An 81,880-nucleotide genomic window follows, 5' to 3' on the forward strand; every position below is an offset into this window, starting at 1 on the left:
CGGTGCATAAATCCGGTGGTTACAGCAGTCTTCGGTGGAGCGGTAGTTCAGTCGGTTAGAATACCTGCCTGTCACGCAGGGGGTCGCGGGTTCGAGTCCCGTCCGTTCCGCCACTTATTAAGACATTAAGCCTGCCTTGTTGGCAGGCTTAATGGCAAAAAACTTTAGGGCGTAGCTCAGTTGGTAGAGCACCGGTCTCCAAAACCGGGTGTCGCGAGTTCGAGTCTCTCCGCCCCTGCCATATAGAATCCTTTGCTTCGGCAAAGGATTTTTTTTTGCCTAAAACATTGCAGAAAACTCTCTTCTTAATTTTCAGCCAGCATCCCTGCTGGCTGATGCATCAATCCATTACATTGATTTTTAACAGATCTTTTATCTGTGATTGCTTATCACTGTTTTGCAGCCAAATTGCATACAGCGGCCTGGTAAGCGTGGTGGAATCCATCACGGTGTGCAGCCCAGCTTTAGTGTCTGCCCAGCGAACAGGTAACCAGGTACAACCTTTCAGCAGGGGCAGCTGCTGACAGGCGATCTCTGCCGAGCTGGTCGTTAACTGCGGAACATCATCAGGTGCAATCAGTCCCGTCTCGTGCTGCTGAAAATCCGGTCCCCATTCCAGGCGTAAATAGGTCAGGTCTGCCTTCATCATCGAAGGTTCAGACGCATAAAGCGCCAGGCCAAACTGGCCCACAATCTGGCTGCTAAATTCGTCCATCTTGGGGGCTTCGGTTGTGATCAGAAGATCAAGCTGGCGCTCATGAAGTTGCTTAACCAGCGACTGCCGTTGCGCAATTCTGGCCTCAAATTGCAGGTGGCCATGTGAATGATACAGTCGGGTAAGCCACTGACTTAGCATGCATTCCCACAGAGAAGCGCTTGCCCCTATCGAGAACTCATTATGTCTTGAAGTATGTGCCACCTCTTTACGTGCCGCCTGCCAGGTATTCATGAGCGTTTCTGCGTACGGCAGCAGTTTCTCACCGGCAGGCGTTAAGCGAATATTGTTGCGATGGCGGGTAAAAAGATTCACACCCAGTTGATTTTCCAGCTGTCGAATACGAAAACTGACTGCTGACTGCGTCAGGTAAAGGGCTTCAGCTGCTCGCCCAAAGTGGCGTGTTCTGCTCACTTCAAGGAAAGTTTTAAGCAATTCCGTATCCACATCTTTCTCCGCAAAATTATTTGTCGTTATGATTTAAATGTTTTGTTTTACACTCTGTCAAGCGTAACTAATACTCCGCGCCATAAATAGCTCGGCCAAAGAATTAGGAGCGTGTAGGATGGCGGAAAGCTTTACGACGACTAATCGTTTTTTCGACAATAAACATTATCCGCGCGGGTTCTCTCGTCACGGCGATTTCACCATCAAAGAAGCTCAACTGCTTGAGCGCCATGGTTATGCCTTTAACGAGCTGGATCTGGGTAAGCGTGAACCTGCAACCGAAGACGAAAAACAGTTTGTTTCTGTTTGCCGTGGTGAGCGTGAGCCGGAGTCTGAAGCGGAACGCGTATGGATCAAGTACATGGCGCGCATTAAGCGTCCTAAGCGCTTCCATACGCTGTCTGGCGGCAAGCCGCAGATGGAAGGGGCAGAAGACTACACCGAGTCTGATGACTAAAATAAAGAGAAGGGGCTACGGCCCCTTTTTTATGCCAGCAATTTCTGCAAATGCAGCAGCAAACGATCGATAGCGCGGTAGCTCAGCGCCTCCTGCAAATGTTTCCTCTCAATGTCAGTGCACCCCTCTACGTCAGCAATAGTTCTAGCCACCTTCAGCAAACGCTGCCATGCACGTATCGACAGCCCGAACCGCGTCAACGTCTCCTCGAGCCATCCCGCATCCTCAACGTTAAGAGAACAAAACTGCCGGATCCCGGCATTATCCAGCCGCGCATTCAGCCTGTTCTGACGAGCGTACTGCCGCGTCTGGGCAGCAATCACCCGTTCGCGTACCTCCGCTGAGCTTTCACCCGTTATGCCCGTTTGCCTGAGCAGACCCGGCGGGGGAAGGGGAATTTCGAGGGATAAATCGAAACGGTCAAGGAACGGGCCGGATAACTTACCCAGATAGCGCAACGTCTGCTCTGGCGTACAGCGGTTATGGTTGCCCTGGTAGTGACCCGTCGGGCTGGGATTCATCGCCGCGACCAGCTGAAACTGTGCGGGATAGCTTATTTTGGCTCTTGTGCGTGAGATATGTATCTCACCGGATTCAATGGGCTCCCTCAGTGCATCCAGCACGCGGCGCTCAAACTCAGGCAGTTCATCAAGAAACAGAATGCCATTGTGTGCCAGCGAGATCTCTCCCGGCCCCGGAATCGCCCCGCCGCCGACCATTGCCGTCAGTGAAGCGCTATGATGCGGGGAACGAAAAGGACGACGGCGCCACTGTTTTTGCAACGATGTCGAACTGATAAGGCTATATATGGCGGCGCTTTCCAGCGCTTCATGATTATTGAGCGGTGGAAGTAACCCACTCAACCTGCTTGCCAGCATGGTTTTACCCGTACCTGGCGGGCCAATTAACAGAAGATTGTGTCCACCTGCAGCCGTAATCTCCAGCGCCCGTTTCCCTTGCTCCTGTCCCATAATTTCGCTGAGATCCTCTGGTGCATTCGCTATAACATCATCACACTCCTCCGGCTCGGACAGTTCATGCCGCCCTTCCAGCCAGGCACAAACTTCCTGTAAATGCCCGGCGATGAGACACCCCTTCTCGGCGATAAGACTCACTTCTGATGCGTTTTCATTGGCGACAATGATTTGCCGCCCTGCTCGTATGGCTTCCAGCGCTCCCGATATCGCACCGGGAACGCCTCTTAACGCGCCTGTGAGCGCGAGTTCGCCAACGAACTCATACGAGCCTAACCGTGTCGTATTAAGCTGCTCAGAAGCCGCGAGAAGGGCAATTGCGATAGGTAAATCGTATCGTCCCCCCTCTTTAGGCAGATCGGCGGGGGCAAGGTTGATGGTGATCTTCTTCGCGGGGAAGGTATAACCGCTATTTATTATTGCGCTGCGAACGCGATCCCTGGCCTCTTTAACCGTCGTTTCAGGTAACCCGACAAGCGTGAGTCCGGGTAGCCCATTGCTCAAATGAACCTCGACAGAAATAAGCGGTGCCTTTACCCCGAGAGCCGCACGCGTATAAACAACTGACAGTGACATTTGCACTACCTCCTGGTGTGACTATGCCAGCGCCTGTTTTGTCTGTTTAGCGTCATTTTGCGAATTTACGCCGCCTGTTCAGAGATTTTAAACACACAATGAAACCCTTGCATAACCGTGGAAGTCTTCTCGCAGAATGTAAAAAGCCCCGTTTTGGCTCTAAGATCGACAGTAAAAAAATGAAAAATATTCATTTTCTAATTTCCGTATATAAAACAACGGTTTTAAGAAATATGATTCGCGGCCTAATCAAATCCGTCATAAATAAATCTTGTGTTTGATTTAAAAACTGTGATAACTCTTTAGGTATTCCTTCGAACAAGATGCAAAAAGAACTGAAAATGACAGCCCTTCTACGAGTGATTAGCCTGGTCGTGATTAGCGTGGTGGTGATTATTATCCCACCGTGCGGGGCTGCACTTGGACGAGGAAAGGCTTAGAAATCAAGCCTTAACGAACTAAGACCCCCGCACCGAAAGGTCCGGGGGTTTTTTTATGACTAAAAAACGTAAATGAGGAGCAGAGAATGACGACTAGCACAAAATTCTGTTTCTCCCGATTTATGACGGGGAACTAACTATGAATGGGGCACAGTGGGTAGTACATGCGTTGCGCGCGCAGGGAGTCGAAACCGTATTCGGTTATCCGGGTGGCGCAATTATGCCGATTTACGATGCACTGTATGACGGCGGCGTGGAACATCTCTTGTGTCGACACGAGCAGGGCGCAGCGATGGCAGCCATTGGCTATGCCCGCGCGACAGGTAAAACCGGCGTGTGTATGGCGACTTCAGGCCCGGGCGCAACGAACCTGATCACCGGCCTGGCTGACGCGCTGCTGGATTCCGTTCCCGTTGTCGCCATCACCGGGCAGGTGGCGTCTCCGTTCATCGGTACCGATGCTTTCCAGGAAGTTGACGTCCTCGGTTTATCGCTGGCCTGCACCAAACACAGCTTCCTCGTCCAGTCTCTGGAGGAGCTGCCGCGCGTAATGGCAGAAGCGTTCGACGTGGCAAACTCAGGTCGTCCTGGTCCGGTACTGGTCGATATCCCGAAAGATATCCAGGTGGCACTCGGCGAGCTGGAACCGCACTTCTCTACCGTTGAAAGCGACGATGCCTTTCCGGATGCGGAAGTTGAAGAGGCCCGTCAGATGCTGGCGCAGGCGAAACAGCCGATGCTGTACGTCGGCGGTGGCGTCGGCATGGCACAGGCCGTTCCTGCCCTGCGAGAATTTATCGCAACAACGCAGATGCCGGCGACCTGCACGCTGAAAGGTCTCGGTGCAGTCGACGCGGATTACCCCTACTATCTGGGCATGCTGGGGATGCACGGCACCAAAGCGGCAAACCTGGCGGTGCAGGAGTGCGATCTGCTCATTGCCGTAGGTGCCCGTTTTGATGACCGCGTCACCGGCAAGCTGAATACCTTTGCTCCGAACGCCAAAGTCATCCATATGGATATCGACCCGGCGGAGATGAACAAGCTGCGTCAGGCGCACGTCGCCTTGCAGGGCGATCTCAACGCGCTGTTACCGGCATTGCAGCAGCCGCTGGATATCAACGCATGGCGTCAGCACACCGCTGATATGCGCGCCGAGCACGCCTGGCGTTACGACCACCCCGGCGAGGCCATCTACGCGCCGCTGCTGTTGAAGCAGTTGTCCGATCGTAAACCGGCTGACAGCGTCGTCACTACCGACGTAGGCCAGCACCAGATGTGGTCCGCGCAGCACATGACCTACACCCGTCCGGAAAACTTCATCACCTCCAGCGGGTTAGGGACGATGGGCTTCGGTCTGCCGGCAGCCGTTGGCGCGCAGGTTGCCCGCCCGAACGATACCGTTATCTGTATCTCCGGTGACGGCTCCTTCATGATGAACGTTCAGGAGCTCGGCACCGTTAAGCGCAAACAGTTGCCGCTGAAGATCGTGTTGCTCGACAACCAGCGTTTAGGGATGGTTCGCCAGTGGCAACAGCTGTTCTTCCAGGAGCGCTACAGCGAAACGACTCTCACCGATAACCCCGATTTCCTCACCCTGGCCAGCGCCTTCGGCATCCCTGGTCAGCACATCACCCGTAAAGATCAGGTTGAAGCGGCGCTCGACACCATGCTGAACAGCGATGGGCCTTACCTGCTTCATGTCTCAATCGACGAACTCGAGAACGTCTGGCCGTTGGTACCGCCTGGTGCCAGTAACTCACAAATGATGGAGAAATTATCATGATGCAGCATCAGGTCGCCGTACAGGCTCGCTTCAATCCGGAAACCTTAGAACGCGTTTTGCGTGTGGTGCGTCATCGTGGTTTTCAGATTTGCTCTATGAATATGGAGACGGCCACTGACGCCCGGAATATCAGTATCGAATTAACCGTTGCCAGCCCGCGGTCGGTCGACTTACTGTTTAGTCAGTTATCAAAGCTGGTAGACGTTGCCCATGTTGCCATCTGCCAGAGCACAACCACATCACAACAAATCCGCGCTTAAGCGTGACAGGACGAAAAAATGACGACAAAAAAAGCTGATTACATTTGGTTCAACGGTGAGATGGTTCGCTGGGAGGACGCGAAGGTCCACGTGATGTCCCACGCGCTGCACTACGGTACCTCCGTATTTGAAGGCATCCGCTGCTACGATTCTCACAAAGGGCCAGTGGTGTTCCGCCATCGCGAACACATGCAGCGTCTGCATGACTCAGCCAAAATTTATCGTTTCCCGGTTTCTCAAAGCGTCGATGAGCTGATGGAAGCCTGCCGCGACGTTATCCGTAAAAACAACCTGACCAGCGCCTATATTCGTCCGCTGGTGTTCGTGGGCGACGTCGGCATGGGTGTGAACCCGCCAGCCGGTTATAACACCGATGTGATCATTGCCGCGTTCCCATGGGGTGCCTACCTGGGTGCAGAAGCCCTGGAGCAGGGGATCGACGCAATGGTCTCTTCCTGGAACCGCGTGGCGCCAAACACCATCCCGACCGCCGCGAAAGCAGGCGGTAACTATCTCTCCTCATTGCTGGTCGGTAGCGAAGCGCGCCGCCACGGCTATCAGGAAGGTATCGCCCTCGACGTAAATGGCTACATCTCAGAAGGTGCGGGTGAAAACCTGTTTGAAGTGAAAGACGGCATTCTGTTCACGCCGCCGTTCACCTCGTCCGCGCTGCCGGGCATCACCCGTGACGCCATCATCAAGCTGGCGAAAGATCTGGGTATCGAAGTGCGCGAGCAGGTGCTGTCCCGCGAATCCCTGTATTTGGCGGATGAAGTGTTTATGTCCGGTACGGCGGCTGAAATCACGCCGGTACGCAGCGTAGACGGTATCCAGGTGGGCGAAGGCCGCTGTGGCCCGGTCACCAAACGTATTCAGCAAGCGTTCTTCGGCCTCTTCACCGGCGAGACAGAAGATAAATACGGCTGGTTGGATCAGGTTAATCACTAAGCATAAATTTGGGACGGCACGCACCGTCCCATTAAATAGTCAGACGGGAGTCAATAAAGCATGCCTAAGTATCGTTCAGCCACCACCACCCACGGCCGTAATATGGCGGGAGCCCGCGCGCTGTGGCGCGCCACCGGAATGACCGACGCCGATTTCGGCAAGCCGATTATCGCCGTGGTGAACTCCTTCACCCAGTTCGTACCGGGCCACGTGCACCTGCGCGATCTCGGCAAGCTGGTTGCCGAGCAAATCGAAGCCTCCGGCGGCGTGGCGAAAGAGTTCAACACCATTGCGGTGGATGACGGTATCGCGATGGGGCACGGGGGCATGCTCTATTCACTGCCATCGCGCGAGCTGATCGCCGACTCCGTAGAGTATATGGTTAACGCCCACTGCGCCGATGCGATGGTCTGCATCTCCAACTGCGACAAAATCACCCCGGGGATGCTGATGGCCTCCCTGCGCCTGAACATTCCGGTGATCTTCGTCTCCGGCGGCCCGATGGAAGCGGGGAAAACCAAGCTCTCCGACAAAATCATCAAGCTCGACCTGGTTGATGCGATGATCCAGGGCGCGGACCCGAAAGTCTCTGACGAGCAGAGTGACCAGGTGGAACGCTCCGCGTGTCCGACCTGCGGCTCCTGTTCTGGTATGTTCACCGCCAACTCCATGAACTGCCTGACCGAAGCGCTGGGCCTGTCTCAGCCGGGCAACGGTTCGCTGCTGGCGACCCACGCCGACCGTAAGCAGCTGTTCCTCAACGCCGGTAAGCGCATCGTTGAGCTGACCAAACGCTACTACGAGCAGGACGACGCCAGCGCGCTGCCGCGCAACATCGCCAGTAAAGCCGCGTTCGAAAACGCCATGACGCTGGATATCGCCATGGGCGGCTCCACCAACACCGTACTGCACCTGCTGGCCGCCGCGCAGGAAGCCGAAATCGACTTCACTATGAGCGACATCGATAAGCTCTCCCGCAAAGTCCCGCAGCTGTGTAAAGTCGCGCCGAGTACCCAGAAGTACCATATGGAAGACGTACACCGCGCGGGCGGCGTGCTGGGCATTTTGGGCGAGCTGGATCGCGCCGGGCTGCTGAACCGTGACGTGAAAAACGTGCTTGGCCTGACGCTGCCGGAATCGCTGGACCAGTACGACGTCATGCTGAGCAAAGACGACGCGGTGAAAAAGATGTTCCGCGCCGGTCCTGCCGGTATTCGTACCACCCAGGCGTTCTCGCAGGATTGCCGCTGGGACACTCTGGACGATGACCGCGCCGAAGGCTGCATCCGCTCGCTGGAACATGCCTACAGCAAAGACGGCGGTCTGGCCGTGCTGTACGGTAACTTCGCGGAAAACGGCTGCATCGTGAAAACCGCAGGCGTGGACGACAGCATCCTGAAATTCACCGGTCCGGCGAAAGTGTACGAAAGTCAGGATGAAGCGGTAGACGCCATCCTCGGCGGCAAAGTGGTGGAGGGCGACGTGGTTGTCATTCGCTACGAAGGGCCGAAAGGCGGTCCCGGCATGCAGGAGATGCTCTACCCAACCACCTTCCTGAAATCCATGGGACTCGGTAAAGCGTGTGCGCTGATCACCGACGGGCGTTTCTCTGGCGGCACCTCCGGCCTCTCTATCGGCCACGTTTCGCCGGAAGCGGCAAGCGGCGGCAACATCGCCATCATCGAAGATGGCGACCTGATCGAAATCGACATTCCGAATCGCGGCATTCAGCTGAAGCTGAGCGACCAGGAAATTGCGGCCCGTCGTGAAGCGCAGGAAGCCCGCGGCGATAAAGCCTGGACGCCGAAAGACCGCCAGCGTGAAGTCTCCTTCGCCCTGCGCGCCTACGCGAGCCTTGCCACCAGTGCAGATAAAGGCGCGGTGCGCGATAAATCTAAACTTGGGGGCTAATGATGGCCGAGTCACAACCCTTATCCGCCGCCCCTGAGGGGGCGGAATACCTGAGAGCGGTGCTACGCGCGCCGGTCTATGAAGCCGTGCAGGTCACGCCCCTGCAGAAAATGGAAAAACTCTCTTCACGCCTCGACAACGTCATTCTGGTGAAGCGCGAAGACCGCCAGCCGGTGCACAGCTTTAAGCTGCGCGGCGCCTACGCGATGATGGCCGGGCTGACCGACGAGCAAAAAGCGCGCGGCGTGATTACCGCGTCGGCGGGCAACCACGCCCAGGGCGTGGCGTTCTCGTCTGCCCGTCTGGGGCTGAAAGCGCTGATCGTGATGCCGGTTGCTACCGCAGATATCAAAGTCGACGCGGTGCGCGGTTTCGGCGGCGAAGTGCTGCTCCACGGCGCCAACTTTGACGAAGCCAAAGCCAAAGCGATTGAGCTGGCGCAGCAGCAGGGTTTCACCTGGGTGCCGCCGTTCGATCACCCGATGGTGATTGCCGGGCAGGGCACGCTGGCGCTTGAGCTGCTGCAGCAGGATGCCCATCTTGACCGCGTCTTCGTCCCGGTGGGCGGCGGTGGCTTAGCCGCAGGCGTGGCGGTACTTATCAAACAGCTAATGCCGCAGATCAAAGTCATCGCCGTTGAAGCGGAAGATTCTGCTTGCCTGAAAGCGGCGCTGGATGCCGGGCATCCTGTGGACCTGCCGCGCGTCGGGCTGTTTGCCGAGGGCGTTGCGGTGAAGCGCATTGGGGATGAAACCTTCCGCCTGTGCCAGGAATATCTCGACGATATCGTCACGGTTGATAGCGACGCCATCTGCGCGGCGATGAAGGATCTGTTCGAGGATGTGCGCGCGGTGGCTGAACCTTCCGGCGCGCTGGCGCTGGCGGGGATGAAAAAATACATCGCGCAGCACAACATTCGCGGCGAGCGTCTGGCGCACGTGCTGTCTGGTGCGAACGTGAACTTCCACGGTCTGCGCTACGTTTCCGAGCGCTGCGAGCTGGGTGAACAGCGGGAAGCGCTGCTGGCGGTGACGATTCCGGAAGAGAAAGGCAGCTTCCTGAAGTTCTGCCAGCTGCTGGGCGGCCGTTCGGTGACGGAGTTCAACTACCGTTTTGCCGATGCCAAAGACGCCTGCATTTTTGTCGGCGTGCGTCTGAGCCGCGGCGTGGAGGAGCGCAAAGAGATCCTCAACCTGCTGCATGAGGGCGGCTACAGCGTGGTCGATCTTTCAGACGACGAGATGGCGAAGCTGCACGTGCGCTACATGGTCGGCGGGCGCCCATCGAAGCCGCTCCGGGAACGTCTGTTCAGCTTCGAGTTTCCGGAATCACCGGGCGCGTTGCTCAAGTTCCTGCACACGCTGGGCACGCACTGGAACATTTCCCTGTTCCACTACCGCAGCCACGGTACCGACTACGGCCGCGTGCTGGCGGCGTTCGAACTGGGCGAGCACGAGCCGGATTTTGAAACGCGGCTGAACGAGCTGGGCTATGAGTGTCACGACGAAACCCATAACCCGGCGTTCAGGTTCTTTCTCGCGGGCTAAGGGCTAAGCTGCGTGTAGGCCTGGTAAGCGCAGCGCCACCCGGCTTTAGTGGTTCGGCAATATCTGCCAGAACGCATCAATAAGCGGCTCATGCAGCCGCTTTTTTTGTGCGCACACGCCAAGCTCAAACGGCGTCTTCTCGTCGCTGCGCTCCAGAATCATCACGCGATTGCGCACCGGTTCGGGGCTGTTTTCCAGCACCACTTCCGGCAGCAGCGCCACGCCGCAGCCGAGCGCCACCATCGACACCATTGCCTCATGGCCGCTGACCGTGGCGTAAATCGACGGGTTGCTGATTTTCTGGCGGCGGAACCACAGCTCAATACGGCGGCGCACCGGCCCCTGATCGGCCATGATAAACGGTACCGTGGACCAGTCCGGTTTTTCCACCGACACCTGGTTACGTACCGGGCAGGGCAGCGCCGGGGCAATGAGTACCACCGCCAGATTCTCCAGCATGGAGAATGCCACCGCGCCCGGCAGGGTTTCAGGTTTCCCGGCAATGGCGAGATCCGCTTCGCCCGTTACCACTTTTTCCATTGCGTCGGAGGCATCGCCGGTGGTGAGCTTAATTTCAACCGACGGATGCGCCGCGCGGAAGCGGTCAAGGATGGGTGGCAGATGGCTGTAGGCGGCGGTCACGGAGCAAAAAATATGCAGCTCGCCGGAAAGTGACGGCCCCTGCTGGTCAATCGAGTGCCGCAGCTGCTGGTACTGCAGCAGCGTCTGCTGGGCAAAAATGCGTAGCTCTTCGCCCGCTTCCGTGAGGGTGACGGTGCGGTTATCGCGCACGAACAGCGGCTGGCCGAGGTCTTCCTCAAGACGCTGGATCTGGCGTGAAAGCGTGGAGGGGCTAACGTGCATCGCCCGGGCGCTGCGGCCAAAATGGCGGCTTTCCGCCAGGTGCAGGAACATTTTCAGATCGCGTAAATCCACCGATTCCACTCCCTCTTTTTATATTGCAAAAATTGCAACATGACGTTGTGAATATATCAATTTCCGCAATAAATTTCCTGTTGTAATGTGGGTACATTCTCGCTGAAACGCGAACCGAACAATAAGACACACAACATCACGAGGTATCACCCATGGCTAACTACTTTAATACACTGAACTTGCGCCAGCAGCTGGCGCAGCTGGGCAAATGCCGCTTCATGGCGCGCGATGAATTTGCCGATGGCGCGAGCTACCTTCAGGGTAAAAAAGTGGTCATCGTCGGCTGTGGCGCACAGGGTCTGAACCAGGGCCTGAACATGCGTGACTCCGGTCTGGATATCTCCTACGCTCTGCGCAAAGAAGCGATCGCCGAGAAGCGTGCTTCCTGGCGTAAAGCGACCGAAAACGGCTTCAAAGTGGGCACCTACGAAGAGCTGATCCCGCAGGCGGATCTGGTGGTTAACCTGACGCCAGACAAGCAGCACTCTGACGTTGTGCGTTCCGTACAGCCGCTGATGAAAGACGGCGCCGCACTGGGTTACTCCCACGGCTTCAACATCGTTGAAGTGGGCGAGCAGATCCGCAAAGACATCACCGTGGTGATGGTGGCGCCGAAGTGCCCGGGTACGGAAGTACGTGAAGAGTACAAACGTGGCTTCGGCGTGCCGACCCTGATCGCGGTTCACCCGGAAAACGATCCGAAAGGCGAAGGCATGGCGATTGCCAAAGCGTGGGCAGCGGCGACCGGCGGCCACCGTGCGGGCGTGCTGGAATCTTCCTTCGTTGCCGAAGTGAAATCTGACCTGATGGGCGAGCAGACCATTCTGTGCGGCATGCTGCAGGCCGGTTCTCTGCTGTGCTTCGACAAGCTGGTGGAAGAAGGTACCGACCCGGCCTACGCGGAAAAACTGATCCAGTTCGGCTGGGAAACCATCACCGAAGCGCTGAAGCAGGGCGGTATTACGCTGATGATGGACCGTCTGTCCAACCCGGCAAAACTGCGTGCTTACGCGCTGTCTGAACAGCTGAAAACCATCATGGCACCGCTGTTCCAGAAACACATGGACGACATCATCTCCGGCGAATTCTCTTCCGGCATGATGGCGGACTGGGCGAACGACGATAAAAACCTGCTGACCTGGCGTGAAGAGACCGGTAAAACCGCGTTCGAAACCGCGCCACAGTATGAAGGTAAAATCGGCGAGCAGGAGTACTTCGATAAAGGCGTACTGATGATCGCGATGGTGAAAGCAGGCGTTGAGCTGGCGTTCGAAACCATGGTGGATTCCGGTATTATCGAAGAGTCTGCGTACTACGAATCTCTGCACGAGCTGCCGCTGATCGCGAACACCATCGCCCGTAAGCGTCTGTACGAAATGAACGTGGTAATCTCTGATACCGCAGAATACGGTAACTACCTGTTCTCTTACGCTTGCGTACCGCTGCTGAAAGAGTTTATGACCACTCTGCAGACGGGCGATCTGGGTAAAGCGATTGCGGAAGGTGCCGTGGATAACGCGCAGCTGCGCGATGTGAACGAAGCCATTCGCAGCCACCAGATCGAGAAAGTGGGTCACAAACTGCGTGGCTACATGACCGATATGAAGCGTATCGCTGTAGCGGGTTAACACCTGGTGCGGGCTGATGCCCTCACCCCGGCCCTCTCCCACAGGGAGAGGGTGCAAACATTAAAGGCCTTCTCTTCGAGAAGGCCTTGTTGTTTATTTCCGATACAGTACTTTAATAATGTGATACCCGAACTGGGTATGCAGCGGGCCGGTTGGCTCCAGCACCGGGCAGGAGAACACCACTTTATCGAACGCCGGAACCATCTGGCCCTGGCGGAACTCACCCAGATCGCCGCCGCGTTTGCCTGACGGGCAGATGGAATGCTTCTTCGCCAGCTTGCCGAAGTCGGCACCGTTTTTAATCTGCTCCAGAAGATCTAAAGCCAGTTTCTCTTCTTTAACGAGGATGTGCACTGCTGCTGCTGTTTTTGCCATGATCGTGCCTTGAATAGGTTGAAATAAATCGGGGCGCAATATACCACGCGTCAGCGGCGATAAAGCACCTTAATGATATGGTAGCCAAATTTGGTTTTTACCGGGCCGTAGGGCTTCAGAAGCGGGCAGCTAAAGACCGCCCGATCGAACGGGCCGACCATCGCACCTTGTTGAAACTCGCCGAGATCCCCGCCATTGCGGCCGGACGGGCATTTAGAGTAACGCTTCGCCAGATGATCAAAGCTGATGCCGCGCTCCAGCTTGGCCAGGATCTCCTGGGCCAGTTTCTCTTCTTTTACCAGAATATGCAGGGCTGCTGCGGTCTTTTTCATGGTTCTGCTCTACGGGTTAAACGCGATTTCTCCACTTTATCATTAGCCGGTAAATCTGCGCCCGGCTTTCTGCTACAATCCACACCCCGTTCGAAGATTGAGCAACACTCCCATGCGTTTAAACCCTGGACAACAACAAGCGGTCGAATTCGTTACTGGACCATGCCTGGTGCTGGCAGGGGCCGGTTCGGGTAAAACCCGCGTGATTACCAACAAAATCGCCCATCTGATCCACAACTGTGGATATCAGGCGCGACACATTGCGGCGGTCACCTTTACCAATAAAGCGGCGCGCGAGATGAAAGAGCGCGTCGGTCAGACGCTGGGCCGTAAAGAAGCGCGTGGCCTGATGATCTCCACCTTCCACACGCTGGGGCTGGATATCATCAAACGCGAGTATGCGGCGCTGGGAATGAAGTCCAACTTCTCGCTTTTTGACGATACCGATCAGGTGGCGCTGCTCAAAGAGCTCACCGAGGGGCTCATCGAAGATGACAAAGTGCTATTGCAGCAGCTGATCTCGACGATCTCTAACTGGAAAAACGATCTGATGACGCCGGCCCAGGCGGCGGCGATCGCCAAAGGTGAACGGGATCGGATCTTCGCCCACTGCTACGGTCTGTACGATGCGCATATGAAAGCGTGCAACGTGCTGGACTTTGACGATCTGATCCTGCTGCCCACGCTGCTGCTGCAGCGCAATGAAGAGGTGCGCGAGCGCTGGCAGAATAAAATCCGCTACCTGCTGGTGGATGAATATCAGGACACCAACACCAGCCAGTACGAGCTGGTGAAGCTGCTGGTGGGGCAGCGCGCGCGTTTCACCGTGGTAGGCGATGACGACCAGTCAATTTACTCCTGGCGCGGTGCACGCCCACAAAACCTGGTGCTGCTGAGCAAAGATTTCCCCGCCCTGCAGGTGATTAAGCTGGAGCAGAACTACCGCTCCTCCGGGCGTATCCTGAAGGCGGCAAACATCCTGATTGCCAATAACCCGCACGTGTTTGAGAAGCGTCTCTTCTCCGAACTGGGCTACGGCACGGAGCTGAAAGTGCTCAGCGCCAACAATGAGGATCATGAAGCGGAGCGCGTGACGGGCGAACTCATCGCTCACCACTTCGTCAACAAAACCGAATATAAGGATTACGCGATCCTCTATCGCGGCAATCACCAGTCGCGCGTCTTTGAAAAGATGCTGATGCAGAACCGCATTCCGTACAAAATCTCGGGCGGCACGTCGTTCTTCTCGCGGCCAGAAATCAAAGATCTGCTGGCCTATCTGCGGGTGCTAACTAACCCGGATGACGACAGCGCGTTTCTGCGCATCGTGAATACGCCTAAACGCGAGATTGGCCCGGCGACGCTGCAAAAGCTCGGCGAGTGGGCGATGACCCGCAACAAAAGTATGTTTACCGCCAGCTTCGACATGGGGCTGAGCCAGACGTTAACCGGACGCGGGTATGACTCGTTAACCCGCTTCACCCACTGGCTTGGCGAAGTGCAGCGTCTCGCGGAGCGCGAGCCGGTGGCGGCAGTGCGCGATCTCATTCACGGCATCGACTATGAGTCCTGGCTGTATGAAACCTCAGCCAGCCCGAAGGCGGCTGAGATGCGCATGAAAAACGTTAACCAGCTCTTCAGCTGGATGACCGAAATGCTGGAGGGCTCTGAAATCGACGAGCCAATGACCCTGACGCAGGTGGTCACTCGCTTTACCCTGCGCGACATGATGGAGCGCGGCGAGAGCGAAGAAGAGGCCGATCAGGTTCAGCTGATGACGCTGCATGCGTCAAAAGGGCTGGAGTTCCCGTATGTGTATCTGGTCGGCATGGAAGAGGGATTGTTGCCGCACCAGAGCAGCATTGATGAAGACAACGTCGACGAGGAGCGTCGCCTGGCCTACGTGGGGATCACCCGCGCGCAGAAAGAGCTGACGTTCACGCTGTGTAAAGAGCGCCGCCAGTATGGTGAACTGGTACGCCCGGAGCCGAGTCGTTTCCTGCTGGAACTGCCGCAGGATGACCTGATCTGGGAACAGGAGCGCAAAGTGATTACCGCAGAAGAACGGATGCACAAGGGTCAGGCTAACGTGGCAAACATCCGCGCCATGCTGGCAAAAGCCAAAGAGAAAGGATAATTCCGTAGGGATCTGTTGGCCGGGTAAGGCGAAGCCGCCACCCGGCAATGTTCAGCGTATTACTTTACCTCAAGCACCCAGTGCACGTAGCTCTGCCACTGGCACTCCTGTTCGATCATCTCGGCCCCTAACGGGTGACGATCAATCCAGTTCTCCGGCAGCGTCAGCGAAAGCTTCTCATCATCGGCCACCAGATTAATGGCAGGCAGCAAATCATCGCGGCGACGGCTGGCAAACAGGATCGCCAGACGCAGCAGGCGGCACAGATGCTCGGCCACGCGCGGCGGTACGGCGTTTTGCTGATGCAAAGAGGAGAGATCGACGGCGTTGGTCTGGTTCAGCAGCAGCGTTGCCAGCAGCTTTTTCTGCGCGGGCGTATAGCCCGGTAGATCAAGGTTTCGCACCAGATACGCTGCATGAGCCGGTGCCTGCTTAAAATCAATGCTCAGCCCCACTTCATGTAGGGCACAGGCACTCAGCAGTAAATCCCGGCTCAGATGATCAAGATCCCAGACGTTAGCGACCTGATCGGCGAAGCGTGACGCCAGCTGCGATACGCGTCCGGCCTGATCGATATCAACCAGAAAACGACGCTGAACGTTGCGCAGAGTACGGCTGCGGATATCCTGATCGACCGAAAGATGTAACATCCCGTAGACCAGACCTTCGCGCAGCGCGCCGCCGGCCAGGGTCATACACTGGATGTTCAGCTCGGTGAAAATGGCGATAAGAATAGCCAGCCCGCTCGGGAAGACCAGCGCGCGTTCCAGCGTCAGGCCTTCAATTTCCAGCTCTTCCAGGCGTCCGCACTGAATGGCGCGCTGTTTCAGCTGCTGAAGTTTGGCAAGCGTAATCCGCTCGTCCATTCCCTGCGCCATCATGATTTCCTGCAGAGCCTGCACGGTACCCGAGGCACCCACGCAGACTTTCCAGCCGTGATAGCGCAGCTCGTCCATCACCGGGCGTAACACCTCGCGCGCGGCGTTTTCTGCCTCGTCGAAGTTCTCTTTCGCCAGATTCCGATCGGTAAAGTAGTGCTCAAGCCAGGTCACGCAGCCCATCGACAGGCTGAACAGCGACGTTGCCTGCGCGCCGGTGCCGGTCACAAGCTCGGTACTGGCACCGCCGATATCCACCACCAGACGGCGATCGTCACCTCCCGTGGTGTGCGCAACGCCCTGGTAAATCAGGCGAGCTTCTTCTTCACCGCTGATAACCTGTACCGGACAACCCAGAATTTCCTGCGCTCTGGCAATGAAATCCACGGCGTTGACCGCCAGGCGGAGTGTCGCAGTGGCGACCACGGTGATTTGGGCGTGCGGGATATCCTGCAGACGTTCGGCAAAGAGCCGCAGACACTGCCAGCCACGTTCCATGGCTTCAGGGGAGAGGTGATTATCGCTGCTCAGGCCCGCCGCGAGGCGGACCTTGCGCTTGATGCGCGTCAGCGTTTGTATGCTTCCCGCCACCTCGCGCACAACCAGCATATGAAAACTATTCGAACCGAGATCAATTGCCGCATAAAGCGAGGTGGAGCTGAGCATATTTTCTTAACCTGAACGACGACGATTACGCGGCGCGCCGCCTGAACGACGCGGACCATTGCCGGAGCGTGGGCGGGTTAGACGCTTAGGCGGCGGCAGTTCGCTTAACAGCGCTTCCGGATTGTATTTGCTCTGCGGAATAGAGTGACCGATATACGTCTCAATGGCCGGGAGATTTAGCGCATACTCTTCACACGCAAGGCTAATCGAGTGACCGCTTGCGCCCGCACGACCGGTACGACCGATACGGTGTACGTAGTCTTCGCAGTCGTCTGGCAGATCGTAGTTAAAGACGTGCGTCACCGCCGGAATGTGCAGACCACGAGCGGCAACGTCGGTTGCGACCAGAATATCGAGATCGCCACGGGTAAACTCTTCCAGAATACGCAGGCGTTTTTTCTGCGCCACGTCGCCGGTCAGCAGACCAACACGGTGACCGTCTGCAGCCAGATGGCCCCAGATGTCTTCACAACGGTGTTTAGTGTTTGCGAAGATAATGGCACGATCTGGCCACTCTTCTTCAATCAGCGTTTGCAGCAGACGCATTTTCTCTTCATTGGAAGGATAGAAGAGCTCTTCTTTAATGCGGTGACCTGTTTTCTGCTCCGGTTCCACTTCGACATATTCGGCGTTGTTCATCTGTTCGAACGCCAGCTCGCGTACGCGATAAGAAAGGGTAGCGGAGAACAGCATATTCAGACGCTGATTGGCCGGCGGCATGCGGCGGAACAGCCAGCGAATATCTTTAATGAAGCCCAGATCGTACATGCGATCAGCTTCATCGAGCACCACAACCTGGATTGCGCCGAGGTTAATGTGGTTCTGTTTGGCGTAATCGATAAGACGCCCGGTGGTACCGATTAGGATATCCACACCGCTTTCCAGCACTTTCAGCTGTTTATCGTAGCCGTCGCCGCCATAGGCCAGGCCAAGCTTCAGTCCGGTAGACTGCGCCAGGGGTTCAGCGTCTGCGTGGATCTGTACCGCCAGTTCTCGCGTCGGAGCCATAATTAGCGCGCGCGGCTGGTTAACTTTGCGGTCTGCAATCGCTGGGTGAGAAAGTAAATAATGAAACGTTGACGTTAAAAACGCCATCGTTTTGCCGGTACCGGTTTGCGCCTGCCCGGCAACATCGCGACCGGCCAGCGTCAGCGGCAGCGCGAGGGCCTGAATGGGCGTGCAGTTATGAAACCCTTTATTTTCAAGGGCTTCAATCACCTTCGGGTGCAGCGCGAAGTCGGAAAACTTCTGTTCTGTTAAATGTGTTTTGCTCATAGTGTGGTAGAATATCAGCTTACTATTGCTTTACGAAAGCGTATCCGGTGAAATAAAGTCAACCTTTAGTTGGTTAATGCGACATCAACACGTCGTTGGTGGAGACAAAACCAACGTACCAGGCTTATTCCTGTGGAGTTATATATGAGCGATAAAATTATTCACCTGACTGACGACAGTTTTGACACGGACGTACTTAAGGCTGACGGGCTGATCCTCGTCGATTTCTGGGCTGAATGGTGTGGTCCTTGCAAAATGATCGCCCCGATTCTGGATGAGATCGCCGACGAATATCAGGGCAAACTGACCGTTGCCAAGCTGAACATCGACCAGAACCCGGGCACCGCACCAAAATACGGTATCCGTGGCATCCCAACCCTTCTGCTGTTCAAAAACGGCGAAGTGGCAGCGACCAAAGTGGGCGCGCTGTCCAAAGGTCAACTGAAAGAGTTCCTGGACGCTAACCTGGCGTAAGGTTTCTCCGCTGTGCGTTCAGAGCTCCCGGCTAAATGATGTGGAACTCTGGACGCCCGGCTGAAGTCGTGCTAAGTTAGCTATGACTTCGTTTTAAACATATCTTGTTGTTTGAATCTTGTTTTACCCGATACTTCCCGTTGTTAACATGAACAGTGCGTGAAGTGGCTAAATTCCGGGCTTGTCACTCAATCCGTCTTGTCGTTTCAGTTCTGCGTTCTTTCCCTGTGACCAGACAGCGAACAGACATGAGTTGATGGCCGCTAAACAGGCATGGATGACCCTGCCATACCATTCACAACATTAAGTTCGAGAATCACCCCGAGTTTAAGAACCCACACCATTATGAATCTTACCGAATTAAAGAATACGCCGGTTTCTGAGCTGATCACTCTCGGCGAAAATATGGGGCTGGAAAACCAGGCCCGTATGCGCAAGCAGGACATCATTTTCGCCATCCTGAAGCAGCACGCTAAGAGTGGCGAAGATATCTTTGGCGACGGTGTGCTGGAGATATTGCAAGACGGATTTGGTTTCCTCCGCTCTGCAGACAGCTCCTACCTCGCCGGCCCTGACGACATCTACGTATCCCCCAGCCAAATCCGCCGTTTCAACCTCCGCACTGGTGACACCATTTCAGGTAAGATTCGTCCTCCTAAAGAGGGTGAACGCTACTTTGCGCTGTTGAAAGTCAATGAAGTTAACTTCGACAAACCGGAAAACTCGCGTAATAAGATCCTCTTTGAGAACTTAACGCCGCTGCACGCGAACTCTCGCCTGCGCATGGAGCGTGGTAACGGTTCAACTGAAGACTTAACCGCGCGTGTTCTGGATCTGGCATCACCAATTGGTCGCGGCCAGCGTGGTCTGATTGTGGCACCGCCGAAGGCGGGTAAAACCATGCTGCTGCAGAACATCGCGCAGAGCATCGCTTATAACCACCCAGACTGCGTGCTGATGGTGCTGCTGATCGACGAACGTCCGGAAGAAGTGACCGAGATGCAGCGTCTGGTTAAAGGTGAAGTGGTTGCTTCTACCTTCGACGAACCGGCATCTCGCCACGTTCAGGTTGCGGAAATGGTTATCGAGAAGGCGAAACGCCTGGTTGAGCACAAGAAAGACGTGATCATCCTGCTTGACTCCATCACCCGTCTGGCGCGTGCCTACAACACCGTCGTTCCGGCGTCAGGTAAAGTGTTGACCGGTGGTGTGGATGCAAACGCCCTGCATCGTCCGAAACGCTTCTTCGGTGCCGCACGTAACGTGGAAGAGGGCGGCAGCCTGACCATCATCGCGACGGCGCTGATCGATACCGGTTCTAAAATGGACGAAGTAATTTACGAAGAATTTAAAGGTACAGGTAACATGGAACTGCACCTTTCTCGTAAAATCGCTGAAAAACGCGTCTTCCCGGCTATCGACTACAACCGTTCCGGTACCCGTAAAGAAGAGCTGCTCACCACGCAGGAAGAGCTGCAGAAAATGTGGATCCTGCGCAAAATCATCCATCCAATGGGTGAAATTGACGCGATGGAGTTCCTCATTAACAAACTGGCGATGACCAAAACCAACGACGATTTCTTCGACATGATGAAACGCTCGTAACGCAAATAAAGCCAGCGAACGCCACGTTTTTACGTGGCGTTTTTCTTTTATGGACTATACGCTAGTACCATCTACTCCCAATTTTGACCGGTCGGTGCGACAATAGGGTCGTTTGTGCAGCTAAAGAAATAATTGATTGAAAAATATACAAAGGGAGTAGTCAGAAGCCATCTTTATTACTTCTGAGGCTGTGGCTTCATGGTTATACTTCCGGGACTAACATTTGTTGAGAGCAATCCATTGTGAATCTATTCACCGCCGTTACTGAACTGATCAGTATTTTTTTATTCACAACCTGTTTTTTGTTCATTGCGCGCAAGGTGGCAAAACGAATAGGGTTGGTGGATAAGCCAAATTTTCGTAAACGCCATCAGGGACTTATTCCTTTAGTCGGCGGGATTTCTGTTTACGCAGGGATTTGCTTCACGTTTGGTATTGCCGATTATTATATCCCGCATGCCGCCCTCTACATTGCCTGCGCCGGTGTCCTGGTGTTAGTCGGGGCCCTTGATGACCGGTTCGATATTGCGGTGAAAATACGCGCTACCGTTCAGGCGGCCATTGGCGTGGTGATGATGGTAGTGGGCGGACTGTATCTGCGAAGCCTCGGCTATGTATTTGGCCCCTGGGAGTTAGTCCTGGGTCCATTTGGCTTCTTCCTGACACTCTTTGCCGTCTGGGCGGCAATCAATGCTTTCAACATGGTGGATGGCATTGACGGCCTGCTCGGTGGGTTGTCATCCGTCTCGTTCGCCGCTATCGGCATTATTTTATGGTTTGATGGTCAGTACAGTCTGGCAATGTGGTGTTTTGCCATGATTGCCGCCATTCTGCCTTATATCCTCTTAAATCTCGGTGTGCTGGGCCGTCGCTATAAAGTCTTTATGGGGGACGCGGGCAGTACGTTGATTGGTTTTACGGTTATCTGGATCCTGCTTGAAACCACACAGGGTCAAACTCATCCGATAAGTCCCGTAACCGCGCTGTGGATTATTGCCATTCCATTAATGGATATGGTGGCGATTATGTATCGCCGCCTGCGCAAAGGGATGAGTCCTTTCTCTCCTGACCGCCAACATATTCATCATCTCATCATGCGTGCGGGTTTTACTTCTCGTCAGGCGTTTGTGCTGATTACGCTGGCCGCCGCTATTTTGGCCGCGATTGGTGTAGCTGCAGAATATTCTCATATTATTCCTGAGTGGGTTATGTTGGCATTATTCTTGCTGGCATTTTTCCTGTACGGCTACTGCATTAAGCGCGCCTGGAAAGTAGCGCGATTTATTAAACGTCTTAAACGCAGGATGCGTCGTAAAAGTGGCAAAAATACAACATTAACTAAGTAAAACCGGGACTATGATGACTCAACCGTTGGCGGGAGCGAAATCAGTGGTAACTGAGAATGAACTGGATATTCGGGGTTTGTTTCGCGTGTTATGGGCAGGCAAACTTTGGATTGCGGGGATCGCGCTGGGGTTTGCACTGTTAGCGCTGGCCTATACGTTCTTTGCAAAACAAGAGTGGAGCGCCACGGCAATCACAGACAAGCCAACGGTTAACATGCTCGGGGGATACTATTCCCAGCAGCAATTCCTGCGTAACCTGGACATCAAAGCCAGTCTTGCTACGCCAGACCAGGCTTCCGTTATGGATGAAGCCTATAAAGAGTTTGTGATGCAACTGGCTTCGTGGGATACCCGCCGCGATTTCTGGTCCCAGACGGATTACTACAAGCAGCGCCGGGTTGATAATACAAAAGCCGACGCCGCCCTGCTGGACGATCTGATTAACAATATTCAGTTTATGCCGGGCGACGCGCTGCGTAACGTGAATGACAGCGTCAAGCTGATTGCAGAAACCGCGCCGGATGCCAACAACCTGTTGCGTCAGTACGTCGCGTTTGCCAGCCAGCGTGCCGCAAGCCATCTTAACGAAGAGCTTAAAGGTGCCTGGGCGGCTCGTACCATCCAGATGAAAGCCCAGGTGAAACGTCAGGAAGAGGTGGCGAATACCATTTTCGGTCGCCGCGTGCATAACATTGAGCAGGCGCTGAAAATTGCGGAACAGCGCAATATTTCCCGCACTGAGACTGACGTGCCGGCCGATGAGCTGCCTGATTCAGAGATGTTCCTCCTTGGTCGCCCTATGTTGCAGGCGCGTCTGGAAAACCTCCAGGCCGTCGGTCCTGATTTTGACCTCGATTACGATCAAAATCGCGCGATGCTCAATACGCTTAATGTAGGTCCGTCTCTGGACCCGCGTTTTCAGACCTATCGTTATTTGCGAACGCCTGAAGAACCTGTAAAACGCGATAGTCCGCGTCGTGCATTCCTGATGATTATGTGGGGGATTGTAGGCGCACTGACGGGCGCTGGCGTGGCGTTAACGCGTCGTCGCAAAAACTAAGAACGCCGTCTACGATGAAGGCTGCGGCCTTCATCGCCTAATCGAAGAGAATCGATGTGAAAGTACTAACCGTATTTGGCACCAGGCCGGAGGCCATAAAGATGGCACCTCTGGTTCATGCGCTGGCCTGCGATCCTGATATTGAAGCGAAAGTGTGCGTTACTGCCCAGCACCGTGAGATGCTCGATCAGGTTTTAACGCTCTTCTCCATCGTCCCGGATTACGACCTTAATATTATGAAACCGGGGCAAGGATTAACGGAGATAACCTGTCGCATTCTGCAAGAGCTTAAGCCGATCCTGGAGTCATTCAAGCCTGACGTGGTGCTGGTTCACGGTGACACCACCACAACCGTGGCGACAAGCCTGGCCGCGTTTTACCAGCGAATTCCCGTGGGGCATGTTGAGGCGGGTCTGCGTACCGGCAATCTTTATTCACCGTGGCCGGAGGAGGCCAACCGCACGTTAACGGGTCATCTGGCGATGTACCACTTTGCGCCAACGGAAAACTCCCGTCAGAACCTGCTGCGTGAAAATATCGCCGATAACAAAATCTTTGTGACCGGCAATACGGTCATTGACGCGTTAATTTGGGTACGTGACCGCGTCCTGGCAAATAGCGAGCTTCAGAAAGAGCTCGCTGCCCGCTATCCGTTCCTTCACAACGGCAAAAGAACCATTCTGGTTACTGGCCACCGTCGCGAAAGCTTTGGCCGGGGTTTCGAGCAAATCTGTCACGCGCTGGCTGAAATCGCCGCGCAGAACGACGATGTGCAAATTGTCTATCCAGTACACCTTAACCCTAACGTCAGCGAGCCGGTTAACCGGATCCTGGGCCATGTCGAAAATGTCCTTCTGATTGAACCTCAGGACTATATGCCGTTTGTCTGGCTGATGAACCACGCCTGGCTGATCCTCACCGATTCCGGCGGAATTCAGGAAGAAGCGCCATCCCTCGGCAAACCGGTGCTGGTGATGCGTGAAACGACCGAACGTCCGGAAGCCGTCAAAGCCGGTACGGTGCGTCTGGTCGGCACCAACGCGCAGCTCATCGTCGAAGAGGTCACGCGCCTGCTGCATGACGATGAAGCGTATCAGGCGATGAGCCGGGCCCATAATCCGTACGGAGACGGGCAGGCTTGTGGCCGTATTTTGCATGCACTTAAACACAATCGGGTATCGCTATGAGTTTTACTACCATCTCTGTCATTGGTCTTGGCTACATTGGCTTGCCTACTGCGGCCGCGTTCGCCTCTCGTCAGAAACAGGTTGTCGGTGTGGATATCAACGCACGGGCGGTAGAAACCATTAACCGTGGCGAGATTCATATTGTGGAGCCCGATCTTGACCGTGTGGTGAAAGAGGCGGTGGAGGGGGGCTTCCTGCGTGCCAGCACGACGCCAGTTGAAGCGGATGCCTACCTGATTGCCGTCCCCACCCCGTTTAAAGGCGACCACGAACCCGACATGGCGTTCGTCGAGGCGGCGGCAAAATCCATAGCGCCTGTGCTGAAGAAAGGGGCGCTGGTGATCCTGGAATCGACCTCGCCGGTCGGCGCTACCGAGCAGATGGCACAGTGGCTGGCCGACGCGCGCCCTGATTTAAGCTTCCCGCAGCAGGCGGGTGAGCAGGCGGATATCAACATCGCCTACTGTCCGGAGCGCGTGCTGCCGGGCCAGGTCATGGTGGAACTGATTAAAAACGACCGCGTCATTGGCGGTATGACGCCCGTCTGTTCCGAACGTGCCAGCGCGCTGTACAAGATTTTCCTGGAAGGTGAGTGCGTGGTGACCAACTCCCGCACCGCCGAGATGTGCAAGCTGACGGAGAACAGCTTCCGCGACGTCAATATCGCCTTTGCGAACGAACTGTCGCTGATCTGTGCCGATCAGGGGATTAACGTCTGGGAGCTGATTAGTCTGGCGAATCGCCATCCGCGCGTGAACATTCTCCAGCCAGGTCCGGGCGTGGGCGGACACTGTATCGCCGTCGACCCGTGGTTTATCGTGGCGCAAAATCCGGCGCAGGCGCGTCTGATTCGCACCGCGCGTGAAGTGAACGACAGCAAGCCTCACTGGGTGCTCAATCAGGTTAAAGCGACGGTAGCGGATTGCCTGGCAGAGAGCGGCAAGCGCGCCAGCGAGCTGAAAATTGCCTGCTTTGGTCTGGCATTCAAACCCAATATTGACGATCTGCGTGAAAGCCCGGCGATGGAAATTGCTGAGATGATTGCCGAATGGCACAAGGGTGAAACGCTGGTGGTTGAGCCGAATATCCATGAATTACCGGCAAAACTGGCGGGGCACTGCACGCTGACGGCGCTGAACGACGCGCTGGAGACGGCGGACGTGCTGGTGCTGCTGGTGGATCATAAAGAGTTTAAAGCAACGTCCAGCGATGCTGTTCGTCAGCAGTATATTGTGGACACCAAAGGTGTCTGGCGTTGAACAGCCTGAATGGGGTGCTCGAGCCCCTGCAGTGGGAGAGTGCCTTTTTCGGCCTGCCGTCGGCCATCGTGCGTCTGCGCGATGACGCGCCGGTGCTGGCTGAACCGGATTTGATCGTCTGGCAACGGGTGCAGGCTAAGATCCCGGCGGAGCGTGCCGATCTGCTTGACGCACTCCAGCAACACGGCTTTCAGCTGGTTGAAGGTGAGGTAGACCTTTCCATTACCCTTACCAGGCACGATGCGTCCGGCGCGGAAATTGCAACAGAGCAGGACATCCCCGTGCTGCGTCAGATGGCGGCCCAGGCATTTGCACAGAGCCGCTTTCGTGCGCCCTGGTATGCACCTGACGATAGCGGACGTTTCTATGCCCAGTGGATAGAAAATGCGGTCAAAGGCACCTTTGACCACGTCTGCCTGGTTTTCCGTGCAGGGGACGGTCAAATCCAGGGGTTCGTCTCGCTGCGTAAGCTCAACGAGCGCGAGGCGCGTATCGGCTTATTAGCCGGGCGCGGCATGGGGGAAAAACTCATGCAGGCGGCGCTGCACTGGGCGCAGCAGCAACAGCTTGTGACGCTGCGGGTAGCGACCCAACTGGGCAACACCGCCGCGCTTAAACGTTATATTGCGAGTGGTGCCAACATCGACGCCACCGCCTACTGGTTATACAGGTGACAAGATGATTCCATTTAACGCACCACCCGTTGTCGGAACTGAACTCGACTATATGCAGTCTGCCATGGGCAGCGGCAAACTCTGTGGTGACGGCGGTTTTACCCGTCGCTGTCAGCAGTGGATGGAACAGCGTTTTCGCAGCGCCAAAGTGCTGCTGACCCCGTCCTGTACGGCATCGCTGGAAATGGCGGCACTGTTGCTGGATATCCAGCCCGGTGATGAAGTGATTATGCCGAGCTATACCTTCGTTTCCACCGCAAACGCCTTTGTGCTGCGCGGAGCGAAAATCGTCTTTGTGGATATCCGCCCGGATACCATGAACATTGATGAGACGCTGATTGAAGCGGCGATCACCGACAAAACGCGAGCGATCGTGCCGGTTCACTACGCGGGCGTGGCCTGTGAAATGGACACCATCATGGCCATTGCCAAAAAACATAATCTGTTCGTGGTGGAAGATGCCGCACAGGGCGTGATGTCCACCTACAAGGGACGCGCGCTGGGCACTATCGGCCACATTGGCTGCTTCAGCTTCCACGAAACCAAAAACTACACGGCGGGCGGAGAAGGTGGCGCGACGCTGATTAACGACCGGGCTCTCGTGGAGCGTGCGGAAGTGATCCGTGAAAAAGGCACCAACCGCAGCCAGTTCTTCCGGGGACAGGTAGATAAATACACCTGGCGCGATATCGGCTCCAGCTATCTGATGGCGGATCTGCAGGCGGCGTATCTGTGGGCGCAGCTGGAAGCGGCGGAACGTATCAACCTTCAGCGTCTTTCCCTGTGGCAAACGTATTACGATGCGCTTGAGCCTCTGGCCAAAGCCGGGCGTATTGAGCTGCCGACCATCCCGGCAGATTGCGTCCACAACGCGCATATGTTCTACATCAAGCTGCGCGATAACGACGACCGCAGCGAGCTCATCGCCTGGCTGAAAGAGGCCGAAATTATGGCGGTGTTCCATTACATCCCGCTGCACTCCAGCCCGGCCGGCGAAGCGTTTGGCACGTTCGCGGGTGAAGATCGTTACACCACGAAAGAAAGTGAGCGTTTGCTTCGCCTGCCACTGTTCTACAACCTCGCGCCTGTTAACCAGCGTACGGTGATTAATACCCTTCTGAGTTATTTCGGCTGATATGTCTCTGGCAAAAGCATCGGTGTGGACCGCCGCGTCCACGCTTGTAAAAATTGGCGCCGGGCTGCTGGTCGTCAAGCTGTTGGCCGTCTCATTTGGCCCCTCTGGTGTCGGGCTGGCAGGTAATTTCCGCCAGCTTGTCACCGTCCTTGGCGTGCTGGCCGGTGCCGGTATCTTCAACGGCGTCACCAAATACGTTGCGCAGTATCACGATGATGCGGCTCAGCTGCGCAGGGTGGTGGGTACCTCTTCGGCGATGGTCACGGGTTTTTCGACCCTTATGGCGATTGTCTTTCTGCTGGCGGCGGCGCCCATCAGCCAGGGATTGTTCGGGCACACCCATTATCAGGGGCTGGTGCGTCTGGTCGCGTTGGTTCAGATGGGCATTGCCTGGGCTAACCTGCTGCTGGCACTGATGAAAGGTTTTCGTGATGCCGCCGGGAACGCGCTTGCCTTAATCCTGGGCAGCGTCATCGGCGTGATTGCCTATTACTTTTGCTATCGCCTGGGCGGCTATGAAGGCGCGCTGCTGGGGCTGGCGCTGGTCCCGGCACTGGTTGTTGTGCCTGCGGCATTTATGCTGATGCGTCGGGGCGTCATCCCTCTGAGCTACCTGAAACCGCAATGGGACACGATGCTTGCCAGCCAGCTGGGTAAATTTACCCTGATGGCGCTCATCACCTCCCTCACGCTGCCGGTAGCCTACGTGATGATGCGAAATTTGCTGGCGGCGCATTATAGCTGGGATGAAGTGGGGATCTGGCAGGGCGTAAGCAGTATTTCCGACGCCTATCTCCAGTTTATTACGGCTTCCTTTAGCGTTTACCTGCTGCCAACCTTATCGCGTCTGACGTCCAGACAGGATATTACCCGTGAGATTTTCCGATCGCTGCGCTTTGTGCTGCCAGCCGTCGCGGCGGCCAGCTTTACCGTCTGGTTACTGCGCGATGTCGCCATCTGGCTGCTGTTCTCGGCGAAGTTCACCGCCATGCGCGATCTCTTTGCCTGGCAGCTGGTGGGTGATGTGCTGAAAGTGGGTGCTTACGTTTTCGGCTATCTGGTGATTGCAAAAGCGTCCCTGCGGCTGTATATCCTGGCGGAAATTAGCCAGTTTGCGTTACTGACAGCATTTTCACACTGGCTGATACCCGCGCACGGTGCGCAGGGGGCGGCTCAGGCCTACATGGCAACCTATATCGTTTATTTCGCTGCCTGTTGCGGCGTATTTTTATTGTGGCGTAAACGCGCATGACTGCACTGATTCACATCCTGGGATCGGATATCCCACACCATAACCAGACCGTTTTGCGGTTCTTTAACGACGAGCTGGCATCGGGTAATCCTGATGCGCGTGAGTTTATGGTTGCAGGTCAGGATAAGGGCCTGAGCGAGGCGTTTCCGGCGCTGACGATTCGCTTCTGGCCGGATAAGGCCGCGCTGGCGAAGGCGGTCGTTGTCAAAGCCAAAGCGGATCGTAAGCAACGTTTCTTTTTCCACGGGCAGTTCAATACCGGCCTGTGGCTGGCGCTGCTCAGCGGAGGGATTAAACCCTCCCAGTGCAGCTGGCATATCTGGGGAGCCGATCTCTACGAAGTCTCCCGCGGCTGGAAATTCCGTCTTTTCTATCCGCTGCGCCGCATGGCGCAGGGGCGCGTGGGCTGTGTGTTTGCCACCCGTGGCGATCTCAACTATTTTGCTAAACAGCATCCGAACGTGCGCGGAGAACTACTCTATTTCCCAACCCGCATGGATCCGGCCCTGAACGGCATGGCGAATGACGCGGTGCGTGAAGGCAAGCTGACGATCCTGGTGGGGAATTCCGGCGATCGCAGTAACGAACACGTCGCGGCGCTCAGGGCGGTGTATCAGCAGTTTGGCGACACGGTGAACGTGGTGGTGCCGATGGGCTATCCCGCCAACAACGACGCCTATATTGCTGAGGTTCGCCAGCAGGGACTTGCGCTGTTTAGCGCAGAAAACCTGCTCATCCTCAGCGATAAGCTGGAATTTGATGAGTATCTTGCGCTGCTGAGAAAATGCGATCTTGGCTATTTCATCTTCGCCCGACAGCAGGGAATCGGCACACTGTGTCTGCTGATTCAGGCGGGTGTACCTTGCGTGCTCAACCGCGACAACCCGTTCTGGCAGGATATGGCCGAGCAGCATATTCCGGTGCTGTTTACCTCAGACACGCTGAATGTCGAGGTGGTACGGGAAGCCCAACGCCAGCTCACGCTGGTGGATAAAAATAGCATCGATTTTTTCAGACCGAATTACCTCACGCCGTGGCACCACGCACTGCGTATCGCTTCAGGAGACAAAGCATGAGTCAGTTGCAATTCAGCGGCTTACTGGTTGTCTGGCTTCTGAGCGCCCTGTTTATCGCCACGCTTACCTGGTTTGAATTCCGCCGGGTACGTTTCAACTTTAACGTTTTCTTCTCGTTACTGTTTCTGCTGACCTTCTTTTTCGGCTTCCCGCTGACCAGCATTCTGGTCTTCCGTTTTGACGTGAGCGTCGCGCCGCCGGAAATACTGCTCCAGGCGCTTCTGGCGGCAACCTGCTTCTATGCCGTCTACTACGTCACCTATAAAACGCGCCTGCGTTCAGCGCAGGCTGCTGCCCCGCGTCGGCCGCTTTTTACCATGAATCGGGTGGAAACCCACCTGACGTGGGTGATGCTGATGACCATCGCCCTGGTCAGCGTCGGTATCTTCTTTATGCATAACGGCTTTCTGCTGTTTAAGCTCCACTCCTACAGCCAGATTTTTTCGGCCGAAGTCTCGGGCGTGGCGCTTAAGCGTTTCTTCTATTTCTTCATCCCGGCGATGCTGGTGGTCTTTTTCCTGCGTCAGGACAGCAAAGCGTGGCTGTTCTTTCTGGTCAGCACCGTCGCGTTTGGCATTCTGACCTACATGATTGTGGGCGGCACGCGCGCGAACATCATCATCGCCTTCGCCATCTTCCTGTTTATCGGCATCATCCGCGGCTGGATCTCGCTGTGGATGCTGGTTGCGGCAGGCGTGTTTGGCATTGTCGGGATGTTCTGGCTGGCGCTGAAGCGCTACGGGATGAACGTGGCGGGCGATGAGGCGTTTTACACGTTCCTCTACCTGACGCGCGATACCTTCTCGCCGTGGGAAAACCTGGCATTGCTGCTGCAAAACTACGACAAGATTGATTTCCAGGGGCTGGCGCCGATTGTTCGCGACTTCTACGTCTTTATCCCTTCCTGGCTATGGCCGGACCGGCCCGGCGTGGTGCTTAACACGGCGAATTACTTTACCTGGGAAGTGCTGAACAACCATTCCGGTCTGGCAATCTCGCCAACGCTGATTGGTTCCCTGGTGGTGATGGGGGGGGCGTGGTTCATTCTGCCCGGGGCGGTTGCCGTGGGGCTGATTATCAAGTGGTTCGACTGGCTTTACCTGCGCGGCAACGAAGAGACCAACCGCTATAAAGCCGCCATTTTGCACAGTTTCTGCTTTGGTGCCATTTTCAATATGATCGTTCTGGCGCGCGAAGGGCTGGACTCGTTCGTTTCGCGCGTGGTGTTCTTTATGGTCGTTTTCGGCCTCTGCCTGTTGCTGGCCAAACTGTTGTACTGGCTGTTTGACAGCGCAGGTCTTGTGCACAAGCGCGAGCGGCAGGGCAGCACAACGCTGTCGCAAGTCTGAGTAAGGATAGTAATGACTGATAAAATTTCTGCACCGCGCTACGCGCTACGTGGCCTGCAGCTTATTGGCTGGCGCGACATGCAGCACGCGCTGGACTTTCTGTTCGCCGACGGCCAGATGAAATCCGGTACGCTGGTGGCCATCAACGCGGAAAAAATGCTGGCGGTTGAGGATAATGCGGAAGTCAAAAGCCTGATTGAAGCGGCTGAATTTAAATACGCGGACGGGATCAGCGTGGTCCGCTCTATCCGTAAAAAGTATCCTGACGCTAATGTATCCCGCGTGGCGGGGGCCGATCTCTGGGAGCAGCTTATGGCCCGGGCAGGTGCGCAGGGTACGCCCGTGTTCCTGATTGGCGGAAAGCCGGAGATACTGGCCCAGACGGAGGAGAAACTGCGTCGTCAATGGAATGTTAATATTGTCGGCAGCCAGGATGGTTACTTCAAACCGGAAGATCGGCAGGCTCTGTTTGAGCGCGTTCGTGACAGCGGTGCGAAAATTGTCACCGTGGCGATGGGCTCCCCGCGCCAGGAGATCCTGATGCGCGACTGCCGTCTGGTCTGTCCTGATGCTCTCTACATGGGCGTCGGCGGCACGTACGACGTCTTTACCGGCCACGTTAAGCGTGCGCCAAAGGTCTGGCAAAATCTGGGGCTGGAGTGGCTGTACCGCCTGCTATCGCAACCGACGCGCATTAAACGACAGATCCGTCTGCTTCGCTACCTCGCCTGGCATTACACCGGGAAAATGTAATCAAAATGTAGCGCGATATGCTATTCGCGCTGCAACTCGCCTGCAAAACTGCTGATAATCTGTGCAATGCATTCATTTTTTTAATGCATCGTTTGCCATTTGGCAGATTTTAGGAAACCATTCGCTCCGTATTTTAGTACCCCTAAAAAACAATACCCGGTATTAAGCCGGGAAACAGCAAACACAATCGAGGATCTATGGCAGAGAAACAACCGGAGCTACAGCGTGGGCTGGAAGCTCGTCATATTGAACTGATAGCGCTGGGCGGCACTATCGGCGTAGGCCTGTTTATGGGCTCCGCAAGCACGCTCAAATGGGCAGGCCCTTCCGTATTACTGGCGTATATTATCGCCGGGCTGTTTGTTTTCTTCATTATGCGTTCCATGGGCGAAATGCTCTTCCTGGAGCCGGTAACCGGCTCGTTCGCCGTTTACGCGCATCGCTATATGAGCCCCTTCTTCGGCTACCTGACGGCCTGGTCATACTGGTTTATGTGGATGGCGGTGGGCATCTCAGAGATCACCGCGATAGGGGTCTACGTCCAGTTCTGGTTCCCGGACATGGTCCAGTGGATACCCGCGCTCATTGCCGTGGGGCTGGTGGCGCTGGCAAACCTGGCAGCCGTGCGTCTTTACGGTGAAATTGAGTTCTGGTTCGCAATGATCAAAGTCACCACGATTATCGTGATGATTGTCGTCGGCCTGGGCGTAATTTTCTTCGGCTTTGGCAACGGTGGACACGCTATCGGCTTTGGCAACCTGACCGAAAACGGCGGCTTCTTTGCCGGCGGCTGGAAGGGTTTCCTGACGGCGCTGTGTATCGTTGTGGCCTCGTATCAGGGCGTGGAGCTGATCGGTATTACCGCCGGTGAAGCGAAAAACCCGCAGGTCACGCTGCGTAGCGCGGTGGGCAAAGTGCTGTGGCGCATCCTGATTTTCTATGTGGGCGCGATCTTCGTCATCGTGACCATCTTCCCATGGAACGAAATTGGCACGACGGGTAGCCCGTTTGTTTTAACCTTCGCCAAAATTGGTATCACGGCGGCGGCGGGTATCATCAACTTTGTGGTCCTGACGGCAGCGCTGTCAGGCTGTAACAGCGGGATGTACAGCTGCGGGCGTATGCTCTATGCGCTTTCGAAGAATAACCAGCTACCTGCGGCGATGAGTAAAGTCTCACGTGCCGGCGTACCGGTGGCGGGTGTGGCGGTCTCCATTGTAATCCTGCTGATTGGCTCTTGTCTGAACTACATCATCCCGAATCCGCAGCGCGTGTTCGTTTACGTTTATAGCGCCAGCGTACTGCCGGGCATGGTGCCGTGGTTTGTTATCCTCATCAGCCAGCTGCGTTTCCGCCATGCGCATAAAAAAGCGATCGAAAGCCATCCGTTCCGCTCAATTCTGTTCCCTTATGCGAACTATTTGACGATGGCGTTCCTGATTTGCGTATTAATCGGGATGTACTTTAATGAAGATACCCGCATGTCGCTGTTTGTCGGGATGATCTTCCTGGCGGCTGTGACGGCCGCATATAAGCTTTTTGGCCTGGGTCGCCGCGGCACCACGCAGAAAGTGGAGGAATAAGCGGCAAAATGTGCAAACCATAACCAAACGCGCATTTTTTTCAAAAAAGCACTAGACAGCGGGGACGGAGGTACGTAATATCCAGCCCCGCAACGGCGCTAAGCGCCCGTAGCTCAGCTGGATAGAGCGCTGCCCTCCGGAGGCAGAGGTCTCAGGTTCGAATCCTGTCGGGCGCGCCATTTTAGTCCCGGCGCTAGAGCTGCGGTGGTCTGAGAAGTAGTCAGTACCGCGTGAAAGAATACAGTGGTGGCTATAGCTCAGTTGGTAGAGCCCTGGATTGTGATTCCAGTTGTCGTGGGTTCGAATCCCATTAGCCACCCCATTATTTGAAAGAGTTGTGAATTGCGAAGGTGGCGGAATTGGTAGACGCGCTAGCTTCAGGTGTTAGTGTCCTTTGGATGTGGGGGTTCGAGTCCCCCCCCTCGCACCACGACTTTTTAAATGAATTGAACTAAAAATTCAAAAAGCAGTACATCGGCGAGTAGCGCAGCTTGGTAGCGCAACTGGTTTGGGACCAGTGGGTCGGAGGTTCGAATCCTCTCTCGCCGACCAATTTTGAACCCCGCTTCGGCGGGGTTTTTTGTTTTCTGCGAGCTCTCATTCCTGTAGTCATGCCCCGACAGCGCCCTTTTTCTTTGTCGCAATCCAGCGACATGCAACTCATTGAAAATTAAATAAATAACTATTTATGGGTTTTGCTGTCTCCTCCTGGCGACATATTCCCGCCTTTTCCCGATACGTTGTAGAGCCTAAGACGGTGCCAGGCAGCATAATTTCCTTTTATCTTAAAATGTTGCGTCATGTAAAAGTTCTGGGTGTCATGTTGGCACGTTACGTGCAATAATATGCGTGTAGATGCTCATTCCATCTCTTATGTTCGCCTTAGTGCCTCATAAACTCAGGAATGACGCAGAGCCATTTACGGTGCTTATCGTCCACTGACAGATGTCGCTTCGGCCTCATCAGACACCATGGACACAACGTTGAGTGAAGCACCAAATATGTTGTCTTACAGACCTGTTTTAACGCCTGCTTTTATAGCAGCGTTTTTTTATGCCTTATTCCCGATACAGGCGCATGATCAGGGCAACCATCAGCAGGACCGATACAGAGACAGCATAGAGCGCCTGTACGGAGCCAAACCCTGAAGCTACCGCCGCTGCAATGCCGGTGAAAAGAGAGGCGCTGAGCGTTTGCCAGCGCCAGGCTTTACCGCTGGCCGAAGCGGTTTGCGTGAGAGGAAAACTACTGAGTACCCCAAACGTGCCCGCTGCGAAGAGAACATTCGAGGCCAGATGCGCGATAAAGATCATCCCCAGCGCGCATACCGTCCACCCGGACAAAAAAGGCAGCATGCCATAAGCGGCCAGAAAGATGCTCAGGCAAACGATTATTCGCGGCGTGTGGGCCGCAATGCGCATCAGGCTCTCTTTTTTTAGCAGCAGGGGGCCACAAAGCTGCCCCAGACTCCTCGCGAAAAGCAGAGGCAAAGCAAGGCCCGCCGCATCCTGAGGACGGAGCTGCTGGGCCAGTGCCGGAAGCAGCGCCATCGCCGGTGAGCCGACGGCGGCCAGCGCCGGCAGGATGAGCAGGCTGCGTTTTTGCCGAACGGTCAACGCCTGCCAGCGTAATGTTGCAGAAACTCCCCTTTCCATAGCGGTGGGATGTGGTGCCGGAGAAAACCGGCGCCCAGCCAGCCATAGCAGTACTAATGAGCCCAGAAAGCTGGCGGCATCAATGGCCAGCAGGGTAAACACGGATGTCTTCTGAAACAGCACCACGCCGAGTCCGGTCCCTAACAACACCTGAGAAGCAAAAATCACATTTTCCAGACAGGTTGCAGCGGGCAACTCCGCTTCGCTGAGACCGCGCTTAAAGAGCAATGTCAGCGCGGGCCAGCTCATCCCGCTGAGCAGGGCTTCGGTGGATTGCACGGTGAGCAATGCGGCAACGCTGTGGTAACCCACACCAAGCAGGGGAAAGAGCAGGGCGAGCAGGCCCAGCCCCTCGGTCAGTATCAGCAGGGATATCGGCGAAAAGCGTGAGCATAGCTTTTCGCCAAAGATACTGCCGATGAACCCTGGTACCGTAGCGAAAAGAAAAGCGAGAGTGAGCAGAGCGGGCGGGGCTGACCACGCTAGCAGCAAACCGAATACCACGACCTGGGTTAAGCCATTCCCCAGTGACGAAAAGATAAAAGCACAGGCAAGCAGGCGCAGCCAGCGGTGGCAGCGCAGCGCCTGGATAAGCGCATACAAAAGCGAGTTCATTGAGATTTCCTTTCAAAAACGATTTAGTCCACGCTGCAAAATGTGCGCGTGTGTGAAAAAAGGTTAATGAAAAGACATCGTTACATTGGCGGATTCGTTTGCGGATGTGTGTGCAAAGAATGTAGCAGGAGAAAGGCGATAAAAAAAGGAGGCCCTCTGGCCTCCTTTTTATTTACTGCTGCGTACCGTTATTTTGCAGCGTTAGCAGCAATCCGTCACGCCGCATGGCAGCTGCCTCTTCCGGCTTATGCTGCTTGTCCAGCGTATCGGCAAGCCACGCGTAGTCAAACGCGTCCGGACGCTGTTTCAGCGCCGCGCGGAAGGCGAGGCTCGCCTCCTGCCATTCTCCGTGCTTCATCAGCGACTGACCGAGCGTGCTCCACAGCAGCGGGCGGTCACCGACGGTTTTAATCTGCTGACGCAGCACTTTTTCGATTTGCTCAGGATTATTGGTTTTCAGGCGCGGGATCACCATCACCAGACGATCGTCATACTGGCGCTTCAGGCCGTCGAGGAGGATCTCCTGAGCCGTGTCATGATCGTCACATTCAATAAGATGTTCCGCCATGGCGACCTGCAGAGGAACCTGCTGGCGCGTCTTACGGCTCTGATTCTTCCACCACGTTTTCAGACCGTCGCTGCCCAGGTCGCGCGCGCCTGATCCATCAGGCCAATCCATGCCAGACGCTGAAGCTCATCACGATGTTCATCGTCGCCCACCTCGGCCTTCGCCATCGACGGAATGATGTCCAGCAGCGAACCCCAGGCGCCGGTACGAATATACGCCTGCTCGGCAAGACGCAGCACTTCCGGATGACGTGGCGCAACTTCCAGCAGGCGATCGATACCGTGACGCGCCGCGTGATTTTCATTGCGCGCCAGCTGCAGGCGAACGCGCGTGATTTCTACAGGAATCGGGTCGCCGTGAGCCAGCTCAGCCGCCCGCTCCAGATGCTGATTGGCGCGAGCTTCGTCACCGCGCTGCTGCGCCGCTTCGGCAGCGAGCAGATAATTCACCACCGGCTGTTCGGCATGGTCGGCGTTTTTCGACATCAGCTTTTCAACCTGCTGATAGTCACCCTCGGCAAGCTTAAGCAGCGCCTGTTCGGTCTGCTTGCGGGCGCGGCGGCGTTTACGACCAACGAACCAGCCGCGCGTGTGGGCACCGGTGCGGAAAATACGGCGTAGGATCCACTCGATCGCAAACAGCACTACCACGCCGAGGATCAGAATGATCGTCAGGCCGGTTACGCTGGTTTCAATGTTGTAGTTATCGGTCTGGATCAGGACGTAACCCTGATGACCCGCAAGCATGGGACCCAGCACGATCCCGGCGATCAGCAGGATGAAGAGTAAGAGAACTTTTAGCATCATTACTCTCCTTGCGGTGCGCTTTCAGGCGCCGGAGCCGGGGCAGGTGCCGCTCCGCCCGACGGCTCTGCCGGTACGCCCGGCTGCGCCAGCAGGTTACGTACGCGCGTCTGCATCAGCTTCTCCAGAATCGGCTGGCTGGCCAGCTTATCCGGCACGTTCATGGTGATGTTCTGCTGGCTCAGCTTATCAATGTCTTCGAGGAAGGCGGTGGTCGTCGCATCATCGGTGTTGTAGTAGGCGCGGACCCACGTCGAGACGTTATCCAGCGCCTGTTTGTACGTCTCTTCCTGATGACGCGGCACGGCCTGAGCCGCTACCAGCAGGCGGGAACGAATGTTCTCGCGCAGATAGATATCCTGGTTCGGCGCCAGCAGCGGCACGGCGGTTTCGTCGCGACGGCGGATAGTGATGAAGCTGTCCATAAAGTTCTGCCAGCTTTTCTGCAGGTTGATGCGCCATTCGCTCAGGGAGCTGGAAAGCTCGGTACCGTCGGAATCCATCGGGGAATCGTCGTCGTTGTTATCCGCCAGCTGCAGGTTATCAATCTGATTCGACAGCTGGTTCACCTTGAGGATAATGCCGTCGTAATCCACCTGCGAGACGGCGGAGAGGCTGGCGATGTCCTCGGTGATCGCGCGACGCGCGGTGATAAGGCTCGGGTCGTTCATGTCTGCCAGGCTCGCATCGGCGCTTTTCAGCAGCGCGGCGGCAGTGGTGACGTCCTGATCGCTCCAGAGCTTACGTCCGGCGAGCTTCACCAGGAAGTCAGCCTGCGAGAGCAGCCAGGTTTTGGCATCGGTACCGGAAATCGTGGCGACTTTCTGCTGCACGTCGCCCAGCTGTTTAGCCAGCTCTTCCTGTTTGCTGTTCGCCTCGGCAAGCGCGGCGGCCTGCTGCTTAATCACCGTTTCCAGCTCGGTTTTCTGCGTCTCCTGCGCTTTTTGCAGGGCAGTGAGCTGATTCACCAGCGCATCGCTGGTGGACGTCTGATTCGCACCCTGTTGCTTCACCAGACCGTACAGGCCAACCCCTGCTGCCAGCGCAATGGCGATGGCAATCGCGCTCAGCGCGAGGCTCGTTTTATTGCTGCCGTTTTTCTTCTCAGCGGTTTTCTCAGTCGTCTCTGGCTGTGGCGTCGTCTCCACAGTCTCCCTGGTCTCTTCAACCACGGCGGAGGATTTGTCGTGTTCCGTCATTATGGCTTCCCATTTGAGAGTTATTGTAATGCGCGCAGCAGCGCATCGTTGTCGGCGTTATCAGCGATCCGAATATCCTGCCAGCCCAGTTCCCGGGCCTGGTTCGCCAGACGCTCACTGACGACCAGAAGCCGACAGCGGAGTAACCAGTTTTCGCGATACCAGAGCGGTATCAGCGACCAAAGCTGTTGTAACATTTCACCGCTGGTGACCACCAGCGTATTAATGCCGCGCGCGTGCCAGCGCATCGCCTCTTCCGCGCCATCGTAGTGTTTTGCACAGCGCTGATAGCACTCAACGAACGTCACGTCTGCACCACGTTCACGCAGCGTTTCGCCCAGCAGTTCGCGGCCACCGTTACCGCGTAAAATAAGCGCACGCTTTCCGGCAATAGTTTGTAATTCAGGTAATTGTAGCAAGACTTCGCTGATTTCCCGATCTAACGGGTAACGAACGTCCGCGCTGCTTACGGTATGCAGCGCCAGTGCCGTTGTGCGGCCAATCGCGAAATAGCGGGGGGCAAGTGGCCAGGCTAAACCCTGCTGTTGCAGCTGCGCGTTGGCAAATTCCACGGCATGTTGCGACAGCGCAAACAGCAGGTCGCCTTCCTGAAGGATATTCATCTGGTCGGCGAGCGCGGAGAGCTCCCGACCGGGGGAGAATTCAATGAGCGGAAAACTCCAGGCCACCTGCCCCAGTGTGCGCAGACGGCTCACTAACTGCTCTCCTGCGGGAGAAGGGCGGGTGACAAGAATACTCATGCAGGGGGCTCTCCATTATAAACGTCAGCCAGAATCTCGCGGGCGCCGTTATCCAGCAGTTCTTCCGCCAGCGACACGCCAAGCTGCTCGGCATCTTGCGCTTTACCGCGACGTTCGCCGCGTACCATCTGGGAACCGTCCGGAGCGCCCACCAGCGCGCGCAGCCACAGCTCACCTTCTGTTAATTCAGCATAGCTGCCAATCGGTACCTGACATCCTCCTTCGAGGCGGGTATTCATCGCACGCTCGGCTTTTACGCGGATAGCGGTCTCGTCATGGTTCAGCGGTGCGAGCAGTTCGCGGGTACGCGCATCGTCCAGACGGCACTCGATGCCGACGGCACCCTGGCCCACGGCCGGCAGCGACAGCTCTGGCGGCAACGCCACGCGAATGCGCGACTCCAGCCCCAGACGCTTCAGGCCGGCAACGGCGAGGATAATGGCATCGTAATCGCCGTTATCCAGCTTGCCCAGACGCGTTCCGACGTTACCGCGCAGCGAGCGAATGATCAGGTCAGGACGGCGTTCTGCCAGCTGACACTGACGGCGTAAACTGGACGTGCCAACCACGCTACCCTCCGGCAGCGCGTCGAGGGAGTCATAGTGGTTAGAGACAAACGCATCGCGCGGATCTTCGCGCTCGCAGATGGTCACCAGCCCCAGCCCTTCCGGGAACTCGACGGGCACGTCTTTCATTGAATGTACGGCGATATCGGCGCGGTTCTCAAGCAATGCCAGTTCCAGTTCTTTGACAAACAGGCCTTTGCCGCCCACTTTCGCCAGGGGCGTATCGAGGATCACGTCACCGCGCGTGACCATCGGCACCAGCTCGACGCGCAATCCACTGTGGCAGGCTTCAAGGCGCTGCTTCACATAATGTGCCTGCCAGAGCGCGAGGGGGCTTTGGCGTGTGGCAATTCTCAAAACATTGTCTAACATGCTTGTTACCGTCATTATCAATCGCTAACCATCCTAACATTGTTGACTCTGGGATGGCAGTTTTACGGTTGATGAAGCGTGAGAGGGACAAGGCGGCGTATTCGTCAGCCATAGCCGTATTCAGGAATTTACACGTACAGAACGGTGCTACACTTGTATGTAGCGCATCTTTCTTTACGGTCAACCGGCAAGGTGTTAAATTGATCACGTTTTAGACCATTTTTTCGTCGCTACCACCAAAAATGATAAGGGCGAAAAAGGGTAACGGTTATCTTTTTGAAATACTGCGGGTCCGCTGTTATTGGTGTTTTGAATAGCTTGCGACACCCGGAAACATCAGGCGATACGTCTTGTACCTCTATATTGAGACTCTGAAACAGAGACTGGATGCCATTAATCAACTGCGTGTGGATCGCGCGCTTGCTGCCATGGGCCCTGCTTTCCAGCAGGTATACAGTCTGCTGCCGACATTATTGCACTATCACCATCCGCTGATGCCTGGCTACCTTGACGGTAACGTTCCCCAGGGCATTTGCCTTTTCACGCCTGATGAAACCCAACAGCATTACCTGAACGAGCTGGAACTCTACCGCGGCATGCCGCCACAGGAGTCCCCAAAAGGTGAGCTGCCGATTACCGGCGTTTACTCTATGGGGAGCACCTCATCGGTAGGGCAAAGCTGTTCTTCGGACCTGGACATCTGGGTCTGCCATCAGTCCTGGCTCGATAACGACGAGCGTCAGCTGCTGCAGCGCAAGTGCAGCCTGCTGGAGAGCTGGGCGGCATCGCTCGGCGTGGAAGTAAGCTTCTTCCTGATTGATGAAAACCGTTTCCGCCATAACGAAAGCGGCAGTCTGGGTGGTGAGGACTGCGGCTCGACTCAGCACATCTTACTGCTGGATGAATTTTACCGTACTGCTGTGCGTCTGGCCGGGAAGCGTATTCTGTGGAATATGGTCCCTTGCGAAGAAGAAGAGCATTACGATGACTACGTCATGTCGCTTTACGCGCAGGGCGTACTGACGCCAAACGAATGGCTGGATCTTGGCGGTCTGAGCTCTCTGTCAGCAGAAGAGTACTTTGGCGCAAGCCTATGGCAGCTCTATAAAAGTATCGACTCGCCGTACAAAGCGGTGCTGAAAACGCTGCTGCTGGAAGCCTACTCCTGGGAATACCCTACGCCGCGCCTGCTGGCAAAAGATATCAAGCAGCGTCTGCACGACGGTGAAATTGTCTCCTTCGGGCTGGACGCTTACTGCATGATGCTGGAGCGCGTGACCGAATACCTGAAAGCCATTGATGACACCACGCGTCTTGACCTGGTGCGTCGATGTTTCTATCTCAAAGTCTGTGAGAAATTGAGCCGCGAGCGCGCCTGCGTGGGCTGGCGCCGTGAAGTGGTCAGTCAGTTAGTGAAGGAGTGGGGATGGGACGAAGCGCGTCTGTCCATGCTCGACAACCGGGCCAACTGGAAAATCGATCAGGTGCGTGAAGCGCACAACGAACTACTCGATGCGATGATGCAAAGCTACCGTAACCTGATCCGCTTTGCGCGCCGTAACAACCTCAGCGTTTCCGCCAGCCCGCAGGACATCGGGGTATTGACCCGCAAGCTGTACGCCGCGTTTGAAGCGCTGCCGGGCAAAGTCACCCTGGTTAACCCGCAGATTTCGCCAGACCTGTCAGAACCAAATCTGACCTTTATCTACGTGCCGCCGGGCCGCGCAAACCGCACCGGATGGTATCTGTATAACCGTGCGCCAAGCATGGATTCAATCATCAGCCATCAGCCGCTGGAGTATAACCGCTACCTGAACAAGCTGGTGGCCTGGGCCTGGTTTAACGGCCTGCTGACCTCGCGCACGCGCCTGTTTATCAAAGGCAACGAGGTGGTTGATCTCGCTAAGCTGCAGGAGATGGTCACGGATGTCTCGCACCACTTCCCGCTGCGTCTGCCTGCCCCAACGCCGAAAGCGCTCTACAGCCCGTGCGAAATTCGCCATCTGGCGATTATCGTCAACCTGGAATACGACCCGACGGCGGCCTTCCGCAATCAGGTGGTTCACTTTGACTTCCGCAAGCTGGACGTCTTCAGCTTTGGCGAGCAGCAAAACTGCCTGGTGGGCAGCGTGGATCTGCTGTACCGCAACTCGTGGAACGAAGTGCGTACCCTGCATTTCAACGGCGAGCAGGCGATGATCGAAGCGCTGAAAACCATTCTCGGCAAGATGCACCAGGATGCCGCACCGCCGGACAGCGTTGAGGTGTTCTGCTACAGCCAACACCTGCGCGGTTTAATTCGTACCCGCGTGCAGCAGCTGGTTTCTGAGTGTATCGAACTGCGTTTGTCCAGTACTCGGCAGGAAACCGGGCGCTTTAAAGCGCTGCGCGTCTCCGGTCAGACCTGGGGCCTGTTCTTCGAACGCCTGAACGTGTCGGTACAGAAGCTGGAAAACGCCATCGAGTTCTACGGCGCGATTTCACACAACAAGCTGCATGGCCTGTCGGTGCAGGTGGAAACCAACCACGTTAAGCTGCCGCAGGTGGTGGACGGATTCGCCAGCGAAGGGATTATTCAGTTCTTCTTTGAAGAGTCGGGCGACGATGCCGGGTTCAACATCTACATTCTGGATGAAACCAACCGCGCCGAGGTGTATCACCACTGTGAAGGCAGTAAAGAGGAGCTGGTGCGCGACGTCAGCCGCTTCTACTCCTCTTCGCACGACCGTTTCACCTACGGCTCAAGCTTTATCAACTTTAACCTGCCGCAGTTCTACCAGATTGTGAACGTCGACGGTCGTACGCAGGTGATCCCGTTCCGCACCCAGGCCGTAACGCCTGCCGCGCCTGCCAATCAGGACACCGCGCCGCTGTTGCAGCAGTATTTCTCCTGAGCCTTTTCGCTCGCCCGGTGGCGGCTACGCCTTACCGGGCCTACAACAGCTCGAACCCGTTGGCCGGGTAAGCGCAGCGCCACCCGGCAACAAAACTATCTGAAACTCACAGCCTCACCCGCCTGCGCGGTCGCCGCCTGTTCCAGCAGATCCCAGAACGGTACGCCGCTGCGGTCGCAAACCCATTCCCCGTCCTTCAGATCGAAATGATAGCCGCCCTGTTTCGCGGCCAGCCAGACCTGGTGAAGCGGCTCCTGGCGGTTAATAATAATTTTGCTGCCATTTTCGAAGCTCAGGGTCAGAATGCCGCCGTTGATTTCACAATCGATATCGCTGTCGCCGTCCCAGTCGTCAAGACGCTCTTCGATGGTCATCCACAGGTTGTCGGCAAGGCGATGGAATTCACTGTCGTTCATGGTTTTGTTCCTGTTTTTCGTGATGCCGGCAGTATAACCCTAAATAATTCCCGTTGCAGGAAAGCGGCAAACTCTTGCTTTTGTGTCTTCTCCTGCGATGATAGAAACAGATTTGAACTTACGGGCAACTTTATAATGAAAAACGCTTTCCGAACGCTTGCCGTTCTCATCACGCTGTTTAGCCTGACTGGCTGCGGACTGAAGGGACCACTGTACTTCCCACCGGCGGATAAAACCGCGCCGCCGCCGACGAAACCCGTGCAAAGCGGCATTGAGTCCACCACGCCAAATACTAACGATCGTGGCGACAACGGTGGCCCGACTCAGGTTAATCTCTGACGACAACGTTCTGTACCCGCGCAATGGAGCAAATGATGCAGTTCTCTAAAATGCATGGCCTTGGCAACGATTTTATGGTCGTCGACGCGGTAACGCAGAATGTGTTTTTCTCCCCGGAACTGATCCGTCGCCTGGCGGATCGGCATCTGGGCGTGGGGTTCGATCAGCTGCTGGTGGTCGAGCCACCGTACGATCCCGACCTCGATTTCCACTACCGTATTTTTAACGCGGACGGCAGCGAAGTTAACCAGTGCGGCAACGGCGCGCGCTGTTTTGCCCGCTTTGTCCGCCTGAAAGGGCTGACCAACAAGCGTGATATTCGCGTCAGCACGGCCAATGGCCGCATGGTGCTCAGCGTCACCGATGATGAGCTGGTGCGCGTGAACATGGGCGAGCCTAACTTCGAGCCCTCCGTCGTGCCGTTTCGCGCAAACAAAGCGGAAAAGACCTATATTATGCGTGCAGCCGAGCAGACAGTATTGTGCGGCGTCGTCTCAATGGGTAACCCGCACTGCGTGATTCAGGTTGATGATGTGGAAACCGCCGCGGTCGAAACGCTCGGCCCGGTGCTGGAAAGCCACGAACGTTTCCCGGAGCGCGCGAACATCGGCTTTATGCAGGTGGTGAAGCGCGAGCACATTCGCCTGCGGGTTTACGAGCGCGGCGCGGGCGAGACGCAGGCCTGCGGAAGCGGTGCCTGTGCAGCGGTGGCCGTTGGCATCTCCCAGGGGTTACTGGCAGAAGAGGTTCGCGTGGAGTTACCGGGCGGTCGGCTTGATATCGCCTGGAAAGGACCGGGTCATCCACTGTATATGACTGGCCCGGCGGCACATGTCTATGACGGGTTTATCCATCTATGAAACAACCAGGGGAAGAACTGCAGGAAACAGTGACGGAACTGGACGACAGAGCTGTTGTTGATTATCTGCTGCGCAATCCTGAGTTTTTTATTCGCAATGCGCGCGTCGTCGAAGAGATGCGCGTGCCGCATCCGGTTCGCGGGACCGTGTCGCTGGTCGAATGGCACATGGCGCGCTCGCGCAACCACATCAATCAGCTTGAAGAGAATATGACGCTGTTGATGGAGCAGGCCAGCACCAACGAAAGCCTGTTCTATCGTCTGCTGCATCTGCAGGCGCGTCTGGCGTCGGCGCACAGTCTTGACGAGTTCCTCAGCCGCTTCCACCGCTGGGCTCGCGAGCTGGGGCTGGCGGGCGCAACGATTCGTCTTTTCCCTGACCGCTGGCGCATTGGCGCACCGTCGGGGTTCACCCATCTGGCGCTCAGCCGTCAGGCGTTTGAACCGCTGCGCATTCAGCGTCTGGGCCATGAGCACCACTATCTGGGGCCGCTGAACGGGCCTGAGCTGCTGGTGGTGTTACCGGAAGCCAAAGCGATTGGCTCGGTGGCAATGTCGCTGATGGGGCGCGATGGCGATCTGGGAGTCATGTTATTTACCAGCCGCGATGCGCATCACTATGAGCAGGGGCAAGCCACGCACCTGCTGCAGGAGATCGCCCTGATGCTGCCCGAGCTGCTGGAGCGCTGGATTGAGCGCGTATGACGGACGGACTGCTCGCCACTGACGTCTCGCGCTTTATGCGCTATCTGGGCGTGGAGCGTCAGCTTAGCCCCATTACGCTGCTTAACTATCAGCGTCAGCTTGATGCCATCATGCAGATCGCCGACGAAATCGGCCTGAAAAGCTGGCAACAATGTGACGCTGCGACGGTGCGCGGGTTCGTCGTGCGTAGCCGTAAAAAAAATCTCAGCCCGGCGAGCCTGGCGCTCAGGCTCTCAGCGCTGCGCAGTTTCTTCGACTGGCTGGTCAGCCAGGGGGGCTTAAAAGCCAACCCGGCAAAGGGGATCGCCGCGCCGAAAGCGCCGCGCCATCTGCCTAAAAATATCGACGTTGACGACGTAAATCGCCTGCTGGATATCGACCTTAACGATCCGCTCGCCGTGCGCGACCGCGCGATGCTGGAGGTAATGTACGGTGCCGGGCTGCGTCTTTCAGAGCTGGTTAATCTTGATATCAAACACCTCGATCTGGAGTCCGGTGAAGTGTGGGTGATGGGCAAGGGCAGCAAAGAGCGCCGCCTGCCGATTGGCCGCAATGCGGTTTCCTGGATTGAGCACTGGCTTGACCTGCGCGGGCTGTTTGGCAGCGAAGAGGATGCGCTGTTCCTGTCGAAGCTCGGCAAACGGATCTCGGCGCGTAACGTCCAGAAGCGCTTTGCAGAGTGGGGCATTAAGCAGGGGCTGAACAGCCACGTTCATCCGCACAAGCTGCGCCACTCCTTTGCGACACACATGCTTGAGTCGAGCGGCGATCTGCGCGGCGTGCAGGAACTGCTTGGCCACGCGAACCTGTCGACCACTCAAATCTATACCCACTTAGACTTCCAACACCTTGCCTCGGTGTATGACGCGGCGCATCCACGCGCCAAACGGGGGAAATAATGCGTTTTTACCGCCCACTCGGTCAGATCTCAGCCCTGACGTTTGACCTTGATGACACCCTTTATGACAACCGCGAGGTGATCCTGCGTACCGAGCAGGAGTCGCTGGCGTTTGTGCAGAACTACCATCCCGCGCTGAAAGCGATACAGAACAAGGACTTTCAGAAGCTCCGTCAGTCCCTGCGGGAAACCGAGCCGGACATTTACCACGACGTGACCGAATGGCGTCGTCGTGCGGTCGAGCAGGCGATGCTCAATGCTGGCCTGAGCGCGCAGGATGCGGCCATCGGTGCTGAAGCGGCCATGGAAAACTTTGCCAAATGGCGCAGCCGTATCGACGTGCCGCAGGAGACCCACGACACGCTGGCGAAGCTTGCCGAAAAGTGGCCGCTGGTGGCCATCACCAACGGCAATGCCCAGCCGGAGCTGTTTGGCCTGAGCGATTACTTTGAATTCGTGCTGCGTGCGGGTCCTCACGGGCGCGCGAAGCCGTTCAGTGACATGTACCATCTGGCGGCAGATAAGCTTAACCTGCCGCTGGGTGAGATCCTGCACGTGGGGGATGACCTGACCACAGACGTGGCGGGCGCTATCCGCTGCGGCATGCAGGCCTGCTGGATCAAGCCGGAAAACGCTGACCTGATGATCGCCTCCGATAGCCGTCTTCTGCCGCACGTGGAAATTTCGCGGTTGGCATCCCTCACGACGCTGATATAATCATCAATTGTTCTGTATAAATTAACAGGGTTTTGGCGAATGCGCTTCGCCTGCCCGACATGACGTGACGGTGCCAATGGACGTTTCTTACCTGCTCGACAGCCTTAATGACAAACAGCGTGACGCGGTTGCCGCCTCGCGCACCAACATGCTGGTGCTGGCTGGGGCGGGCAGTGGTAAGACGCGCGTGCTGGTTCACCGTATCGCCTGGCTGCAGAGCGTGGAGAACTGCTCCCCGTACTCCATCATGGCGGTGACGTTCACCAACAAGGCGGCGGCAGAGATGCGCCACCGTATCGCCCAGCTGATGGGCACCAGCCAGGGCGGCATGTGGGTTGGCACCTTCCACGGCCTGGCGCACCGCCTGCTGCGCGCGCACCATATGGACGCCAACCTGCCGCAGGATTTCCAGATCCTCGACAGCGAAGACCAGCTCCGCTTGCTGAAGCGCCTGATCAAGGCGATGAACCTCGACGAGAAGCAGTGGCCGCCGCGTCAGGCGATGTGGTACATCAACGGCCAGAAGGACGAAGGGCTGCGCCCGCACCACATTCAGAGCTTCGGCAACCCGGTCGAGCAGACCTGGCAGAACGTTTACAAGGCCTATCAGGAAGCGTGCGATCGCGCCGGTCTGGTGGATTTCGCCGAGCTGCTGCTGCGCGCCCACGAGCTGTGGCTGAACAAACCGCACATCCTGCAGCACTACCGCGAACGCTTCACCAATATCCTGGTGGACGAGTTCCAGGATACCAACAACATTCAGTACGCGTGGATCCGCCTGCTGGCCGGTGATACCGGCAAGGTGATGATCGTGGGCGATGATGACCAGTCGATCTACGGCTGGCGCGGGGCGCAGGTGGAGAATATCCAGCGCTTCCTCAACGATTTCCCCGGCGCGGAAACCATCCGTCTGGAGCAGAACTACCGTTCAACGAGCAATATCCTGAGCGCGGCCAACGCCCTCATTGAAAACAACAACGGGCGTCTGGGTAAAAAGCTGTGGACCGACGGCGTCGACGGCGAACCGATTTCGATTTACTGCGCCTTCAACGAGCTCGACGAAGCCCGCTTCGTGGTGAACCGCATCAAAACCTGGCAGGACAACGGCGGCGCGCTGGAGCAGTGCGCCATTCTCTACCGCAGCAACGCCCAGTCGCGCGTGCTGGAAGAGGCGCTGCTGCAGGTGAGCATGCCGTACCGCATTTATGGCGGCATGCGATTCTTCGAGCGTCAGGAAATCAAAGATGCGCTGTCGTATCTGCGCCTCATTGCGAACCGTAACGACGACGCGGCGTTTGAACGCGTGGTCAATACGCCGACGCGCGGCATTGGCGACCGTACGCTGGACGTAGTGCGTCAGGCCTCGCGCGATCGCCAGCTGACGCTGTGGCAGGCGTGCCGCGAGCTGCTCCAGGAAAAAGCCCTCGCCGGACGTGCCGCCAGCGCATTACAGCGCTTCCTTGAGCTGATTGACGCCCTGGCGCAGGAAACCGCCGACATGCCGCTGCACGTGCAGACCGACCGGGTGATTAAAGACTCCGGCCTGCGAACCATGTACGAGCAGGAGAAAGGCGAGAAGGGGCAGACCCGTATTGAGAACTTAGAGGAACTGGTCACGGCAACGCGCCAGTTCAGCTACAACGAAGAAGACGAAGACCTGATGCCGCTGCAGGCGTTCCTCTCCCACGCCGCGCTGGAAGCGGGTGAAGGGCAGGCGGACACCTGGCAGGATGCGGTTCAGCTGATGACCCTGCACTCCGCCAAAGGTCTGGAGTTCCCGCAGGTGTTCATCGTCGGGATGGAGGAAGGAATGTTCCCGAGCCAGATGTCGCTGGATGAAGGCGGGCGTCTGGAAGAGGAACGTCGACTGGCCTACGTGGGCGTGACGCGTGCGATGCAAAAGCTAACGCTAACCTACGCCGAAACCCGACGTCTGTACGGTAAAGAGGTCTATCACCGTCCGTCGCGCTTTATCGGCGAACTGCCGGAGGAGTGCGTGGAAGAGGTGCGTCTGCGGGCGAGCATCAGCCGTCCGGTCAGCCATCAGCGCATGGGCTCGCCGATTGCGGAAACCGACACCGGCTACAAGCTGGGCCAGCGCGTGCGCCATTCGAAGTTTGGCGAAGGCACTATTGTGAATCTGGAAGGCAGCGGCGAGCACAGCCGCCTGCAGGTAGCGTTCCAGGGGCAGGGGATCAAATGGCTGGTGGCAGCCTATGCGAAGCTGGAAACAGTCTAACATTCAGAAAAATATCATTATTTTGTAATAATCTGCTAGCCTTATACAGTGAAGGTCAATTAATGCCCTTCAGCGTTCCGTTGCGTGTTGACGCCACAGTTATAGCTGGCGTAACATGCGCGCACGATTACGCTAAGAGGACATTCGCCTTGGACACACCCAGTAGATACTGGCTCAATTCCCTGTCATCCAGGAACAACTCCTAAGGCTATCTCCTCTTGCTGATGGCCTTAGTGGTTGTCAGCGACCTGCATTATTCCCGTCGCGCTGAGTCAGGCTGTTTAATGGTCTGAAACCCAATTTGTTTCTGTGTGCCCACCGAACTGTCCGATATTTTTTGCATTGGGAGTCCCGGTCATGTTGAGCGCATTTCAACTCGAAAATAACCGACTGACTCGGCTTGAAGCCGAAGAGTCACAGCCCCTCATTGATGCCGTATGGGTGGATCTGGTCGAGCCGGACGACGATGAACGCCTTCGCGTACAATCTGAACTGGGGCAAAGCCTGGCAACCCGCCCGGAACTGGAAGACATTGAAGCATCCGCGCGTTTTTTTGAAGACGAAGACGGTCTGCATATTCACTCCTTCTTCTTCTTTGAAGATGCGGAAGACCACGCGGGTAACTCCACCGTGGCGTTTACCATTCGCGACGGCCGTCTGTTTACCCTGCGCGAGCGCGAGCTGCCGGCATTCCGCCTCTACCGCATGCGCGCCCGCAGCCAGGCAATGGTGGACGGTAACGCTTACGAGCTGCTGCTCGATCTGTTCGAGACCAAAATTGAACAGCTGGCGGACGAAATTGAAAACATCTACAGCGATCTGGAAAAGCTGAGCCGCGTGATCATGGAAGGCCATCAGGGCGATGAGTACGACGAAGCGCTCTCCACGCTGGCGGAGCTGGAAGATATCGGCTGGAAGGTGCGCTTGTGTCTGATGGATACCCAGCGCGCGCTGAACTTCCTGGTGCGCAAGGCGCGTCTGCCGGGCGGTCAGCTGGAGCAGGCGCGCGAGATCTTACGAGATATCGAATCCCTGCTGCCGCACAACGAATCTCTGTTCCAGAAGGTCAACTTCCTGATGCAGGCGGCGATGGGCTTTATCAACATCGAGCAGAACCGCATCATCAAGATCTTCTCGGTGGTGTCCGTGGTGTTCCTGCCGCCGACGCTGGTGGCGTCCAGCTACGGGATGAACTTTGAGTTTATGCCGGAGCTGAAGTGGAGCTTTGGTTACCCGGGGGCGATTATCTTCATGATCCTCGCGGGGCTGGCGCCGTATCTGTACTTTAAGCGTCGTAACTGGCTGTAAAAATCTGGCGGGTGGCGCTGCGCTTACCCGCCCTACGATCGAATTCCCTCTCCCAGTGGGAGAGGGTTAGGGTGAGGGCAACATCACAACCCTTTGCGCACCCTGCGCTGGGTATAAATCGCATCCGCAACAAAGATTGCCAGCGCCACCCAGATAAAGGCGAACGTCACCATCTTATCCGCCCCCGGCACCTCACCGTAGAACACCACCGCCAGCAGGAACATCAGCGTCGGGCCAATGTACTGGAAGAAGCCCAGCGTGGAGAGACGCAGGCGCGTCGCGGCACCGGTGAAGCACAGCAGTGGAATGGTGGTCACCACGCCCGCCGCCATCAGCATCAGGTTCAGCGACCACGGGTTGCTGCCCATATGGCTGGTGGCGCTGTCGGCGATGCCGAAGAGATAAATCGCCGCCACGGGCAGCAGCCACAGGGTTTCAAACAGCATCCCCGTCTGCGCTTCCACCGCAATCTTCTTACGCACCAGGCCGTAGAATGCAAAGCTGAACGCCAGACCGAGGGCAATAATCGGCAGCGAGCCGAAGGTCCAGAGCTGCACCAGTACGCCGCAGAAGGCCAGAATCACCGCCACCCATTGCATCCGGCGGAAGCGCTCACCGAGGAAAATCATCCCCAGCACGATATTCACCAGCGGGTTAATGAAGTACCCCAGGCTCGCTTCGAGCATATGATGGTTATTCACCGCCCAGATAAACAGCAGCCAGTTGCCGCCAATCAGCACTGCGGAGAGCGCCAGCAGGAAAATCTTTTTCGGGGTTTGCAGCAGCGTTTTGACGCCCGACCACTGACGGCTTAGGCTCATCAGCGCAATCATAAAGAAGAATGACCAGATAACGCGGTGAGTCAGGATCTCATCGGCCGGAACGTAGGCGATAAGCTTGAAATACGCCGGGGCGATACCCCAAATAAAATAAGCGGCAAGGGCGAGTAAAACGCCCTGCCGCGTCTGTTTAGCATCCATCGGGAAAATCCGTTACATAAAAGTGAATTAATTTTACCCGATTTTGCCGCCTCAACCCACCATATAAGTGGCGGTTGCGCTGGCGATATACACCTGCTCTTCGTTGTGTAATTCAACGCGCGCCACGGCAACTTTATTTCCCGCGCGCAGCAGGCTGCTGGAACAGGTAAAGCGATTTCCGCGCCCCGGGCGAAGATAGTCGACGCGCAAATCAATGGTGCCCATGCGCGCCAGACGCTGGCGGAGTTCGTCTTCGTTGATGGTGTCATGGCGGGTCAGCGTGCTGCCCACGCAGACCAGACCTGCCGCCACGTCCAGCGCGGAGGCAATCACGCCGCCGTGCAAAATGCTTTGCGCCCAGTTACCTACCATCATCGGCTGGTTGTTGAAGCTCAGCTGGGCAAAGTCTTTCTCGTAACGTTCCAGCTCCAGTCCCAGCGCGCGGTTAAACGGCATATGGTAAACAAAAATCTCGCCCACGAGTTTTAACACTTCTTCGGCGGTAAGCATGGCTGACATGAGGCATCACATCCTTATTGTTAACGAAATGTTGATTTTATGCCTCGGCAACAAGGAATTCCACTTTCAGAAACGAGGATGCAGCAGTTGTCGCAGAAGTCTGTAGAATGTTCGCCACATAACTATTCAGCTAATTTTACTCTTTTGCAGGAGAACACCACCGATGCGGACGTATCTGGCCTGGTTACTGGCGGCGGTTGCGCTGCCCCTCACAGCATATGCGCAGGAAGCGACGATCAAAGAGGTGCATGATAAACCTGCCGTTCACGGTAGCATTATCGCGAACCTTCTTCAGGAGCATGACAATCCGTTCACGCTCTATCCGTATGACACCAACTACGTGATTTATACCCAGACCAGCGATCTCAACAAAGAGGCGATAAGCTCCTATAACTGGTCTGATAATGCGCGTAAAGATGAGGTGAAGTTCCAGCTCAGCCTCGCGTTCCCGTTCTGGCGCGGTATTCTGGGGCCGAACTCGGTGCTCGGGGCGTCTTACACGCAGAAATCCTGGTGGCAGCTCTCTAACAGCGGAGAGTCCTCACCGTTCCGTGAAACCAACTATGAGCCGCAGCTGTTCCTCGGTTTTGCAACGGATTATGAGTTTGCGGGCTGGACGCTGCGTGACGTCGAAGTGGGCTTTAACCACGATTCCAACGGTCGCTCTGACCCGACATCACGCAGCTGGAACCGCGCCTATACGCGTCTGATGGCGCAGAACGGTAACTGGATGGTGGAAGTGAAGCCGTGGTATGTAGTCGGCAGCACTGACGACAACCCGGATATCACCAAATATATGGGCTACTACCAGCTCAAAGTCGGCTATCAGTTGGGTGATGCCGTGCTCAGCGCCAAAGGCCAGTACAACTGGAACACCGGCTACGGCGGTGCGGAAGTGGGCTTAAGCTATCCAATGACGAAGCATGTCCGTATCTATACGCAGGTGTACAGCGGTTACGGCGAGTCGCTTATCGATTACAACTTCAACCAGACCCGCGTCGGCGTGGGCGTGATGCTGAACGATATTCTCTAGGCTGTTCGAATGTTTTTGCGTTAAACGTTGAAGTTTCTCTCTCAGGCGCTGAAAATAGCGCCTGTTTCATTTCTGGCATATGGGGTTAACGTGGCGCAGGCGGAAGTATTGAATCAGGAGTCGCTGGCTAAACAGGTTTTGCATGAAACCTTTGGCTACCAGCAGTTCCGCCCTGGCCAGGAAACCATCATTGAAACGGTGCTGGAAGGTCGTGATTGCCTGGTGGTAATGCCGACCGGTGGCGGCAAGTCCCTCTGTTATCAGGTGCCCGCGCTGGTGCTTAACGGCCTGACGGTCGTGGTATCCCCCCTTATTTCTCTGATGAAAGACCAGGTTGACCAGCTGCTCGCCAACGGCGTGGCGGCGGCCTGTCTCAACTCGACCCAAACCCGGGAGCAGCAGCAAGAGGTGATGGCCGGTTGTCGCACCGGACAGATCCGCCTGCTGTATATCGCGCCGGAACGCCTGATGCTGGATAACTTCCTCGATCAGCTGGCGCACTGGAACCCGGTGCTGCTGGCGGTGGATGAAGCGCACTGTATTTCCCAGTGGGGACACGATTTCCGCCCGGAATACGCGGCCCTCGGCCAGCTGCGTCAGCGTTTCCCCGAGCTGCCGTTTATGGCGCTTACCGCCACGGCGGATGACACCACGCGGCTGGATATCGTTCGCCTGCTCGGGCTGAACGACCCCTATATTCAGGTCAGCAGCTTCGACCGCCCAAACATCCGCTATATGCTGATGGAAAAGTTCAAGCCGCTGGATCAGCTCCTGCGCTACGTCCAGGAGCAGCGCGGCAAGTCCGGCATCATCTACTGCAACAGCCGTGCGAAGGTGGAAGACACCGCCGCGCGTCTGCAAAACCGTGGCTTTAGCGCCGCCGCCTATCACGCCGGATTAGAGAACCACATCCGCGCCGACGTACAGGAGAAATTCCAGCGCGATGACCTGCAAATCGTCGTCGCGACGGTGGCGTTTGGGATGGGGATCAACAAGCCGAACGTGCGCTTTGTGGTGCATTTCGACATTCCGCGCAATATCGAATCCTACTATCAGGAAACCGGTCGCGCCGGGCGTGACGGTCTGCCTGCGGAAGCGATGCTGTTTTACGATCCGGCCGATATGGCATGGCTGCGCCGCTGTCTGGAAGAGAAGCCGCAGGGACAGCTGCAGGATATCGAGCGCCACAAGCTCAACGCGATGGGCGCGTTTGCCGAAGCGCAAACCTGCCGCCGTCTGGTTCTGCTCAACTACTTTGGTGAAGGGCGCCAGGAGCCGTGCGGCAACTGCGATATCTGCCTCGATCCGCCAAAGCAGTACGATGGCCTGATGGACGCGCGTAAGGCGCTCTCGACCATTTACCGTGTGAATCAACGCTTCGGGATGGGCTACGTGGTGGAGGTGCTGCGCGGCGCCAATAACCAGCGTATCCGCGATATGGGCCACGACAAGCTGCCGGTCTACGGTATTGGCAAGGAGCAGAGCCACGAGCACTGGGTGAGCATCATTCGCCAGCTGATCCACCTCGGCTTCGCCACGCAGAACATTGCCCAGCACTCCGCCCTGCAGCTGACCGAGGCGGCGCGTCCGGTCCTGCGCGGTGACGTTGAACTCAAGCTCGCCGTGCCGCGCGTCATCGCCCTGAAGCCACGCGTGATGCAGAAATCCTACGGCGGCAACTATGACCGCAAGCTGTTCGCCAAACTGCGCAAGCTGCGTAAGGCCATCGCCGACGAAGAAAACATCCCGCCTTACGTGGTGTTCAACGACGCGACGCTGATCGAGATGGCCGAGCAGATGCCGCTCAGCGCCAGCGAAATGCTCAGCGTCAACGGCGTGGGAACGCGCAAGCTGGAGCGCTTCGGTAAAGAGTTTATGGCGCTCATCCGCTCTCACGCCGACGGTGATGATGAGGAGTAGTCAGCCGGGCGAAAAAGTGCCAGGATGATGACTCACTAAATTATTTCCCCGCGAGCTAATTATGTTAATGCTATTTCTCACCGTGGCGTTGGTGCACATCGTTGCGCTGATGAGCCCCGGCCCGGATTTTTTCTTCGTATCACAAACGGCCGTCAGCCGCTCCCGCAAAGAGGCGATGATGGGCGTGCTCGGTATCACCATGGGCGTTATGGTCTGGGCGGCCGTTGCGCTGCTCGGTCTGAACCTTATCCTGGCGAAGATGGCCTGGCTGCATAACATCATTATGGTCGGCGGCGGGCTGTACCTGTGCTGGATGGGCTATCAGATGCTGCGCGGGGCGCTCAAGAAAGAAGAGAAAAAACCGCAAGAGCCGAAGGTCGAGCTGGCAACGGGCGGCCGCAGCTTTGTAAAAGGGCTGCTGACCAATCTGGCGAACCCGAAAGCGATTATCTATTTCGGCTCGGTGTTCTCGCTGTTTGTCGGCGATAGCGTCGGCGCGGGCGCACGCTGGGGCATCTTCCTGCTGATCGTCGTTGAAACCTTTGCCTGGTTTACCATCGTGGCCAGCCTGTTCGCCTTACCGGCGATGCGCCGCGGCTACCAGCGTATCGCGAAGTGGATTGACGGCTTCGCCGGCGCGCTGTTCGCCGGCTTCGGCATTCATCTCATTATTTCTCGCTAAGCATGACGCGCTGACGCAAGCAGCGCGCCAACCAGCATAAACAGCGAGCCAAAGACTTTATTCAGGGCCTTCATCTGCTTAGGCCCTTTAATCCACGCCGCAATTCGCTGCGCCAGCGTCGCGTAACCAATCATCACGATGATATCGACGATAATGGTGGTCGCGCCCAGCACCACGTACTGCATCACCTGCGGCTGATGCGGAACGATAAACTGCGGGAACAGCGCGGCGAGGAAAACGATGCTCTTCGGGTTGGTCAGGTTGACGAACACCGCGCGCTTAAACAGATGGCCGCGGTTTTGCGTCTGAGCCAGCGTATTCAGGTTGATGGAGCCTGCCGCGCGCCACTGCTGGATGCCGAGCCAAATCAGATACGCTGCCCCGGCCCATTTCAGCACCTCAAAGGCCAGCACGGAGCGGGAGAACAGGGTCCCCAGACCGATCCCGACCAGCACAATATGAATGCCCAGCCCGGTCTGCAAACCGGCAATCGACGCCGCCGCACCGCGGTAGCCATGGTTGATGGAGGTGGTCATGGTGTTAATAGCACCCGAACCCGGAGAAAGGCTGAGGATAATGGATGTCAGCAGGTAGGCGAACCACCATTCGAAGGTCATTTGAAACTCCCGAACCGTCTATTTTTATGCCACAATACGCTATTATTGAGTCATTTTGTGACCGGTGACGAAAAAAACGATATTCCCTGGATTACGTGAGTGGAAACCCAATGTTTCAGCAGAAAAAGGACTGGGAAACACGAGAAAACGCTTTTGCTGCTTTCTCTATGGGGCCGCTGACCGATTTCTGGCGGCAGCGTGAGGAAGATGAGTTTACGGGCGTCGGGGGCGTCCCGGTGCGTTTCGTTCGTTTCCGAAATGAAAAAAATGACCGGGTGATTGTGGTCTGCCCCGGGCGTATTGAAAGCTACGTTAAATACGCCGAGCTGGCCTATGACCTGGTCCATATGGGGTTCGATGTCCTGATCATCGACCATCGTGGACAGGGGCTGTCGGGACGTATGCTGCCGGACACGCACCGTGGGCACGTCGATCGCTTCAGCGATTACGTTGACGATTTTGCCGCGTTCTGGCAGCAGGACGTTCAGCCCGGCCCCTGGCGCAAGCGGTATATTCTTGCGCACTCCATGGGCGGCGCCATTTCGACGCTGTTTTTGCAGCGTTACGCGCACGAGTGCGACGCCATTGCGCTCACCGCGCCGATGTACGGTATCGTGATCCGTTTTCCTGACTGGATGGTGCGCCATCTTCTTGACTGGGCTGAGGGCCATCAGCGCATTCGTGAAGGTTACGCCATTGGCACAGGACGCTGGCGCGCGCTGCCGTTCGCCATCAACGTCTTAACCCATAGCCGGCAGCGTTATCGCCGCAATCTGCGCTTTTATGCCGATGAACCGCGCTTGCGCGTCGGCGGACCGACCTGGCACTGGGTGCGGGAGGGGATTTTGGCCGGTGAGCAGGTGCTGGCGGGCGTAGGCGATGATGACACGCCGACGCTTCTGATCCAGGCGGAAGAAGAGCGTGTGGTGGATAACCGCATGCATGACCGCTATTGTGAACTGCGCGCTGCAGCCGGTCACCCTTGTGAAGGGGGTAAACCGCTGGTCATTAACGGCGCGTTCCATGAGATCCTTTTTGAAAAGGACGCTATGCGCTCAGTCGCGCTTAACGCCATTGTTGAATTTTTCAACAGGCATAATTGATTCTTGTTTTCCACCAGAGGTTGAAATCCCTATGTACCAGGTTGTTGCATCTGATTTAGATGGCACGCTGCTTTCCCCCGACCACACCCTGTCGCCTTACGCGAAAGAGACCTTAAAACTCCTGACTGCCCGTGGCGTGAACTTTGTGTTCGCCACCGGCCGCCACCACGTGGACGTGGGGCAGATCCGCGATAATCTTGAGATCAAATCGTACATGATCACCTCTAACGGTGCGCGCGTGCATGATACCGACGGCAACCTGATCTTTACCCACAATCTGGATCGCGATATTGCCGCCGATCTGTTCGGCGTGGTGCATAACAACCCGGCTATCGTCACTAACGTTTACCGCGACGACGACTGGTTTATGAACCGCCACCGTCCGGACGAAATGCGTTTCTTCAAGGAAGCGGTATTCAACTACTCCCTTTACGAACCGGGCCTGCTGGAGCCGGAAGGGATCAGCAAGGTGTTCTTCACCTGTGATAGCCACGAAGAGCTGCTCCCGCTGGAACAGGCGATCAACGCCCGCTGGGGCGATCGCGTCAACGTGAGCTTCTCAACCCTGACCTGTCTGGAAGTAATGGCGGGTGGCGTCTCTAAAGGTCACGCGCTGGAAGCGGTTGCGAAACGTCTGGGCTTCGGGCTGAAAGACTGTATCGCCTTCGGTGACGGCATGAACGACGCCGAGATGCTTTCGATGGCGGGCAAGGGCTGCATCATGCAGAACGCGCACCAGCGTCTGAAGGATCTGCACCCTGAGCTGGAAGTGATTGGTTCTAACGCTGACAACGCGGTACCGAAGTATCTGCGTAAACTGTTCCTTGAATAATCTTCATTCGGTTGTTTATTGCTCAGTTGTCAACTAAAGAGTTCGCTACAATGCCTCTCCTTCTTTCTGAGAGACAAGCATTGTGGCGCTACTCATTATCACCACTATCCTGTGGGCCTTCTCCTTTAGCCTGATTGGCGAATACCTTGCCGGTTCGGTCGACAGCTACTTCTCGGTGCTGATGCGCGTGGGGCTGGCGGCGCTGGTGTTCCTGCCGTTTCTGCGCACGCGCGGGCAATCGCTGAAAACGATTGTTCTGTATATGCTGGTGGGGGCGATGCAGCTCGGCATCATGTATTTGTTCAGCTTCCGGGCCTACGTCTACCTGTCCGTCTCCGAATTCCTGCTCTTTACCGTGCTGACGCCGCTCTATATCACACTGATTTACGACCTGCTCAGCAGACGCCGTCTGCGCTGGGGATACCTGCTGAGCGCCGCGCTGGCGGTGATCGGCGCGGCGATTATTCGCTATGACAAAGTCAGCGATCACTTCTGGACCGGGCTGATGTTCGTCCAGCTTGCCAACATCAGCTTCGCCATCGGCATGGTGGGCTACAAACGTCTGATGGAAACCCGCCCGATGCCGCAGCACAACGCGTTTGCCTGGTTCTATATGGGCGCCGCGATTGTCGCAGTAGCGGCGTGGTTTATGCTCGGTAATCCGCAAAAGCTGCCGACCACCGCCGTGCAGTGGGGCGTTCTGGTCTGGCTGGGCGTAGTGGCGTCAGGGCTGGGGTACTTCATGTGGAACTACGGCGCTACGCAGGTAGACGCCGGTACGCTGGGGATTATGAACAACGTGCATGTCCCGGCAGGGCTGCTGGTCAACCTCGCCATCTGGCAGCAACAGCCGCACTGGCCGAGCTTTATTATTGGGGGAGCGGTGATCCTGGCTTCGCTGTGGGTCCATCGCCGATGGGTCGCTCCGCGCTCCGCACAAACGGAAGATGGTCGCACGCGTGGTTCCGCGCTGAGCGAATAAACGCCTCCGTAATCGGCTGACGCTGCTCGCCATCGCGCACGGCGGCGTACAGTCGGCTCCACAATCCTTCACCCAGGGTTTTGGTCTGCACCAGACCCTGGCGTTCAAAACTCTCCACCACCCAGTGCGGCAGCGCCGCGATACCCATTCTGGCCGCCACCATCTGAATCAGCAGCAGGGTGTTATCCACGCTTTTCAGCTGCGGGCTAATGCCTGCCGGCTGCAGGAAGTGGCGCCAGATATCCAGACGACTACGCTGGACCGGATAAATCAGCAGCGTTTCTGTCGCCAGGTCTTCCGGCGTGACGCGCGTTTTGGCGGCCAGCGGGTGGTCCGGCGCCAGCACCAGGCGCACTTCATAATCAAACATCGGCGAATAGTGCAGGCCGCTGCGCGGCAGGATGTCGGAGGTCATGACCAGATCCAGCTCGCCCTGCTGCAGCGATGGCTGCGGGTCAAAGGTCACGCCGGATTTGAAGTCCATCTCCACCTGCGGCCACTTCTGGCGGAAGTTCTCAAGCGCGGGGGTCAGCCACTGAATACAGCTGTGGCACTCAATGGCGATGCGCAGTTTGGTCTGCTGCGGTTCGTTACACGCCTGCAGCGCGCTTGCGATTTGCGGCAGTACCTGATTCGCCAGCTGAAGAAGAATTTCACCCTGCGGCGTAAAGCGTAGCGGCTGGCTCTTACGCACAAAAAGACGGAAGCCGAGGCGTTGTTCCAGATCGCTGAACTGGTGAGAAAGGGCAGACTGGGTCTGGTGCAGCGTGGCCGCAGCCGCCGCGAGCGAACCGCAGTTCCGCAACGCTTGTAGCGTTTTCAGGTGTTTAATCTCGATCATGAAAGTCCTTCACTTCGCCATGAACATATTGCGCTTGAGGAATATACAGTACCTGCCAATTATAGAAGTGTAAACATCTGGACGTCTAAATAACGAATTTCACAAGGGGCACACCATGACAATCCGCAATCACACTCTCGGTTTCCCTCGCGTCGGCCTGCGTCGCGAGCTGAAAAAAGCGCAAGAAAGCTACTGGGCGGGTAATGCCACCCGCGAAGAACTGCTGGCGGTAGGACGCGAGCTGCGCGCCCGCCACTGGGATCAGCAAAAACAGGCGGGCATTGACCTGCTGCCGGTGGGCGATTTCGCCTGGTACGACCATGTTCTGACGACCAGCCTGCTGCTTGGTAATGTACCGGCTCGTCATCAGAACAAAGATGGATCGGTAGATATCGATACCCTGTTCCGCATCGGCCGTGGCCGCGCGCCAACGGGTGAGCCAGCGGCAGCGGCGGAAATGACCAAGTGGTTTAACACCAACTATCACTATATGGTGCCGGAGTTCGTCAAAGACCAGCAGTTCAGGCTGACCTGGACGCAGCTTCTGGACGAGGTGGACGAAGCGCTGGCGCTGGGCCACCAGGTGAAGCCGGTGCTGCTCGGGCCGGTAACGTACCTGTGGCTGGGCAAAGTAAAGGGCGAGCCGTTTGACCGACTCAGCCTGCTGAAAGATATTCTGCCGGTCTACAAACAGGTGCTGAGTGAGCTAGGCAAACGCGGCATTCAGTGGGTGCAAATCGACGAACCTGCGCTGGTACTCGAACTGCCGCAGGCATGGCTCGATGCCTTCAAACCGGCGTATGACGCACTCACCGGTCAGGTAAAATTCCTGCTGACGACCTATTTTGAAGGCGTGACGCCGAACCTGAAGACCATTACCGCGCTGCCGGTCCAGGGCCTGCACGTTGACCTCGTACACGGTAAAGATGATGTGGCGGAGCTGCACAAGCGTTTGCCAGCGGACTGGCTGCTCTCTGCCGGGCTGATCAACGGCCGTAACGTCTGGCGCGCCGATCTCACGGAGAAATACGCACAAATCAAAGACATCGTCGGCAAACGTGAGCTGTGGGTGGCCTCGTCCTGTTCGCTGCTGCACAGCCCGATCGATCTGAACGTGGAGACCCGTCTGGATGCCGAGGTGAAAAGCTGGTTTGCCTTCGCCCTGCAAAAATGTGAAGAGCTGACGCTGCTGCGCGACGCGCTGAACAGCGGCGACACGGCGGCGATTACCGAATGGAGCGCCCCGATCCAGGCGCGTCGTCACTCGGCGCGCGTGCATAACCCGGCGGTGGAAAAACGCCTGGCGGCCATCACCGCCCGGGACAGCCAGCGGCAGAGCCCTTACGAGGTGCGCGCCGAAGCGCAGCGCGCCCGCTTTAATCTGCCTGCGTGGCCGACCACCACAATTGGCTCTTTCCCGCAGACTACGGAGATCCGCGGCCTGCGTCTGGACTTCAAGAAGGGCAACTTGGATGCGAATCACTATCGCACCGGCATCGCCGAACACATCAAGCAGGCGATTATCGAGCAGGAACGCCTGGGGCTGGACGTGCTGGTGCACGGCGAGGCCGAACGTAATGACATGGTGGAATACTTTGGCGAGCACCTGGACGGCTTTGTCTTTACCCAGAACGGCTGGGTGCAGAGCTACGGCTCCCGCTGCGTGAAGCCGCCGGTGGTTATCGGTGACGTCAGCCGCCCGGAAGCGATCACCGTGGAGTGGGCGAAGTATGCCCAGTCCCTGACCGACAAGCCCGTAAAAGGGATGCTCACCGGTCCGGTGACCATTCTCTGCTGGTCGTTCCCGCGTGAAGACGTGACTCGTGAAACCATTGCCAAACAGATCGCCCTGGCGCTGCGTGATGAGGTGGCGGATCTGGAAGCGGCAGGCATTGGCATTATTCAGATTGACGAACCGGCGCTGCGCGAAGGCTTGCCGCTGCGCCGCAGCGACTGGGATGCCTACCTGCAGTGGGGCGTGGAGGCGTTCCGCATCAACGCCGCGGTGGCGAAGGACGACACCCAGATCCACACCCACATGTGTTACTGCGAATTCAACGACATCATGGATTCGATTGCCGCGCTCGATGCCGACGTGATCACCATCGAGACCTCGCGTTCAGACATGGAGCTGCTGGAGTCGTTTGAAGAGTTCGACTACCCGAATGAAATCGGGCCGGGCGTGTACGACATTCACTCCCCGAACGTGCCGAGCGTGGAGTGGATTGAAGCCCTGCTGAAAAAAGCGGCCCAGCACATTCCGGCAGAGCGCCTGTGGGTGAACCCGGACTGCGGACTGAAAACCCGCGGCTGGCCGGAGACGCGCGCGGCGCTGGCGAACATGGTGAAGGCGGCGCAGAACCTGCGTCAGGCTTGATGATGCGTAGGCCCGGTAAGGCATAGCCGCCACCGGGCTTTTTTTATTACGCTTTCTTACCGCCGTACTGGCTAAACCACGCCAGCATTCTCTGCCAGCCATCTTTGGCTGATTCTGCGTGATAGCTCGGACGATAATCGGCGTTAAACGCGTGCCCGGCATCCGGATACACCACGATCTCCGCCTTCGCATTGGCCGCACGGAGCGCATGGCGCATGGTCTCTACCGAATCCAGCGAAATACCGGTGTCCTGACCGCCGTAAAGCCCTAACACGGGGGCGTTTAGCTCCGTGGCGATATCGACGGGATGTTTCGGTGAATTCAGCGTTTTCTCACCCACCAGTTTGCCGTACCAGGCGACAGCGGCTTTGAGCTGCGGGTTATGCGCGGCATACAGCCAGCTAATGCGTCCACCCCAGCAGAAACCGGTGACCAGAAGACGATGCGGATCGCCGCCGTTGCGCGCCGCCCAGCTGGCGACGTGGTCGAGATCGGCCAGCACCTGCGCGTCCGGGACTTTGCTCACCAGGTTGCTGAGCAATGTTGGAATATCGCTGTAGTCGTTCGGATCGCCCTGACGGAAGTAGAGCTCTGGCGCAACGGCCAGATACCCTTCCAGCGCCAGCCGGCGGCAGAGGTCGCGAATGTGTTCGTGAACACCAAATATCTCCTGAATCACAATCACGATGGGCAGCGGGCCCTCTGCCGATTTTGGCCGTGCGTGCCAGGCAGGCATATTCTCCCCCTGCGAGGGAATGGAGGTCTCACCCGCGGTAATTGCCGCTTCTGGCGTCGACACGATGGTTGAAGCATGTGGGGCCGCAGCAGGTGCAAAACCGGTTTTTTCAGTCATGGCATTCTCCGTACCAATGAGTTAGCGCAAAGGTAAATATAGACACCAGGTTAACAACTCACAGTGCCTTAAACGGTCTATCTTTTGTGCAGCACCTGGCGATATAACTTGTTAATGTGATGTGAATCACTTTTTTATGGAAATTCAATGTAATCATTTTCATTCATGGTGAGGTGTGTCACGAAAATATGCTTACTGCTTCTGTAAAGTACCGTTTTACTTCTTCTGACTAACCGACCCACAGAGGAGTCACTTATGTCTAAGTCTGATGTTTTTCATCTCGGCCTCACCAAAAACGATTTACAAGGGGCTACGCTCGCTATCGTCCCTGGCGATCCTGAGCGTGTGGAAAAGATCGCCGCGCTGATGGATAAGCCGGTCAAGCTGGCTGCCCATCGTGAGTTCACCACCTGGCGCGCAGAGCTGGATGGCAAAGCGGTGATCGTGTGCTCTACCGGTATCGGTGGTCCGTCTACGTCTATTGCTGTTGAAGAGCTGGCGCAGCTGGGCATTCGTACTTTCCTGCGTATCGGTACCACCGGCGCTATCCAGCCTCACATCAACGTCGGCGACGTGCTGGTCACGACCGCGTCCGTTCGTCTGGACGGCGCAAGCCTGCACTTTGCACCGATGGAATTCCCGGCAGTGGCTGATTTCGAATGCACCACCGCGCTGGTTGAAGCCGCGAAATCCGTGGGCGCAACGACCCACGTGGGCGTCACCGCCTCTTCCGACACCTTTTACCCGGGCCAGGAGCGTTACGACACCTTCTCAGGCCGCGTGGTAAGCCGTTTCAAAGGTTCAATGGAAGAGTGGCAGTCCATGGGCGTGATGAACTACGAAATGGAATCCGCAACGCTGCTGACCATGTGCGCAAGCCAGGGTCTGCGTGCCGGTATGGTGGCGGGCGTGATCGTCAACCGCACCCAGCAGGAGATCCCGAACGCCGAAACCATGAAGCAGACCGAAAGTCATGCAGTGAAAATCGTGGTGGAAGCAGCGCGTCGCCTGATCTAATCCTCTCTTCTGAAATCAAAGGCCGACGCGTTCGGCCTTTATTTTTTGCGTAGCGCCTCGCAGGAAAACCCTTTCAAACTGGACGTTTATACAGCACAATTCTATTTTGTGCGGGTAATACGTTGATGCAGGGGGCATTGTGGATATCTCGATCCTGATTTACGCGGTGATTGCGCTGGTGGGCTTAGGGATTGGCTGGCTGATTTCCAGCTACCAGCATGCGCAGCAGAAGGCCGACCAGCTGGCCGAGCGAGAAGAGATGGTCGCCGATTTAAGCGCGGCAAAACAGCAGCTTGCTCTGAGCGAACACTGGCGCGACGAGTGCGAATTGCTTAACAACGAGCTGCGTAACCTGCGAGACATCAACACGTCACTGGAGGCCGATCTCCGCGAAGTCACTACCCGCCTTGAATCCACCCAGCTGCATGCGGAAGACAAAATCCGCCAGATGATCAACAGCGAGCAGCGCCTCAGCGAACAGTTTGAGAACCTCGCCAACCGAATTTTTGAGCACAGCAACCGCCGCGTTGACGAACAGAACCGCCAGAGCCTGAACAGCCTGCTGACGCCGCTGCGCGAACAGCTGGACGGTTTTCGCCGTCAGGTGCAGGACAGCTTTGGTCAGGAAGCCCGCGAGCGACACACGCTGGCGCATGAGATTCGCAATCTCCAACAGCTGAATGCGCAAATGGCGCAGGAAGCGGTCAACCTGACCCGCGCGCTGAAAGGGGATAACAAAACCCAGGGCAACTGGGGAGAAGTGGTGCTGACCCGCGTGCTGGAGGCCTCTGGTCTGCGCGAAGGATACGAATACGAAACGCAGGTGAGTATCGAAAACGATGCCCGCTCTCGCATGCAGCCGGATGTGATTGTGCGGCTGCCGCAGGGTAAAGATGTGGTGATTGACGCCAAAATGACGTTGGTGGCATATGAACGTTACTTTAATGCGGACGATGACTTCATGCGCGAGTCTGCGCTGCAGGAGCACATTGCCTCCGTGCGTAATCATATTCGCCTGCTTGGCAGAAAAGACTACCAGCAGCTGCCGGGTTTGCGCTCGCTGGACTATGTCCTGATGTTCATCCCGGTAGAACCCGCGTTCCTGCTGGCACTCGACAGACAGCCTGAACTTATCACCGAAGCGCTCAAAAATAACATTATGCTGGTCAGCCCCACCACGCTGCTGGTGGCGTTACGCACCATTGCGAACCTGTGGCGCTATGAGCACCAGAGCCGCAACGCGCAGCAGATTGCCGATCGTGCCAGCAAGCTTTACGACAAAATGCGCCTCTTCGTGGACGACATGTCTTCAGTCGGGCAGAGCCTGGATCGTGCGCAGGATAACTACCGCCAGGCGATGAAAAAACTCACCTCCGGACGCGGCAATCTGCTGGCACAGGCTGAATCATTCCGCAGCCTGGGGGTTGAGGTTAAACGCGAGATTAATCCGGAATTGGTCGAACAGGCCACCGCCCAGGACGACGAATTTCGCCTGCGAGAAGGCGCGGACGAACAAAAGACAAACAGTGAAGACAACACGTTAGCGGCGGATTTATCACCAGACGAGACTCCAGCGCGTTTCTTTCGCGGTGGTTGAAACGTAGGGCAAACGCGCCCAATCTGTTACACTTCACGAACATTTTACTGATAAGCAGGCTCTAAGATGGCTGACGATTCACAAGACACAACGCACTTTGGCTTTCAGACTGTCGCCAAAGCGCAGAAAGCTGACATGGTGGCCCACGTATTTCATTCCGTGGCGGCGAAGTACGATGTGATGAATGACCTGATGTCGTTCGGCATTCATCGTTTGTGGAAGCGCTTCACCATTGACTGCAGCGGCGTACGTCGTGGACAAACGGTGCTGGATTTAGCCGGTGGTACGGGCGATTTAACCGCGAAATTCTCCCGTCTGGTGGGCGAAACCGGTCGCGTTGTTCTCGCCGATATTAATGATTCCATGCTGAAAATGGGACGCGAAAAGCTGCGTAACATCGGCGTGGTGGGGAATGTCGAGTATGTGCAGGCAAACGCCGAAGCGCTGCCATTCCCGGACAATACCTTTGACTGCATCACGATCTCTTTCGGTCTGCGTAACGTGACCGATAAAGAAAAAGCGCTGCGCTCCATGTACCGCGTGCTGAAGCCGGGTGGACGTTTGCTGGTGCTCGAGTTCTCTAAACCGATCATTGAGCCGCTGAGCAAAGCCTACGACGCCTATTCCTTCCACGTGCTGCCGCGTATTGGTGAGCTGGTGGCTAACGACGCTGAAAGCTACCGCTATCTGGCGGAGTCTATCCGTATGCACCCGGATCAGGACACATTAAAAGCCATGATGCAGGACGCGGAATTTGAGAACGTTGAATATTTCAACCTGACGGCGGGTGTCGTCGCGCTGCATCGCGGTTACAAATTCTGAGTGGAGGTGTCCCGTGCCCTTTAAACCCTTAGTCTCCGCAGGCATCGAGAATGTATTGAACGCTTTTCTGTATCGCGCCCCGGCGCTGAAAGCTGCACGTCAGCGGCTTAACGGAAAGGTATTACGCATTGTTTTAAAAGAGTTCTCGACGCCGCTTGTGCTGGTATTCAGCGAACGCCAGCTTGACGTTCTGGGGGCGTGGGAAGGTGAAGCCGACTGCTCGGTCATCACGCACATGAGCGTGCTGCCAAAACTGCGCGATCGCCAGCAGTTAACGGCGCTTATCCGCAGCGGTGAGCTGGAAGTGGAGGGCGACATTCAGGTCGTGCAGAACTTCGTTGCGCTCACCGATCTGGCGGAGTTCGATCCGGCGGAGCTGCTCGCGCCTTTTATCGGCGACATTGCCGCCGAAGGTATCGGGAAAGTCCTTCATGGTGGCGCCTCCTTTGCGCGTAAAAGCCTCCAGCGCCAGCAACGCTATGCGGCGGAAGTGCTGACTGAGGAGTGGCGAATGGCGCCCGGGCCACTGGAAGTTGCATGGTTTGCGGAAGAGACCGCTGCTGTTGAACGTGCGGTTGATGCGTTAACCAAACGGCTGGAAAAACTGGAGGGCAAATGACGCCTGGTGAAATTCGGCGCCTCTATTTTATTATTCGCACCTTTTTGAGCTACGGGCTCGACGAGCTTATCCCCAAAATGCGTATCACGCTGCCGCTTCGTATCTGGCGGCGGATGCTCTTCTGGATGCCCAATCGCCATAAAGGTCAACCGCTGGGTGAGCGTCTGCGCCTGGCGCTGCAGGAGCTCGGCCCGGTTTGGATTAAATTCGGACAGATGCTGTCGACCCGCCGCGATCTCTTTCCGCCTCTGATTGCCGATGAGCTCGCGATGCTGCAGGATCGCGTCGCACCGTTTGACGGCGCACGCGCGAAAAAGCAAATTGAAGAGGCGATGGGAAATGTCCCCGTCGAGACCTGGTTTGACGATTTCGATATTAAGCCACTGGCATCGGCCTCTATTGCGCAGGTGCACACCGCGCGTCTGAAAGAAAACGGCAAAGAAGTCGTTATTAAGGTCATTCGTCCGGACATCCTGCCAGTCATCAAAGCGGACATGAAGCTGATTTATCGGCTGGCGCGCTGGGTGCCACGCCTGCTGCCGGACGGGCGTCGCCTTCGTCCACTGGAAGTGGTGCGGGAATATGAAAAAACGCTGATTGATGAGCTTAACCTGCTGCGTGAATCGGCGAATGCCATTCAGCTGCGTCGCAACTTTGAAAACAGCCCGATGCTCTATGTACCTGAAGTCTATTCTGACTACTGCAGCCAGAACATGATGGTGATGGAGCGTATATACGGTATTCCGGTTTCGGATGTGGTCGCCCTGGAGAAACAGGGAACGAACATGAAGCTCCTGGCCGAGCGTGGAGTACAGGTCTTCTTTACCCAGGTGTTCCGCGACAGCTTTTTCCATGCGGACATGCATCCGGGCAATATCTTCGTAAGCTACGAGCATCCTGAGGATCCGAAGTATATCGGTATCGACTGCGGGATTGTGGGGTCGCTGAACAAAGAAGATAAACGGTATCTGGCTGAGAACTTCATCGCGTTCTTCAACCGCGACTACCGTAAGGTGGCCGAGCTGCACGTCGATTCCGGCTGGGTGCCGCCGGACACCAATGTCGAAGAGTTCGAGTTCGCGATCCGGACCGTTTGTGAACCGATTTTTGAAAAACCGCTGGCGGAAATCTCCTTCGGGCACGTGCTGTTAAACCTGTTCAATACGGCTCGCCGCTTTAATATGGAAGTTCAGCCACAGCTAGTTTTACTTCAGAAAACATTACTTTACGTTGAGGGTGTAGGCCGACAGCTCTATCCTCAGTTAGACTTGTGGAAGACCGCGAAACCTTTCCTTGAATCCTGGATTAAGGATCAGGTTGGCATTCCGGCGCTGGTGCGCTCCCTGAAAGAGAAAGGCCCGTTCTGGATAGAAAAAATGCCTGAAATTCCTGAACTGGTTTATGACAGTTTGCGTCAGAGCAAGAACCTTCAGCACAGCATGGATAAAATCGCCCGCGAACTTCAGTCCAGCCGTGTTCGCCAGGGGCAGTCACGCTATCTCTTTGGGATAGGCGCTACTCTACTGCTGAGCGGTACGCTGCTGCTGATCAATCGTCCGGACTGGCAGATGATGCCCGCCTGGCTGATGGCTGGCGGGGTGGTAGTCTGGCTAGCAGGCTGGCGAAAAACGCGCTGAGCGTGCGTCGCTATCGACGGGTCGCATACGTATAATGCGACCTGACTCTTTAATCATCTATCCCTGAGGAACATGTATGGGTGGTATCAGTATCTGGCAATTAGTCATTATTGCCGTCATCGTCGTGCTGCTGTTTGGCACCAAAAAGCTCGGTTCTATTGGTTCCGATCTGGGCGCGTCTATCAAAGGCTTCAAGAAAGCGATGAGCGATGATGAGAGCAAGCAGGATAAAACCAGCCAGGACGCTGACTTTACTGCTAAATCCATCGCCGACAAGCAAGAAGAAGCCAAAAAGGAAGACGCTAAACGCCACGATAAAGAGCAGGTGTAAGTCGTGTTCGACATTGGTTTTAGTGAGCTTCTGCTGGTCTTTGTGATTGGCCTGATTGTGCTGGGGCCGCAGCGTCTGCCGGTGGCAGTGAAAACCGTTGCGGGCTGGGTTCGTGCGCTGAGATCGCTGGCATCGACCGTTCAGAATGAACTGGCGCAGGAGCTTAAACTGCAGGAATTCCAGGAAAGCCTGAAAAAGGTCGAGAAGGCGAGCATGGATAACCTGACGCCGGAACTGAAAGCGTCAATGGATGAGCTGCGCGAAGCGGCGGAATCGATGAAGCGCTCCTATAGCGTTAACGATCCTGAAAAAGCGAGCGATGAAGCGAACACCATCCATAACCCGGTGGTTAAGGGCAGCGAGGAGCAGCGCGAGGGCGTAACGCCTGCCAGCGCTGAACATCAGGCTGCCGCGCCAGAACAGACGCCGCAGGAAACCGAACTGAAAAAACAGGCGCAGCCGGAAGAGCCGGTGGCAAAAACGGCGGAAGTGAAGCCCGCTGCGTCCGTTTCCGAATCATCCCCCTCGTCGAGTGATAAAGCGTAAACATGGCAGTAGATGATACTCAACCGCTGATTACGCACCTCATTGAGCTGCGTAAGCGCCTGTTAAACTGCATTATTGCGGTTTTACTCATATTCCTGTGCCTGGTCTATTTTGCCAACGATATCTATCAGGTGGTCTCTGCGCCGCTGATCAAGCAGATGCCGCTGGGCGCAACGATGATTGCAACAGACGTTGCTTCGCCGTTCTTTACCCCCATCAAGCTGACCTTCTGGGTGTCGTTGATTGCTTCTGCGCCGGTCATTCTTTACCAGGTGTGGGCGTTTGTGGCGCCCGCGCTGTATAAGCATGAACGCAAGCTGGTGATCCCGCTGCTGGTGTCCAGCTCGCTGCTGTTCTATATCGGCATGGCGTTTGCCTATTTCGTTGTCTTCCCGCTGGCCTTCGGCTTCCTGACGCATACCGCGCCGGAAGGGGTCCAGGTGTCGACGGATATCGCCAGCTACCTCAGCTTTGTGATGGCGCTGTTTATGGCGTTTGGCGTGGCATTCGAAGTGCCGGTGGCCATTGTGCTGCTCTGCTGGGTAGGAGTAACGACCCCGGATGACCTGCGTAAGAAGCGTCCGTATATCCTTGTGGGCGCTTTTGTTGTCGGTATGCTTCTGACACCGCCGGATGTGTTCTCGCAGACGCTGCTGGCCATACCGATGTACTGTCTGTTTGAGGTCGGCGTTTTCTTCTCGCGTTTCTACGTGGGTAAAGGACGTCGAGCGGATGACGAAGACGATACGTCCGACAAGACCACTGAAGAGTAAAACCAGCCGCCCGTCAGGGCGGTTGTTATATGGGGATTTGCATGTTTGATATCGGACTCAACCTGACCAGCTCGCAGTTTGCGAAAGATCGTGATGAGGTGGTTGCGCGTGCGTTTGCCGCCGGGGTGAAAGGACTGCTGCTGACGGGCACCAACCTGCATGAGAGCGAGCAGGCGCAGCAGCTGGCGCAACGCTACGATCGCTGTTGGTCTACTGCTGGCGTGCATCCTCACGACAGCAGCCAGTGGACCGCGGAAAGTGGCGACACCCTGTACAGGCTGGCAAAGACGCCAGACGTTGTGGCGATCGGCGAATGCGGTCTCGATTTCAATCGTAACTTTTCCACGCCTGAAGAGCAGGAAAAGGCGTTTACTGCCCAGCTTGCGCTGGCAGCAGAGCTTGGAATGCCCGTATTTATGCACTGCCGCGACGCGCATGAGCGTTTCCTGGCACTTCTGGATCCGTGGCTGGAGAAACTGTCCGGCGCGGTGCTGCACTGCTTCACCGGTTCACGGCAGGAAGCGCTGGATTGCCTGAAGCGAGGGCTTTATCTGGGTATTACCGGCTGGGTGTGCGATGAGCGCCGCGGGCTTGAACTTCGTGAGCTATTGCCGGTAATCCCGGCTGACCGGCTGCTCCTTGAAACCGATGCGCCTTATCTGCTACCGCGCGATATGAAACCCAAACCGGCATCGCGGCGAAATGAGCCCGCGTATCTGGGGCACATTGTTGAGAGCGTCGCGAAGTGGCGCGGAGAGGATCCGCACTGGCTTTCGGCGCAGACGGATGACAACGTGCGTAATTTGTTCGGGATAAACGTTTAAAGTTTGCGGAAGTCGGTGTTTTTAACGCTCTGCAGCACCTGCTTGTTCAGCAGATTGAGCAACAGCATAGAGCGCGCTTCCCCGTCCGGCTCGGCAAAAATCGCCTGCAGGCCTTCGAAAGCGCCTTCGGTAATCACGACGCTATCGCCCGAGTAAGGAGTTTCGGGGTCGGTGATCCCTTCGGGCTGTTGATAAATCGACAGCTGATGAATGACCGTCGACGGAACCGTTGCCGGATGTGCACCAAAACGAACGAAGTGGCTGACGCCGCGCGTTGCGCTGATGGTGGTGGTGTGGATGACTTCCGGGTCGAACTCCACAAACAGGTAGTTCGGGAACAACGGCTCACTGACGGTTGTGCGCTTCCCGCGCTGCATTTTTTCAAGCGTGATCACGGGTGTCAGGCAATTTACAGACTGACGTTCAAGATGTTCCTGCGCGCGCTGAAGTTGCCCGCGTTTGCAATACAGTAAATACCAGGCCTGCATAATCACTCTTTCCCTTAGTTCGGGGCGCAAGCATATCAAAACCCTGGCGGGATCGCTAAGTTGATTATAATGGGGGAAAATGGAACAGAGCGCATAAGTTCACGCTTATTTAACAAAATTACAGCATCAAGCAGGCTTACGCCGTATAATGAAGCGCTTACAGAGAGGCCATGATTAACTGCATGAAATACCACGATCTCCGCGACTTCCTGACGCTGCTGGAAAAGCAGGGTGAACTCAAACGTATTACACTTCCTGTCGATCCTTATCTGGAGATGACAGAAATTGCTGACCGCACCCTGCGTGCCGGTGGCCCCGCATTACTGTTTGAAAATCCGAAAGGTTACTCCATGCCGGTGCTGTGCAACCTGTTTGGTACACCGCGTCGTGTTGCACTGGGAATGGGGCAGGAAGACGTCTCTGCGCTGCGTGAAGTCGGTAAACTGCTGGCGTTTCTGAAAGAGCCGGAGCCACCGAAAGGCTTCCGCGATCTGTTCGACAAGCTGCCGCAGTTTAAGCAGGTGCTGAACATGCCCACCAAACGCCTGCGCGGTGCGCCGTGCCAGCAGAAAGTGCTGGAAGGCGATGCGGTTGATCTGACCAAAATCCCTATCATGCAGTGCTGGCCTGAAGATGCCGCTCCGCTGATCACCTGGGGGCTGACCGTTACGCGCGGCCCGCACAAAGAGCGGCAAAACCTCGGTATTTACCGCCAGCAGCTGATTGGCAAGAATAAACTCATCATGCGCTGGCTGTCGCATCGCGGCGGCGCGCTGGATTTCCAGGAGTGGTGCGCCGCGCATCCGGGGGAACGTTTCCCGGTGTCTGTCGCCTTAGGCGCCGATCCGGCCACCATTCTGGGAGCCGTCACGCCCGTGCCGGATACGCTCTCTGAATATGCGTTTGCAGGCCTGCTGCGCGGAACGAAAACCGAAGTCGTGAAGTGTATCTCTAACGATCTCGAAGTTCCGGCCAGTGCGGAAATTGTGCTGGAGGGTTACCTCGAGCAAGGTGAAATGGCGCCAGAAGGCCCCTACGGCGACCACACTGGCTATTACAACGAAGTGGATAACTTCCCGGTGTTTACCGTGACGCACATTACGCAGCGTGAAGATGCGATTTATCACTCCACGTATACCGGACGTCCACCGGATGAACCGGCGGTGCTTGGCGTGGCGCTGAATGAAGTGTTTGTGCCGATCCTGCAAAAGCAGTTCCCGGAAATTGTTGATTTTTATCTGCCGCCTGAAGGATGCTCGTATCGCATGGCGGTGGTCACGATGAAGAAGCAGTATCCTGGTCACGCTAAACGCGTGATGATGGGCGTATGGTCTTTCCTGCGCCAGTTTATGTATACCAAATTTGTTATTGTCTGCGATGATGACGTTAACGCCCGCGACTGGAATGACGTAATCTGGGCCATTACCACGCGAATGGACCCGGCGCGCGATACGGTGTTAGTCGAAAACACGCCGATAGATTACCTGGATTTTGCCTCGCCGGTTTCCGGTCTTGGCTCAAAGATGGGACTGGATGCCACAAATAAATGGCCTGGCGAAACCGACCGTGAATGGGGTCGCCCGATCAAAAAAGATCCTGCAGTGACCGCGCGAATTGACGCGATCTGGGACGAGCTGGCCATAATGAATAACGGTAAACCATGAGCTAACCGTTAAGCCCTATAGACTTCCCGACAGAGAGAGCGAATGACAACCTTAAGCTGTAAAGTGACCTCGGTAGATGCCATCACCGACACCGTATATCGCGTCCGTTTAGTGCCAGAAGCGCCATTCTCTTTCCGCGCGGTCAGTACCTGATGGTTGTGATGGATGAGCGTGATAAGCGTCCTTTCTCTATGGCCTCAACGCCAGCGGAGCAGGAATTTATTGAGCTTCATATTGGTGCGTCAGAGCTTAACCTGTATGCGATGGCGGTGATGGATCGGATCCTGAAGGAACGTGAAATCGTGGTGGATATTCCGCACGGCGATGCGTGGTTGCGCGATGATGAAGACCGTCCGCTGATCCTGATCGCTGGCGGTACGGGCTTCTCTTATGTGCGCTCTATTCTGTTGACCGCCCTGGCGCGTAACCCGGACCGTGACATCACTATTTACTGGGGTGGCCGCGAAGAGAAACATCTGTACGACCTGTCCGAGCTGGAAGCGCTGAGCGTAACCCATCCTAACCTGCGCATTGAGCCGGTGGTTGAGCAGCCGGAAGAGGGCTGGCGTGGTCGCAGCGGGACGGTGCTGACGGCGGTGCTGCAGGATCATGGCACGCTGGCAGGGCACGATATCTATATCGCTGGCCGTTTTGAGATGGCGAAAATTGCCCGCGACCTGTTCTGCAACGAACGTGACGCGCGTGAAGACCGCCTGTTTGGCGATGCGTTTGCCTTCATTTAAATAAAAAACCCGCCCCTGACAGGCGGGAAGAACGGCAACTAAACTGTCTCTCTTCGCCAATGACGCCATAACTGCGTTGGCTGCGCTCGTTCACCCGAATCACTTACTTGAGTAAGCTCATCGGGATTCGCTCGCTTGCCGCCTTGTTCTGACGCCATTGGCTTTGAGATACTTTTCCTGATTTACACTCTTTCAAACACCGTCGCGATACCCTGACCCAGCCCGATACACATCGTTGCCAGACCAAACTGGGCATCTTTGCGTTCCATCAGATTGATAAGCGTTGTGCTGATACGCGCTCCGGAGCAGCCCAGCGGGTGACCGAGGGCGATCGCGCCGCCGTTGAGGTTAATCTTCTCGTCGATCTGCTCCATTAACCCCAGATCTTTAATGCACGGCAGGATCTGCGCGGCGAACGCTTCGTTCATTTCAAACAGGTCGATGTCGCTGGCGGTTAATCCCGCTTTTTTCAGCGCCAGCTTCGAGGCCGGAACCGGGCCGTAACCCATGATTGAAGGATCGCAGCCCACGACCGCCATCGAACGTACCCGAGCGCGAGGGGTTAAGCCCAGCTCGCGGGCGCGGCTTTCGCTCATCACCAGCATCGCGGCGGCACCGTCTGACAGCGCCGATGAAGTACCTGCCGTTACCGTACCGGTGACCGGATCAAACGCCGGGCGCAGAGTAGAAAGCGCTTCTACGGTGGTTTCCGGGCGGATGACTTCGTCGTAGCTGAACTGCTTCAGTACGCCGTCTGCGTCGTGACCGCCGGTCGGGATGATCTCATTCTTAAAGGCGCCGGACTGCGTCGCCGCCCATGCGCGAGCGTGAGAGCGCGCGGCAAAGGCATCCTGCATTTCACGGCTGATGCCGTGCAGACGAGAGAGCATCTCGGCGGTCAGACCCATCATCCCCGCGGCTTTCGCCACGTTACGGCTCATGCCTGGGTGGAAATCGACCCCGTGGCTCATCGGCACGTGGCCCATGTGCTCAACGCCGCCCACCAGGCAGGCCTGCGCATCGCCGGTCATGATCATGCGCGCCGCGTCGTGCAGCGCCTGCATTGATGAACCGCACAGGCGGTTCACGGTGACGGCCGGAACCGAATGTGGGATCTCCGCCAGCAGCGACGCGTTACGGGCGATGTTGAAACCTTGCTCCAGGGTCTGCTGCACGCAGCCCCAGTAGATATCGTCCAGCGCAGCAGGATCCAGCGCCGGGTTACGCGCCAGCAGGCTACGCATCAGATGCGCGGAGAGATCTTCCGCACGCACGTTACGGAATGCACCGCCTTTTGAACGGCCCATCGGGGTGCGAATCGCATCAACAATGACAACCTTTTCCATTGTGACTCCTTAAGCCGTTTTCAGCTCGCCAACCGGACGGGCTGGCTCAACTGCTGGGTAGTAGGGTTCGTTATGGCGCGCTTTGTTACGCAGCCCTTCCGGCACCTCATAAAGCGGGCCGAGGTGCTGATACTGCTGAGCCATATCGAGATAGCGGGCGCTGCCGAGCGTGTCCAGCCAGCGGAACGCGCCGCCGTGGAACGGAGGGAAGCCCAGGCCGTATACCAGCGCCATATCGGCTTCTGCCGGGCTGGCGATGATGCCTTCTTCCAGGCAACGCACCACTTCGTTGACCATCGGGATCATCATCCGGGCGATGATTTCATCGTCGGAGAAGTCGCGTTTCGGCTGACTGACTTCAGCCAGCAGGCCATCCACCGCGGCATCTTCTTCTTTCTTCGGTTTGCCTTTGCTGTCTTCTTTATAGCGCCAGAAGCCCAGGCCGTTTTTCTGGCCGAAGCGGTTGGCGTCAAACAGTGCGTCAATGGCGTCGCGATAATCTTTCTGCATACGCTGCGGGAAGCCTGCCGCCATCACCGCCTGAGCGTGGTGGGCGGTATCAATGCCGACCACGTCCAGCAGATACGCCGGGCCCATCGGCCAGCCGAACTGTTTTTCCATCACTTTGTCGATTTTGCGGAAGTCCGCACCGTCGCGCAGCAGCTGGCTGAAGCCTGCGAAGTAAGGGAACAGCACGCGGTTGACGAAGAAGCCCGGGCAGTCGTTAACGACGATCGGTGTTTTACCCATCTTGCTTGCCCACGCCACCACTTTAGCAATGGTTTCGTCAGAGGTTTTTTCCCCGCGGATCACTTCGACCAGCGGCATACGGTGTACCGGGTTGAAGAAGTGCATCCCGCAGAAGTTTTCCGGACGCTTCAGCACGCTCGCCAGTTCGCTGATTGGAATGGTGGAGGTGTTAGAGGCCAGCACGGTCTCAGGACGAACCTTGTCTTCCGTTTCTGCCAGCACCGCTTTTTTGACTTTCGGGTTCTCGACGACGGCTTCGACTACTACGTCCACGCGGTCGAAACCGCTGTATTCCAGCACGGGCTGAATGGTGGAGATCACGCCTGCAAGCTTCAGCCCGTCAATTTTTCCGCGCTCCAGCTGTTTATTCAGCAGCTTGGCCACTTCGGTCATGCCCAGCGTCAGGGATTTCTCGCTGATGTCTTTCATCACTACCGGCACGCCTTTCCAGGCGGACTGGTAAGCGATGCCGCCACCCATAATGCCGGCGCCGAGTACCGCCGCATGTTTTGGCGTCTCAACGTTTTTGGTCAGCTGCTTGGCTTTACCCTTCACGAACTGATCGTTGAGGAAGATACCGACCAGCGCGCGGGCTTCATTGGTGTGCGCCAGCGGGACAAAGCTCTTATTTTCGAGCTTCAGCGCTTCATCGCGTCCGAGACGGGCAGCCGCTTCAATGGTTTTCACCGCCGTGATCGGTGCCGGGTAGTGTTTACCCGCCGTCTGCATCACCATGCCTTTGGCGATGGTGAAGCTCATGGTGGCTTCAATTTTGCTGAGTTTTAACGGCTCCAGCTTCGGCTGGCGTTTGGCTTTCCAGTCGAGATCGCCGTTTATGGCCTGACGCAGAATGGCGAGTGCACCTTCAACCAGTTTCTCTGGCTTCACGACGCCGTCGACCAGGCCGATTTTCTGAGCCTGTTCTGCGCCGACGTCTTTACCTGCGGCAATGATCTCAAGGGCGCTGTCGGCACCCAGCATGCGCGGCATACGCACGGAGCCGCCAAAGCCCGGCATGATGCCCAGCTTGGTTTCCGGCAGGCCGATGCGCAGGTCCGGCGTCGCCAGACGGTAGTCGGTCGCGAGTACACATTCGCAGCCGCCGCCCAGCGCGTAGCCGTTAACGGCGGAAATGGTCGGGACAGGCAGATCTTCCAGACGATTAAAGACGCTGTTGGCAAAGTGCAGCCACTGGCTCAGCTGTTCTTCCGGGACCAGGAACAGCGAAAGGAACTCGGTGATATCGGCACCGACAATAAAGGCCACTTTGTTCGAACGCAGCAGCAGCCCTTTTAATTCAGGTTGTTTTTCAAGAACATCCAGCGCCTGGCCAAGACTGGCCACCGTCGCGGTATCAAGCTTGTTCACTGAGCCGGGAGCATCGAACACCAGTTCGGCAATGCCATCTTCCAGCCAGTTGAGGTACAGGGTGTCGCCTTTGTAGAGCATGTCAGTCTCCTGAATCCAGCAATTGGATCTGGTCATACCAGATGAAACGGAGTGTGGGATTTGTGTTAATAAAATGCAAATTACTCATTAAGAAAATGCTGCATTGATCACGGTCAGTGGAAATCACGCAGCCGGAGTGAGGTGTGCTAAGATGCGATGACTTGAGGTCAAAAAAACGAAAGGAAGAATGATGGACTCACTGGCTTCGCTTTATAAAAATCATATCGTTACCCTACAGGAACGTACCCGCGATGTACTGGCCCGCTTTAAGCTGGATGCGCTGCTGATCCACTCCGGCGAGCTGATGAATACCTTTCTGGATGACCACGCTTATCCGTTTAAGGTGAACCCGCAGTTCAAAGCCTGGGTGCCGGTGACTCAGGTTCCAAATTGCTGGCTGCTGGTAGACGGCGTGAACAAGCCGAAACTGTGGTTCTACCTGCCGGTCGATTACTGGCACAACGTAGAACCGCTGCCGACCTCTTTCTGGACGGAAGAGATTGATGTGATTGCACTGCCGAAAGCGGACGGCATTGGCAGCCAGCTGCCTGCCGCGCGAGGCAACATCGGCTACATTGGCCCTGTTCCGGAGCGCGCGCTGGGTCTGGATATTCCGGCAGACAAACTCAATCCGAAAGGGGTGCTGGATTACCTGCACTATTACCGCGCATATAAAACCGACTACGAACTTTACTGCATGCGTGAAGCGCAAAAAACGGCGGTGAATGGCCACCGTGCCGCGCACGAAGCGTTCCAGTCGGGGATGAGCGAGTTCGACATCAATCAGGCCTATCTGACCGCGACGGGCCACCGTGATACCGACGTGCCGTACAGCAATATCGTCGCGCTGAACGAGCACGCGTCCGTGCTTCACTACACCAAACTGGATCATCATGTTCCGTCGGAAATGCGCAGCTTCCTGCTGGACGCAGGGGCAGAGTATAACGGCTATGCGGCCGACCTGACCCGTACCTGGGCGGCGAATGCGGATACCGATTTCGCGCAGCTGATTAAAGACGTGAACGATGAACAGCTGGCGCTGATTGGCACCATGAAGGCGGGAACCAGCTATGTGGATTACCACATCCAGTTCCATCAGCGCATCGCAAAACTGCTGCGTAAACATCAGATTGTGAAAGACATGAGCGAAGAGGCGATGGTCGAGAACGATCTAACCGGGCCATTCATGCCGCACGGTATCGGCCACCCGCTGGGCCTGCAGGTTCACGACGTTGCGGGCTTTATGCAGGATGACACCGGGACGCACCTGGCGGCACCGTCTAAATATCCTTACCTGCGCTGCACCCGTATTCTGGAGCCGCGTATGGTGCTGACGATTGAACCAGGGATCTACTTTATCGAATCCCTGCTGGTGCCGTGGCGTGAAGGCCAGTTCAGCAAACACTTCAACTGGGAAAAAATTGACGCGCTGAAGCCGTTTGGCGGTATTCGCATCGAAGATAACGTGGTGGTTCACGAAAACGGTATCGAGAATATGACGCGAGACCTGAAGCTGGCCTGATGGAAAGCTGGCTGATACCGGCTGAACCGGTCACCTTTGTTGAGGAAATCAAGAAAAGCCGCTTTATTACGCTGCTGGCGCATACCGACGGCGTAGAGGCGGCAAAGGCGTTTGTCGAGTCCGTTCGGGCTGAGCATCCTGACGCGCGTCACCACTGTGTGGCGTGGGTGGCAGGGCCGCCTGATGATTCGCAACAGCTGGGGTTTTCCGACGACGGTGAACCGGCGGGCACGGCCGGTAAACCCATGCTTTCGCAGCTGATGGGCAGCGGCGTGGGTGAAATTACCGCCGTGGTGGTGCGCTACTACGGCGGCATCCTGTTAGGCACGGGTGGGCTGGTAAAAGCCTATGGCGGCGGAGTTCAGCAGGCACTGAATATGCTCACAACTATCCGCAAAACGCCGCTCACCGAATATACTTTGTTGTGCGATTACGCTCAGCTATCGGGCATTGAAACGCTGCTCAAACAGTTTAACGGCGTCATCGTGCACAGTGAATATCAGGCAATGGTGCAATTACGCGTGGCGCTTCCGCAGGCGGAGCTGGCTGCTTTTTCAGCAAAATTGGCTGATTTTAGTCGTGGTTCGTTGCAATTGCTGCCGATTGAAGAATAATCCCCACCTCACTTTTTGAATACCAAAGGAAGCGGCAGAGATGCATTTTCGTGCCATAACCCGAATCGTTGGACTGCTGGTCATACTCTTTTCCGGGACGATGATTCTCCCGGGACTGGTGGCGCTTATCTACCGGGACGGCGCGGGGCGGGCATTTACCCAGACCTTCTTTGTCGCGCTGGCGATCGGCTCGCTGCTGTGGTGGCCAAACCGTCGTCAGAAAGGTGAACTGAAATCTCGCGAAGGATTTCTGATTGTGGTCCTGTTCTGGACGGTGCTGGGGAGCGTCGGTTCGCTGCCCTTCATCTTCTCTGAACAGCCTAACCTGAGCATTACGGATGCCTTTTTTGAATCGTTCTCCGGTTTAACAACCACCGGGGCGACGACGCTGGTGGGTCTGGATTCTCTCCCGCACGCCATTCTCTTTTATCGCCAGATGCTGCAGTGGTTCGGGGGGATGGGGATCATCGTCCTGGCGGTGGCTATTCTCCCTATTCTGGGCGTTGGCGGCATGCAGCTCTATCGCGCTGAAATGCCCGGGCCGCTGAAAGATAACAAAATGCGCCCGCGTATTGCCGAGACGGCGAAAACCCTCTGGCTTATCTATGTATTACTGACGGTGGCCTGTGCGCTGGCTCTATGGTTTGCCGGGATGCCCGCTTTCGACGCCATCGGACACAGCTTTGCGACGATCGCTATCGGCGGGTTCTCCACCCACGATGCCAGCGTCGGCTACTTCGACAGCCCAACGATTAACACGATTATTGCCATTTTCCTGCTGATTTCAGGCTGTAACTACGGTCTGCACTTCTCTTTACTGAGCGGGCGCAGCCTGAAGGTGTACTGGCGTGACCCAGAGTTCCGCATGTTTATTGGCGTCCAGCTTACGCTGGTGATCATCTGTACCCTGGTGCTGTGGTTCCATGATGTCTACAACTCCGCGCTGACCACGCTAAATCAGGCGTTCTTCCAGGTGGTATCGATGGCGACGACCGCCGGGTTTACCACCGACAGCATCGCGCGCTGGCCGCTGTTCCTGCCGGTGCTGCTTTTATGCTCGGCATTTATCGGGGGCTGTGCGGGTTCTACGGGCGGTGGCCTGAAGGTAATTCGTATTCTGCTGCTGTTTAAGCAGGGCAACCGTGAGCTGAAGCGCCTGGTCCACCCGAACGCGGTTTACAGCATTAAGCTGGGAAACCGCGCGCTGCCGGAACGTATCCTCGAAGCGGTGTGGGGATTCTTCTCGGCGTATGCGCTGGTCTTTATCGTCAGTATGCTGGCGATTATCGCGACGGGGGTGGATGATTTCTCCGCCTTTGCGTCCGTCGTAGCAACATTGAATAACCTCGGGCCCGGCCTGGGCGTTGTGGCGGATAACTTTGCCAGCATGAACCCGGTCGCGAAATGGATCCTCATCGCCAATATGCTGTTTGGTCGTCTTGAGGTCTTTACGCTGCTGGTGCTGTTCACCCCTACATTCTGGCGCGAGTAAGGAGCCGTTGATGAAAACACTGATTCTGTTCTCTACGCGAGACGGGCAAACGCGCGAGATTGCCGCGTATCTGGCATCGGAATTAAAAGAGCTGGGTATTTACTCGGATGTGGTGAACCTGAACCGTGCGGAGCAGATTGCCTGGCAGGAGTACGATCGCGTGGTAATTGGCGCGTCAATTCGTTACGGGCATTTCCATCCGGCGCTGGATCGCTTTGTGAAAAAGCACACGGCGGTGCTCAACAAATTGCCTGGTGCGTTTTACTCGGTCAACCTGGTCGCACGTAAAGCCGAGAAGCGTACGCCGCAGACCAACAGCTACACGCGCAAGTTTTTACTCAGCTCGCCGTGGCAGCCTGACCTGTGCGCCGTCTTTGCCGGCGCGCTGCGTTACCCTCGCTACCGCTGGTATGACCGCTTTATGATCCGCCTGATTATGAAGATGACGGGGGGTGAAACCGATACGCGTAAAGAAGTGGTTTATACCGACTGGTCGCAGGTGGCCAGTTTTGCGCGGGAAATCGCACATTTAACGGGCGATTCGCGACATAAATAAGCGTTAAGTTTGAAAAGTGAGCGAACGAAAAGTTTTTTGTATTTTATGCTTGTCACGTCGGAATAACTCCCTATAATGCGCCTCCACTGACACGGAACAACGGCACACACGCCGCCGGGTCAGCAGAGAAAAGCGAAATTAATCACTTGACTCTGAAGCGGGAAAGCGTAATATGCACACCCCGCGCCGCTGCGAAAAGCGAAGCGGCACTGCTCTTTAACAATTTATCAGACAATCTGTGTGGGCACTCAAAGTGACATGGATTCTTAATGTCTTCGGACAATAAATGAATACCAAGTCTCTGAGTGAACATACGTAATTCATTACGAAGTTTAATTCACGAGCATCAAACTTAAATTGAAGAGTTTGATCATGGCTCAGATTGAACGCTGGCGG

Annotated in this window: 73 protein-coding genes, 6 tRNA genes and 2 pseudogenes; 60 read left to right on the top strand and 21 right to left on the bottom strand. The window is 56.4% G+C overall.

All coding sequences use genetic code 11. The annotated features are described in order from the left end of the window. Positions 1–36 precede the first annotated feature (36 nt). Both ACZ6J2_RS20695 and ACZ6J2_RS20700 read left to right on the top strand, forming a co-directional pair. Positions 37–113: transfer RNA gene (locus ACZ6J2_RS20695), tRNA-Asp, on the top strand. Between the two features lie 53 nt (positions 114–166). Then, a tRNA-Trp gene (locus ACZ6J2_RS20700) sits at positions 167–241 on the top strand. Between the two features lie 99 nt (positions 242–340). On the opposite strand, the gene hdfR is transcribed toward ACZ6J2_RS20700, so the two are convergent. After that, the gene (gene hdfR / locus ACZ6J2_RS20705) at positions 341–1,162 is read right to left on the bottom strand and encodes an HTH-type transcriptional regulator HdfR (RefSeq protein ID WP_023309659.1); all 822 of its coding nucleotides are present in this window, start codon (positions 1,160–1,162) and stop codon (positions 341–343) included. Positions 1,163–1,280: 118 nt separating this feature from the next. Here hdfR and ACZ6J2_RS20710 point away from each other — a divergent pair, with 118 nt between their 5' ends. Continuing rightward, a complete protein-coding gene (locus ACZ6J2_RS20710; protein ID WP_023309658.1) occupies positions 1,281–1,619 on the top strand; it encodes a MaoP family protein in 339 nt (112 codons plus the stop codon). 29 nt (positions 1,620–1,648) lie between these two features. Here ACZ6J2_RS20710 and ACZ6J2_RS20715 read toward each other — a convergent pair whose 3' ends face one another. Then, on the bottom strand, positions 1,649–3,169 hold the full coding sequence (locus ACZ6J2_RS20715) for a YifB family Mg chelatase-like AAA ATPase (RefSeq protein ID WP_471726560.1): 1,521 nt from the start codon (positions 3,167–3,169) through the stop codon (positions 1,649–1,651). Between the two features lie 341 nt (positions 3,170–3,510). On the opposite strand from ACZ6J2_RS20715, the gene ilvL reads away from it, so the two are divergent. From ilvL to ilvA, 7 genes are all read left to right on the top strand, one after another. After that, positions 3,511–3,609: an ilv operon leader peptide gene (gene ilvL / locus ACZ6J2_RS20720; RefSeq protein WP_001311244.1), complete on the top strand. Its 99-nt coding sequence runs from the start codon at positions 3,511–3,513 to the stop codon at positions 3,607–3,609. A gap of 86 nt (positions 3,610–3,695) precedes the next feature. Next, a complete protein-coding gene (gene ilvX / locus ACZ6J2_RS20725) occupies positions 3,696–3,746 on the top strand; it encodes a peptide IlvX (protein WP_166792073.1) in 51 nt (16 codons plus the stop codon). A gap of 2 nt (positions 3,747–3,748) precedes the next feature. Continuing rightward, positions 3,749–5,395 (top strand): acetolactate synthase 2 catalytic subunit, encoded by a 1,647-nt coding sequence (gene ilvG / locus ACZ6J2_RS20730; protein ID WP_368744205.1) that lies wholly within the window; start codon positions 3,749–3,751, stop codon positions 5,393–5,395. After that, positions 5,392–5,655 carry an acetolactate synthase 2 small subunit gene (ilvM, locus tag ACZ6J2_RS20735; protein WP_024907956.1) on the top strand — a complete coding sequence of 88 codons (264 nt, stop codon included), beginning with the start codon at positions 5,392–5,394 and terminating at the stop codon, positions 5,653–5,655. The genes ilvG and ilvM overlap by 4 nt, the downstream gene beginning before the upstream one ends. Positions 5,656–5,673: 18 nt before the next feature. Beyond that, on the top strand, positions 5,674–6,603 hold the full coding sequence (gene ilvE / locus ACZ6J2_RS20740) for a branched-chain-amino-acid transaminase (RefSeq protein WP_023326297.1): 930 nt from the start codon (positions 5,674–5,676) through the stop codon (positions 6,601–6,603). A gap of 60 nt (positions 6,604–6,663) precedes the next feature. Then, complete coding sequence (ilvD, locus tag ACZ6J2_RS20745) at positions 6,664–8,514, top strand: dihydroxy-acid dehydratase (RefSeq protein WP_471726561.1); 1,851 nt, start codon at positions 6,664–6,666, stop codon at positions 8,512–8,514. Between the two features lie 2 nt (positions 8,515–8,516). Continuing rightward, positions 8,517–10,061 (top strand): threonine ammonia-lyase, biosynthetic, encoded by a 1,545-nt coding sequence (ilvA, locus tag ACZ6J2_RS20750; RefSeq protein ID WP_024907958.1) that lies wholly within the window; start codon positions 8,517–8,519, stop codon positions 10,059–10,061. Positions 10,062–10,106: 45 nt separating this feature from the next. Here ilvA and ilvY read toward each other — a convergent pair whose 3' ends face one another. Further along, the gene (gene ilvY / locus ACZ6J2_RS20755) at positions 10,107–10,997 is read right to left on the bottom strand and encodes an HTH-type transcriptional activator IlvY (RefSeq protein WP_032641403.1); all 891 of its coding nucleotides are present in this window, start codon (positions 10,995–10,997) and stop codon (positions 10,107–10,109) included. Positions 10,998–11,149: 152 nt separating this feature from the next. Here ilvY and ilvC point away from each other — a divergent pair, with 152 nt between their 5' ends. Continuing rightward, a complete protein-coding gene (ilvC, locus tag ACZ6J2_RS20760; RefSeq protein WP_023333828.1) occupies positions 11,150–12,625 on the top strand; it encodes a ketol-acid reductoisomerase in 1,476 nt (491 codons plus the stop codon). Positions 12,626–12,718: 93 nt separating this feature from the next. Here the strand turns inward: ilvC and ppiC (ACZ6J2_RS20765) are convergent, their stop codons facing one another. Next, positions 12,719–13,000, bottom strand: coding sequence for a peptidylprolyl isomerase PpiC (ppiC, locus tag ACZ6J2_RS20765; RefSeq protein WP_023309650.1), 282 nt, complete (start codon positions 12,998–13,000; stop codon positions 12,719–12,721). A 50-nt stretch (positions 13,001–13,050) separates the two neighbouring features. Beyond that, the gene (ppiC, locus tag ACZ6J2_RS20770; RefSeq protein WP_023309649.1) at positions 13,051–13,332 is read right to left on the bottom strand and encodes a peptidylprolyl isomerase PpiC; all 282 of its coding nucleotides are present in this window, start codon (positions 13,330–13,332) and stop codon (positions 13,051–13,053) included. 112 nt (positions 13,333–13,444) lie between these two features. Here ppiC (ACZ6J2_RS20770) and rep point away from each other — a divergent pair, with 112 nt between their 5' ends. Then, positions 13,445–15,469 carry a DNA helicase Rep gene (gene rep / locus ACZ6J2_RS20775; RefSeq protein WP_023309648.1) on the top strand — a complete coding sequence of 675 codons (2,025 nt, stop codon included), beginning with the start codon at positions 13,445–13,447 and terminating at the stop codon, positions 15,467–15,469. Between the two features lie 59 nt (positions 15,470–15,528). On the opposite strand, the gene gppA is transcribed toward rep, so the two are convergent. After that, a complete protein-coding gene (gene gppA, locus ACZ6J2_RS20780; RefSeq protein WP_471726562.1) occupies positions 15,529–17,013 on the bottom strand; it encodes a guanosine-5'-triphosphate,3'-diphosphate diphosphatase in 1,485 nt (494 codons plus the stop codon). A 6-nt stretch (positions 17,014–17,019) separates the two neighbouring features. Further along, the gene (gene rhlB, locus ACZ6J2_RS20785) at positions 17,020–18,288 is read right to left on the bottom strand and encodes an ATP-dependent RNA helicase RhlB (RefSeq protein ID WP_023309646.1); all 1,269 of its coding nucleotides are present in this window, start codon (positions 18,286–18,288) and stop codon (positions 17,020–17,022) included. A gap of 144 nt (positions 18,289–18,432) precedes the next feature. Here rhlB and trxA point away from each other — a divergent pair, with 144 nt between their 5' ends. The 17 genes from trxA to ACZ6J2_RS20870 all read left to right on the top strand — a co-directional run bounded on the left by trxA (position 18,433) and on the right by ACZ6J2_RS20870 (position 33,593). Further along, the gene (gene trxA, locus ACZ6J2_RS20790; protein WP_006179218.1) at positions 18,433–18,762 is read left to right on the top strand and encodes a thioredoxin TrxA; all 330 of its coding nucleotides are present in this window, start codon (positions 18,433–18,435) and stop codon (positions 18,760–18,762) included. A gap of 345 nt (positions 18,763–19,107) precedes the next feature. Continuing rightward, positions 19,108–20,367: a transcription termination factor Rho gene (rho, locus tag ACZ6J2_RS20795; protein WP_008501566.1), complete on the top strand. Its 1,260-nt coding sequence runs from the start codon at positions 19,108–19,110 to the stop codon at positions 20,365–20,367. A 242-nt stretch (positions 20,368–20,609) separates the two neighbouring features. Next, positions 20,610–21,713 (top strand): UDP-N-acetylglucosamine--undecaprenyl-phosphate N-acetylglucosaminephosphotransferase, encoded by a 1,104-nt coding sequence (gene wecA / locus ACZ6J2_RS20800; protein ID WP_167819341.1) that lies wholly within the window; start codon positions 20,610–20,612, stop codon positions 21,711–21,713. Between the two features lie 13 nt (positions 21,714–21,726). Then, positions 21,727–22,773: an ECA polysaccharide chain length modulation protein gene (gene wzzE / locus ACZ6J2_RS20805; RefSeq protein ID WP_033146914.1), complete on the top strand. Its 1,047-nt coding sequence runs from the start codon at positions 21,727–21,729 to the stop codon at positions 22,771–22,773. 56 nt (positions 22,774–22,829) lie between these two features. Next, on the top strand, positions 22,830–23,960 hold the full coding sequence (gene wecB, locus ACZ6J2_RS20810) for a non-hydrolyzing UDP-N-acetylglucosamine 2-epimerase (RefSeq protein ID WP_471726563.1): 1,131 nt from the start codon (positions 22,830–22,832) through the stop codon (positions 23,958–23,960). Next, positions 23,957–25,219: a UDP-N-acetyl-D-mannosamine dehydrogenase gene (gene wecC / locus ACZ6J2_RS20815; protein ID WP_471726564.1), complete on the top strand. Its 1,263-nt coding sequence runs from the start codon at positions 23,957–23,959 to the stop codon at positions 25,217–25,219. The genes wecB and wecC overlap by 4 nt, the downstream gene beginning before the upstream one ends. Then, positions 25,216–25,893, top strand: coding sequence for a dTDP-4-amino-4,6-dideoxy-D-galactose acyltransferase (rffC, locus tag ACZ6J2_RS20820; RefSeq protein ID WP_471726565.1), 678 nt, complete (start codon positions 25,216–25,218; stop codon positions 25,891–25,893). Before wecC ends, rffC begins: the two co-directional genes overlap by 4 nt. Before the next feature lie 4 nt (positions 25,894–25,897). Beyond that, positions 25,898–27,028 (top strand): dTDP-4-amino-4,6-dideoxygalactose transaminase, encoded by a 1,131-nt coding sequence (gene rffA, locus ACZ6J2_RS20825; protein WP_023309640.1) that lies wholly within the window; start codon positions 25,898–25,900, stop codon positions 27,026–27,028. A gap of 1 nt (position 27,029) precedes the next feature. Beyond that, positions 27,030–28,280: a lipid III flippase WzxE gene (gene wzxE / locus ACZ6J2_RS20830; RefSeq protein WP_471726566.1), complete on the top strand. Its 1,251-nt coding sequence runs from the start codon at positions 27,030–27,032 to the stop codon at positions 28,278–28,280. After that, positions 28,277–29,356, top strand: coding sequence for a TDP-N-acetylfucosamine:lipid II N-acetylfucosaminyltransferase (locus ACZ6J2_RS20835; RefSeq protein ID WP_471726567.1), 1,080 nt, complete (start codon positions 28,277–28,279; stop codon positions 29,354–29,356). The genes wzxE and ACZ6J2_RS20835 overlap by 4 nt, the downstream gene beginning before the upstream one ends. After that, entirely contained in the window at positions 29,353–30,705 is a 1,353-nt protein-coding gene (gene wzyE, locus ACZ6J2_RS20840; RefSeq protein ID WP_047059105.1) for an ECA oligosaccharide polymerase, read from the top strand. The genes ACZ6J2_RS20835 and wzyE overlap by 4 nt, the downstream gene beginning before the upstream one ends. Positions 30,706–30,717: 12 nt before the next feature. After that, positions 30,718–31,458: a lipopolysaccharide N-acetylmannosaminouronosyltransferase gene (gene wecG / locus ACZ6J2_RS20845; RefSeq protein WP_029739560.1), complete on the top strand. Its 741-nt coding sequence runs from the start codon at positions 30,718–30,720 to the stop codon at positions 31,456–31,458. Positions 31,459–31,655: 197 nt separating this feature from the next. Next, positions 31,656–33,041 carry a bifunctional threonine/serine APC transporter ThrP gene (gene thrP / locus ACZ6J2_RS20850; protein WP_023309635.1) on the top strand — a complete coding sequence of 462 codons (1,386 nt, stop codon included), beginning with the start codon at positions 31,656–31,658 and terminating at the stop codon, positions 33,039–33,041. A 102-nt stretch (positions 33,042–33,143) separates the two neighbouring features. Next, positions 33,144–33,220 (top strand) — tRNA-Arg (locus tag ACZ6J2_RS20855). Between the two features lie 67 nt (positions 33,221–33,287). Next, positions 33,288–33,363: transfer RNA gene (locus tag ACZ6J2_RS20860), tRNA-His, on the top strand. Positions 33,364–33,385: 22 nt separating this feature from the next. Next, a tRNA-Leu gene (locus ACZ6J2_RS20865) sits at positions 33,386–33,471 on the top strand. A gap of 45 nt (positions 33,472–33,516) precedes the next feature. Beyond that, positions 33,517–33,593 (top strand) — tRNA-Pro (locus tag ACZ6J2_RS20870). A gap of 506 nt (positions 33,594–34,099) precedes the next feature. Here ACZ6J2_RS20870 and ACZ6J2_RS20875 read toward each other — a convergent pair. The 5 genes and pseudogenes from ACZ6J2_RS20875 to hemC form a co-directional block, all read right to left on the bottom strand. Then, positions 34,100–35,311 (bottom strand): MFS transporter, encoded by a 1,212-nt coding sequence (locus tag ACZ6J2_RS20875; protein WP_471726568.1) that lies wholly within the window; start codon positions 35,309–35,311, stop codon positions 34,100–34,102. Between the two features lie 172 nt (positions 35,312–35,483). Next, a pseudogene (hemY, locus tag ACZ6J2_RS20880) lies at positions 35,484–36,682 on the bottom strand (protoheme IX biogenesis protein HemY). A 2-nt stretch (positions 36,683–36,684) separates the two neighbouring features. Then, a complete protein-coding gene (hemX, locus tag ACZ6J2_RS20885) occupies positions 36,685–37,881 on the bottom strand; it encodes a uroporphyrinogen-III C-methyltransferase (RefSeq protein ID WP_045357194.1) in 1,197 nt (398 codons plus the stop codon). Between the two features lie 20 nt (positions 37,882–37,901). Then, positions 37,902–38,642, bottom strand: coding sequence for a uroporphyrinogen-III synthase (gene hemD / locus ACZ6J2_RS20890; RefSeq protein WP_471726569.1), 741 nt, complete (start codon positions 38,640–38,642; stop codon positions 37,902–37,904). Further along, the gene (hemC, locus tag ACZ6J2_RS20895; protein WP_033146903.1) at positions 38,639–39,580 is read right to left on the bottom strand and encodes a hydroxymethylbilane synthase; all 942 of its coding nucleotides are present in this window, start codon (positions 39,578–39,580) and stop codon (positions 38,639–38,641) included. The genes hemD and hemC overlap by 4 nt, the downstream gene beginning before the upstream one ends. 350 nt (positions 39,581–39,930) lie before the next feature. On the opposite strand from hemC, the gene cyaA reads away from it, so the two are divergent. Continuing rightward, positions 39,931–42,474, top strand: coding sequence for a class I adenylate cyclase (gene cyaA / locus ACZ6J2_RS20900; protein ID WP_471726570.1), 2,544 nt, complete (start codon positions 39,931–39,933; stop codon positions 42,472–42,474). 95 nt (positions 42,475–42,569) lie between these two features. Here cyaA and cyaY read toward each other — a convergent pair whose 3' ends face one another. After that, positions 42,570–42,890 carry an iron donor protein CyaY gene (gene cyaY, locus ACZ6J2_RS20905; protein WP_023333807.1) on the bottom strand — a complete coding sequence of 107 codons (321 nt, stop codon included), beginning with the start codon at positions 42,888–42,890 and terminating at the stop codon, positions 42,570–42,572. 135 nt (positions 42,891–43,025) lie between these two features. On the opposite strand from cyaY, the gene lptM reads away from it, so the two are divergent. From lptM to corA, 8 genes are all read left to right on the top strand, one after another. Further along, a complete protein-coding gene (gene lptM / locus ACZ6J2_RS20910; protein ID WP_014885650.1) occupies positions 43,026–43,229 on the top strand; it encodes an LPS translocon maturation chaperone LptM in 204 nt (67 codons plus the stop codon). A 35-nt stretch (positions 43,230–43,264) separates the two neighbouring features. Further along, a complete protein-coding gene (dapF, locus tag ACZ6J2_RS20915) occupies positions 43,265–44,089 on the top strand; it encodes a diaminopimelate epimerase (RefSeq protein WP_008501545.1) in 825 nt (274 codons plus the stop codon). Beyond that, positions 44,086–44,793, top strand: coding sequence for a DUF484 domain-containing protein (locus ACZ6J2_RS20920; protein WP_023309626.1), 708 nt, complete (start codon positions 44,086–44,088; stop codon positions 44,791–44,793). The genes dapF and ACZ6J2_RS20920 overlap by 4 nt, the downstream gene beginning before the upstream one ends. Continuing rightward, positions 44,790–45,692 carry a tyrosine recombinase XerC gene (xerC, locus tag ACZ6J2_RS20925; protein ID WP_471726571.1) on the top strand — a complete coding sequence of 301 codons (903 nt, stop codon included), beginning with the start codon at positions 44,790–44,792 and terminating at the stop codon, positions 45,690–45,692. The genes ACZ6J2_RS20920 and xerC overlap by 4 nt, the downstream gene beginning before the upstream one ends. Further along, complete coding sequence (gene yigB / locus ACZ6J2_RS20930) at positions 45,692–46,408, top strand: 5-amino-6-(5-phospho-D-ribitylamino)uracil phosphatase YigB (RefSeq protein WP_371899698.1); 717 nt, start codon at positions 45,692–45,694, stop codon at positions 46,406–46,408. The genes xerC and yigB overlap by 1 nt, the downstream gene beginning before the upstream one ends. 76 nt (positions 46,409–46,484) lie before the next feature. After that, entirely contained in the window at positions 46,485–48,647 is a 2,163-nt protein-coding gene (gene uvrD / locus ACZ6J2_RS20935; protein ID WP_033146899.1) for a DNA helicase II, read from the top strand. Positions 48,648–48,796: 149 nt separating this feature from the next. Continuing rightward, positions 48,797–48,853, top strand: coding sequence for a YsgD/CorL family protein (ysgD, locus tag ACZ6J2_RS20940; RefSeq protein ID WP_212743980.1), 57 nt, complete (start codon positions 48,797–48,799; stop codon positions 48,851–48,853). Between the two features lie 151 nt (positions 48,854–49,004). Next, a complete protein-coding gene (gene corA, locus ACZ6J2_RS20945; protein ID WP_008501540.1) occupies positions 49,005–49,955 on the top strand; it encodes a magnesium/cobalt transporter CorA in 951 nt (316 codons plus the stop codon). 83 nt (positions 49,956–50,038) lie between these two features. Here the strand turns inward: corA and rarD are convergent, their stop codons facing one another. Both rarD and yigI read right to left on the bottom strand, forming a co-directional pair. Beyond that, on the bottom strand, positions 50,039–50,935 hold the full coding sequence (gene rarD / locus ACZ6J2_RS20950) for an EamA family transporter RarD (protein ID WP_023309622.1): 897 nt from the start codon (positions 50,933–50,935) through the stop codon (positions 50,039–50,041). A gap of 51 nt (positions 50,936–50,986) precedes the next feature. Continuing rightward, positions 50,987–51,454, bottom strand: coding sequence for an acyl-CoA thioesterase YigI (yigI, locus tag ACZ6J2_RS20955; protein ID WP_032644790.1), 468 nt, complete (start codon positions 51,452–51,454; stop codon positions 50,987–50,989). A 163-nt stretch (positions 51,455–51,617) separates the two neighbouring features. Here yigI and pldA point away from each other — a divergent pair, with 163 nt between their 5' ends. The 3 genes from pldA to rhtC all read left to right on the top strand — a co-directional run bounded on the left by pldA (position 51,618) and on the right by rhtC (position 55,089). Next, positions 51,618–52,487 (top strand): phospholipase A, encoded by an 870-nt coding sequence (pldA, locus tag ACZ6J2_RS20960; RefSeq protein ID WP_045357184.1) that lies wholly within the window; start codon positions 51,618–51,620, stop codon positions 52,485–52,487. 90 nt (positions 52,488–52,577) lie between these two features. After that, positions 52,578–54,407: an ATP-dependent DNA helicase RecQ gene (recQ, locus tag ACZ6J2_RS20965; protein WP_471726572.1), complete on the top strand. Its 1,830-nt coding sequence runs from the start codon at positions 52,578–52,580 to the stop codon at positions 54,405–54,407. Between the two features lie 61 nt (positions 54,408–54,468). Next, positions 54,469–55,089 carry a threonine export protein RhtC gene (gene rhtC, locus ACZ6J2_RS20970; RefSeq protein WP_025757538.1) on the top strand — a complete coding sequence of 207 codons (621 nt, stop codon included), beginning with the start codon at positions 54,469–54,471 and terminating at the stop codon, positions 55,087–55,089. On the opposite strand, the gene rhtB is transcribed toward rhtC, so the two are convergent. Next, entirely contained in the window at positions 55,086–55,706 is a 621-nt protein-coding gene (gene rhtB, locus ACZ6J2_RS20975; RefSeq protein WP_008501533.1) for a homoserine/homoserine lactone efflux protein, read from the bottom strand. The two genes, rhtC and rhtB, sit on opposite strands and share 4 nt — an antisense overlap. Positions 55,707–55,816: 110 nt before the next feature. Here rhtB and pldB point away from each other — a divergent pair, with 110 nt between their 5' ends. The 3 genes from pldB to ACZ6J2_RS20990 all read left to right on the top strand — a co-directional run bounded on the left by pldB (position 55,817) and on the right by ACZ6J2_RS20990 (position 58,623). Continuing rightward, the gene (pldB, locus tag ACZ6J2_RS20980; protein WP_063440061.1) at positions 55,817–56,809 is read left to right on the top strand and encodes a lysophospholipase L2; all 993 of its coding nucleotides are present in this window, start codon (positions 55,817–55,819) and stop codon (positions 56,807–56,809) included. Positions 56,810–56,840: 31 nt separating this feature from the next. Continuing rightward, positions 56,841–57,641, top strand: a complete 801-nt coding sequence (gene yigL, locus ACZ6J2_RS20985; RefSeq protein ID WP_029741831.1) for a sugar/pyridoxal phosphate phosphatase YigL — start codon at positions 56,841–56,843, stop codon at positions 57,639–57,641. Positions 57,642–57,723: 82 nt separating this feature from the next. Further along, a complete protein-coding gene (locus ACZ6J2_RS20990; protein ID WP_032665167.1) occupies positions 57,724–58,623 on the top strand; it encodes a carboxylate/amino acid/amine transporter in 900 nt (299 codons plus the stop codon). On the opposite strand, the gene metR is transcribed toward ACZ6J2_RS20990, so the two are convergent. Then, a complete protein-coding gene (metR, locus tag ACZ6J2_RS20995; protein WP_033146893.1) occupies positions 58,511–59,464 on the bottom strand; it encodes an HTH-type transcriptional regulator MetR in 954 nt (317 codons plus the stop codon). The two genes, ACZ6J2_RS20990 and metR, sit on opposite strands and share 113 nt — an antisense overlap. A gap of 115 nt (positions 59,465–59,579) precedes the next feature. Here metR and metE point away from each other — a divergent pair, with 115 nt between their 5' ends. After that, on the top strand, positions 59,580–61,841 hold the full coding sequence (gene metE / locus ACZ6J2_RS21000) for a 5-methyltetrahydropteroyltriglutamate--homocysteine S-methyltransferase (RefSeq protein ID WP_471726573.1): 2,262 nt from the start codon (positions 59,580–59,582) through the stop codon (positions 61,839–61,841). A gap of 46 nt (positions 61,842–61,887) precedes the next feature. Here the strand turns inward: metE and ACZ6J2_RS21005 are convergent, their stop codons facing one another. Beyond that, a complete protein-coding gene (locus ACZ6J2_RS21005; RefSeq protein WP_214577594.1) occupies positions 61,888–62,694 on the bottom strand; it encodes a dienelactone hydrolase family protein in 807 nt (268 codons plus the stop codon). Between the two features lie 255 nt (positions 62,695–62,949). Between ACZ6J2_RS21005 and udp the strand changes: the two genes are divergently transcribed. The 9 genes from udp to tatD all read left to right on the top strand — a co-directional run bounded on the left by udp (position 62,950) and on the right by tatD (position 70,860). Then, positions 62,950–63,711, top strand: a complete 762-nt coding sequence (gene udp / locus ACZ6J2_RS21010) for a uridine phosphorylase (protein WP_003860792.1) — start codon at positions 62,950–62,952, stop codon at positions 63,709–63,711. A gap of 139 nt (positions 63,712–63,850) precedes the next feature. Then, positions 63,851–65,308 carry a DNA recombination protein RmuC gene (rmuC, locus tag ACZ6J2_RS21015; RefSeq protein ID WP_471726574.1) on the top strand — a complete coding sequence of 486 codons (1,458 nt, stop codon included), beginning with the start codon at positions 63,851–63,853 and terminating at the stop codon, positions 65,306–65,308. Between the two features lie 66 nt (positions 65,309–65,374). After that, positions 65,375–66,130, top strand: a complete 756-nt coding sequence (gene ubiE, locus ACZ6J2_RS21020; RefSeq protein ID WP_023309612.1) for a bifunctional demethylmenaquinone methyltransferase/2-methoxy-6-polyprenyl-1,4-benzoquinol methylase UbiE — start codon at positions 65,375–65,377, stop codon at positions 66,128–66,130. Positions 66,131–66,143: 13 nt separating this feature from the next. Then, the gene (gene ubiJ / locus ACZ6J2_RS21025; protein ID WP_032644779.1) at positions 66,144–66,749 is read left to right on the top strand and encodes a ubiquinone biosynthesis protein UbiJ; all 606 of its coding nucleotides are present in this window, start codon (positions 66,144–66,146) and stop codon (positions 66,747–66,749) included. Further along, positions 66,746–68,386: a ubiquinone biosynthesis regulatory protein kinase UbiB gene (gene ubiB, locus ACZ6J2_RS21030; protein ID WP_029741825.1), complete on the top strand. Its 1,641-nt coding sequence runs from the start codon at positions 66,746–66,748 to the stop codon at positions 68,384–68,386. The genes ubiJ and ubiB overlap by 4 nt, the downstream gene beginning before the upstream one ends. A 76-nt stretch (positions 68,387–68,462) precedes the next feature. Then, positions 68,463–68,717 (top strand): Sec-independent protein translocase subunit TatA, encoded by a 255-nt coding sequence (tatA, locus tag ACZ6J2_RS21035; RefSeq protein ID WP_023309609.1) that lies wholly within the window; start codon positions 68,463–68,465, stop codon positions 68,715–68,717. Between the two features lie 3 nt (positions 68,718–68,720). Further along, positions 68,721–69,263 (top strand): Sec-independent protein translocase protein TatB, encoded by a 543-nt coding sequence (gene tatB, locus ACZ6J2_RS21040; protein ID WP_064673078.1) that lies wholly within the window; start codon positions 68,721–68,723, stop codon positions 69,261–69,263. Between the two features lie 2 nt (positions 69,264–69,265). Continuing rightward, positions 69,266–70,036, top strand: a complete 771-nt coding sequence (gene tatC, locus ACZ6J2_RS21045) for a Sec-independent protein translocase subunit TatC (RefSeq protein WP_023309607.1) — start codon at positions 69,266–69,268, stop codon at positions 70,034–70,036. A 41-nt stretch (positions 70,037–70,077) separates the two neighbouring features. Beyond that, positions 70,078–70,860: a 3'-5' ssDNA/RNA exonuclease TatD gene (gene tatD, locus ACZ6J2_RS21050; protein WP_471726575.1), complete on the top strand. Its 783-nt coding sequence runs from the start codon at positions 70,078–70,080 to the stop codon at positions 70,858–70,860. Here tatD and rfaH read toward each other — a convergent pair. Then, on the bottom strand, positions 70,857–71,348 hold the full coding sequence (gene rfaH / locus ACZ6J2_RS21055) for a transcription/translation regulatory transformer protein RfaH (protein WP_033146887.1): 492 nt from the start codon (positions 71,346–71,348) through the stop codon (positions 70,857–70,859). The genes tatD and rfaH overlap by 4 nt on opposite strands. A gap of 173 nt (positions 71,349–71,521) precedes the next feature. Between rfaH and ubiD the strand changes: the two genes are divergently transcribed. Continuing rightward, positions 71,522–73,012 carry a 4-hydroxy-3-polyprenylbenzoate decarboxylase gene (gene ubiD, locus ACZ6J2_RS21060; RefSeq protein ID WP_161496003.1) on the top strand — a complete coding sequence of 497 codons (1,491 nt, stop codon included), beginning with the start codon at positions 71,522–71,524 and terminating at the stop codon, positions 73,010–73,012. Between the two features lie 42 nt (positions 73,013–73,054). After that, a pseudogene (gene fre / locus ACZ6J2_RS21065) lies at positions 73,055–73,755 on the top strand (NAD(P)H-flavin reductase). Positions 73,756–73,937: 182 nt separating this feature from the next. Here fre and fadA read toward each other — a convergent pair. Together fadA and fadB are read right to left on the bottom strand one after the other, a co-directional pair. Further along, a complete protein-coding gene (fadA, locus tag ACZ6J2_RS21070) occupies positions 73,938–75,101 on the bottom strand; it encodes an acetyl-CoA C-acyltransferase FadA (protein ID WP_008501515.1) in 1,164 nt (387 codons plus the stop codon). Positions 75,102–75,110: 9 nt separating this feature from the next. Further along, positions 75,111–77,300 carry a fatty acid oxidation complex subunit alpha FadB gene (fadB, locus tag ACZ6J2_RS21075; protein WP_471726576.1) on the bottom strand — a complete coding sequence of 730 codons (2,190 nt, stop codon included), beginning with the start codon at positions 77,298–77,300 and terminating at the stop codon, positions 75,111–75,113. A gap of 190 nt (positions 77,301–77,490) precedes the next feature. On the opposite strand from fadB, the gene pepQ reads away from it, so the two are divergent. Genes pepQ through hemG form a run of 4 tightly spaced genes read left to right on the top strand, consistent with a single transcriptional unit; the run spans position 77,491 to position 81,484 of the window. Further along, entirely contained in the window at positions 77,491–78,822 is a 1,332-nt protein-coding gene (pepQ, locus tag ACZ6J2_RS21080) for a Xaa-Pro dipeptidase (protein WP_471726578.1), read from the top strand. Further along, positions 78,822–79,436 carry an IMPACT family protein gene (locus ACZ6J2_RS21085; RefSeq protein ID WP_471726577.1) on the top strand — a complete coding sequence of 205 codons (615 nt, stop codon included), beginning with the start codon at positions 78,822–78,824 and terminating at the stop codon, positions 79,434–79,436. Before pepQ ends, ACZ6J2_RS21085 begins: the two co-directional genes overlap by 1 nt. Positions 79,437–79,476: 40 nt before the next feature. Next, positions 79,477–80,928, top strand: a complete 1,452-nt coding sequence (gene trkH / locus ACZ6J2_RS21090; RefSeq protein ID WP_023309600.1) for a Trk system potassium transporter TrkH — start codon at positions 79,477–79,479, stop codon at positions 80,926–80,928. Positions 80,929–80,938: 10 nt separating this feature from the next. Beyond that, positions 80,939–81,484 carry a menaquinone-dependent protoporphyrinogen IX dehydrogenase gene (gene hemG / locus ACZ6J2_RS21095; RefSeq protein WP_029739672.1) on the top strand — a complete coding sequence of 182 codons (546 nt, stop codon included), beginning with the start codon at positions 80,939–80,941 and terminating at the stop codon, positions 81,482–81,484. The last annotated feature ends 396 nt before the right edge of the window (positions 81,485–81,880 follow it).

The sequence above is a fragment of the Enterobacter sp. E14S genome (assembly GCF_055666685.1).

What these genes read in the sequence shown, in the direction of transcription:
- thrP (WP_023309635.1), top strand. Translation starts at nt 31,656, where the DNA reads ATGGCAGAGAAACAACCGGAGCTACAGCGTGGGCTGGAAGCTCGTCAT.
- wzzE (WP_033146914.1), top strand. Translation starts at nt 21,727, where the DNA reads ATGACTCAACCGTTGGCGGGAGCGAAATCAGTGGTAACTGAGAATGAA.
- metR (WP_033146893.1), bottom strand. Translation starts at nt 59,464, where the DNA reads ATGATCGAGATTAAACACCTGAAAACGCTACAAGCGTTGCGGAACTGC.
- ilvM (WP_024907956.1), top strand. Translation starts at nt 5,392, where the DNA reads ATGATGCAGCATCAGGTCGCCGTACAGGCTCGCTTCAATCCGGAAACC.
- ACZ6J2_RS20835 (WP_471726567.1), top strand. Translation starts at nt 28,277, where the DNA reads ATGACTGCACTGATTCACATCCTGGGATCGGATATCCCACACCATAAC.
- rffA (WP_023309640.1), top strand. Translation starts at nt 25,898, where the DNA reads ATGATTCCATTTAACGCACCACCCGTTGTCGGAACTGAACTCGACTAT.
- yigL (WP_029741831.1), top strand. Translation starts at nt 56,841, where the DNA reads ATGTACCAGGTTGTTGCATCTGATTTAGATGGCACGCTGCTTTCCCCC.
- cyaY (WP_023333807.1), bottom strand. Translation starts at nt 42,890, where the DNA reads ATGAACGACAGTGAATTCCATCGCCTTGCCGACAACCTGTGGATGACC.
- hemG (WP_029739672.1), top strand. Translation starts at nt 80,939, where the DNA reads ATGAAAACACTGATTCTGTTCTCTACGCGAGACGGGCAAACGCGCGAG.
- ppiC (WP_023309649.1), bottom strand. Translation starts at nt 13,332, where the DNA reads ATGAAAAAGACCGCAGCAGCCCTGCATATTCTGGTAAAAGAAGAGAAA.
- tatD (WP_471726575.1), top strand. Translation starts at nt 70,078, where the DNA reads ATGTTTGATATCGGACTCAACCTGACCAGCTCGCAGTTTGCGAAAGAT.
- yigB (WP_371899698.1), top strand. Translation starts at nt 45,692, where the DNA reads ATGCGTTTTTACCGCCCACTCGGTCAGATCTCAGCCCTGACGTTTGAC.
- ilvE (WP_023326297.1), top strand. Translation starts at nt 5,674, where the DNA reads ATGACGACAAAAAAAGCTGATTACATTTGGTTCAACGGTGAGATGGTT.
- ACZ6J2_RS20920 (WP_023309626.1), top strand. Translation starts at nt 44,086, where the DNA reads ATGAAACAACCAGGGGAAGAACTGCAGGAAACAGTGACGGAACTGGAC.
- ubiB (WP_029741825.1), top strand. Translation starts at nt 66,746, where the DNA reads ATGACGCCTGGTGAAATTCGGCGCCTCTATTTTATTATTCGCACCTTT.
- rho (WP_008501566.1), top strand. Translation starts at nt 19,108, where the DNA reads ATGAATCTTACCGAATTAAAGAATACGCCGGTTTCTGAGCTGATCACT.
- fadA (WP_008501515.1), bottom strand. Translation starts at nt 75,101, where the DNA reads ATGGAAAAGGTTGTCATTGTTGATGCGATTCGCACCCCGATGGGCCGT.
- corA (WP_008501540.1), top strand. Translation starts at nt 49,005, where the DNA reads ATGTTGAGCGCATTTCAACTCGAAAATAACCGACTGACTCGGCTTGAA.
- trxA (WP_006179218.1), top strand. Translation starts at nt 18,433, where the DNA reads ATGAGCGATAAAATTATTCACCTGACTGACGACAGTTTTGACACGGAC.
- ilvG (WP_368744205.1), top strand. Translation starts at nt 3,749, where the DNA reads ATGAATGGGGCACAGTGGGTAGTACATGCGTTGCGCGCGCAGGGAGTC.
- ilvD (WP_471726561.1), top strand. Translation starts at nt 6,664, where the DNA reads ATGCCTAAGTATCGTTCAGCCACCACCACCCACGGCCGTAATATGGCG.
- ilvA (WP_024907958.1), top strand. Translation starts at nt 8,517, where the DNA reads ATGGCCGAGTCACAACCCTTATCCGCCGCCCCTGAGGGGGCGGAATAC.
- ACZ6J2_RS20710 (WP_023309658.1), top strand. Translation starts at nt 1,281, where the DNA reads ATGGCGGAAAGCTTTACGACGACTAATCGTTTTTTCGACAATAAACAT.
- ilvL (WP_001311244.1), top strand. Translation starts at nt 3,511, where the DNA reads ATGACAGCCCTTCTACGAGTGATTAGCCTGGTCGTGATTAGCGTGGTG.
- metE (WP_471726573.1), top strand. Translation starts at nt 59,580, where the DNA reads ATGACAATCCGCAATCACACTCTCGGTTTCCCTCGCGTCGGCCTGCGT.
- fadB (WP_471726576.1), bottom strand. Translation starts at nt 77,300, where the DNA reads ATGCTCTACAAAGGCGACACCCTGTACCTCAACTGGCTGGAAGATGGC.
- rhtB (WP_008501533.1), bottom strand. Translation starts at nt 55,706, where the DNA reads ATGACCTTCGAATGGTGGTTCGCCTACCTGCTGACATCCATTATCCTC.
- tatA (WP_023309609.1), top strand. Translation starts at nt 68,463, where the DNA reads ATGGGTGGTATCAGTATCTGGCAATTAGTCATTATTGCCGTCATCGTC.
- tatC (WP_023309607.1), top strand. Translation starts at nt 69,266, where the DNA reads ATGGCAGTAGATGATACTCAACCGCTGATTACGCACCTCATTGAGCTG.
- trkH (WP_023309600.1), top strand. Translation starts at nt 79,477, where the DNA reads ATGCATTTTCGTGCCATAACCCGAATCGTTGGACTGCTGGTCATACTC.
- rep (WP_023309648.1), top strand. Translation starts at nt 13,445, where the DNA reads ATGCGTTTAAACCCTGGACAACAACAAGCGGTCGAATTCGTTACTGGA.
- ACZ6J2_RS20715 (WP_471726560.1), bottom strand. Translation starts at nt 3,169, where the DNA reads ATGTCACTGTCAGTTGTTTATACGCGTGCGGCTCTCGGGGTAAAGGCA.
- rhlB (WP_023309646.1), bottom strand. Translation starts at nt 18,288, where the DNA reads ATGAGCAAAACACATTTAACAGAACAGAAGTTTTCCGACTTCGCGCTG.
- lptM (WP_014885650.1), top strand. Translation starts at nt 43,026, where the DNA reads ATGAAAAACGCTTTCCGAACGCTTGCCGTTCTCATCACGCTGTTTAGC.
- wecG (WP_029739560.1), top strand. Translation starts at nt 30,718, where the DNA reads ATGACTGATAAAATTTCTGCACCGCGCTACGCGCTACGTGGCCTGCAG.
- rarD (WP_023309622.1), bottom strand. Translation starts at nt 50,935, where the DNA reads ATGGATGCTAAACAGACGCGGCAGGGCGTTTTACTCGCCCTTGCCGCT.
- rhtC (WP_025757538.1), top strand. Translation starts at nt 54,469, where the DNA reads ATGTTAATGCTATTTCTCACCGTGGCGTTGGTGCACATCGTTGCGCTG.
- gppA (WP_471726562.1), bottom strand. Translation starts at nt 17,013, where the DNA reads ATGCTCAGCTCCACCTCGCTTTATGCGGCAATTGATCTCGGTTCGAAT.
- uvrD (WP_033146899.1), top strand. Translation starts at nt 46,485, where the DNA reads ATGGACGTTTCTTACCTGCTCGACAGCCTTAATGACAAACAGCGTGAC.
- pldA (WP_045357184.1), top strand. Translation starts at nt 51,618, where the DNA reads ATGCGGACGTATCTGGCCTGGTTACTGGCGGCGGTTGCGCTGCCCCTC.
- pepQ (WP_471726578.1), top strand. Translation starts at nt 77,491, where the DNA reads ATGGACTCACTGGCTTCGCTTTATAAAAATCATATCGTTACCCTACAG.
- pldB (WP_063440061.1), top strand. Translation starts at nt 55,817, where the DNA reads ATGTTTCAGCAGAAAAAGGACTGGGAAACACGAGAAAACGCTTTTGCT.
- ubiE (WP_023309612.1), top strand. Translation starts at nt 65,375, where the DNA reads ATGGCTGACGATTCACAAGACACAACGCACTTTGGCTTTCAGACTGTC.
- ilvC (WP_023333828.1), top strand. Translation starts at nt 11,150, where the DNA reads ATGGCTAACTACTTTAATACACTGAACTTGCGCCAGCAGCTGGCGCAG.
- ACZ6J2_RS20875 (WP_471726568.1), bottom strand. Translation starts at nt 35,311, where the DNA reads ATGAACTCGCTTTTGTATGCGCTTATCCAGGCGCTGCGCTGCCACCGC.
- hemX (WP_045357194.1), bottom strand. Translation starts at nt 37,881, where the DNA reads ATGACGGAACACGACAAATCCTCCGCCGTGGTTGAAGAGACCAGGGAG.
- xerC (WP_471726571.1), top strand. Translation starts at nt 44,790, where the DNA reads ATGACGGACGGACTGCTCGCCACTGACGTCTCGCGCTTTATGCGCTAT.
- dapF (WP_008501545.1), top strand. Translation starts at nt 43,265, where the DNA reads ATGCAGTTCTCTAAAATGCATGGCCTTGGCAACGATTTTATGGTCGTC.
- ACZ6J2_RS21005 (WP_214577594.1), bottom strand. Translation starts at nt 62,694, where the DNA reads ATGACTGAAAAAACCGGTTTTGCACCTGCTGCGGCCCCACATGCTTCA.
- ACZ6J2_RS21085 (WP_471726577.1), top strand. Translation starts at nt 78,822, where the DNA reads ATGGAAAGCTGGCTGATACCGGCTGAACCGGTCACCTTTGTTGAGGAA.
- wzxE (WP_471726566.1), top strand. Translation starts at nt 27,030, where the DNA reads ATGTCTCTGGCAAAAGCATCGGTGTGGACCGCCGCGTCCACGCTTGTA.
- ppiC (WP_023309650.1), bottom strand. Translation starts at nt 13,000, where the DNA reads ATGGCAAAAACAGCAGCAGCAGTGCACATCCTCGTTAAAGAAGAGAAA.
- rfaH (WP_033146887.1), bottom strand. Translation starts at nt 71,348, where the DNA reads ATGCAGGCCTGGTATTTACTGTATTGCAAACGCGGGCAACTTCAGCGC.
- hemD (WP_471726569.1), bottom strand. Translation starts at nt 38,642, where the DNA reads ATGAGTATTCTTGTCACCCGCCCTTCTCCCGCAGGAGAGCAGTTAGTG.
- wecC (WP_471726564.1), top strand. Translation starts at nt 23,957, where the DNA reads ATGAGTTTTACTACCATCTCTGTCATTGGTCTTGGCTACATTGGCTTG.
- udp (WP_003860792.1), top strand. Translation starts at nt 62,950, where the DNA reads ATGTCTAAGTCTGATGTTTTTCATCTCGGCCTCACCAAAAACGATTTA.
- hemC (WP_033146903.1), bottom strand. Translation starts at nt 39,580, where the DNA reads ATGTTAGACAATGTTTTGAGAATTGCCACACGCCAAAGCCCCCTCGCG.
- yigI (WP_032644790.1), bottom strand. Translation starts at nt 51,454, where the DNA reads ATGTCAGCCATGCTTACCGCCGAAGAAGTGTTAAAACTCGTGGGCGAG.
- wzyE (WP_047059105.1), top strand. Translation starts at nt 29,353, where the DNA reads ATGAGTCAGTTGCAATTCAGCGGCTTACTGGTTGTCTGGCTTCTGAGC.